The sequence below is a fragment of the Dolichospermum heterosporum TAC447 genome, assembly GCF_024584745.1.
GTDB classification, from domain to species: domain Bacteria; phylum Cyanobacteriota; class Cyanobacteriia; order Cyanobacteriales; family Nostocaceae; genus Dolichospermum; species Dolichospermum heterosporum.
The window spans coordinates 2,684,043-2,799,385 of sequence record NZ_CP099464.1 but is presented as its reverse complement, the minus strand read 5'-3'; the positions used below and the strand labels follow the sequence as shown (position 1 = coordinate 2,799,385).

115 protein-coding genes, 2 tRNA genes and 5 pseudogenes (1 of these 122 only partly in view) are annotated in these 115,343 nt (G+C 37.7%); 60 read left to right on the top strand and 62 right to left on the bottom strand.

Going from position 1 to position 115,343, the window contains the following annotated elements; genetic code table 11:
* The 7 genes from NG743_RS12710 to thrS form a co-directional block, all read right to left on the bottom strand.
* A protein-coding gene (locus NG743_RS12710; RefSeq protein ID WP_152540470.1) for a metallophosphatase crosses the window boundary here: on the bottom strand, positions 1 to 547 show its 5' portion. The gene continues 200 nt to the left of window position 1, outside the view; the window shows 547 of its 747 coding nt (coding positions 1-547); it begins with the start codon at positions 545 to 547; its stop codon lies beyond the left edge, outside the window.
* A 233-nt stretch (positions 548 to 780) separates the two neighbouring features.
* Positions 781 to 1,590 (bottom strand): metallophosphoesterase family protein, encoded by an 810-nt coding sequence (locus NG743_RS12705; RefSeq protein WP_027403147.1) that lies wholly within the window; start codon positions 1,588 to 1,590, stop codon positions 781 to 783.
* Entirely contained in the window at positions 1,587 to 2,360 is a 774-nt protein-coding gene (locus NG743_RS12700; protein WP_027403146.1) for a CobW C-terminal domain-containing protein, read from the bottom strand. Before NG743_RS12700 ends, NG743_RS12705 begins: the two co-directional genes overlap by 4 nt.
* A 12-nt stretch (positions 2,361 to 2,372) precedes the next feature.
* A complete protein-coding gene (gene hisI, locus NG743_RS12695; protein WP_257122073.1) occupies positions 2,373 to 2,726 on the bottom strand; it encodes a phosphoribosyl-AMP cyclohydrolase in 354 nt (117 codons plus the stop codon).
* A gap of 161 nt (positions 2,727 to 2,887) precedes the next feature.
* Positions 2,888 to 3,535, bottom strand: coding sequence for a GTP cyclohydrolase I FolE (folE, locus tag NG743_RS12690; protein WP_027403144.1), 648 nt, complete (start codon positions 3,533 to 3,535; stop codon positions 2,888 to 2,890).
* A gap of 98 nt (positions 3,536 to 3,633) precedes the next feature.
* Positions 3,634 to 4,662 (bottom strand): CobW family GTP-binding protein, encoded by a 1,029-nt coding sequence (locus tag NG743_RS12685; RefSeq protein ID WP_027403143.1) that lies wholly within the window; start codon positions 4,660 to 4,662, stop codon positions 3,634 to 3,636.
* A gap of 72 nt (positions 4,663 to 4,734) precedes the next feature.
* Positions 4,735 to 6,564, bottom strand: a complete 1,830-nt coding sequence (gene thrS, locus NG743_RS12680) for a threonine--tRNA ligase (RefSeq protein WP_027403142.1) — start codon at positions 6,562 to 6,564, stop codon at positions 4,735 to 4,737.
* Positions 6,565 to 6,575: 11 nt separating this feature from the next.
* On the opposite strand from thrS, the gene NG743_RS12675 reads away from it, so the two are divergent.
* Positions 6,576 to 6,755, top strand: a complete 180-nt coding sequence (locus NG743_RS12675) for a hypothetical protein (RefSeq protein WP_035082542.1) — start codon at positions 6,576 to 6,578, stop codon at positions 6,753 to 6,755.
* Positions 6,756 to 6,882: 127 nt separating this feature from the next.
* On the opposite strand, the gene NG743_RS12670 is transcribed toward NG743_RS12675, so the two are convergent.
* The 4 genes from NG743_RS12670 to psbQ form a co-directional block, all read right to left on the bottom strand.
* Complete coding sequence (locus NG743_RS12670) at positions 6,883 to 8,121, bottom strand: FAD-dependent oxidoreductase (RefSeq protein WP_035082540.1); 1,239 nt, start codon at positions 8,119 to 8,121, stop codon at positions 6,883 to 6,885.
* 33 nt (positions 8,122 to 8,154) lie between these two features.
* Positions 8,155 to 9,165 (bottom strand): porphobilinogen synthase, encoded by a 1,011-nt coding sequence (gene hemB / locus NG743_RS12665; RefSeq protein ID WP_027403140.1) that lies wholly within the window; start codon positions 9,163 to 9,165, stop codon positions 8,155 to 8,157.
* Between the two features lie 182 nt (positions 9,166 to 9,347).
* Complete coding sequence (locus tag NG743_RS12660; RefSeq protein ID WP_027403139.1) at positions 9,348 to 10,520, bottom strand: NAD(P)/FAD-dependent oxidoreductase; 1,173 nt, start codon at positions 10,518 to 10,520, stop codon at positions 9,348 to 9,350.
* 223 nt (positions 10,521 to 10,743) lie between these two features.
* Entirely contained in the window at positions 10,744 to 11,196 is a 453-nt protein-coding gene (gene psbQ, locus NG743_RS12655) for a photosystem II protein PsbQ (RefSeq protein ID WP_027403138.1), read from the bottom strand.
* 138 nt (positions 11,197 to 11,334) lie between these two features.
* On the opposite strand from psbQ, the gene NG743_RS12650 reads away from it, so the two are divergent.
* Positions 11,335 to 11,763 carry a Tery_1686 family protein gene (locus NG743_RS12650; protein WP_027403137.1) on the top strand — a complete coding sequence of 143 codons (429 nt, stop codon included), beginning with the start codon at positions 11,335 to 11,337 and terminating at the stop codon, positions 11,761 to 11,763.
* 360 nt (positions 11,764 to 12,123) lie between these two features.
* On the opposite strand, the gene NG743_RS12645 is transcribed toward NG743_RS12650, so the two are convergent.
* Positions 12,124 to 12,807 (bottom strand): L,D-transpeptidase, encoded by a 684-nt coding sequence (locus NG743_RS12645; protein WP_027403136.1) that lies wholly within the window; start codon positions 12,805 to 12,807, stop codon positions 12,124 to 12,126.
* Positions 12,808 to 13,353: 546 nt separating this feature from the next.
* Here NG743_RS12645 and NG743_RS12640 point away from each other — a divergent pair.
* Together NG743_RS12640 and NG743_RS12635 are read left to right on the top strand one after the other, a co-directional pair.
* Positions 13,354 to 14,010: an RNA polymerase sigma factor SigG gene (locus NG743_RS12640; RefSeq protein ID WP_027403135.1), complete on the top strand. Its 657-nt coding sequence runs from the start codon at positions 13,354 to 13,356 to the stop codon at positions 14,008 to 14,010.
* Between the two features lie 116 nt (positions 14,011 to 14,126).
* On the top strand, positions 14,127 to 14,588 hold the full coding sequence (locus NG743_RS12635; RefSeq protein ID WP_027403134.1) for an anti-sigma factor family protein: 462 nt from the start codon (positions 14,127 to 14,129) through the stop codon (positions 14,586 to 14,588).
* Positions 14,589 to 15,053: 465 nt separating this feature from the next.
* Here NG743_RS12635 and NG743_RS12630 read toward each other — a convergent pair whose 3' ends face one another.
* The 4 genes from NG743_RS12630 to NG743_RS12615 all read right to left on the bottom strand — a co-directional run bounded on the left by NG743_RS12630 (position 15,054) and on the right by NG743_RS12615 (position 20,619).
* Entirely contained in the window at positions 15,054 to 16,337 is a 1,284-nt protein-coding gene (locus NG743_RS12630; protein WP_027403133.1) for a hypothetical protein, read from the bottom strand.
* On the bottom strand, positions 16,330 to 17,250 hold the full coding sequence (locus NG743_RS12625) for an SPL family radical SAM protein (RefSeq protein WP_027403132.1): 921 nt from the start codon (positions 17,248 to 17,250) through the stop codon (positions 16,330 to 16,332). Before NG743_RS12625 ends, NG743_RS12630 begins: the two co-directional genes overlap by 8 nt.
* A 249-nt stretch (positions 17,251 to 17,499) precedes the next feature.
* Positions 17,500 to 20,175 (bottom strand): ParA family protein, encoded by a 2,676-nt coding sequence (locus NG743_RS12620; RefSeq protein WP_257122072.1) that lies wholly within the window; start codon positions 20,173 to 20,175, stop codon positions 17,500 to 17,502.
* Between the two features lie 12 nt (positions 20,176 to 20,187).
* Positions 20,188 to 20,619 carry a hypothetical protein gene (locus NG743_RS12615; RefSeq protein ID WP_096663509.1) on the bottom strand — a complete coding sequence of 144 codons (432 nt, stop codon included), beginning with the start codon at positions 20,617 to 20,619 and terminating at the stop codon, positions 20,188 to 20,190.
* A gap of 184 nt (positions 20,620 to 20,803) precedes the next feature.
* Between NG743_RS12615 and NG743_RS12610 the strand changes: the two genes are divergently transcribed.
* The gene (locus NG743_RS12610; protein WP_257122071.1) at positions 20,804 to 21,346 is read left to right on the top strand and encodes a hypothetical protein; all 543 of its coding nucleotides are present in this window, start codon (positions 20,804 to 20,806) and stop codon (positions 21,344 to 21,346) included.
* Here NG743_RS12610 and NG743_RS12605 read toward each other — a convergent pair.
* Positions 21,290 to 21,739 (bottom strand): annotated as a pseudogene (locus NG743_RS12605) (TCP-1/cpn60 chaperonin family protein); the annotation flags it as partial. The gene NG743_RS12610 and the pseudogene NG743_RS12605 overlap by 57 nt on opposite strands.
* Positions 21,740 to 21,821: 82 nt before the next feature.
* Positions 21,822 to 23,189 carry a helix-turn-helix domain-containing protein gene (locus NG743_RS12600; protein WP_257122070.1) on the bottom strand — a complete coding sequence of 456 codons (1,368 nt, stop codon included), beginning with the start codon at positions 23,187 to 23,189 and terminating at the stop codon, positions 21,822 to 21,824.
* A 220-nt stretch (positions 23,190 to 23,409) separates the two neighbouring features.
* Between NG743_RS12600 and NG743_RS12595 the strand changes: the two genes are divergently transcribed.
* The 4 genes from NG743_RS12595 to NG743_RS12580 all read left to right on the top strand — a co-directional run bounded on the left by NG743_RS12595 (position 23,410) and on the right by NG743_RS12580 (position 27,557).
* Positions 23,410 to 24,210 carry a vWA domain-containing protein gene (locus tag NG743_RS12595; protein ID WP_257122069.1) on the top strand — a complete coding sequence of 267 codons (801 nt, stop codon included), beginning with the start codon at positions 23,410 to 23,412 and terminating at the stop codon, positions 24,208 to 24,210.
* 39 nt (positions 24,211 to 24,249) lie between these two features.
* Complete coding sequence (locus NG743_RS12590; RefSeq protein WP_257122068.1) at positions 24,250 to 25,905, top strand: protein phosphatase 2C domain-containing protein; 1,656 nt, start codon at positions 24,250 to 24,252, stop codon at positions 25,903 to 25,905.
* On the top strand, positions 25,883 to 27,166 hold the full coding sequence (locus NG743_RS12585; protein ID WP_257122067.1) for a protein kinase domain-containing protein: 1,284 nt from the start codon (positions 25,883 to 25,885) through the stop codon (positions 27,164 to 27,166). Before NG743_RS12590 ends, NG743_RS12585 begins: the two co-directional genes overlap by 23 nt.
* A 115-nt stretch (positions 27,167 to 27,281) precedes the next feature.
* A complete protein-coding gene (locus NG743_RS12580; protein WP_257122066.1) occupies positions 27,282 to 27,557 on the top strand; it encodes a hypothetical protein in 276 nt (91 codons plus the stop codon).
* A gap of 49 nt (positions 27,558 to 27,606) precedes the next feature.
* Here NG743_RS12580 and NG743_RS12575 read toward each other — a convergent pair whose 3' ends face one another.
* The 7 genes from NG743_RS12575 to groES all read right to left on the bottom strand — a co-directional run bounded on the left by NG743_RS12575 (position 27,607) and on the right by groES (position 31,304).
* Positions 27,607 to 27,810 carry a type II toxin-antitoxin system HicA family toxin gene (locus NG743_RS12575; RefSeq protein WP_039202315.1) on the bottom strand — a complete coding sequence of 68 codons (204 nt, stop codon included), beginning with the start codon at positions 27,808 to 27,810 and terminating at the stop codon, positions 27,607 to 27,609.
* On the bottom strand, positions 27,807 to 28,004 hold the full coding sequence (locus NG743_RS12570) for a type II toxin-antitoxin system HicB family antitoxin (protein WP_039202316.1): 198 nt from the start codon (positions 28,002 to 28,004) through the stop codon (positions 27,807 to 27,809). The genes NG743_RS12575 and NG743_RS12570 overlap by 4 nt, the downstream gene beginning before the upstream one ends.
* Before the next feature lie 119 nt (positions 28,005 to 28,123).
* Positions 28,124 to 28,429: a hypothetical protein gene (locus NG743_RS12565; protein WP_257122065.1), complete on the bottom strand. Its 306-nt coding sequence runs from the start codon at positions 28,427 to 28,429 to the stop codon at positions 28,124 to 28,126.
* 10 nt (positions 28,430 to 28,439) lie between these two features.
* The gene (locus tag NG743_RS26900) at positions 28,440 to 28,541 is read right to left on the bottom strand and encodes a hypothetical protein (RefSeq protein ID WP_371316539.1); all 102 of its coding nucleotides are present in this window, start codon (positions 28,539 to 28,541) and stop codon (positions 28,440 to 28,442) included.
* Between the two features lie 164 nt (positions 28,542 to 28,705).
* The gene (locus NG743_RS12560; protein WP_257122064.1) at positions 28,706 to 28,981 is read right to left on the bottom strand and encodes a hypothetical protein; all 276 of its coding nucleotides are present in this window, start codon (positions 28,979 to 28,981) and stop codon (positions 28,706 to 28,708) included.
* A gap of 271 nt (positions 28,982 to 29,252) precedes the next feature.
* Positions 29,253 to 30,890, bottom strand: coding sequence for a chaperonin GroEL (gene groL / locus NG743_RS12555; protein WP_027403126.1), 1,638 nt, complete (start codon positions 30,888 to 30,890; stop codon positions 29,253 to 29,255).
* 102 nt (positions 30,891 to 30,992) lie between these two features.
* Positions 30,993 to 31,304, bottom strand: coding sequence for a co-chaperone GroES (gene groES / locus NG743_RS12550; protein WP_027403125.1), 312 nt, complete (start codon positions 31,302 to 31,304; stop codon positions 30,993 to 30,995).
* A gap of 1,033 nt (positions 31,305 to 32,337) precedes the next feature.
* Between groES and NG743_RS12545 the strand changes: the two genes are divergently transcribed.
* Positions 32,338 to 33,015, top strand: a complete 678-nt coding sequence (locus NG743_RS12545; RefSeq protein ID WP_027403124.1) for a response regulator transcription factor — start codon at positions 32,338 to 32,340, stop codon at positions 33,013 to 33,015.
* Between the two features lie 84 nt (positions 33,016 to 33,099).
* Here the strand turns inward: NG743_RS12545 and NG743_RS12540 are convergent, their stop codons facing one another.
* Entirely contained in the window at positions 33,100 to 33,675 is a 576-nt protein-coding gene (locus NG743_RS12540) for a Uma2 family endonuclease (RefSeq protein ID WP_257122063.1), read from the bottom strand.
* A gap of 236 nt (positions 33,676 to 33,911) precedes the next feature.
* On the bottom strand, positions 33,912 to 34,652 hold the full coding sequence (locus tag NG743_RS12535) for a sulfite exporter TauE/SafE family protein (protein WP_027403122.1): 741 nt from the start codon (positions 34,650 to 34,652) through the stop codon (positions 33,912 to 33,914).
* A 62-nt stretch (positions 34,653 to 34,714) separates the two neighbouring features.
* Between NG743_RS12535 and NG743_RS12530 the strand changes: the two genes are divergently transcribed.
* From NG743_RS12530 to ureC, 6 genes are read left to right on the top strand one after another with little or no spacing between them, the layout of a single operon-like run.
* On the top strand, positions 34,715 to 35,554 hold the full coding sequence (locus NG743_RS12530; RefSeq protein ID WP_027403121.1) for an urease accessory protein UreD: 840 nt from the start codon (positions 34,715 to 34,717) through the stop codon (positions 35,552 to 35,554).
* 39 nt (positions 35,555 to 35,593) lie between these two features.
* Entirely contained in the window at positions 35,594 to 35,896 is a 303-nt protein-coding gene (ureA, locus tag NG743_RS12525; RefSeq protein ID WP_027403120.1) for an urease subunit gamma, read from the top strand.
* A 43-nt stretch (positions 35,897 to 35,939) separates the two neighbouring features.
* Positions 35,940 to 37,130 carry an AAA family ATPase gene (locus NG743_RS12520; protein ID WP_027403119.1) on the top strand — a complete coding sequence of 397 codons (1,191 nt, stop codon included), beginning with the start codon at positions 35,940 to 35,942 and terminating at the stop codon, positions 37,128 to 37,130.
* Complete coding sequence (locus NG743_RS12515; protein WP_257122062.1) at positions 37,127 to 37,789, top strand: DUF4276 family protein; 663 nt, start codon at positions 37,127 to 37,129, stop codon at positions 37,787 to 37,789. The genes NG743_RS12520 and NG743_RS12515 overlap by 4 nt, the downstream gene beginning before the upstream one ends.
* Before the next feature lie 23 nt (positions 37,790 to 37,812).
* Positions 37,813 to 38,118: an urease subunit beta gene (locus NG743_RS12510; RefSeq protein ID WP_039202051.1), complete on the top strand. Its 306-nt coding sequence runs from the start codon at positions 37,813 to 37,815 to the stop codon at positions 38,116 to 38,118.
* Positions 38,119 to 38,168: 50 nt separating this feature from the next.
* The gene (gene ureC, locus NG743_RS12505) at positions 38,169 to 39,875 is read left to right on the top strand and encodes an urease subunit alpha (protein ID WP_027403116.1); all 1,707 of its coding nucleotides are present in this window, start codon (positions 38,169 to 38,171) and stop codon (positions 39,873 to 39,875) included.
* Positions 39,876 to 40,243: 368 nt separating this feature from the next.
* Here ureC and NG743_RS12500 read toward each other — a convergent pair whose 3' ends face one another.
* The 4 genes from NG743_RS12500 to NG743_RS12485 all read right to left on the bottom strand — a co-directional run bounded on the left by NG743_RS12500 (position 40,244) and on the right by NG743_RS12485 (position 44,566).
* Positions 40,244 to 41,161 carry a M23 family metallopeptidase gene (locus tag NG743_RS12500; protein WP_027403115.1) on the bottom strand — a complete coding sequence of 306 codons (918 nt, stop codon included), beginning with the start codon at positions 41,159 to 41,161 and terminating at the stop codon, positions 40,244 to 40,246.
* A gap of 438 nt (positions 41,162 to 41,599) precedes the next feature.
* Positions 41,600 to 42,388, bottom strand: a complete 789-nt coding sequence (locus NG743_RS12495) for an ABC transporter permease (RefSeq protein ID WP_027403114.1) — start codon at positions 42,386 to 42,388, stop codon at positions 41,600 to 41,602.
* 5 nt (positions 42,389 to 42,393) lie between these two features.
* Positions 42,394 to 43,377: an ABC transporter ATP-binding protein gene (locus NG743_RS12490; RefSeq protein ID WP_027403113.1), complete on the bottom strand. Its 984-nt coding sequence runs from the start codon at positions 43,375 to 43,377 to the stop codon at positions 42,394 to 42,396.
* A 703-nt stretch (positions 43,378 to 44,080) separates the two neighbouring features.
* Entirely contained in the window at positions 44,081 to 44,566 is a 486-nt protein-coding gene (locus NG743_RS12485; protein ID WP_027403112.1) for an allophycocyanin subunit alpha-B, read from the bottom strand.
* A gap of 160 nt (positions 44,567 to 44,726) precedes the next feature.
* Between NG743_RS12485 and rlmD the strand changes: the two genes are divergently transcribed.
* Both rlmD and NG743_RS12475 read left to right on the top strand, forming a co-directional pair.
* Entirely contained in the window at positions 44,727 to 46,109 is a 1,383-nt protein-coding gene (rlmD, locus tag NG743_RS12480; RefSeq protein ID WP_027403111.1) for a 23S rRNA (uracil(1939)-C(5))-methyltransferase RlmD, read from the top strand.
* A gap of 406 nt (positions 46,110 to 46,515) precedes the next feature.
* Complete coding sequence (locus tag NG743_RS12475) at positions 46,516 to 46,965, top strand: ATP-binding protein (RefSeq protein ID WP_027403110.1); 450 nt, start codon at positions 46,516 to 46,518, stop codon at positions 46,963 to 46,965.
* 30 nt (positions 46,966 to 46,995) lie between these two features.
* On the opposite strand, the gene NG743_RS12470 is transcribed toward NG743_RS12475, so the two are convergent.
* The gene (locus tag NG743_RS12470; protein ID WP_027403109.1) at positions 46,996 to 47,274 is read right to left on the bottom strand and encodes a DUF6439 family protein; all 279 of its coding nucleotides are present in this window, start codon (positions 47,272 to 47,274) and stop codon (positions 46,996 to 46,998) included.
* Positions 47,275 to 47,340: 66 nt separating this feature from the next.
* Between NG743_RS12470 and NG743_RS12465 the strand changes: the two genes are divergently transcribed.
* A complete protein-coding gene (locus NG743_RS12465) occupies positions 47,341 to 47,685 on the top strand; it encodes a sll0565 family protein (RefSeq protein ID WP_027403108.1) in 345 nt (114 codons plus the stop codon).
* An 86-nt stretch (positions 47,686 to 47,771) separates the two neighbouring features.
* A complete protein-coding gene (gene asnS, locus NG743_RS12460) occupies positions 47,772 to 49,163 on the top strand; it encodes an asparagine--tRNA ligase (protein WP_257122061.1) in 1,392 nt (463 codons plus the stop codon).
* 32 nt (positions 49,164 to 49,195) lie between these two features.
* Here the strand turns inward: asnS and NG743_RS12455 are convergent, their stop codons facing one another.
* The 3 genes from NG743_RS12455 to NG743_RS12445 form a co-directional block, all read right to left on the bottom strand.
* Complete coding sequence (locus NG743_RS12455) at positions 49,196 to 50,779, bottom strand: metallophosphoesterase family protein (RefSeq protein WP_027403106.1); 1,584 nt, start codon at positions 50,777 to 50,779, stop codon at positions 49,196 to 49,198.
* 696 nt (positions 50,780 to 51,475) lie between these two features.
* Positions 51,476 to 51,970: a hypothetical protein gene (locus tag NG743_RS12450; RefSeq protein ID WP_193962067.1), complete on the bottom strand. Its 495-nt coding sequence runs from the start codon at positions 51,968 to 51,970 to the stop codon at positions 51,476 to 51,478.
* Positions 51,971 to 52,087: 117 nt separating this feature from the next.
* The gene (locus NG743_RS12445; protein WP_255549934.1) at positions 52,088 to 52,222 is read right to left on the bottom strand and encodes a hypothetical protein; all 135 of its coding nucleotides are present in this window, start codon (positions 52,220 to 52,222) and stop codon (positions 52,088 to 52,090) included.
* A gap of 409 nt (positions 52,223 to 52,631) precedes the next feature.
* On the opposite strand from NG743_RS12445, the gene NG743_RS12440 reads away from it, so the two are divergent.
* From NG743_RS12440 to NG743_RS26895, 3 genes and pseudogenes are all read left to right on the top strand, one after another.
* The gene (locus tag NG743_RS12440) at positions 52,632 to 54,470 is read left to right on the top strand and encodes a serine/threonine protein kinase (RefSeq protein WP_257122060.1); all 1,839 of its coding nucleotides are present in this window, start codon (positions 52,632 to 52,634) and stop codon (positions 54,468 to 54,470) included.
* Positions 54,471 to 54,510: 40 nt separating this feature from the next.
* Positions 54,511 to 54,762: a type II toxin-antitoxin system Phd/YefM family antitoxin gene (locus NG743_RS12435; RefSeq protein WP_257122059.1), complete on the top strand. Its 252-nt coding sequence runs from the start codon at positions 54,511 to 54,513 to the stop codon at positions 54,760 to 54,762.
* A 4-nt stretch (positions 54,763 to 54,766) separates the two neighbouring features.
* A pseudogene (locus NG743_RS26895) lies at positions 54,767 to 55,336 on the top strand (putative toxin-antitoxin system toxin component, PIN family).
* A 99-nt stretch (positions 55,337 to 55,435) separates the two neighbouring features.
* Here NG743_RS26895 and NG743_RS12425 read toward each other — a convergent pair.
* Positions 55,436 to 58,687 (bottom strand): type ISP restriction/modification enzyme, encoded by a 3,252-nt coding sequence (locus NG743_RS12425; protein ID WP_257122058.1) that lies wholly within the window; start codon positions 58,685 to 58,687, stop codon positions 55,436 to 55,438.
* A 688-nt stretch (positions 58,688 to 59,375) separates the two neighbouring features.
* Here NG743_RS12425 and ffh point away from each other — a divergent pair.
* The 9 genes from ffh to NG743_RS12380 all read left to right on the top strand — a co-directional run bounded on the left by ffh (position 59,376) and on the right by NG743_RS12380 (position 66,157).
* Entirely contained in the window at positions 59,376 to 60,824 is a 1,449-nt protein-coding gene (gene ffh / locus NG743_RS12420) for a signal recognition particle protein (RefSeq protein WP_193963923.1), read from the top strand.
* A 172-nt stretch (positions 60,825 to 60,996) separates the two neighbouring features.
* On the top strand, positions 60,997 to 61,737 hold the full coding sequence (locus tag NG743_RS12415; RefSeq protein ID WP_257122057.1) for a Uma2 family endonuclease: 741 nt from the start codon (positions 60,997 to 60,999) through the stop codon (positions 61,735 to 61,737).
* A 380-nt stretch (positions 61,738 to 62,117) separates the two neighbouring features.
* Complete coding sequence (rpsP, locus tag NG743_RS12410) at positions 62,118 to 62,378, top strand: 30S ribosomal protein S16 (protein WP_027403099.1); 261 nt, start codon at positions 62,118 to 62,120, stop codon at positions 62,376 to 62,378.
* Between the two features lie 7 nt (positions 62,379 to 62,385).
* Positions 62,386 to 62,772: a KH domain-containing protein gene (locus tag NG743_RS12405; protein WP_027403098.1), complete on the top strand. Its 387-nt coding sequence runs from the start codon at positions 62,386 to 62,388 to the stop codon at positions 62,770 to 62,772.
* A gap of 430 nt (positions 62,773 to 63,202) precedes the next feature.
* Positions 63,203 to 64,156 carry a PhoH family protein gene (locus tag NG743_RS12400; protein ID WP_027403097.1) on the top strand — a complete coding sequence of 318 codons (954 nt, stop codon included), beginning with the start codon at positions 63,203 to 63,205 and terminating at the stop codon, positions 64,154 to 64,156.
* A 100-nt stretch (positions 64,157 to 64,256) separates the two neighbouring features.
* Positions 64,257 to 64,682 (top strand): ChuX/HutX family heme-like substrate-binding protein, encoded by a 426-nt coding sequence (locus tag NG743_RS12395; RefSeq protein ID WP_257122056.1) that lies wholly within the window; start codon positions 64,257 to 64,259, stop codon positions 64,680 to 64,682.
* Between the two features lie 194 nt (positions 64,683 to 64,876).
* A complete protein-coding gene (locus NG743_RS12390; protein ID WP_257122055.1) occupies positions 64,877 to 65,653 on the top strand; it encodes a DUF6816 family protein in 777 nt (258 codons plus the stop codon).
* Positions 65,654 to 65,923: 270 nt separating this feature from the next.
* Positions 65,924 to 66,006 (top strand) — tRNA-Tyr (locus tag NG743_RS12385).
* Between the two features lie 79 nt (positions 66,007 to 66,085).
* A tRNA-Thr gene (locus tag NG743_RS12380) sits at positions 66,086 to 66,157 on the top strand.
* A 107-nt stretch (positions 66,158 to 66,264) separates the two neighbouring features.
* Here the strand turns inward: NG743_RS12380 and NG743_RS12375 are convergent.
* Together NG743_RS12375 and NG743_RS12370 are read right to left on the bottom strand one after the other, a co-directional pair.
* Positions 66,265 to 66,867, bottom strand: coding sequence for a Uma2 family endonuclease (locus NG743_RS12375; protein WP_257122054.1), 603 nt, complete (start codon positions 66,865 to 66,867; stop codon positions 66,265 to 66,267).
* A gap of 32 nt (positions 66,868 to 66,899) precedes the next feature.
* Entirely contained in the window at positions 66,900 to 68,171 is a 1,272-nt protein-coding gene (locus NG743_RS12370) for a hypothetical protein (RefSeq protein ID WP_257122053.1), read from the bottom strand.
* Between the two features lie 150 nt (positions 68,172 to 68,321).
* Here NG743_RS12370 and NG743_RS12365 point away from each other — a divergent pair, with 150 nt between their 5' ends.
* From NG743_RS12365 to NG743_RS12320, 10 genes are all read left to right on the top strand, one after another.
* Positions 68,322 to 70,976 (top strand): dynamin family protein, encoded by a 2,655-nt coding sequence (locus NG743_RS12365; protein WP_257122052.1) that lies wholly within the window; start codon positions 68,322 to 68,324, stop codon positions 70,974 to 70,976.
* A 34-nt stretch (positions 70,977 to 71,010) separates the two neighbouring features.
* Complete coding sequence (locus NG743_RS12360; RefSeq protein ID WP_053540868.1) at positions 71,011 to 71,979, top strand: lipase family protein; 969 nt, start codon at positions 71,011 to 71,013, stop codon at positions 71,977 to 71,979.
* Between the two features lie 30 nt (positions 71,980 to 72,009).
* On the top strand, positions 72,010 to 72,222 hold the full coding sequence (locus NG743_RS12355) for a type II toxin-antitoxin system HicB family antitoxin (protein ID WP_027403089.1): 213 nt from the start codon (positions 72,010 to 72,012) through the stop codon (positions 72,220 to 72,222).
* Between the two features lie 430 nt (positions 72,223 to 72,652).
* Positions 72,653 to 72,826, top strand: coding sequence for a hypothetical protein (locus tag NG743_RS12350; protein WP_160170634.1), 174 nt, complete (start codon positions 72,653 to 72,655; stop codon positions 72,824 to 72,826).
* Positions 72,827 to 73,046: 220 nt separating this feature from the next.
* Positions 73,047 to 73,289 (top strand): YgiT-type zinc finger protein, encoded by a 243-nt coding sequence (locus NG743_RS12345; protein WP_027403088.1) that lies wholly within the window; start codon positions 73,047 to 73,049, stop codon positions 73,287 to 73,289.
* 109 nt (positions 73,290 to 73,398) lie between these two features.
* Positions 73,399 to 73,638: a hypothetical protein gene (locus NG743_RS12340; RefSeq protein ID WP_168635863.1), complete on the top strand. Its 240-nt coding sequence runs from the start codon at positions 73,399 to 73,401 to the stop codon at positions 73,636 to 73,638.
* A gap of 107 nt (positions 73,639 to 73,745) precedes the next feature.
* Positions 73,746 to 74,123, top strand: coding sequence for a hypothetical protein (locus tag NG743_RS12335; protein ID WP_190382639.1), 378 nt, complete (start codon positions 73,746 to 73,748; stop codon positions 74,121 to 74,123).
* 67 nt (positions 74,124 to 74,190) lie between these two features.
* Positions 74,191 to 74,526: an HNH endonuclease gene (locus tag NG743_RS12330; RefSeq protein ID WP_306459852.1), complete on the top strand. Its 336-nt coding sequence runs from the start codon at positions 74,191 to 74,193 to the stop codon at positions 74,524 to 74,526.
* Between the two features lie 67 nt (positions 74,527 to 74,593).
* On the top strand, positions 74,594 to 74,905 hold the full coding sequence (locus NG743_RS12325) for a DUF433 domain-containing protein (RefSeq protein ID WP_027403085.1): 312 nt from the start codon (positions 74,594 to 74,596) through the stop codon (positions 74,903 to 74,905).
* Entirely contained in the window at positions 74,906 to 75,256 is a 351-nt protein-coding gene (locus NG743_RS12320; protein ID WP_257122051.1) for a DUF5615 family PIN-like protein, read from the top strand.
* A gap of 148 nt (positions 75,257 to 75,404) precedes the next feature.
* On the opposite strand, the gene NG743_RS12315 is transcribed toward NG743_RS12320, so the two are convergent.
* From NG743_RS12315 to NG743_RS12280, 8 genes are all read right to left on the bottom strand, one after another.
* Positions 75,405 to 76,352, bottom strand: a complete 948-nt coding sequence (locus tag NG743_RS12315) for a F0F1 ATP synthase subunit gamma (protein ID WP_027403083.1) — start codon at positions 76,350 to 76,352, stop codon at positions 75,405 to 75,407.
* Between the two features lie 164 nt (positions 76,353 to 76,516).
* Positions 76,517 to 78,037: a F0F1 ATP synthase subunit alpha gene (gene atpA, locus NG743_RS12310; protein WP_027403082.1), complete on the bottom strand. Its 1,521-nt coding sequence runs from the start codon at positions 78,035 to 78,037 to the stop codon at positions 76,517 to 76,519.
* Between the two features lie 101 nt (positions 78,038 to 78,138).
* Positions 78,139 to 78,693, bottom strand: a complete 555-nt coding sequence (gene atpH, locus NG743_RS12305; RefSeq protein WP_027403081.1) for an ATP synthase F1 subunit delta — start codon at positions 78,691 to 78,693, stop codon at positions 78,139 to 78,141.
* Positions 78,690 to 79,256 carry a F0F1 ATP synthase subunit B gene (locus NG743_RS12300; RefSeq protein ID WP_027403080.1) on the bottom strand — a complete coding sequence of 189 codons (567 nt, stop codon included), beginning with the start codon at positions 79,254 to 79,256 and terminating at the stop codon, positions 78,690 to 78,692. The genes atpH and NG743_RS12300 overlap by 4 nt, the downstream gene beginning before the upstream one ends.
* A 235-nt stretch (positions 79,257 to 79,491) precedes the next feature.
* Entirely contained in the window at positions 79,492 to 79,923 is a 432-nt protein-coding gene (locus NG743_RS12295) for a F0F1 ATP synthase subunit B' (protein WP_027403079.1), read from the bottom strand.
* 375 nt (positions 79,924 to 80,298) lie between these two features.
* A complete protein-coding gene (gene atpE / locus NG743_RS12290; RefSeq protein ID WP_013192016.1) occupies positions 80,299 to 80,544 on the bottom strand; it encodes an ATP synthase F0 subunit C in 246 nt (81 codons plus the stop codon).
* Positions 80,545 to 80,689: 145 nt separating this feature from the next.
* Positions 80,690 to 81,445, bottom strand: a complete 756-nt coding sequence (atpB, locus tag NG743_RS12285; RefSeq protein WP_027403078.1) for a F0F1 ATP synthase subunit A — start codon at positions 81,443 to 81,445, stop codon at positions 80,690 to 80,692.
* Positions 81,446 to 81,542: 97 nt separating this feature from the next.
* Positions 81,543 to 82,028, bottom strand: coding sequence for an ATP synthase subunit I (locus NG743_RS12280; protein ID WP_027403077.1), 486 nt, complete (start codon positions 82,026 to 82,028; stop codon positions 81,543 to 81,545).
* Between the two features lie 491 nt (positions 82,029 to 82,519).
* On the opposite strand from NG743_RS12280, the pseudogene NG743_RS12275 reads away from it, so the two are divergent.
* Positions 82,520 to 82,630, top strand: a pseudogene (locus tag NG743_RS12275) (Uma2 family endonuclease); the annotation flags it as partial.
* 160 nt (positions 82,631 to 82,790) lie between these two features.
* Here NG743_RS12275 and NG743_RS12270 read toward each other — a convergent pair.
* A complete protein-coding gene (locus NG743_RS12270; RefSeq protein ID WP_257122149.1) occupies positions 82,791 to 83,969 on the bottom strand; it encodes a class I SAM-dependent methyltransferase in 1,179 nt (392 codons plus the stop codon).
* A 219-nt stretch (positions 83,970 to 84,188) separates the two neighbouring features.
* Between NG743_RS12270 and NG743_RS12265 the strand changes: the two are divergent.
* The 5 genes and pseudogenes from NG743_RS12265 (at position 84,189) to NG743_RS12245 (ending at position 90,841) form a co-directional block, all read left to right on the top strand.
* Positions 84,189 to 84,839 (top strand): annotated as a pseudogene (locus NG743_RS12265) (vWA domain-containing protein).
* 242 nt (positions 84,840 to 85,081) lie between these two features.
* Positions 85,082 to 85,744, top strand: a complete 663-nt coding sequence (locus NG743_RS12260; protein WP_193962314.1) for a PP2C family serine/threonine-protein phosphatase — start codon at positions 85,082 to 85,084, stop codon at positions 85,742 to 85,744.
* A 92-nt stretch (positions 85,745 to 85,836) separates the two neighbouring features.
* Entirely contained in the window at positions 85,837 to 87,969 is a 2,133-nt protein-coding gene (locus NG743_RS12255; RefSeq protein WP_257122050.1) for a helix-hairpin-helix domain-containing protein, read from the top strand.
* A gap of 92 nt (positions 87,970 to 88,061) precedes the next feature.
* Positions 88,062 to 88,367, top strand: coding sequence for a barstar family protein (locus tag NG743_RS12250; RefSeq protein WP_257122049.1), 306 nt, complete (start codon positions 88,062 to 88,064; stop codon positions 88,365 to 88,367).
* Between the two features lie 998 nt (positions 88,368 to 89,365).
* Complete coding sequence (locus tag NG743_RS12245; protein WP_257122048.1) at positions 89,366 to 90,841, top strand: ABC transporter permease subunit; 1,476 nt, start codon at positions 89,366 to 89,368, stop codon at positions 90,839 to 90,841.
* Positions 90,842 to 91,150: 309 nt separating this feature from the next.
* Here NG743_RS12245 and NG743_RS12240 read toward each other — a convergent pair whose 3' ends face one another.
* Complete coding sequence (locus tag NG743_RS12240) at positions 91,151 to 91,726, bottom strand: thermonuclease family protein (RefSeq protein WP_027403071.1); 576 nt, start codon at positions 91,724 to 91,726, stop codon at positions 91,151 to 91,153.
* Between the two features lie 74 nt (positions 91,727 to 91,800).
* On the opposite strand from NG743_RS12240, the gene NG743_RS12235 reads away from it, so the two are divergent.
* Positions 91,801 to 92,016: a hypothetical protein gene (locus NG743_RS12235; protein WP_027403070.1), complete on the top strand. Its 216-nt coding sequence runs from the start codon at positions 91,801 to 91,803 to the stop codon at positions 92,014 to 92,016.
* Between the two features lie 121 nt (positions 92,017 to 92,137).
* Here NG743_RS12235 and NG743_RS12230 read toward each other — a convergent pair whose 3' ends face one another.
* The gene (locus NG743_RS12230; RefSeq protein ID WP_193962093.1) at positions 92,138 to 92,932 is read right to left on the bottom strand and encodes a TrmH family RNA methyltransferase; all 795 of its coding nucleotides are present in this window, start codon (positions 92,930 to 92,932) and stop codon (positions 92,138 to 92,140) included.
* Positions 92,933 to 93,155: 223 nt separating this feature from the next.
* On the opposite strand from NG743_RS12230, the pseudogene NG743_RS26890 reads away from it, so the two are divergent.
* A pseudogene (locus NG743_RS26890) lies at positions 93,156 to 93,917 on the top strand (6-carboxytetrahydropterin synthase); the annotation flags it as partial.
* 33 nt (positions 93,918 to 93,950) lie between these two features.
* A complete protein-coding gene (locus NG743_RS26885; RefSeq protein WP_442548599.1) occupies positions 93,951 to 94,424 on the top strand; it encodes a 6-carboxytetrahydropterin synthase in 474 nt (157 codons plus the stop codon).
* A gap of 584 nt (positions 94,425 to 95,008) precedes the next feature.
* Here NG743_RS26885 and NG743_RS12220 read toward each other — a convergent pair.
* The 8 genes from NG743_RS12220 to NG743_RS12185 all read right to left on the bottom strand — a co-directional run bounded on the left by NG743_RS12220 (position 95,009) and on the right by NG743_RS12185 (position 101,601).
* Positions 95,009 to 95,437, bottom strand: a complete 429-nt coding sequence (locus tag NG743_RS12220) for a type II toxin-antitoxin system VapC family toxin (RefSeq protein WP_168465443.1) — start codon at positions 95,435 to 95,437, stop codon at positions 95,009 to 95,011.
* Positions 95,434 to 95,664 (bottom strand): type II toxin-antitoxin system VapB family antitoxin, encoded by a 231-nt coding sequence (locus tag NG743_RS12215; RefSeq protein ID WP_027403066.1) that lies wholly within the window; start codon positions 95,662 to 95,664, stop codon positions 95,434 to 95,436. The genes NG743_RS12220 and NG743_RS12215 overlap by 4 nt, the downstream gene beginning before the upstream one ends.
* Before the next feature lie 20 nt (positions 95,665 to 95,684).
* Positions 95,685 to 96,653 carry a PrsW family intramembrane metalloprotease gene (locus tag NG743_RS12210; RefSeq protein ID WP_027403065.1) on the bottom strand — a complete coding sequence of 323 codons (969 nt, stop codon included), beginning with the start codon at positions 96,651 to 96,653 and terminating at the stop codon, positions 95,685 to 95,687.
* Positions 96,646 to 97,566 carry a class I SAM-dependent methyltransferase gene (locus NG743_RS12205; protein WP_027403064.1) on the bottom strand — a complete coding sequence of 307 codons (921 nt, stop codon included), beginning with the start codon at positions 97,564 to 97,566 and terminating at the stop codon, positions 96,646 to 96,648. Before NG743_RS12205 ends, NG743_RS12210 begins: the two co-directional genes overlap by 8 nt.
* Before the next feature lie 111 nt (positions 97,567 to 97,677).
* On the bottom strand, positions 97,678 to 98,361 hold the full coding sequence (locus NG743_RS12200) for a Crp/Fnr family transcriptional regulator (protein ID WP_027403063.1): 684 nt from the start codon (positions 98,359 to 98,361) through the stop codon (positions 97,678 to 97,680).
* A gap of 878 nt (positions 98,362 to 99,239) precedes the next feature.
* Positions 99,240 to 100,412 carry a HetZ-related protein 2 gene (locus NG743_RS12195; protein ID WP_051424364.1) on the bottom strand — a complete coding sequence of 391 codons (1,173 nt, stop codon included), beginning with the start codon at positions 100,410 to 100,412 and terminating at the stop codon, positions 99,240 to 99,242.
* 442 nt (positions 100,413 to 100,854) lie between these two features.
* Positions 100,855 to 101,202: a carbon dioxide-concentrating mechanism protein CcmK gene (locus tag NG743_RS12190; RefSeq protein ID WP_027403062.1), complete on the bottom strand. Its 348-nt coding sequence runs from the start codon at positions 101,200 to 101,202 to the stop codon at positions 100,855 to 100,857.
* Positions 101,203 to 101,289: 87 nt separating this feature from the next.
* On the bottom strand, positions 101,290 to 101,601 hold the full coding sequence (locus tag NG743_RS12185; protein ID WP_027403061.1) for a carbon dioxide-concentrating mechanism protein CcmK: 312 nt from the start codon (positions 101,599 to 101,601) through the stop codon (positions 101,290 to 101,292).
* 152 nt (positions 101,602 to 101,753) lie between these two features.
* Here NG743_RS12185 and NG743_RS12180 point away from each other — a divergent pair, with 152 nt between their 5' ends.
* The 4 genes from NG743_RS12180 (at position 101,754) to NG743_RS12165 (ending at position 104,730) form a co-directional block, all read left to right on the top strand.
* Positions 101,754 to 102,641, top strand: a complete 888-nt coding sequence (locus NG743_RS12180; RefSeq protein WP_027403060.1) for an alpha/beta fold hydrolase — start codon at positions 101,754 to 101,756, stop codon at positions 102,639 to 102,641.
* A 45-nt stretch (positions 102,642 to 102,686) separates the two neighbouring features.
* A complete protein-coding gene (locus NG743_RS12175) occupies positions 102,687 to 103,034 on the top strand; it encodes a YeeE/YedE family protein (RefSeq protein WP_152608799.1) in 348 nt (115 codons plus the stop codon).
* A 170-nt stretch (positions 103,035 to 103,204) separates the two neighbouring features.
* Positions 103,205 to 103,630, top strand: a complete 426-nt coding sequence (locus NG743_RS12170) for a DUF6691 family protein (protein ID WP_027403059.1) — start codon at positions 103,205 to 103,207, stop codon at positions 103,628 to 103,630.
* Between the two features lie 89 nt (positions 103,631 to 103,719).
* Positions 103,720 to 104,730: a DsbA family protein gene (locus NG743_RS12165; RefSeq protein WP_228043649.1), complete on the top strand. Its 1,011-nt coding sequence runs from the start codon at positions 103,720 to 103,722 to the stop codon at positions 104,728 to 104,730.
* 127 nt (positions 104,731 to 104,857) lie between these two features.
* Here the strand turns inward: NG743_RS12165 and NG743_RS12160 are convergent, their stop codons facing one another.
* On the bottom strand, positions 104,858 to 105,391 hold the full coding sequence (locus NG743_RS12160) for a hypothetical protein (RefSeq protein ID WP_027403057.1): 534 nt from the start codon (positions 105,389 to 105,391) through the stop codon (positions 104,858 to 104,860).
* 308 nt (positions 105,392 to 105,699) lie between these two features.
* Here NG743_RS12160 and NG743_RS12155 point away from each other — a divergent pair, with 308 nt between their 5' ends.
* Positions 105,700 to 106,071, top strand: a complete 372-nt coding sequence (locus tag NG743_RS12155) for a zinc ribbon domain-containing protein (protein WP_027403056.1) — start codon at positions 105,700 to 105,702, stop codon at positions 106,069 to 106,071.
* A gap of 130 nt (positions 106,072 to 106,201) precedes the next feature.
* Here the strand turns inward: NG743_RS12155 and nblS are convergent, their stop codons facing one another.
* Positions 106,202 to 108,214: a two-component system sensor histidine kinase NblS gene (gene nblS, locus NG743_RS12150; protein ID WP_236630602.1), complete on the bottom strand. Its 2,013-nt coding sequence runs from the start codon at positions 108,212 to 108,214 to the stop codon at positions 106,202 to 106,204.
* Between the two features lie 320 nt (positions 108,215 to 108,534).
* Here nblS and NG743_RS12145 point away from each other — a divergent pair, with 320 nt between their 5' ends.
* The gene (locus NG743_RS12145) at positions 108,535 to 109,125 is read left to right on the top strand and encodes a cytochrome b/b6 domain-containing protein (protein ID WP_027403054.1); all 591 of its coding nucleotides are present in this window, start codon (positions 108,535 to 108,537) and stop codon (positions 109,123 to 109,125) included.
* Positions 109,126 to 109,156: 31 nt separating this feature from the next.
* Positions 109,157 to 109,864, top strand: coding sequence for a molybdopterin-dependent oxidoreductase (locus NG743_RS12140; RefSeq protein ID WP_257122046.1), 708 nt, complete (start codon positions 109,157 to 109,159; stop codon positions 109,862 to 109,864).
* A gap of 88 nt (positions 109,865 to 109,952) precedes the next feature.
* Here NG743_RS12140 and NG743_RS12135 read toward each other — a convergent pair whose 3' ends face one another.
* Both NG743_RS12135 and NG743_RS12130 read right to left on the bottom strand, forming a co-directional pair.
* A complete protein-coding gene (locus NG743_RS12135) occupies positions 109,953 to 111,194 on the bottom strand; it encodes a hypothetical protein (RefSeq protein WP_027403052.1) in 1,242 nt (413 codons plus the stop codon).
* Positions 111,195 to 111,278: 84 nt separating this feature from the next.
* A complete protein-coding gene (locus NG743_RS12130) occupies positions 111,279 to 112,127 on the bottom strand; it encodes a hypothetical protein (protein WP_051424363.1) in 849 nt (282 codons plus the stop codon).
* A 295-nt stretch (positions 112,128 to 112,422) separates the two neighbouring features.
* Between NG743_RS12130 and NG743_RS12125 the strand changes: the two genes are divergently transcribed.
* Entirely contained in the window at positions 112,423 to 113,166 is a 744-nt protein-coding gene (locus NG743_RS12125) for a DUF561 domain-containing protein (RefSeq protein ID WP_027403051.1), read from the top strand.
* A gap of 99 nt (positions 113,167 to 113,265) precedes the next feature.
* Here the strand turns inward: NG743_RS12125 and NG743_RS12120 are convergent, their stop codons facing one another.
* Positions 113,266 to 114,414 (bottom strand): DegT/DnrJ/EryC1/StrS family aminotransferase, encoded by a 1,149-nt coding sequence (locus NG743_RS12120; RefSeq protein ID WP_027403050.1) that lies wholly within the window; start codon positions 114,412 to 114,414, stop codon positions 113,266 to 113,268.
* A 149-nt stretch (positions 114,415 to 114,563) separates the two neighbouring features.
* On the opposite strand from NG743_RS12120, the gene NG743_RS12115 reads away from it, so the two are divergent.
* Positions 114,564 to 115,340, top strand: a complete 777-nt coding sequence (locus tag NG743_RS12115) for an ABC transporter permease (protein WP_257122045.1) — start codon at positions 114,564 to 114,566, stop codon at positions 115,338 to 115,340.
* Positions 115,341 to 115,343: the final 3 nt, after the last annotated feature.

Sequence of the window (115,343 nt, the reverse complement as noted above, 5' to 3'; positions counted from 1 at the left end):
TTTCACTGGTAATAGATCCTGCTTGTAACTGATACTGAAAAGTTAACCCAGAACGACCGCAAAATAGATTATTTGCTTGCATTCTTGACAATCTATCTAACATTTGAATAGGAGGAGTATCCGGGGTCAATTCATCATTTACCCCCATTGTCGAACCATGTATTAATAAACAATCTAATTCAAAGAAACCAAAATCGAGCGATCGCAACCATTGTACAGTCTGACGGGAAACACAATCCCACAACATCTGCACCGTATCACCCCCATATTTTGCCAGCAATTCCGGTGCGTCTCCAGTCGGACCCAAACCATGTAAAATCAAACACTGTTCTTCCCACCATCCCTTGCAAATCATTGGTTCTAATTCACCCCGACGAGGTGATTTCACCCTTGCCACTAGCTGTTCACATTCCCGTCGCGGTCCAACTAAATCACCGATGATATACAATGCCTCTAAATAACGATTTCTCGGCTTAATATCAGCTATCACAGCCTCATAAGCTGCTAAATTTCCTTCAATTCCGCTTAAAATTGCCCACATAATCAATTTTAGATTTTAGATTTTGGATTAGTTATTAGGACTTACGCATTGAGGAAGTTCACCAAATATGAAATGTGGATTTTATCTGTTGTAGGGTGCGTCAGACCCGATAATTTCACAAAAAACAGATTTTCTCTATCTGACGCACCTACTCAATCAGTTATTCCCAAAACTGAAAACGACGCAATTTCGTTTATTCATATGATGGCAGGTTTTACATTGCCTAAATCCTAGTTATTTTATCTAGTACAAACATGAGTTGGATCATCTGCGCGTTCAGCATACTCTAAGCCACGCGCTAAACGCCACGCAAAGATTTCTGGTAATCCTTTCTCTATAATTGCTGCACAGGTTTTTTGATAATCATAGGTCACTTCTCGCAAAGTCACCCCTTGAGTATCAGTTTCATAAATTACATAAGTTGCATTTGGTCGTCCATGTCGAGGTTCTCCAACAGAACCAACATTAACAATCTTCTTCAGCGCAGATGAAAAGCTAATTTTCCGTGATGCTGCTTGATTATCAACCTGAACTTGTAACTCACCAGCATCAAGATTTCTTGTATAAGGAACATGAGTATGTCCGCAAAACAGCACATCTGCACCTGTGGAAAGTACCCGTTCTAAGGCCACAAAAGCATCGAGTTCAGGTAATAAATATTCATGATTACTATGGGGACTACCATGAACAAAAGCTAAATTTTGCCACTGGAGACTATAGGGTAAACTGGCTAAAAATTCGCGGTTTTCTGGATGAATTTCTTTATTAGTCCATTCATGAGCTTGAAAACCTCTTTTTTCTGCTAATAATGAAGGATAACTACAATCGCAAGCATTCAATCCTTCCACAACATCTTCATCCCAACAACCAGCACAGGTAGGAATATCTAAAGAGCGAATTTGGTTAATTACCGCATTAGGATGGGGTCCATATCCTACCAAATCACCAACACAAAATATCTTCTCGGCTTTTTGTTGGTTAATATCTAATAATACAGCATTTAAGGCTTCATAATTACCATGAATACATGAGATAACAGCTATTTTCATACTTGTTGACCTTCTAATAAAATTTGTTGTACTTGTTGTTGATATTGAAAAATCAAGGATTCCGATAAACAGCAATCCGATAATGTTGCTTTTAAAGCTGTTTTATCTAAATTCTTGCCTACTATTTCTATGCCACTAAACCGCTGAGGTCTACCTTGTAAATGTCGTGGTAAGTCTAATTCTAAAAAATCTATTTGGGGAACACCATTGACAAAATCACAGTAAAGAGAACGCCCATCATTAACATCGAGAATTGCCTTAGCACGGGTAACAATCCCATAAGCACCATGAGTTATTTCATACCAAAATTCATCCAAACTATTTTCATCAATAACTTGACCTGTAGTTGCTACCCGCCATAAATTTTCTCCAATTATCATGGGTGCAGGTGCGCCATATATAATTTCATTTGCCCAACTATCATATTCCGAATTTTTTAACTCCGGAGGAATAACTGCTATAGCGTGGTAAGTGCGATGATCTAATATTTTTGATACACTGTCTAATTCCAAATAAGCACCCAATTCCACATAAACACTATCTGCTGTGGGTATTTGATAAAGAAATTCAATTTCTTGACCATCACTAAAAATTCTCAACTCAGGAAATTCAGTAGCTATTTTAGTTTTATCAATAGGAACATTCCCAGTTCCTGGACAAAAATAAATGACTTTTTTAACAGATTGAACATCTCGAATTTGTTGACAAATCCAGGTAGTTTTGCCCGCACCGGATAATCCAGCAACAACAGTAATCATGGGTAAAGACATAATCAATATAAATTATAATTTACGAGAGAAAATTTCCACAGAATTAAAAAAGCAACTTCTAACCCCAGTATGACAGGCAATACCGCCAACTTGCTCAATTTTAATGAGAATTGTATCACCATCACAATCATAAAAAAGCTCTTTTACCTTTTGAATATGTGCAGATGTTGCCCCCTTATGCCATAACTGAGAACGAGAACGACTCCAATAATGAACTTCACCTGTAGCCAGAGTTTTTTGAATTGATTCTGCATTCATCCAAGCCATCATTAAAACAGTACCATCATAGTAATCTTGAGCTATAGCTGGAATTAAACCTTGCTCATTAAATTTCAGATTCCCAATCATTTCAGTAGCTAAAACCATATTTACCAAATTGATAACTTATCCCTTCTCATCTGCGTTTATCTGCGTTTATCTGCGGTCAAATATTATCATTTCGTGTAACTAATCATAATGTAGAGATAAAAAATAGCTTATCTCTACATCACACTCAGCCAATTTAAATTTCCATCAGTCAAACCCTGTTATTTAAAATTAGCATTGTGTCGAATCAAATTCATAAATTCTTCACGAGTCCGTGCGTCTTCAGAAAACACCCCACGCATGGCGCTGGTAACAGTCCAAGAACCTGGTTTTTGGACTCCTCTCATCACCATACACATATGAGTTGCTTCAATTACCACTGCAACTCCTTGAGGCTTGAGTAAACCTTGCAGTGCATTAGCAATTTGTAAAGTCAGCCTTTCTTGCACTTGTAAACGTCGAGCATACATTTCACAAATGCGGGCAATTTTTGATAAACCTATCACCTTACCATTAGGAATATAAGCAACATGAGCGCGACCAATGATTGGTAATATGTGGTGTTCGCAGGAACTAAAAATATCAATATCCCTGACTAACACCATTTCATTTGCATCTTCTGTAAATACTGCTCCATTTAGCAATTCATCTACAGATTGATCATATCCATTGGTCAGAAATTTTAAGGCTTTAACAACTCTTTTAGGAGTATCCTTTAATCCCTCACGGTCTGGATTTTCTCCTAATCCAATCAGTAAAGTGCGTACAGCTTGCATCATCTCTGCTTCTGTTACGGTTGGTTGTTGCTGATGAGATAAAGATGAAATTACATCAGCAGCAGTTAGTTCTGGACGAATGGATAAAGTCATTATTTGAATTTAATAGAATGAGTTATGACGGAAGTTAATAGTTAAATATCTATGAATAACTACTAACTAAAAAAAGAGAATTTATCAACACTTTTAAATTATAACAAACATTTGTTAAGTTTTGTGTAAATCTCATTATTATCCAGTTTTCTGCCAACAAAAACTACCTGGTTTTTAGGTTGATTAGGCCATTCGTCAGCGTTCAATGTGTAACGAGGTCCACTCAGTTGAAAAATATGACGTAAATCACTATCACTAAACCATAAAATACCCTTAGCTCGAAATACATTCTCTGGCATTTCTTCGGTTAAGAAATTCTCAAATTTATGGACATCAAATGGTCTATCGGTTTGGAAAGAAATGGAAACAAACCCATCATTTTCTAAATGATCGGAGTGATGATGGTGATGTTCATGTGCATGATGATGTTCATGTTCATGTTTATGGTGATCTTCATTATCAATGGCAATATACTGATCTTTTGGTGTTAAACCCACATCTAAAATTAGAGGTAAAGCAACTTCACCGTATTGAGTATGTAAAATTCTCGCTCCATGTTTAATATCATGGATGAAATTTTCTACTTCTTGTAGTTTTTCTGCGGTAACAAGGTCTGTTTTATTGAGGAGAATAATATCTCCATAGGTAATCTGTTTTAAAGCTGCTTCACTCTGAAAATGTTCTTCGTTAAAAGCTTCAGCATCTACTACTGTGAGAATTGAATCTATATTGGTTAGATCTCTGAGTTCTGTGCCAAAAAAAGTTAAGATAATCGGTAAGGGATCAGCTACACCTGTGGTTTCAATAACTAGATAATCAATCCGTTCTTCTCGTTCTAAAACTCGATAAACAGCATCAACTAAACCATCATTAATTGTACAACATATACAGCCATTACTAAGTTCTACCATATCTTGGTCTACAGAAATTAGTAATTGACTATCAATGTTGATATCGCCAAACTCATTAACGAGGACAGCGACTTTTAAATCTTGTTTGTTCTGAAGAATTTGATTTAAAAGTGTGGTTTTTCCACTTCCTAAAAATCCGGTAATAATAGTTACGGGCATTCCTTGTTTGGGAATTTCAGGAATGATGTTTGTTGTGTCGAGAGTGATGGTATTCATATCAAAATCTAGTGGTTTTATTTGTTGACTGTTTAAATCAGTGTTCTTAAAAGATTACTGACTTCTTTGATCTTAATGTTTTATCACTTGTAAATGATCTACAAGTTCACTTAAAGTCAAAACTCCTAAATCTCCAGCTTGTCTACTTCTGACACTCAAAGTTTTGCTTTCTACTTCTTTCTTACCAACAACGGCAACAACGGGAATTTTTTCCAATTGTGCTGTCCGAATTTGTTTCCCTAAACGTTCACCACTGCTATCTACTTCTACCCTAAATCCAACTTTTTTAAAATCTGCTGCTACTGATTTTGCATATTCTCGAAAGTCATCACTTACAGGTAACAACCGCAATTGTACAGGTGCTAACCACAAGGGGAAATCCCCTGCATAGTTCTCAATTAAAATGCCAAAAAAGCGTTCCAAAGAACCAAAAATAGCCCGATGAATCATAATTGGTCTTTGCCGACTACCATCAGCAGCAATATATTCCATATCAAACCTTTCTGGCAAATTAAAATCTACCTGAATAGTTGAACATTGCCACAAACGACCAATAGCATCTTTTATTTTAATGTCTATCTTTGGTCCATAGAAAGCTCCACCACCTGCATCAACAACATAATTCCAGCCTTTAGTATTTAAAGCTTGTTCTAGTGCTGTTGTGGCTAATTCCCAAACATCATCAGTTCCGACTGATTTATCAGGACGGGTAGAAAGATTGACCTCATATTCTTTAAAACCAAAATCTGATAAAACCTGCTCAGTGAGATTTAAAACTCCTAGTATTTCATCAGCAATTTGGTCAGGTAAACAAAAGATATGAGCATCATCTTGAGTAAATCCTCTCACTCGCATTAAACCATGTAATGCTCCAGATCGTTCATAACGATAAACAGTTCCTAATTCTGCCCATCTTAATGGTAATTCTCGGTAGGAATGAAGTTGATGTTTATAAGTTAGAACATGAAAAGGGCAATTCATAGGCTTAATTTGATAAGCCTGATTTTCCACATCTATCGAGTCAAACATACTTTCTTGATAAAAGTCAAAATGACCCGATGTTTTCCATAGGTTGAGATTGGCTATGTGAGGTGTATACAGTAATTGATAACCAGATTCTAGATGAGATTTGCGCCAATAATCTTCAATTATGTAGCGAATAATTGCGCCTTTGGGATGCCAAAATACTAAACCACCACCGGCTTCTTCTTGAATACTAAATAAGTTAAGTTCTTGACCTAACTTGCGATGATCTCGACGGAGGGCTTCTTCTCTTAGTTGGAGGTAATTTTCTAATTCTGCTTTTGTTTGCCAAGCTGTCCCGTAAATCCGTTGTAGCTGAGGTTTAGTTTCATCACCTTGCCAATAAGCACCAGCAACATTTAATAATTTAAAGGCATGAGGATCAATTTCACCAGTAAAGTTAATGTGAGGACCTGCACACAAATCCCACCAATAGTTATTCGCTGGTTGAATATCTGTGACAAACAATGAAGTTTCTGAATTACCAGTTTCAGGAGTACCAATGAAGTAGCGGGTGATAATTTCTGATTTGGGTATACGTTCTAAGATTTCTAGCTTGTAAGGCTCGTTTAATTCGGCAATTTCGGCGCGAATTTCGGCTCGTTCCACCTCTTCCCGGATAATAGGTAGGTTAACTTTGATTATCCGTTGCATTTCGATTTCAATTTTTTCTAAGTCATCGGGGGTGATGCTGACTGGACAATCAAAATCGTAGTAAAATCCAATTTCTGTGACGGGTCCAATTGCTACCTTAGTCCCTGGAAATAGTCTTTGTACCGCCATAGCCATGATATGGGCGCTGGTGTGCCGAATTCGTGTAAGTTTGTCGTCTTCGTGCAGGTTCAAGGTGTCTTGAGACTGGGTTATTGAACTGACCATATCAAACAAAAATGAGAATCGTTATCATAATAACGCAAAAAGGTGTGAATGTTACTAATTTTGGGGAAAATATTTTGAAGTCTAATTTATTACTTGCCTTGGTGACTAGAAGTCGCGGCTATACAGACAAAACCCACCTGCGTGGGTTTCAAACCTTTGATTTTTCATTAGTCCACGCAGGTGGTCACTGAGCTTGCCGATAGCGTAGTGTGGCGTTAGCTATAGTGTGGACTTGGTTTGTGTAGGAGCTTATCTCTGACGGAAGCCGGAGGCATCTTTAATAATCCCATAATTGCCGGAAACTTTTCAAACATCCTCTTAGCTGGCTTTGACTTCCGTGATACTATGGGAAAAAGATACACTGGGATTAACGATCGCTGGGACAATTTTTTCACAAGCCATTCTTGCACCGGATAAATTTCTGGCGGTGGGTCCAACTTGTAAAGCTGCTAAACCACCCATGATAAATAATTCACAACTAGGCCAACGCAGATAGCTGTCTAAAACTGGCAAACCTTTAACAATTTGGATGGGATAAGCGGTTAAGATATCCTGCAATAATGGTTCAGTGGTGACATCGAATTTAGTACCTGTGGCTAACCAAATATAATCACACTCGAATATATTACCATCGCTACATTCTACCTGCCAATTATGACTTAACCATTCAGCTTTAACTATTTGACAGTTTTCATCAATTCTAATATTACCACGATGATGTTCTTTGCGTAATTGGGTGGCGATCGCTGGTGTCATAGAACCACCGTCTCTAGCTTGCTGGATCATCATCCACCGTTGTTCCCAATCTCCTTCAAAAAATCCTTTGAGATATTTTGGTCCTAACCAACCCGGTTCAGCATCAAATAGTTTTTCTGATAACTGTCTTCGGATCATCAAATTGACTTTTGTACCATGAGCGATCGCACCTACAGCCAAATGTCCACTTGTCAAACCACCACCAACAATTAAGACTCTTTGAGACTTTAACTTTAATTTACGTAAATCTACAGTTTGAGAATGGCAAAGTTTATGTTCTGGATAGGGTGAAGGAATCTGACTTACCCAATCAGGGATATGTATCTTACCACTACCAGTTGCCAACACAACTCGCCGGGCAGTTACCATTTGTCCATCTTCTAACCATAGCTGGAATTGAGGACGAAAATGATCAAATGACGGTTTAACACTACTTACAGCCAAAGGGATAACCTGCTCCTGCAACTGATAGGATGTAATCACATCCTCACAAAAATCTTCAAATAGGCGCGTTCCAGGTAAATCATAGGGGGGAAATAGTTCCTCAGACCGAGATTCAGAAAATTTCCTTAAAGCGAAGGGGTTGGGGTGGGGATGATGAACAGCAGGAGAGCGCAAATGAGGAATTTCCAAAGCCGCAAATTGCTGTTTCCAGTTACTTATCCATGTACCACTGGGATCAAACACTACAATTTTACCCTTCATTGTTTGCCGTTTTTGCAGCAAATGGGCAACTAAGGTAAGAGCATGAGGACCAGCACCAATAATTGCTAAGTCAATTTTTGCAGGAACTGTAGTCATAATAAATAATAGGGAGATAAGGACTGGCAGCTATTACATCAACATCAGTGCCACTTCTTTAGCAAAATAAGTCAAGATTAAATCAGCACCAGCCCGCTTCATGCTGGTTAAAGTCTCTAAAATCACCTTTTTCTCATCAATCCAACCATGTTGAGCCGCAGCTTTAATCATTGCGTATTCACCACTAACGTTATAAGCTGCAACGGGTAAATTTGTTGCTGCTTTTACTTGACATATTATGTCTAGATATGCTAAGGCTGGTTTGACCATAATCATATCTGCACCTTCAGCAATATCCAATTCAATTTCTTTTAAAGCTTCTTTGGCGTTAGCTGCGTCCATTTGATAGGTTTTTTTGTCGCCAAATTTGGGGGCTGAATCTAAAGCGTCCCGGAATGGTCCATAGTAGGCTGAGGCGTATTTTGCTGAGTATGCCAAAATCCCGACATTGATATAACCTTCAGCGTCTAAAGCTTGACGGATTGCGCCGATTCTACCATCCATCATATCCGAAGGAGCAACAAAATCCGCGCCGGCTTCTGCTTGGGAAAGTGCCATTTTTACTAACACTTCTATGGTTTGATCATTGAGAATTTTGCCATTTTCATCAACTAAACCATCATGGCTATGAGTTGTGAAGGGGTCTAGAGCAACATCAGTAATAATGATGATTTCTGGAACTGCATTTTTAATGGCTTTGACGGTTTCCTGCACCAATCCCTCTGAGTTGTAGCTTTCTGTAGCTGTGTCGTCTTTTTGTTCTTCGGGAATAACTGGGAATAGTGCGATCGCATTAATACCCAATTGTGACACTGCGGCTATTTCTTCCAGGAGTAAATCTAAAGAATAACGATAACATCCTGGCATGGAAACAATTTCTATTTTTGTGCTTTCACCTTCCATGACAAACATCGGATAGATCAGATCATCTACAGTTAAAATCGTTTCCCGCACCATTTTTCGGAGGGTTGCAGTGCGACGGAGACGACGGGGACGTTGAGTCAGATGTAAGGCTTGATTGGTAGACGAGTTCTCAGACGACATAATAGCTCTGTAAAAATGATAATCATTATTATAGTCGTATTACATAAGTCCTAACAACAATACCTTCTCCATTTTTTGTAGGTTGGATTAAGCGACAGCGCAACCCAAGGTATTTGTTGGGTGAGCCTCCCGTCAGGGATACGTCCCTCAACCTCAATCCAACCTACAAATCAAGACTTTTTTCAATTGGAACGAGAATCTTGAGGTAAAATCATTTCCCGAATGGCTGTGGCTGTGGCTGGGGCGAGTAAAACCCCATTGCGGTAGTGTCCCGTAGCTAGGAGTATATTTGTAAAACCCGGTAGTTTATCAATTACTGGTGCAGGTCTGCCTTCTGGACGGGGGCGCAACCCTGACCAAGTGCGGAGAACCTTGGCTGCGGATAACTCTGGGGCGAAGGCGATCGCCTGTTGTCTGACAATATCCAATAATTCCTGACTTGCAGATATTTGATTTTCATGATTGGGAAATTCTATGGTTGCTCCCACCCAATAATCACCATTTCCCATTGGTACAATATGCACATCATTACCAGTAATTACAGGTTGAAAATCGGGATTTCCTAAACTGCGTCCTAAGCTCAAATATAAAGCTTGTCCCAGCACTGGACGGATATTTACCATTTGATCTAATTGTGCAGTTAAGGCTGTTGAACCCAAACCCGCAGACACAATAAACCAATCAGCGGTAACTTTGCCCTCTGTAGTTTCAATAAAATTACATTTATGCGCTTCTCCCAATCCTTTTTTGATGTGTAAAGGTGTTGGGGAAGGAGGAGGAGGCGTTTCTGTGCCGGTCACAGACACACCAAACTTGAAATTTACGCCATTACGTTGGGCTGCATCTACTAAAGCTAAAGTTAAAGCTGTGGCATTTAGTTGTAAGTCTTCAGGAGAATAGACAGCACCAATAATTTGCGGATGACTGATTTGGGGACAATATTTTTGCAGTTGTTCTTGATCCCAAACTTGTAATTCCCAACCTTGGGATTGGCGAATTTCTCGCAGTTGTTCCCATTCGGAAAGGACTTCAACGCCACTTTCTAAGGGACGCTCTAAGTTTTCTGATAATAGCATTACGATTCCTTGCCGATTACAAGGGATTTTCCGCCCTGTAATTCCTTCTAATTCAGGAATCAAAGTTTCATAGCGTTGGATGCTACTTTGTCGCATTCGCCAAGCAATACCCTTGGTTTTATGGCTAATTACGCCCATTAATACACCGAGAGCGGCGCTGGTAGAACCTTGTGCTGGTTGTTTTTGCTCGAAAACGGTGATGTTTAAACCTTTAACTTGGCTGAGTTCATAGGCGATCGCCGCCCCAACCACCCCACAGCCGATAATTACTACATTCATGGTTTTTGCGCTTGAGTTAGGGGTGAAGCATGAAAAGTCTTCCCTATCTCTGACTCTCCACCTTATCACTCCATTACCCTAGCATTTTGTGATTCAAGACTCGAAAGGAGGCAGGGGAGCAGGGGGCAGGGGGCAGGGGAGAAATTTCATTCTCTATTCTTCAATTTCTTTCTTCTGAACTCCTGACTCCTGACTCGGTGACTCCTGACTCCTGACTCCTCTTTTAGCTACTCTTTTCGGGAACTAGTTCTAGGAATTTGTCAATATCCGCAAACGCTTCTTGGTATTTACTCGCAGCTAGGCTAATATTACCCGCAGCAGCAGCTTGATCAATTCTTACTAGGTCATTCAACAAGTCTTTGCTAATTTGTCGAGCTTGAGCTTGGTTTTGCTTGGCTAGGTTGGGAATGATATAAGTCATATTTAACCTAGCTTCTGTCATCGGTCCGTGAATAAAATTACCCACTTTCACCCATTCACCTGCTTTAATCAGGTTTTGGAGTTCGAGAGAGCGATCGCGCACCATCTGAATTCCGGGAACATATTCCTGAATTTTCGCAACTTCCGCCGCCGTATAAGATGGTGGTACAGTAGCAACAGTAGGACTACCACAACTAATCAAAAATGTGGCTAATAGTACAAAAATCAGTGAAAAAATAGAACGTTGACGCACCATAAATGGAAATTAATTTTTTGTTTGTTTACAGATTAACAGTGTTATTTTAGATCGCTATGTAATGAACCGTTACAATTAACTCAGGTTTTTCTGTCTTGATCTTCCCCGCAGACCAACCGCATAGAGGAGTATTATTGAGTGAACGCAGCCGAACAAGCCACAAACCTAGAATTTGCCAGCAAAATTGCTACGGTAGTAAATTTATTTAAATATGAATTTCCTGATGTCAAATCCGATCTTAAACCCTGGCACAATGACCCAGAAACCAGAGAACTAGTAGATCCAGATTCTATAGACATTGGTTTTCACTTTCCTGGCATTAGCAAATCTTGGCGCTGTCGGAGTATTTTGATTCAAATCCGATTTTATCAAGATCCGATTAATAATCACCGTCGCGCCATTGGTGTCGAAGCCGCTGGATTTGATCACAGTGGGGAAGTTTGGCGACTTTCCACTATTGAAACCTGGAGTTTTGTCGGTGACTCCACACCCTCTGCTGAAGTTCGGGAAAAACTGAAACAGGTTTGTCGGCAAATTTTAGAGGTGTTTAATCAGCCGAGTCTGTAAAAATGAGAGTATTGAAAAAATAGTAGAAAAAGCTCTTGAAGATGGTCACTTATACTCCGCAAGGGAATAAATTGAGCTTTTGCTTCAAGGTAATATATGGATGTAAAAACCCAAGTTAAGTAGTGAGACAGAATTAATTACACAATGTCATTGCGTAAGCGTTGCGTGGCGTTAGCCATATGGAACGAAGTGAAATGAAGCAATTCCAAGGGTTGTGATTGCTTCCCTTCCCTTGCAATGACTGTAAATATTTTTGTCCAATTACTTATTACCTTCTCAAGTATAACACCGACAATGGAGGCAGGAGTTGGGCATACAGTAAAAGACTTTTATTCCTGAATTCTTACTGCTTTCATATTTTTATTCACGTACTAATACTTGTGTACCTATACTTACTTGGCTATACAACATTCTGACATCAGAATTACGCATTCTTAGACAACCGTGGGAAACAGCCGCCCCTAATAAATCAACATTTGGTGTGCCATGAAAGCCGAGTTGATTCCGACCATCAGACCAAAAACCAATCCATCTATCCCCTAAAGGACTGTCAGAACCGCCCTCGAAAACAGCATTTGTAATGGGATGTCGCCAAATGGGGTCGTGTTCCTTGTGGATGATTTTAAAGTTGCCTGTTGGTGTTTCCCAACCTTTTTTACCGATAGCAATGGGATAACTAGCTATTATTTCATTATATTGAGAAACATAGACACGGCGATCGCTCAAATCTACCACTACTTGAGTTGTATTTGATACTGGTATTGATCCCTGAGAACTCTTGACCGGATCTGTAACTTGATCCTGATTTGACCTTTGTGTTCTCCAAACAGCAGCTTTTTGGGGAGAGTTAGGCACAGAAGCCGCAATTGCACTGTTGCCAATTTCCACTGATGAACCCTGTGGATAAATCTCTGTGGATATAGACTGATTTAATTGTCCTGTTGTTCTCATATTGTGCCAATGGACAGCCAGAGATAAAATTGCTGTACCAAAACAGAGAAACATGACCATACTCGCTACAGATTCATTTCTTGCCATTGCCATCGCCTATTCATAAGAATACCCGGTAAGTGGGAAACGAGCGCGTCTTTAGACCTGAGAGGGAAACGACACGAGCGGTTTTAACCGCTGTGGATATTAAAATTGAAACCAGATTTTTGATTGGAATCTGGAAACCAACTCCCATTTCTGGGGTAATGTTAGCCGATGCCTACGGCACGCTGCGCGAACGAACTGTTATAAGAGCTTGCTTAAGCTTGCAACACTGTTCCTGTTACCTTAGAACTGTTTAATCACAAGCGACAGAGCAGGGAACTGGCAACGCATTCGGTGGGTGTCGTGACTCAAATAACGGCTACCCTTCGACTACGCTCAGGGTGGTCTGGTCAGTACGGCTTGCTTGATTACTCTTGCAAGCCCAGTCCCTTTAGGGCTGGGTTACTGACACTTACTTGACGATGGAATAAAATGCTGAAAACTCCTTTCTATATATATTTCCGTGTTCCGATTATAAATCCGTCACCTTACCGAGGAACTTTTGATCTACAATCTAGTCTAATGGAAGGGAGTGATTTAACGCCAATCTGATCCATGAGTCAATCCATTAGTGTATCCTGGTCAACAGTGGATGCCACCTATCCAATAGCATCGGTGCAAGTTGACAAACTCTCAAACAACGATCTTATTTTGCGCTGTCAAGTCGGATTGCGTCCAGAACGTGCTGCCTTTTCAGAACTGTTACGTCGCTACCAGACTCAAGTTGATCGAGTTTTATATCATTTAGCCCCCGATTGGTCTGATAGAGCCGATTTAGCCCAGGAAGTTTGGATTCGTGTCTATAGGAATATTAACCGACTACAAGAACCTGCCAAGTTCCGGGGGTGGTTAAGCCGCATTGCCACAAATTTGTTCTATGATGAATTACGTAAACGCAAACGGGTCGCTAGTCCCTTATCATTAGATGCTCCCCGCACCTTAGATGATGGGGAAATGGATTGGGAAATTGCCGGTGATACCCCAAGTCCAGATGAGCAACTAACTACTAGAGAATTTTATGAACAGTTGCGAGAAGCGATCGCCGACTTACCAGAAGTTTTTCGGACTACAATTGTTTTAAGAGAAATTGAAGGCATGGCCTATGAAGAAATTGCCGAAATTACCGGAGTTTCCCTGGGAACGGTGAAATCTAGAATAGCTAGAGCCAGATCAAGATTACAAACTCAGTTACAAAGCTATCTAGATACATAATCTACACCATGTTTCCTCAATTCTATGGCAGATTTTAAGAAATATTAAGGACTGTCAACGAAAATATATATTTTCTGCCATTGAGAAGCAAAAATGAATCAACGGGTACTATAAATATGGAGAAGCGCGATTGTTTCGAGTTATTAAGTGCTTACCTGGATGGCGAAGTTACAGCTACTGAACGCAGGCAAGTTGAAGAGTGGCTATTAACTGATGCCTCAATTAAATGCCTATACAAGAGACTATTAAATCTTAGAAAAGGCTTGCATAACATCCCTGTTCCCGCCAACTCTCAGTCATCAGAAGCAACGATTAACCAAGTTTTAGTCCGTGTTAATCGCCGTTATCGCTTGAACTGGATGTTAGGTAGTGCAGCCGCATTAGCTTGTATTTTGGGAACAATATCTGGTTTATGGCCAAGTAATTCCAGAATGCTAGAAATAGCCACAACACAACCAACAGAATTAACACCAACAGCCGCAGATTCGCCCTTAATGGTGGCTTTAAATAACCCAGTTATTGAAATTCCCAAAACAGCAGTAGCTCCTAGCGAGAAGCCAGTTAACAACCTCAATTAATTAATAGCTAAACTGTCACCACTCTAGCAAGCATCAGTGAGTATGCCTCCTAGCTGTTCAACTTTTTATGATGTCATAAAATACACCCAAACCAAATCTAAAAGTGAGCCGTTTAGCTTACAAACCTCTATTTACTGGCGATTATAGAGGTTTTTTGATGTCGGTTGATTTCTAAACGAAACGTAAAAAGCAAGTTTGGCAAGAATTTTAGGTTGTAAGTGGAAGAATATCGAAAAAATTAAATGAATCGGATTTCTTATAATGTCTGATCAAAAATTTGATTCATCAATACTTTTAGTAATTGTAGATAAGTAGGTTGGCGTTGAAAATTGTCGTTATGGCAAGGCAAAAGGCAAGAGTGAAGAGGGTTTGGGCGATTTTACGTTTCTTTACACAGTTTGGTTTTATTGTGTTCACCTACTTACATCTGTTTTCATCTCGGCTTTGTTGAGTAAAAATAATTCTCTATTTCTTGGCTAATATGACATAATCATCTAATACATAGTGTGATTCATACTTTTGACTGAAATACTTTTTAAGTAACCGAGTCATATATAGTTGCTTAGGTAATTCATCTTGAGCAAATTTGGCAAACTCAGAAATAGCTAAAGGTTTTCTTAAACCCGTTGCATTTATATATTTATACCAAACTAATTCTAATCCAAGTTCTTCTACAAACTTATATACTATATTTTTTTCCTGTTCTTTATCTTCAACTTGATAAATATTGTAAGCCTTGAATAGCTTCTTGTCTTGGATAATTAAGAGTACATACCCCTGATTATTTAAGCTTTCAGAAAATATTTCTTTATATATATTATTAGCTTGAATTCTTTTGGTATTATCTGCGAAAAAACAATGAGAAATAACGATGAAATCAAAAAAGTTTTTGGGAATATTCCTAGATTTCGCATCCCATAAAAAGATGTCAGAACTAACAAAACGAAAGTAATTATTTAGAGGATTTAGTTGCGACTCGATATATTTACGCCAAAATTGAAGTCCTCGATACTGGAAAGCGGCTTGTTTTTCTAAAGAATAGTAAGATATGTGCATTTGGGGAATATCAAAAAAGCTGCTACAACTTTGGAGAAATAAAGCCAAACCATAAGCTGTTGTTCCCGGTCCAGCAGCGATATCAAGAATATTCAATTTAGTTGGTAACAACCCATCTTGGTAAATGAAAAACCAGGCTAAATAGAGACAATAGACATTTTCTAAAAAATATTTCATAAAATAGACATGAGGAGTCAGACTAAAACGGTAGTCTGGATCTTGTCCCATTTTTAAGCTAGTAATATCCTCAACAGCGTCTTCTAATTTAATTGCTAATTGTTTATCAGAAATTTTACTAAATTCTTCTTGAAGATATTCCACTAGTTTAACTTCAAAATTACCAAATATACTCTCATCAATTCCTGTTGCTTGGAGTTTATATTCATCATGATCCACTAATTTAAAAGCTTGATATATAAACTTAATAAATTCTGCATTTGGATTTAATAACAGATGAGATTTTGATTCTTTTGCTGCTGTTATTTGGTTTCTTAAATTTGCAGTTTCGTGTTTATTTTCCTGTAAATTTCGTTCAAGTTGCAGTTTATCCCTAAATAGTTTCTCTAACCATGAAAAACTTGCTCCCGATTTTTGAATCTCTTGCAAAATTTGTACAGCACTTCGTGTATCACCACGCTGTAATGCTGATTTAAATTGCTGACTTCTCCACCAATTAATAATAAAATTACTCATAACCAAACCCGTCTTTTCCTTCTTTTATTTCTACACCCGGAAGCTGAGAGACTAACTTTTCTTTAAATCTCTGATAACTAAATCTCTCAGAATTATACCACCAAGCATACTTTTGTTTGATTTCTTCAGCTTCTTGACGAGTTCCGGCGACAAGAGAACGATTATTATTAGGATGAAAATCTTGAATTACTACTCTATCTGCAATAGCTAATTTCTTAATAAAAGCATCTTCATCTGTTAGTAATGTTGGAAGTAAAGGTGTAATTGTAATAGAAATTTTAGGAATAAAACCTTTAAAACTATCAATACTTTGTCTGATTTTAGTAATAGCATTTAATCTGGCTTTAATACTAGGAGAACGGGGTTCAAAATCTCTTCTCACGGCTTCGCTACCTGTGGGAATGCTCATATTAATTCGCAACCGTTGAAACCTTTGTAAATAATCAATATCTCTAGTAATAATGGGACTGCGAGTTTGAATTACTAAATTTGGCCGATAATCAAGCATTACTTCTAATAAACTGCGAGTTAATTGATGTTTAGACTCCAAAGGTTGATAAGGATCTGTGACACTACTCATGTAAATTCTGGGAGGTTGCTTGGGATTTTTTCGATACCAAGTTTCTAATTCTTTTGCTAAAATTTCCGCAGCATTTTCTTTATAAATTACCCATTTACCCCAGTCTTGACGCATTTTAGGATTAGGGCTAAATGCAGCAGCATAGCAATAACTACAACCATATTGACAACCCCGATAAGGATTGAGGGTAAAGTCATAAGCAGCAATAAACCCAGTCGCTTTTGTTAGCAGTGATTTAGCATTTTGGGCGTAAACTGTAGTATCTCCAAATTTTTCGCGCACGCATTTTGTAGGAGTTTCGTCGCTATAACCTTCATACCTTGGTTTCGCCATATTTTAATCTGTTATTTACTTGATAGATCCTAAAAATGCTATTGAATACATTTAAATACAAGCACTGCTGATACACAAACGTATATTCACGTATTTTTCCGTTTTTTTCTAAACATAGAGAAAACGAAAGTTAGTATTTTGTGAAAAGATAAAATATCTCTATGAATATACTAATTAACTTTAATCTTTTTCAAATCGTAAACGTGCGAAAACTTCTACATAACTAGCGATATAAAGTAAAAAATATTTTCATACAGCACCTTTACGAATCATCTCAAATCCATATACATAGATATCCGCAAATTTATAGCGTTGATCTTTCTCGCGCAATTGAATAATACCGATTTCAGTTAAAAAAGAAGCAAATTCTTCAAAGTCTGCTATATCATGTGCTGATTCTTGCCATATGCTATGTAATTCTTCTTTAGGTAAAAGAGCTGGTTTCTGCTTGAGAGAGTCAAAAAATTTAGTCAAATGACGATATTCTTCTTTGATTTCATCACAACGTTTTTCTGATGCTTTTTTCAATCCCATTTCTAAAGATTTACTACGTAATAAACGATCTGTTGGTGTTTGAATTGATGATTTTCCTTGATAGCTTAATTCTTGTTCTTTTGCACCTGTTAATAATATACTTAAACTACGAGGAAAAGTAGTACCACTAGAATCAGTTAATCTTTCATAAACCCATCTGGATAAATATTTAGCTTTGTCTCCTCTTCTGCGACGACTTCCCCAAAGCAATTCTAAAGCTTTATCAATTGTATCTTCAGTAGTTTGATCAATTGCATCTTCAGCAATAGGAGAAAATCTATTTACCAAATCCTTAAAATCTGGAGATTGTATTGATTGACGGAAAGCTAATCTTAAAAAGTCAACCCTAGTCCATTGTAAAATAATATCGCGTCCAGTAAAATGACTTTTATTGTCAAAAATTAAACGATTCCATATATCTTCTCTCAAGAAAATCTTAAATCTAATTTCTGTTAGGCGATTTGCATCACAAGATTGAACTAATTGAAATAATCCAGATAATGCTGATTGTCTTACTTCTCCTGCTTCAGGAAAATCTTCATCTAAATCATCATAAAGCAACCAGATTTTCTGAGATTTATTTTTGGCTTCTTCATGAATAATAATGTTAATGGTATCATTGACTATTTCACTTAGTATAGCGTTAGTAGATAATTCTAACAAAACTTGATTGTACTCAGATTGCCATTTTCCTTTAGGTAAATTATTGATAATATTTTTCAGTTCACTAAATTTTTCACCTTTCCTATTTTTAGGAAAATTACATAAATTTTCCTGATGACATCTAAGGAGTAAATAAGCTCTCCAGAAAGCCTCCCATGTGCCACCCTGCTGCTGTAAATTTTCATGAATAAATTGGAATTGTCCACGAGTCGGACGACTTTCCTGATATCTACCATGTGCAGACAAAAATACAGTATTATCTAATCTACCACGAGCTAGTTTTTGAGCATCACTTTTATATTTGAGAAAAAGCCAATATAGAGCAGTTTTACCTGTTCCTTTTCTACCTCTAATTAAACAAGTTGCATGATCTAAAAATTTCTCAAAATCATTGGTACGCTGGAATAGGAGGGTGAAATCCTGTTTTTGATCTGTATCCGCAGCATTTACTTCAGGAAATTGCAAGCTTTTGATAATTTTCCAGCGTGTTTCTGAATTAGTTAAAATATTTGTTCTGTCAATTTCATCAGTTTCTTCATCAATTAAATTGACAATTTTATTATAGTAATCTAGTAAAGCTCTTACAGGGTAATTATCAGCTAAAGCAATGGGTTGAAGATAGGGAATTACTAAAGGTTCTGGTAGTTCTAATGGATCATTATCATCTATTTCAAATTCTTCATCTGTGGATATTTTTATTTGATCTAGAAAAGATTTATAAATCTCGTTTACTTTGTCAAGTTTGCTAACATCAGGAACAGGAGAAAAAACAAAATTGATTGATAGATTTTTTAGAGTGTTTAGCGAACGCAATAGTAATTCTATTCCTTGTTTATTTTGTTCATTAGGAAAAAGAAAAATAATTGCTTCATTAGCAGCTTGAATTAATGATAAAGCTCCCCATTGATTAATTCCCGTTCTCGAATCAATTAATATAACATCAGGTTTTAATTGTTCGTAAATTTTCCGCTTGAAAACAGTCCAAAGATTTTGATCTCCATCAATAACAGTATTAGCATGAAGATCATCAACTTTAGAAATATAATCAAGACTAAGACAACCAGCAGGAACAACAAATAATCTTCCTTTAGCGTTTGGTATTCTTACTTCACCAAATATTTCAGTAATGGAAATATTCGGCTTTATTCCTTCTGGTAAATAGGAACGTTCATAAAAATAGTCAACAATTCCATATTTTGGTTGTGGTTGCAGGTTAAAAGCCGTACTTAGACCAGGTGCTTCTAAATCTAAATCTACAGCCACAACTTTACGTCCCCGCATTGCTAAAATCCAAGCAACATGAGTTAATGCTGTAGTGCGTCCTACTCCTCCTTTAAAGGAATAAAATGTTACTGTTCTGGGTAGACTAAGTTCGCGCTGAGGTGCTGTTGCTTGGTTTTGTGGGTTTGCTGCTTGGATAGCTAAATCTTGCCAAGTATGTATTGATGCTGGATCAAAAATCTGTGGTGGTGAAATATTAAGTGATTCAGCTTCTTGAAGTGTATATAGGGAGAGAAAACCAGGAGATAAATGAGGAACTTGTGATTGAAGTAAGTTAGAAATTTGTTCTTTACGTTGAGGAATAGATAAACTTATAAAGCGATCGCTTACAATAGTTAAATTTAATAAACCAGATGTAGAAATATTTACATCAACCCATTCCTGTGACTTCTGTACATACTCGGTTTTAATCTGCTGTTTTAGCAAAGACTGCCAATTTTCCTGCATTTGATCACCTCTTTAAAGTGTAGCGATTTGCTCCTGTAACCAACGAATAAGGTTCTGATATGCGTCGAACCAAAGTTGATAACTTTCATCATTAGGCTCAAGTCCAGAATAGCGCAAATCTATGAAATGTTGGCTCATTGGGTTCTCAACTGTGTTGAGCCATTCCATAACATCTGGAAACCTTTCAATTCTAGATCGAAGTCGATTATGTCGTCTCAACGCCTCATCGTATTTGTGTCCCGGATTTTTGATTGTATGTCCAGGATTATTAGAACTTGTTTTCCATTCTCGACTCGCGCCATTTGGTAAAGTAGCAAAAATCATCGCTTTTAATAAACATTCGATGGTTACACCACCAAAGTGCATAGCCCCAACTTTCCTTACAGGATGCAGTGTTTCAGTATCAGTATGGCGCTCCATAAAAGCTGCCTGGTAATCTTCCATACTTGTTAGACTTAAAATTCAAGCTTTATCAGTATATTATTAAATTAGGATTTTTAAGCTAAAAATTAAGCATTAACAACAAAAAACAGCCAACCCTTTCCAGAAACAGCGATTATTCAAACTCGAATGGCAAACACCCAAGATTATTGGGAAAGAATTGATTAGAACTAAATAGGAGGCAGGTATGGCGTGGATATTTAGTTTATCAGCAGAGTGTGGCTCTGATGAAAACAGTGCTAAGAAATTTGCTCAATATTTTGGGGAAATAAGAGGGTATCAATGGTTACTTTTGAAGTCTACTATATATGTGTGTCGCACAGACATTTTTCAAGAGATAGAAGACAATTGGTGGTGTCGGGTTTACCCTGAACGGGTTTACTCAGATAATGTTAGCGAAGTGGGAATATATAGCCCTGAAAGTGCTTATTTAATGACGGAGTTAGGTTTGTTATTCTATAAAGCTCTCAAGTTTGATTCTAGCTTTCGTTATGCTTTAGTTGGTGTAGAAGTTGATGAATTTAGAACCTACAGTGAACTAATGGAAGATTTACCTAATTTATCTATTCCAGGATTAGTTTTATCTACAGCACTTGCAGAGGAAGTAAAAACATTACCAGGTTTCCAACCATTTAGTTATGGTTATGTTTGGCAACCTTACAAGGGGGAAGTTTATTACAGCGCCGTTTTGACCAGCGTTTTCGGCAATTCTCTTCAGAGGAGCAGGTAAAGCCCGAACAACGATTAAAGCACCAGTCAACTCTTCATCCTTGAGGTTGATGTGCGCCCAAGCTTCCAATACAGGAGCGAGGTGAGCCAAGGTTGTACCACCACCGGGAACAATACCTTCTTCTACAGCAGCCTTAGTAGCGTTGATAGCATCTTCCAAGCGCAGCTTCTTGTCCTTCATTTCGGTTTCGGTAGCTGCACCAACTTTAACTACAGCGACACCACCGGACAATTTAGCCAAACGTTCTTGCAGTTTTTCTTTGTCGTAGGAAGATTCGGTTTCTTCCATCTGAGGACGGATTTGTTCGCAACGAGCCTTCACAGCAGCTTCATTACCTTCAGCAACAATTGTGGTGCTGTCTTTGGTAATGGTAATGCGACGAGCTTTACCTAAGCATCATAAGGAAATTATGAGCAATTTTGAGGCAAGCTAGGATTAAAGCGGATGACTTTCTTGAAAATTAAATTCTTTCCAATTAACCGCAATATTCATTATTCATGTATGTTTTAAATAACGAATTTAACTGAAATTTTACTTCTTCTTCTCCTAACACTTTTTCTACTAAACACCGTCGTGTTAAAGATTGTATAATTTGCAAAAATCTAGCATTTGATAATTCAATATCAGCAGGTTTTTGGGAAATATCTATAGGTTCATTTTGTGTGGATAACCAGTTAATAACCTTATTTTCTAATTCTGATAAACGTTCTAAATGATTTTCTAAAAGTGCTTCTATATCTCCTAAAAATAGATCATCATTATCTGTTAGAAATAGGGATACTTTACCATTAAAAAATTCTATTATAGTCAATATAATGATATTTAACCAACCAGGATGACCTTGATAAAGTGTTATTAATTCATCCCATTTATCCTCATCTTTTAAGCCTTTATCTCTGAATATTGCTTTAGCATCTTCTTCTAATCCTTGAAGATATAATGTTTTTGTGTATTTGTTTTGAATTTCTAAAGTTTCTATATCTGGGGGTTTTGCTGAACTAATCAAAATTAAACAACTTTGATGAGATGAGGTGGCAATTTGTTGAAAAAATTTACTATAATCTTTATATTCTGTTAAATATTGACCTGCTAAGTTACCAAATTGAAAAATATTATCCACGTCATCAATGATTACTAAACAACGAGATGAACTAAAATAATCTATGATTTCAGGTAATGGGTTTTGTGATTGAGAAAGAAATTGTTTCAGTTCATCTTTAAGAGTTATCAGTTGAGGAAGATTATCAAGACTGCGATAAATAATATAATCAAATTCTGTTTTAATTTCTGAGATTAGTTTCAGAGTTAAAGCAGTTTTACCAATTCCATTTAATCCATAAATTGTGACTAGTCTGGTTTTATTTTCTAATATCCATTGTTTTAGGGTAGAAATTTCTGAAGTGCGTCCATAATTATAGTTTAGTTCTGGTGCTTTTGTTAAGTCAATTATTGAGGTTTGATGTTTGGGTTGAGGAGGTTTAAAATGCTCTTGTCTATAGTTATTAGTTTGTATAAATTGACCACCAATATTAATATTATCAAGTAATAAACAATCCCCGAAATGAGAAACTTGAGAAACACGATATTTCTTTTCTACTCTAGAACGAAAATTATCTTTATTCAGGTCTTCTCCTAATGATTGTCCTAGTTTTTTCCATAATTTAGCTGCTTCTTTTTTAATGTGAGATTCACTACAATTATTAAATCCTACAGCTATTTGCCAATATTTTTGACCTTGCCAAACACCTTTGAGAATTGCTTCCTCTACAGGAGTAAGATTTTCGTGTGTTTTATCAAACAATAAATTATCAGTGTATTGTAAAACATCCTCGATATTATTCATTTGTATTTACACTAAAGGTATTTAAAATAATATATTATACCAAATCCTACTAAATTACTGCCGGATTCTGCAAAAATTGTGTACTAAATCCTACTCTGTGCTAACAAAGAAGAAAATACAATACTGCATATAAAGTAAATTAGCTTAAGTCATTATAATACACCATTCACGTGGAGTGATGGCTTCTAACACAAAATAATTAGTAAGGGTGATCTCAGTTATGTACAAAGAACAGTTTAGTGCTGGAAACCCAGGGTTTATAGTCATTTTGATTGATCAATCAGCTTCAATGTCAGACCCTTATGATAACTCTACCAAGGCTGAGTTTGCTGCATTGGCAGTCAATAAGGTTTTGGCCGAAATTATTACAGCTTGTACAGCAGGTGACTTAATCAAAGACAGATGTTATCTCGCTGTAATTGGATATGGAGCGAGTGTAAAACTAGTTTTTCTAGACAAGGCATCTGATTTAGCTAAGAATCCTAACACAACTACGAAAAAGAAAAAAGTTTCTGATGGTGCAGGTGGATTAGTTGAAGTTGATGAAATAGTCAGAGTTTTTGTAACCCCTACTGCTAGTGGTGGTACACCCATGGCAGAGGCCTTTCAACAAGCTTATCAAGGCGTAGAAAAATTTATTTCTGGCCATCCAAATAGTTTTCCACCCACTGTTATTAATATTACTGATGGAGAACCAAATGATTTTAACAGTGCTACCAATGAGGCCAAAAAACTAGCACAACTGAAAACTACTGATGGCAATGTAATTATCATCAATGCACATATTGACACAAAATTGGGAAGCAAAATAGAGTTGCCACATAGCAATTCCGGTTTTAGCAGTAATAAATTTGCTAACTTTTTGTTCGATATTTCCAGCGTACTACCAGAGACTCTTGCAAATAGGGCAAAGGATCTCGGTTTTAATATCCAATCTGGTTCGAGAGGCTTTGCATTTAATGCTGATGCTGAAACACTTATTAAGATTCTTGATTTTGGTTCTCAAACAGGTTTGCGCTAAGGCTCTCTATCACTCAACATTTTGGAAATTAATAACACTATGTCAATTAGTCTTATTTTTCATGGTAGGACGCAGAAAGAAAAGGAAAACCTTAGTGATTGTCAAGATTATTTAGAAACTAACACAGAAAAGAATTGTTTTGCGATCGCTGATGGTGCAAGTCAATCATTTTATCCGAGTATATGGGCAGAACTTCTTGTCAAACATTTTTGCCAAACCCCTGAAATTAATCAGGATAACTGGCAGGATTGGCTACAACCAATTCAGGAAAAATGGTTTGCAGAGGTAGAGGAGCGAGTAATAAAAGCCAGAGCAGAAAATAGTCCTGTTTGGGTTACAAATCAAAATCGCTTCAATTTCCGTGAATCGGCAGCATCTACATTTATAGGGTTACAATTTATTGGAGATCTGGTAGAAGTTTCTATTATTGGTGATAGTTGTTTATTTGTCGTGGAAGACGATAAGCTAATTCAGGCATATTTGTTAGATAACTCAACAAAATTTAATAATCTTCCAGAGTATTTTGCCAGTCGTAGCAAAGATAATAATTTTTCTCCTCAATGTTTTAATCTACACTTAATTCAGAAAAAATCCACAAATAATCTTTACTTTATTCTTGCAACAGATAGTTTGTCAGAATACATCTTCAAATGTGTGGAACAAAAAAATAATATTTTTAGAACCTTGATAGGTATTTCTTCAGATTCGGAATTTGAAAAGTTTGTGATATCTGCTAGAAATTCTGAAAATATAAAAATGAAGAATGATGATGTTACTCTCTTAATTTTATCTATACCTAACAGAAGCATAGATCATCAGTCCTCTTTACAATCAACAGATAAAGTGGAAGGAAATACCAAAGATGTTCTATCTTCAAGCAATGAACAGTCTGGTGATAAAAATAAGTCCTCTTCAAAATCAACAGATGCAGTAGAAGGAAATACCAAAGATTTTCTATCTTCAAGTAATGAACAGTCTAGTGAAGCAACAGAAAGCAGTTTAAACTTTATTTTTCATATTTTTCGTCAACTGATGTCTGCCGTTAAATTTCGTAATCTAACACAGAAAAATATTCCAAAAGTTTCTCTTAATCGCGATAAGCTTGTTCCAACCATTGAAGAACTACAAAAACAAAACACAAGATTAAGGTATCAGCGTTTTGGTTTGGGTTTAGGTTTAGGTATTTGTCTTTTTATAATATCGCTATTACTTGGTATGCTTTTTAATAAAAAGCAAGAAAGTATTACTGAATCCGAACAGCTACCTAATACGAATTTAAATCAGACTAAAAAAAATGCAACTCCTGTATCTACTGAGAAATCTAAACTTTCACTTAAAAAAGAAATTAGCATCTACAATAATCAAACTCTTACGAATGTTTTTGCAAATTTATTACTTGATTTATCTGAAGTAGAAATTATAGGAGAAGGTGACAAATGGACTAAATTTAAAAAAGAACTTTATATTTATAGAACTCTAGTTACAGATAATTGTAATGATTGTAAAGGTGACGAAATTGAAACAATCACAACCAATCAACCAATTAATCTTAGATTATCACCTGACCCTAAAGGAATTATTTTTGCATCATTAAAAGATAAATCAAGGTTCAATAAACTAGAATTTGAATCAAAAAATTGGTATAAATTTGAATTTGTAGGGTATATAAAAAATGAAGTATCCACTCAGAAATGACTATGATATCGCTGTCAGAAATCCTGATAAATTCCTTCTTGACAGTGTTTTGAAAACAGGAAAACCTGTTATGCAAACCAAACATCCTAATCTTTTACGTTCATCTAATGGTGGGAAGGCTATTGTTTATGAAATTCAAACAAAGTCTCACAAATATGGTCTTAAATGTTGGGTAGAAGATTTGGGTGATTTAAAAGTTCGTTATAAAGAAATTGAGAACTATCTTCAAAAAATTAAACTTTCTTGCTTTGTTGATTTTTGTTACAATGAACAAGGCATTTTAGTCAATGGTCAAAAATTTCCAATTGTGAGAATGGAATGGATTGATGGTATTAGCTTTACAACATTTTTAGCTAATAATATTAATAATCCTGCTCATATTCGTGACTTTGCTGGGAAATTTTTGGAAATGGTAAAGGTTCTACACCAAAATAATATTTCTCATGGAGATTTACAACATGGTAATATTATGGTGCGTAAAAATGGGGATATCTGCTTAATTGACTATGACAGTTTGTATGTTCCCCAACTAATCCATGAAAAAGATAATATTAAAGGACTACCTGGATATCAGCATCCTAACAGAAATAAATTAAATAAACTCAGCCCAAAATCCGACTATTTCTCAGAACTTATTATTTATTTATCATTGCTTGCTATTTCAGAAAAGCCAAGCTATTGGAAACAAATAGAGCAAGAAGAAAGACTACTCTTTTCTGAGAAAGATTTAGCTAATCTTAAATCATCTAGGATATTTTCAGAGCTTAAAAATCTCTCGGATGAAGTTAAGTATTTTGCATTAGAATTAGAGAAGTTTTGTCGAGAATCAGATGTTGAAAAATTGCAGCCGCTTGAAGATTTAGTAACTGCTTACAGTGGTTCAAAAGTAAGTTGGGATTTTGTACCTGGTGCAATTCCAAATTTATCCGCAACATCAACAATTCCTGCGCCAATTCCTATAGATTTAAAGAGTTCTGGTTGGAGTATCTTAGCAACAAATACAACTAAATCTCCTACAGCAAATGTCCCAAGTTCAGATCCTTGGAGTAAACTTGATACCAATCAATCCAATGCTTGGGATAAATTAGATGGAAATAAAACACCTACTAATGCTTGGGACAAATTTGATCAGCTTGAGCAAAGCAAGAAAACAGAGCCGACTACAGAGGAAAATAACTGGAATAAATTTGATAATATGTGGAATAAATTATTGAAATCTGTCTCATCTGTCTGGAGTAACTTTGTCAAGTGGTTTAATTAGAGACGAAAATTGTATAAAACGGCTAAAAAAAGCTTAAAAAGTAATTAATAAGCATAAAAGCATATTTACCCAAATATTTGCTATTATAAAAACAACTTTTCCTATAAAAAATCTTATGCCATCACCTAAGATTATTGAACTTGAACAAATATTACAAACTTACTCCATTGAAGATAAACAATGGTTATTACAACAGTTAATTCAACAACTGGGATTAGATAATCAAGAAAAACCACCAGTAAATTATAAACAACAAGCAAAAGGGATTATTGCAGAAACTATCAGTGAAGTTTTAGCTTTATCCAATGACTGTGAAGGGCAAGTTTGGCAAAAATTTTATGCAGCTAGTGGAAGAATATCGGAAAAATTAAATGAATCGGATTTCTTATAATGTCTGATCAAAAATTTGATTCACCAATACTTTTAGTTATCATTAAAATTTAAATAAGATCAGATTCGGTTAAATCTGCTTGTTTCATCAAACTTTTTAGAAGTCCGATTTTCAAATCTTCATTACCATGAATTGGTATAGAAATACTGATGTTATCTTTTTTAAAACGATGATGACTGCCTTTCACTCTGATTAATTGCCATCCGTTCTTTACCAGTATTTCTGATAATTTTTTACCTGATATTGCTTTCATACAGTTAATTCCACTACTCTGTCAGAAGAGCTAAGATTTTCTGGTTCATCCTCTGCATATAAACTGATTACTTCTTTAAGATTCTCTAATACTTCTTCAATGGTTTCTCCTTGAGTGTAACATCCATGAAAAATTGGTACTTCAGCCCAATAACCGCCTTCTTCGGCTGTATGAATTATTGCTTTAATTTTCATAGTTGAACCTCTTCAAAATAATATCGTTGTTGGACAATGTATTATATTTTGGGTAAAATAGCAAATTGTGGTCTTAATTCCGTTTTACCCAAATAATACTCTAATAGAAAAGTTAGAATTTACGCTACTAAAGAAATACGCTCTTCTCCTTTTTCAAGAATAAGACGATAACCACAAGATTGAACTATCTGTAAAAAATTACTAATGTTCATATCTTTTTGCTGACCAGAACAAATATCTTGAATAATAGCAGGAGGAATATTAACTTCTTCAGCTAATTGAGCAATGGATATATGGTCATTCTCCATAATAGAGATTAACAATTCAGATAGCAAAAACTCCTGATATCCTGCTGCAAATTTAGCTTTAAAATCGGGATTTTGCATCATTCTATCAAAAGTTGATAGTTCTTCAATTTTCTTCATAATATGCTCCTTATTGGTTACGTTTAATATAATCATTCATATAGTTGATAGCTTTTTCTTTCTGGTTTTTTGGTAATTTTTGTTGTTTTTTCTCAAAAGCATTGGTAACAATAATTTTTTGACCAGTAAGAGGATGTTTGAAAAGTGTTATTCCGTAATTTTCATCACATTGCTACCCCCCTTAGTCCCCCCTTGTAAAGGGGGGAAACAATAAAAATCCAGTTCCCTCCCCTTTACAAGGGGAGGGTTAGGGTGGGGTAAAAAATATTTGATACATCAACCATAACTTTTCAAACACCCTCTAAAGAAGAAGCATAAAAATCGATCTGGTTGTGGTTTAAAAGCGTAGATTTTATCTCCTTCATTACGAAATTGCTCTTTATTACTTATTTGACCAAAATCACCAATTCGTTTGACTAAAAATAAAAATCTTAATTGTTGTTTTTCATCTAGTCTATTAAAATACTCTTGAGCATTGCTTTGACCATTTTCATCAAAATACCACTCCAACTGAAACACTGAACCAACATAAATTAAATATTCTTTAGTCATACAAGTCCTATTATAGCAAACACGCCAGGGAATAAATTCCCTGTCTCATAGCTCAAGTCCGTTTTAACGGACTAATAAATTTTCCCAGTATTTAGTCATCAAAAGATGACTTTCGCCATTAGTAAAGGACTTGAGTTCCTTGCGGGATAGAGATTTTACCTTAAGTTGAATTAAAACTCAATATTCTCTCCGCGCCTCTGCGCCTCTGCGTGCAAAAAAAAACAGCCGCCCCCTTACGGAAGCGACCATTATTTAAAACTAAGAAAAGATTTTAGTAGTCGTAATCTCCGCCACCCATACCACCAGCACCAGCAGGAGCGCCGTCTTTAGGTTCAGGTTTGTCAACAATGATACATTCGGTTGTCAACACCATACCAGCGATAGAAGCAGCGTTTTGCAAAGCAGAACGAGTTACCTTAGCGGGGTCAACAATACCAGCTTCCAACATATCAACGAATTCGTTGGTAGAAGCATTGAAACCAATGTTGAAATCCTTCTCTTTCACTCTTTCCGCAATTACAGCGCCGTTTTGACCAGCGTTTTCGGCAATTCTCTTCAGAGGAGCAGGTAAAGCCCGAACAACGATTAAAGCACCAGTCAACTCTTCATCCTTGAGGTTGATGTGCGCCCAAGCTTCCAATACAGGAGCTAGGTGAGCTAAGGTTGTACCACCACCGGGAACAATACCTTCTTCTACAGCAGCCTTGGTAGCGTTAATAGCATCTTCCAAGCGCAGCTTCTTGTCCTTCATTTCGGTTTCGGTAGCTGCACCAACTTTAACAACAGCTACACCACCGGACAATTTAGCCAAACGCTCTTGCAGTTTTTCTTTGTCGTAAGAAGATTCGGTTTCTTCCATCTGACGACGGATTTGTTCGCAACGAGCCTTCACAGCAGCTTCATTACCTTCGGCAACAATTGTGGTGCTGTCTTTGGTAATGGTGATGCGACGAGCTTTACCTAAGCTTTCTAGTTTGGTTGTATCTAGTTTCAACCCAGCGTCTTCGGTGATCAGTTGACCACCAGTTAAGACGGAAATATCTTCTAGCATAGCCTTACGGCGATCGCCAAAACCAGGAGCTTTCACAGCAGCCACGTTAAGGACACCGCGTAAACGGTTAACTACCAAAGTTGCCAAAGCTTCTTTTTCAATGTCTTCAGCAATAATTACCAAAGGACGACCGGAACGAGCTACTTGTTCGAGGACAGGAACTAAATCTTGTACCAAAGCAATTTTCTTGTCAGTTAACAAGATATAAGGCTCATCGAAAACGGTTTCCATCCGTTCTGCATCGGTAGCGAAGTAAGGGGAAATATAACCCTTGTCAAAGCGCATACCTTCGGTGATTTCCAATTCGGTGGTCATAGACTTCCCTTCTTCTAGGGAAATTACGCCTTCTTTACCCACCTTGTCCATAGCTTGAGCAATCATGCTACCGACTTCTTCGTCGTTACCAGCAGAAATTGCCGCAACTTGGGCGATCGCCTTAGAATCTTCTACAGGGCGAGCGTGTTCAGCAATTTTTTCGACTAAAAACGCAGATGCTTTATCAATACCGCGTTTCAATAAAATTGCATTAGCACCAGCCGCAACGTTCCGCAAGCCTTCTTTAACAATAGCGTGAGCCAAAACGGTAGCTGTGGTTGTACCATCACCAGCAGCGTCATTGGTTTTGGAAGCAGCTTGACGAATTAGAGCTACACCAGTATTTTCGATGTGGTCTTCTAATTCAATTTCCTTAGCGATGGTGACACCATCATTCACGATTTGTGGAGCGCCGAATTTCTTCTCTAGAACCACGTTACGACCCTTTGGACCAAGGGTAACAGCTACAGCTTCAGCGAGAATATCAATACCACGCTCTAGAGCGCGACGGGCGTTTTCGTTGTAAATAATGCGCTTTGCCATAATAAGTCTAAATCCCGGTAGTAAATTAATTAAATTTTGCGAAGAATTGGTGAATGGTGAGCAGGTAATTAGGAAAACTCCTTACCCATCACCCAGTCCCAATTAGTTAACAATCGCTAAAATGTCTTTTTCAGAAAGGAGTACATATTCATCTGTACCCAGCTTGATATCAGTGCCAGCGTACTTGGAGTACAACACTTTATCGCCAACATTAATATCCATTGTTTGACGAGTACCGTCGTCATTGCGCTTGCCAGGACCAACAGCGGCGATTTCGCCTACTTGGGGTTTTTCCTGGGCATTATCGGGCAAATACAAACCGCCTGCGGTTTTTTCTTGGGGGGCGCTCACTTTGATGAAAACGCGATCGCCCAGGGGCTTAACGGTGGAAACGCTTAGAGATACAGCTGCCATACAAAATTTCTTGCTAAATTAGCACTCTCGACTCATGAGTGCTAATTTAGCTTTATCTATGCCCCAATAGCAATCATGGCTTGTGTACGGGTTTCCGAACTAAGATTAGGGTGGCGATACTTAAGTGCAAATATCCAATTATTTTAGTTGTCAGGGTTTGTTGCGTAAGTAATGAATATTTTGATATGGACAACTTTATTTGCAAACTTGGGAAATTGTTATAGAACTGTAATCAGGGATCTACTCAATGAGTAACATCACAATGATCCACAAACAGTCATCTCATCCCTAAAACTACTAGGGAACAGGGAACAGGGAACAGGGAACAGGGAACATTACCAATTACCCATTACCCATTACCTAAAACAGATAAATGCTCAATTCTGTTATAAATCGGCTAGTCTAGAACTTGGTAATGTTGTTAACAAGGACTGGGAGAGCGATCAATCCATCAGTTAACACATAGTTATTCCATAGACATCTTCACAGCCCAAGTCAAAAACTTGCGTGTTTGTTGTTCTAGAACGATAATAGTAGTTTACCTAGATGGGGTCTGGTATCGCCAATTAAATCCAGAAGTCATTAGAGTAGGTCATCCAAGACCAGTAGATTGGCAACGAGTATGGTGAAGAAATCTATATTTTTAACCCATACTTGTCCAAAAGATTCCCCGGTTGATTTTGAACCTCTAAATAGAGGCTTCACATCCGAAGGATAAGTAAAGCAGCAGTATACCAATGAAAGCGCGGGCGAGTTTTGAGCTAGGGTCATCTTGAAAAATACTGACTTGTGATTATTCACAATGACAATAATTTTATCAGGGTTTTCAGCCTGCAACTTTCAAATGGATCTATAATAGCGCATTATAAAGACTACTGCTATACGTATCCTTACTAGACTTTTTCCATTCACTTGCAAGTCTGTTGAAAGTAACTAACACTTTTAAGACTTCGGGGAGTTAAAGTAAGTTAAGTGGGAAAAAAGACAACATCCGAAGTCATCCAACATACGGGATAACTATATCAATACCTTAATGGATCGAAGCGCAAGAAGTGCCACTGTTATGAAAGAACCCAGCATGAAAGACCACAAACGACTTCTACTTATTGATGATGACCCTAACCTCATCTTGCTGGTGAAGGATTACTTAGAGTTTCGGGGCTATGAAGTCATCACGGCTGCAAATGGCAGAGAAGCTCTGGATCTTCTAGAAACCGAAGTTCCAGATATGATCATCTGTGACGTGATGATGCCGGAAATGGACGGATACACTTTTGTCGAGGAAGTCCGCAAGACTGAACGAACTAGTTGGATTCCCGTTCTTTTCCTCTCAGCTAAAGGTCAAAGTGCAGACCGAGTTAAGGGGTTAAATAAAGGTGCTGACGTATATATGATCAAGCCCTTTGAACCTGAAGAACTCGTAGCACAAGTAGAATCCTCACTCAAGCAAACTGTGCGTTGGAAAGAACATCAAACCAAGGGCGGGGACAGCGGCTCTCGCATCCAAGTTCCTTTCGATGTCCAGTTAACCCCAACGGAACTAAAAGTAGTCCAGTTTGTCGCTAGGGGTTTAGCAAACCGCGAAATCGCTGAAGAATTAAATGTCAGTCAGCGAACTGTTGAAAGCCATGTGTCCAATATGTTGGGCAAAACCAATCTCCACAACCGTACTGAATTAGCACGTTGGGCGATTGAAAATCAAATGGCTTAAACAATTTTAGATTTTGGATTTTAGATTTTGGATGATTTATCTAAGGTCTAAAGTCCAAAATTTCTGATTGTGGATTGGGGAAAATTACGCTGGCTGCGGAAAATCTACATCTTCATAAAGTTGTCTCATTGTTTCCGCAAAGCTAATGCTGTGTAATTGAAATGAAGTTTCTTCTCCTACATAAGACTGTAATACCCAAAATCCATCTTGATTGCGGCGGAAAGATTCAACTCTCGGTTTTTTTGTATTAATTAAAATATATTCTTGTAAAGTTTCTATAGTTTGATAATCAGCGAATTTGTCACCTCGATCAAATCTTTCGGTAGAATCAGATAAAACTTCGATTATTAAACAAGGAAATCTTTTATATCCTAGTGTTTCTTGATCACGGTTATCGCAAGTTACCATAATATCAGGATAAAAAAATCTATTTAAAGATTCAATTCTGGCTTTCATATCAGAAATATATACTCGACGACCAGAACCACGCACATGATTACGCAGTAGTGCAAACAAGTTTCCAGCAATGGTAATATGAGCGTCTAATGCGCCAGCCATTGCGTAAATATATCCATCAATATATTCATGCTTGACGGGGCTGTTTTCTTCTAATTCTAAATATTCTTCTGGAGTGATGTAGATTTGGGGAGAAGCAACCATATTTAAAACCTCACAAATTAAGATGTAGGCTTAACACTTGCTATAGCGGTTATTGGTTGGATGAAATACAATCGAGGGCGCAGTCCCTGCGCCCCTACAGGGTTTTCGATTTACTGACTGTATCTCATTCGAGTGCATACCGCCATATTGATACTAAGTTAGGCATCTACAATAAATTATAGAACTAAAAAATTAGTTTAATCAAATCAAGTTGCAAAATTAAATTGAAAGTGGTTTTACCAAAAAACTAATAGTTCTCGTTGCTGCCATAAAATTAGCATTCCACTGAACAAAACAAAGGAGATAACCAGTCGCCGGAATTGTTTTTCACTGATTTTTTGCAAAACTAAATGTCCCAACCAGTTTCCAGGTATAGCAGCCAAACCAAGGACAATTCCATAACCAATATATGGCAATTTGAAAGCACCCAAAAAACTATAGACAAAAATCTTGACAATATGAACAATCACTCGATTTGTTGCCTGAGTTGCTAGTAATTCTTCTTTTTGTAAGCCATAGTTAATATAAAGTGGAGCTAATACAGGACCCATACTCCCTATTAATCCAGAGAAAAAAGCATAGGCGAAACCTGCTGGTAAAAAGTACCAAGCTTTGACTGAAAAAGATTTTTCTTCATTTTTAAAAAAGTAACTAGTAGCTGAAAAAATCAGAAATATAGCAACTAAAATACTTAACCAATCTAATTTAAGTTTTGTTAGTGTAAAAGCTCCCAAAATTCCGCCAAAAATTGCTCCTGGTAACTCCCATTTAACAACATCCCAATTAATTTTTTGCCAATACACAAATACTCTTTCACTGTTTCCAAATAGCCCACTAATAGTAATTACGGGAGCAATAGCTACAGCCCCTAGAAATATACTTACAATGGGCATAAGGATTAATGCACTTCCACCACCTGCTAGTAAACTGACAAACCATCCTACAATTCCAGCTAATGCTAACCAAAATATTGTCATAAATATTGAATAATATGTTAAACCGAATAAATCAGGCACTTGATTTTTACTCTACCCTATAAATGATTGATAACTCTCAGACAATACAGGGTTGGCATGGTCAACTTAACTTAGTTTATGCTCATCGCCGAGATTCCACTCAGTTAATTTATAACCACCATCAAGCCCCATTAAAGGTACAACGCCCCTTTTACCCGGAAGGACAAGAAATTTGTCATAGTGTGATTTTACACACTGCTGGGGGCATTGTGGGGGGCGATCGCCTATCCTCTCATATTCACCTCCAACCCTATACAAATGTCTTGATTACTACAGCCGCTGCTGCTAAAATATATCGTAGTAATGGCTTACAAGCAAGACAAACCGTAAATATCCAAGTTGATGCTCATGCTTGTTTAGAATATTTGCCCCAAGAAACAATTTTATTTAATGGAGCAATTTACCGCCAAGATTTGCGGGTAGAATTAGCTCCAGGTGCGAGTTATTTAGGCTGGGAAATTACGAGATTTGGTAGAAGTGCTAGGGGCGAAAAGTTTTTAGAGGGAGAGATGCGATCGCACACGGAAATCTGGCAAAATGATATTCCCTTATGGATTGATAGACAAATCGTTCCCGGTAACGAAAAAGTATTTCACAGTCCTCATGGTTTAAGAGAACATCCCGTTGTTGGTAGTTTTATTTGTGTTGGTTTTCCTCTATCTCCAGAAATCATCAACCAAGCACGTTCTTTAATTATTCAAAACTCTGATGCTGGGGTAACTCGCTTACAACATGGATTTTTGTGCCGATATCGTGGTAATTCTACATCTGAAGTCAGGAGTTGGTTTACAAATATTTGGCAAATGTTACGAGTATCTTGTCTAAATCGTGGTAATTGTATTCCTAGAGTCTGGCAAATTTAAACGAACCACAGAGACGCAGAGAACGCAGAGGAGAGAACAATGCAGCTTACACCCCAAGAAAAAGATAAATTATTAATTTTTACTGCTGCTTTAGTAGCGGAAAGAAGGAAAAATAGAGGTTTAAAATTGAATTATCCTGAAGCAGTCGCTTTTATTTCTGCGGCGATTTTGGAAGGTGCAAGAGATGGTCAAACTGTGGCAGATTTAATGAGTTATGGCACAACATTATTAACTCGTGATGATGTCATGGAAGGTGTACCAGAAATGATTCATGATGTTCAAGTAGAAGCCACATTTCCTGATGGGACAAAGTTAGTTACTGTACATAATCCAATTCGGTAGAAATGATTAAGATAGGAGAAAGTGCAAATCAAGGAAAAACAACATGAGATTAACATCAGTTAATATTCAAGGTTATCGGCCTTTCAGAAATTTTGAAGCCCAGTTACAACCACTAGAAATTATTGTTGGTGCTAATGGTGCGGGGAAATCAAGTTTGTTTGAATTTCTCAAATTTTTGCGAGATAGTCTTTATCAAGATATCCCTCCAGAAATTATTTCTGGTTCTATTGGTCAGCAGATTTTTCATATTCCAGGACTAGCTAAGTTCCAATGGGACATTGAAATTGATACAGGTCTTCCAACTGGTATTAGATATCTGGGAGAACTTATGGGTCCGGTTGGTCGAACTCAAGTTTCCTACGAAAGAGTAGAATCATCTCAACCTTTTAGTGATAGATACAGTAGTCCATACATATATATGGATATTCAAGGTAATAAAGGTGTAATTAGAGAACCTGGAGAAACAGGATTTACAACATTAACATCAGATAAATTAACACAGGATATTGCTTTAAAGCGTTCTAATCAACTGACGCTAAATGCAATGACAAATCCATCACTGGAAGCATTATATAACTTACGTGAATATATTCGTGATTGGAGATTTTATAGTTCCTTCAATATAGCAAGTCAGAAAATTCGTCAATCAGTTCCCATTGAACAAGAACCGATTTTACATGAAAATGCAGGTAATTTAAGTTCAGTTCTTTTTTCCTTAATGACTGAACATCGTCCAGCATTTGATGAATTACAACAACATTTACGTTCTGTAATTCCTGGCTTTAAAGGTTTAACAGTAAAAGCACGTGGTGGACCAGGAGAAGTGATCGCTTTTTGGCGAGAATCAGGTGTTGATGATGAGTTAAGTCTTGCTGATTTATCAGATGGAATTTTGCGTTTGATTTGCTGGATTTGTTTATGTGTACACCCAAATCCACCATCTTTAATTTGTATTGATGAACCGGACCAAGGTGTTCATCCTCGGACATTACCTGTTTTGGCTGCTTTATTTGAAAAAGCCTCTGAACGCACTCAAATTTTATTAGCAACGCATTCGTCTTATTTTCTCACACAATTTGATATTTCGCAAATTGCTGTACTCAGAAAAGAAAAAGGGGAAGCAAAATTTATTAAACCTGGTAATTCTCCGGTATTAATTGATATGCTTGATGATTTTGGTGCAGATGAATTAGAACAATTACACCGTAGCGATGAATTAGAGAGACTTCCATGAAAGTTGAAATTTATGTAGAGGGGACATCTGATAAATATGCAATGGAGGCACTATTAGCACCTTTAATTGACCAGAAATTACAGCAAGGTATTAGTATCAAATTTTTTGCAGTTAAGGGAAATGATAATGATAAAGGAGGAGATGCTAAGAAAGATTTATTAACAAAGACACCAACTAAAGCAGTCAATATTATCTGCAATCAGCCAGATTCAATTGTGGTAATTATGCCAGACCTATATCCCAAAAATAAAGGCTTTGAACATGAAACAATTGAAGAACTAGAAAATGGGATTTCAAATACGTTCAATCAGGTATTAGAGTCTAAAGGAATTAATGATAATCGCTTAAAAGAGCGTTTTCGAGGTTTTTGCTTTAAACATGATTTAGAATCCTTAATTTTGGCTGCTGAATCCCAACTAATGAGTATACTTGGTGTTAATTCTCTTGCTGTAAAATGGATAACACCAGTTGAGGAACAAAATCATAATATTCCACCGAAAGATATTGTAGAAAAAATATTTCGAGAATGTGGTAAAAAATATAAAGGTTCTGTGGATGCACGCAGAATATTAGAAAGTGCAAGATATCAAGATATAGCCGAACTATGCCCTCAAGCATTCAAACCATTTGTACAATTCTTAGAAAATTTGGCAATATAAATTAAAAGAGGAAAAACTCAATTATGATACCAGGCGAAATCATTACCCCATCTGGAGAAATCGAATTAAATGCAGGTCGTCCCACGACTAAAATAATAGTGGCAAATACAGGAGACAGACCAATTCAAATAGGATCACATTTTCACTTTTATGAAGTCAATACCGCTTTAAACTTCGACAGAGAAAAAACACGAGGAATGAGATTAGATATTCCCGCCGGCACAGCCGTCAGATTTGAACCAGGAGACGAAAAAGAAATAACATTAATTCCCCTAGTTGGTAGTCGTCAAATCTACGGCTTCAACAACAAAATTGATGGAAACCTCTAAAACTCTCTCTGCGCCTCTGCGCCTCTGCGTGATAAAAAAAAGGATAAACTATGACATACAAAATGAACCGCCAAGCCTACGCCGAAACCTACGGACCAACAGTAGGCGATAAAATTAGATTAGCAGATACCGAACTATTTATAGAAGTAGAAAGAGACTTCACAACCTACGGTGATGAAGTAAAATTTGGTGGCGGAAAAGTCATCAGAGATGGCATGGGACAATCTCCTATTTCTAATCAGGATGGGGCTGTAGATTTAGTGATTACAAATGCTTTAATCCTCGATTGGTGGGGAATTGTCAAAGCAGATATTGGCATTAAAGAGGGGAAAATTTACAAAATTGGTAAAGCCGGCAATCCCTATATTCAAGACAATATAGATATTATCATTGGACCGGGAACAGAAGCTTTAGCCGGTGAGGGAATGATTCTGACGGCGGGGGGAATTGATACCCACATCCATTTTATCTGTCCTCAACAAATTGAAGTCGCTATTGCTTCCGGTATTACTACCATGATTGGTGGTGGTACAGGACCAGCTACGGGAACAAATGCCACGACTTGTACCCCTGGACCTTGGAATATGTATCGAATGTTGCAAGCTGCTGACGCATTCCCTGTTAACTTAGGATTTTTAGGAAAAGGTAATACCAGTCAACCTCAAGGGTTAATAGAACAAATTGAAGCCGGGGCGATGGGATTGAAACTCCATGAAGATTGGGGAACAAATCCAGCCACAATTGATACTTGTTTAACCGTTGCTGATGAATATGATGTGCAAGTAGCAATTCATACTGATACTCTAAACGAAGCCGGCTTTGTGGAAGATACAATTGCCGCTTTTAAGCATCGTGCTATTCACACCTACCATACAGAAGGGGCTGGAGGAGGACACGCACCAGATATTATTAAGGTTTGTGGACAAAGTAACGTTTTGCCATCTTCTACTAATCCTACCCGTCCTTACACTGTCAATACTCTAGATGAACATTTAGATATGTTGATGGTATGTCATCACCTAGATGCAGCTATTCCTGAAGATGTATCTTTTGCTGAATCCCGTATCCGTCGAGAAACGATCGCTGCGGAAGACATTCTTCACGATTTAGGCGCGTTTAGTATGATTGCTTCCGACTCCCAAGCAATGGGGCGTGTCGGTGAGGTAATCATTCGGACTTGGCAAACGGCACATAAAATGAAGGTGCAAAGGGGAAGCCTTGCTGGTGATAGTCATGCCGATAATTTACGAGCTAAACGTTATGTTGCTAAATATACAATTAATCCGGCAATAACTCATGGTATCTCTGAATATGTGGGGTCGGTAGAAGCGGGAAAATTAGCCGATTTGTGTTTGTGGAAACCTGCTTTTTTTGGTGTCAAACCGGAAATTGTGATTAAAGGTGGCATGATTGCTTGGTCACAGATGGGTGACGCTAATGCTAGTATTCCCACACCCCAACCTGTATATATGCGACCGATGTTTGGCAGTTTTGCGGGTGCTAGAAATGCGACATCATTAACTTTTGTGTCTCAAGCTGCTTTGTCCAGAGAAATTCCTCAACAATTAAAATTAGGGAAGTTAGCGATCGCAGTTTCAGGAACTCGTCAAATCACTAAGCGAGATATGAAATTAAATGATGCTTTACCCGAAATTGAAGTAGATCCAGAAACCTACGAAGTTCGCGCAGATGGTGAATTATTAACTTGTGAACCAGCAACCATTTTACCAATGGCACAAAGATACTTTCTGTTTTAGAAACCCTCCAGATTGAGAATTATTTTATTTCCCAAATTTTGAGTTCCTAATCAACATTTAAGATATCACCGCTGATAATCTAAGTAGGTGAATACAATAAAAATTGGTGTCAACTTAAGCTACAGATAGATAGGTTATTTGTTTGGCTGAGATCCCCGCCCAGAAACGCCATGCTATCATTCCCAGGCGGGTTTTACAGGAATATTCGGTAAGCATAAAGCTCAGTGGCTAAAGCCGCTGAGAGTGTCCTTATTTGAGAATAGGGCGATCGCCTTATCAGTGGCTTGTTTAAGATTCCGAAAACAGACAATATTTCCCTGAGAGTGTCAATAGGTATTTTGGGTTGAGAAAGTCATCAGGTCTGCAACTTAATCAATTGTCCGAGATTTCCACGGTAATGGATCAACAGATTGTCCGTTCACATACAAACCCCAGTGTAAGTGCGGTCCAGTAGATGCACCAGTTGAACCGACTGCACCAATTTTTTGCCCTGCTTGCACAAAATCACCTTCCTTGACATCTATACGACTTAGGTGCATGAAAATGCTGATAACTCCCTGACCGTGATCAATGCCTACTACATTACCATGAACCCGGAATCCTTGGGATACTTTACCCACTAAAGCAACTCGTCCAGCCGCTGGGGTAATTACGGTTGAACCCACTGCACCTGCGTAGTCTTGTCCACGATGGTAGTAGTCTTTGGCAAATTCACCATTGTAGTAACGACGGACTCCATATTTAGTGGATGTTCTCCCAGCATTGGGGGTAAGAAAAGCACCATTCCAATATTTTTCTGGTGTCTGTAGGGCTTTTAATTCTTTTACGCGCTTAAGTTCGTACTCGGTAGCATTAACTCCAGCTTTTCCAGGTGGTAGGGTAATCCGTTGAACGGGAAATTGGCGATCGCGCACCTTTACTGATAAATTTTGTTCTTGTCCATTTTCGGAAACTTTAATGGTTCTCACTCCAGCCTTTTCTAAGGGAGTTGTAGGCACAAAAGAACGATATTTACGAGGTGCAATTTCAAAGGCTGGATATATTTTTTCCCCCACTGTTACAGTAGGATTGCTGGTTTTTTCTGGGGTATTTGCCTCAATGACAACGGAAATTGTATCTCCCAATTGAGGATTTTTAGGTAATACTTGTACTTCTAAAGCCTTTGCTGATGAGATTAAAGCAATGGGAAAAGCAGCAATTATGCCTATAAACATTTTGGCAGGGTTGATAATACTAAAACCTGACAATTTATTCTCTGGATTAATAGGGTTACGGATGATAGTCATAGGCTGATCAACAAATTTTTTGCGGCTGTTAATTAACAGACTAATTTATTTTAGTTAATGTTTCCCCTCAAGGTTAATAAATAAGTAAGTAGGTTGGCGTTGAAAATTGTCGTTATGGCAAGGCAAAAGGCAAAAGGCAAGAGGCAAGAGGCAAGAGTGAAGAGGGTTTGGGCGATTTTACGTTTATTTACACAGTTTGGTTTTATTGTGTTCACCTACTTAGTCTGGCAAAATAAATTGTATATTTGGAGAGGAAATAGGTAACAGATCAGAAATATAGAGATTTTTGTGTCCTCAGTGAGTTATAATTACGGTATAAACTGGAAATTAAATTATGAATTATTAACAATACTATTGCCAAAGCCCTGAAACCCTATTGATATAGTCACGATTTTCTTGGGTTTCAGACATATTTTGGAAAATTGGCAATAGTATTGATTAAGCTCCCATACCTGAATATTTTTTCAGTCCTCTGCGCCATAAAAAACGATTGGCACCAAAAAATATAAGAAACCAACCTGAGATTGATAGAAATCCTCTGGTTAAATCTACAGGTAGTCCTACTAAAATACTAGCTGGAAAATTAATCATATAAGGAAAAGGTGTGAACATAACTATGTTTCTAATATTTTCTGGAAAAACATCTAAAGGTGCTATCAAACCTGATAAAAATACAAAAAACAACAACCATAAATTTTCCAAAGCTGCGGCTCTTTCTGTCCAAAATGCAAACATAGCAAAGGTATATTGAATGATAAATCTTAAAGCAAAAACCATAATTACTGCTAAGATAAATAGAAATAAGTTAGTTATACTTGGCAACCAAAAGGCTTGAGGATAGAGAACAAAAAAGAGTGCTGCTAAAAGCAATACAAAAGGCATTCTAGCGACTCTTTCAGCCAGATGGTTGGCAACATGGTGCCAAACTGGATCTAAAGGCTGTAATAATTTTGGCGAAAGTTTACCTTCTAATACTTCTTTTTCAAAATCATAAATTACCCAGACAACGGTGATTTGCCTAGCCAGAAAAACTGCGAAAAAATATCGAGCGAAGTCTACAGATTTAAAAGCAAATTTACCACTATCAGCAGCTTGCATCCAAATACCCATCATGATAATTGGTAAAGAACCAGCTAAAACCCAGAAGATTAATTCGGATCTATATTCCAGCAGATTAGCATAATATACTGATAGCAAAGTTAAGGATTTTTTAACAATTTTGTTCATAGTTATTAATGGTTAAATCCTCTTTGAAAAACCCTACCAATTACCTCTTCTATTGGTGGTTCTGTAACTGTTAAATCTATCACTTCTAAATCGGCTAAAATCTGAGAAACAGTGCGAGTCATGGTTTCTTGTTGGACAATAAATCTCACGGCTCTTCCTTCTAGCATTTGCACATCACCATAGGACATAAGTTTTTCTAGTGGTAATTCTTGAGCTAATTCGACATAAATTTCTCGATAAGGAGCAAAATTTTCTAATAATCCATCTAATCTACCATCGTACATGAGTTTTCCTTGATGAATTAATAACACCCGTTCACACAAAGCTGTAATATCAGCCATGTAATGACTTGTTAATAATATTGTGGCTTGATATAGCTGATTATATTCTTTTAAAAAGTTACGCACTCCTACTTGAGCATTAACATCTAATCCTAAAGTTGGTTCATCTAGAAATAAAACTTGGGGACGGTGTAAAAGTGCTGCTAACAGTTCAGCTTTCATCCTTTCACCTAATGATAATTTGCGGACGGGTTGGGTTAATTTACCTTCTAAAGCCAGCATTTCTGTTAGTTCTCCAACTCGACGTTGAAATTCTTTATCAGAAATATTATAAACTGCGGCGTTAATTCTGAGAGAATCTAATGCTGGTAAATCCCAAATTAATTGCTGTTTTTGTCCCATCACTAAGGTGATTTTTTGCAAAAATGCTTCTTGACGATTAAAGGGAATAAATCCACCGACTTTAACCGTACCTTTAGAAGGATGAATTAATCCTGTTAGCATTTTTAGTGTGGTAGTTTTGCCGGCACCATTAGGACCTAAAAATCCCACTATTTCTCCGGTTTCAATGGTGAAAGTGATATCTTGAACGGCAGGAATTGAGCGATAGGTGCGACGGAAAAAATGGTTAATTGTTCCCTTAATACCTGGTTGTTTTGTGGATACAGGATAGAATTTATTGAGTTTTTCTGCTATAATCATTGACATGAAAAATTTATTTCCTTCTGCCTGATAACGTTGAGTTTCTTCCCTCTAAATAATAATCACACAAATTGCCAGAAAAAGTCTGTCTTGAGGAGGAGGATCATTTTTTTCTAAATTTTCTAATTCCTGATTATTTTCTAGTTAATCTATTCTTACTTCTCTTTAATTCTTCGTCCTGACTCCTGGACTCTTGACTCTTAATAGGGAACATACTGACCTATGACAGCCTACTATCAGTCTGTCATTTTTCGTTGTTTGCTAATATCATAACTTGCGATAAGTATAACATATCCCCACAACTAGTACATCATGGCGTAAATAAAGCAACCATTTTTAAGCCTTGTCATCAATAGACATCTCCAGAAATTAAAGATACTTGGACTGAAAACCCTGTAGAAACGTTATATTGAACGTCTCTACAATCTTTTTTTGGAGATGTCTAATCAAATTTTCAGAGCTTTTAATGGTCATCTTATTTACGCCGCAGTGTACTTACTCAAAACGGCTTAATTGTTTGATTCTAAACGTAGGGGTAAAGCATGAGCTAAACCCCTACACATCTGGGTTCTTTGTCATTTGGCAAAAGTTTAAATCTCACCCGTGTTTAGTATAGTTAATAACCTGACAAATATTTGCCATAGCTACTACCAACTGTGGGGAATTCAAGACTTTTAACTCTGTTCCCTGCTATCACACAGGGTTTTGATTATGACATCGCTTGAATGATGTAATCAAAGTAAGGTGCAGTTTCCCCAGCGTCTTCTGCATTTAATAAATCCAAGGACGCTTGTTTGAGAGAGGTAATAGCTTCTACCATTCCAGGTACAGGAACGCCTAGAGAGTTGTACATTTCCCGCACACCAACCAAACCAATTTTTTCAATAGGTTCTTTGTCACCAGCAAGTACACCGTAAGTAATTAGGCGTAAGTACCAGCCAAAGTCCCGAATACACAAAGCCCGTTGTTTTTCACCGTAAGCATTACCACCGGGGGCGATAAAGTCAGGGCGTTTTTGCCAAAGTTTTTTGGTGGCTTCTTGAACGATCTTTTTCTCGTTTTCGGAAAGGGTGGCGGCGATTCTTGTGCGCTGCACACCTGTTTCCAAAAATGCTTTGATGTTTTTGAGTTCGCCACTGCTGGGGTAACGCAGTTCGTCGTCAGCTTGGAGAATAACTTGGCTAATTACAGTCATGATTATCTAAATGAACTGAAATATTTATATCTGCTAGTTTACCGACTTTGAGGGACATTCGTGAAGTGTATGGGAAGATAGAGATAAATGAATTTACATTCGACATTGGGGAACTTCCGCTTCCCAGTGAGAAAGTTCCCTGTTCTCTAGCAACTGACTAATGACTAATATAATGTGGCGACAAGATGAAATTATTGAACTGGAAATTACTGATTTAAGCGACACTGGGGATGGTGTGGGACGCTTTGAACAGAGGGTAGTTTTTGTTCCTGATACTGTTCCAGGCGATCGCCTACTTGTTAAACTATTCAATGTTAAGCCAAAATATGCCTATGGTCAGGTGCAGGAATTATTGCAAGCCTCGCCTCAACGGGTGCGTCCCAGTTGTATCGTCGCTGATAAATGTGGTGGTTGTCAGTGGCAACATATAAATTATGACTACCAATTAATCGCCAAACACAATCAAGTAACTCAAGCCTTAGAAAGAATTGGCGGTTTTGTGAATCCACAGATAGATCCAGTCCTGGTAACTGCTGCATCCTTTGGCTATCGCAACAAAGTCACCTATCCTATTGGTAGGTCAGCCACAGGTCATATCCAAGCTGGATATTATCACAAAGGTACTCATAAATTAATCAACTTGAATCAATGCCCCGTCCAAGACCAGCGATTAAATCCCCTATTAGCTGAAGTAAAATTGGATATTGAAAAGCAAGGTTGGTCAATTTATGACGAAACCCGGCATAAAGGCTTAATTCGCCATTTGGGTTTACGCATTGGTCGTCGCACAGGAGAAATGCTGCTAACTTTGGTGGTCAAAGATTGGAATTTACCAGGAATTGAAACCCAAGCACAGCAATGGTTACAGCGTTATCCTGAGTTAGTTGGTGTGTCACTTAACCGCAATAGCGATCGCACAAATGCTATATTTGGATCAGAAACCCGTTGTCTAGCTGGAACCCCCCACCTCCAAGAAAAATTCGCCGGACTAGATTTTCAAATCGGACCGGATACATTTTTCCAAGTGTACACAGAAACAGCCGAAGCACTCCTAGCAGTAATTCAGTCAGAACTGAACCTACAAGGAGATGAAATCCTCATTGATGCCTATTGTGGTATAGGAACATTAACTTTACCCCTAGCTAAACAAGCACGGCACGTCACAGGGTTAGAATTGCAATCAACAGCAGTACAACAAGCAACTATCAATGCCAAAGAAAATGGAATCAATAATGTCACATTCCAAGTAGGCGCAGTAGAAAAGATTCTCCAGAATCTGGAAATCATCCCAGATGTCGTCTTACTTGATCCGCCCCGCAAAGGATGTGAAGCTAACGTCATAAAAATATTAAGAAACCTGAAACCATCTCGAATTGTTTACGTCAGTTGTAAAGTAGCCACCCTCGCCCGTGACCTCAAATTACTTTGCGAAGATGGGCTATATAAACTCACAAGAGTGCAACCTGCCGACTTTTTTCCTCAAACTGCCCATGTAGAAGCAGCCGCTTTTCTCGTCCTATCGGAAAATGATCAGAATAGTTAATTCCTCCCAAAAATAAAAATCAGGAATTTGTAATTTAGTTGATACTCATAATGCTAAGATGGAATTACATAAAAATAGAAACTCATTTTGTTTTAAAGAAATCGAAGCTGTATAGAATCTGAAGGAAGAGATTAAATTGTGTTAAATACAAACTAGCAGTTAATCAGAGCGTCCTACCCATTCTGTTTAAAAATAGCAATTCTTATTCATCTAATGAACGGATTGACTTTAGCAAATTGTAAACAAACAATATGAATTCTCATTTTCAGTTATCAGCCAAGAGCATTTTTATAAATTTAGTTTTACAGACTCAAATTTGAAGGCAGCATGACTACCTAATTTTTATCAGAATGCCTGAAAAAGCTTTCCTGATGTCTAGCTAAATAAAAGCTACGGGGTTTCTCTTGTGATTACCATTTCTCTTCGTCCAGTTGGGCGTTATTGGGGGACAATTAGTTTTGCCTCCACCCTCTATCTTTGTCCAATCCTAGATTTACTCTTGAACGATATTCCCGTAAAATTACAATCAGAACTACGACTAGGACTCCAAGAAGCCCTAGTCAACGCGGCTAAACATGGGAACAATCTTGATCCCGGTAAATTAGTCGTAGTTCAGTTCTCATTAATAAATAATCAGTATTGGTGGATTATCTCAGATCAGGGCAGCGGTTTCACACCCTCCCTCGAAGATCATAGTGATCCCGATGACTATTTACCACCGGACGAAGCAGAAAGTGGGCGGGGTATGTCCTTACTGCATCAGATTTTTGATCAAGTAAAATGGAATGGCAAAGGGACAGAACTTACCCTTTGCAAGCAAGTAGAAAGCCGTCGGTTACTATCTTTGCGAAGATAACAGGTGCTACGCCACGGGGACAGGTGAGAGTTATTTCTTTATTACCTCGCGCTGATGTCCGTGCGTGGGGCAAGGAGGGGCGGAAATTGACTTATCTAGCCAGCCCACAGCCTGTTCTAGCCTAGCCTGTGCTTCTTGGGGTTCATTTTTGACCAAAAATACCATTGCGGCGGCTGCCTGTTCACTAGCGCGGACATTGCGATTAGACTTGAGCCGATGCCAATCATCAGGAGAAATACTCAGCCGTTCCATAAGTGCCTGTGCTAGTTCTAGAGTGCTAATTTCATTGAGTTGGCTAGTTTGCGACATAAGACCAAGTGCCGAGTTAAGAGTAAAAGTTATGATTTAATCATCATAGCTAATGAACAATCACCAATGACTAATTTAGAGGAAAATCCCCAGCCAGATTTTGCACAGGAATTGGTAGAAGTGGAAACTTCACTACGGTTATTAAAAGATAGATATGCTCAAGTGCAAACAGATCAACAACAAAAGGCACAATGGCAACAAGAATTAAAAAATTTAAAGGAAAATAGAAAGCAGACTCCAGAAATTAAAGCCGAGTTAAATCGCCTTCAAAAACAATTAGAAGGATTAGAAATCAACTTAGAAAGCCAGTTGTTTTCTTGGGTAAGTCTGAAAAGACCTTTTTGGCAAGCTATTCGTTTTGGCGGTTTAGGTGTTATTATAGGTTGGTTATTAAAATCTTGGGTTGGTTGATTTAAAAGATCCCCGACTTCTTTAAGATCCCCGACTTCTTTGAGAAGTCGGGGATCTGACTCTTTAAAAAATACAAATTGTAGAAAATGCTAAATCCTCGTATTGCAGAAATATTAAGAAGTGGTAAACCAGATGAAAATTTGGTAGTCCAAGGTTGGGTAAGAACAAAACGCGAATTAAAAGGATTTGCATTTTTGGAAGTTAATGATGGTTCATCTTTGGGTAATTTACAAATTGTCATTAATCAAGATTTACCAGACTATCAAGGAATATTAAAACAGATCAATACAGGTGGTTCTATTGAAGTATCAGGAGTCCTAGTAGCTTCCCAGGGTAAAGGACAAAGAATAGAATTAAAAGCAGATACAGTGAAAGTATACGGAGATGCTGATCCTGATACCTATCCTCTGCAAAAGAAACGCCATTCCTTTGAGTTTCTCCGCACCATAGCCCATTTACGTCCGCGAACTAACTCCTTCGGTGCAGTATTTCGAGTCAGAAATGCTTGCGCGACTGCTATTCACCAATTTTTTCAACAACGGGGTTTTTTATGGGTACATACTCCCATTATTACTGCGAGTGATTGTGAAGGTGCGGGTGAATTATTTAGTGTGACCAATTTCAATTTAAAGAATGTTCCTAAAACAGAAAACCAAGAAATTGATTATAGCCAAGACTTCTTTAGTAAACCTGCATATTTAACAGTCAGTGGCCAATTAGAAGCCGAAATTATGGCAATGGCTTTTACTAATGTCTATACTTTTGGTCCCACATTCCGGGCTGAAAATTCTAATACTTCTCGACACTTAGCCGAATTTTGGATGGTTGAACCAGAAATGGCTTTTTGTGATTTAGAAGGTGATATGGATTTGGCTGAAGAGTTTCTCAAACACATTTTTAAATATGTGATGGAAACCTGTCCCGAAGACATGGAATTTTTTAATGAACGGATTGATAATACTGTCTTAGAAACTGCCAATAATATTATTAACAATCAGTTTGAACGATTGACTTATACAGAAGCAGTCAAACTTTTAGAAAAAGCTGATGTTAAGTTTGATTACCCTGTGAGTTGGGGTGCGGATTTACAATCAGAACATGAACGCTATTTAGCTGAACAATTGTTCAAAAAGCCTGTTATTGTTACAGATTATCCTGCCCAAATTAAAGCTTTTTATATGCGGTTGAGTGACGATGAAAAAACCGTCCGCGCTATGGATATTCTCGCACCGAAAATAGGCGAAATTATTGGTGGTTCACAACGGGAAGAAAGACTTGATGTTTTAGAAAAACGGGTATTAGCCCAAGGTATGAAACCAGAAGATTTGTGGTGGTATTTAGATTTACGTCGTTATGGTACTGTTCCCCACGCTGGTTTCGGTTTGGGGTTTGAAAGATTGGTGCAATTTATGACGGGTATGGGAAATATTCGAGATGTCATTCCGTTTCCTCGCACACCACAAAGTGCGGAGTTTTAATTATTTTAGAGGCGTTATCAATAACGTCTCTTCTATCCTCCTGGATTATAAATTATCCAAGGTTTTAATTGGCGATCGCACCATTTACCCGCAACTAACTCTGTTACTAAAGGTGTAATCATAAATTTAGCTGGAAAACCCCCCAATACATCCACTCGCACACAAGAATAAGGCTGTTTACTCTCAAAACCACTCCCACTCCGTCCCACATACAACAGCGAATCAGCAACCTTACGACTGGAAAGATCCCCATTATTATTGAAAGTTTCCAGCAATTCTCCTCCCTCTTGACGTTGACGACGAAGACGACGACCACTACCACCGGAAATAATATAATTAATATAAGAATCTGCGTGTCCTGTATTAACAGTTTGCAAATGCTCAAGACAATGTGCGTGTCCGCTGAATATTATATCTACTATTGGGCGTTTCTGAGTTATATTACCTAAACTTGTTGCCACCTCATCAAAAACTTCCCGTAACCGATGACGAACCGCTAAAGTTTGCCTTTGATTCCATTTACTGCCTTCTGTAACATAAGGTGGATGATGGAAAAATATTACCCGTCCTCTAATTGCGGTATTCTGCCAAGATGCAATTAACTTTTCTTTTAACCAAGTCAATTGTTCAAAATCAACATTAGTATTTGTATGAGATTCTAATTGCTTTTCAATATCAATTTTCACTTCATTGATTTGGTCTAATTTTGCCCCAAGTTCAGCCAATAATTCCGCGTCATCAGATTTCTCAGGATTGAGTTTGTCACATTCCGTCAAAATCCGTAATTCTTCCTTGTCAATTTCCTGACGACGTTGCCCTAATTCCCGACGAAAATCATCCCCAGCTTGGTTATTAGGTAAAGGGTCTGGAGTATTGAAAGTGTTAGAATCTAAGGCAAAAAAGTCAATACCAGCGTAACAAAAATTATAGTAGCGATTAGGTAAACGAGTAAAATTCCCCGGCTGATAACGCAAACATTTACCCGTACCGATTTTAGCGTTGTAATGCTGTTTTAAATATTCTTCTAAGTCAGTTGGAGAAACTGCCGCCAAATAATCTAAAAATGCTCTAGCATAAGCATCACCTTGATTTGAACCATACCAACCAATCTCAATATCTTTATAACGCAACATCCGCCGCAAAGGCAAAGTTGGACCAGTTAACAACCGATAGAGTAAAGGCACATCATAGTAATCATGATTACCCAGCACTGGTAAAATCGGTAGCTTAAATACCATCTGATCATAAGCGATATCTTGAGGCTGATGACCACCCACCAAAAATTCCCGATAAGGTTCAATAAAATTGGCTGGGTAATATTCACGAGAACCCACCATATAAATCACATCACCAGTGTGCAGTACAAAGCGGCAATCATTACCATGATTTACCATCATTTTGGCAACTTCCCGTTGGGGATGGTGTCCAGAATAGGACTTAGTGCCAGTATCACCCATCACCATAAACGAAAAATCTGGACTTTCTGAGTTGCCATCATCTATCACCATGCAGGTTTGGTCAATTCCCTGCTGTAAAATACTCGAATGCTGCCAGCGCACCCGTTGTTTCATCTTTTGAATTTTGACAGAAATCGGTGGTTCAGAAATCAATTTCATAGGAAATAATATTGTCAGAATCAGGATATCCAGGATTTAAGGATTAACAGGATTACGGTTTAAAGGCGTTGGTGAATCGAGGTATGAAATTTCCAAATAGAACCTTTAAAAATCTTACCTTTGCGTCTTTGCGCCTTTGCGTGAGACTAAAATTCATACCCTTAATCAGCAACACCCGGTTTAAATTAGTCCGCGCAGGTGGACTTTGTTTGTGTAGAAGAGAAATCAATTTCATAGGAAATAATATTGTCAGAATCAGGATATCCAGGATTTAAGGATTAACAGGATTACGGTTTAAAGGCGTTGGTGAATCGAGGTATGAAATTTCCAAATAGAACCTTTAAAAATCTTACCTTTGCGTCTTTGCGCCTTTGCGTGAGACTAAAATTCATACCCTTAATCAGCAACACCCGGTTTAAATTAGTCCGCGCAGGTGGACTTTGTTTGTGTAGAAGAGAAATCAATTTCATAGGAAATAATATTGTCAGAATCAGGATATCCAGGATTTAAGGATTAACAGGATTACGGTTTAAAGGCGTTGGTGAATCGAGGTATGAAATTTCCAAATAGAACCTTTAAAAATCTTACCTTTGCGTCTTTGCGCCTTTGCGTGAGACTAAAATTCATACCCTTAATCAGCAACACCCGGTTTAAATTAGTCCGCGCAGGTGGACTTTGTTTGTGTAGAAGTGACTTCTAGTCGCCTAATATTGATAAACTAGCGAAAACCTGTTTCACCAATTGCTGAGTTTTATTTTCTAACTGTTGCCAATCCACATCCCCATATTCATCAATTAAGCTAGTATCAATATTAACTGCTGTATTCTCTGGACTATAATTCAGAAAACATACTTGATAACACAAATCCCACAAATCTAGATTGACTTGTTGTCCATTACGTTGTAAAAGCAAATGATATCCTGCATGAGGCATAGGTAAACTCGCCAGAGTTCTTCTAATTTCCTCCGCTTGTATGGGTGTTGTGGTTTCTATTTCTTGTACCAACTGAGTTACCAAGGCTTTGGTTTTATCAGGGGTATTGGCAGGCCAAGTTAATACATCTTGATAAGTGCCTTGCCAATCAGATATATCCAACTGCTTGCGAAGATTATCAATCACACGAATGAACGCAGGTTGCATCAAGATTTCAGCTTGTTGCCATGAGGTAGAATTAGTTATCTTAGGTGGCATAGCTAGTCAATAGGGATACTGATATAGGAGGAGTCAGGAGTCACCGAGTCAGGATTCAGGAGTTAAGAGTTAAGAGTCTCTTACCATAAGGCTTTTACTATAGATTCTGTATCTCATTTAAGTACATACCGCTGTAGTAAAACTAGCAATTTGGTTCAATACAAAACTATACTTCATAGCGATCGCCAAGGCATACTCAAAACGGTTAGGAAATGGACTTTTGTAGTAGTAGGGGTAAAGCAAGAGCTTCATTGGTGTCAACTTAGGTTACAGATGGCTTATTTGTTTGGCTTCCACACCCGCCAGGGAATAAATTCCCTGTCTCATAGCTCAAGTCCGTTAAAACGGACTAATGAATTTTCCTAGTATTTAGTCATCTTTTAGATGACTTTCGCTATTAGCAAGGAACTTGAGTTCCTTGCGGGATGAAGATTTTGCGTTAAGTTGACACCATTAAGCTTTTGCTTTACCCTCCTGGTTGAAACAAGGAAACTCTTCTTCTTCCCTCCTGACTCGGTGACTCGGTGACTCGGTGACTCGGTGACTCCTGATTCCTAATACAATTTAAATCTTTTCTCAAGATACCTGATTTTAGAAAGAGAAATTTGGAGATATTGACTACTAGCGGGAAAATTAAGCTGTAAAGCTGGAGAGGGAAATTATGATAGGCAAATTACTAGATCATCGCTACCAAGTCATTCGCGTCTTGGCGACAGGGGGATTTGGTCAAACCTATATTGCCCAAGATACCAGACGGCCAGGCAATCCCATCTGCGTGGTTAAACACCTGAAACCAGCTAATTCTGACCCTAACATCTTTGTTACTGCTAAACGCCTGTTTAATAGCGAAGCAGAAACGTTAGAAAAATTGAGTAACCATGACCAAATACCCAGACTTCTTGCCTATTTTGACGAAAATAAGGAATTCTTTCTAGTTCAAGAATTTATTGACGGTCATACTCTCAATGAAGAACTTATCCCCGGACAGCCTTGGAGTGAAGCCCAAGTCATGCAAATGCTGCTGGAAATCTTGAGTATTTTAGAGTTTGTTCACCAGGAAGGTGTGATTCACCGCGACATTAAGCCAGATAATATTATTCGTCGTGCGGCTGATTATAAATTAGTTTTAGTAGATTTTGGTGCAGTTAAACAATTACGCTCTCCCTTGGTGGTGGTCGGCGGACAGCAAACAGCTACAGTAGCCATTGGCACGCCTGGGTATATGCCTACAGAACAGGGACAAGGTAAACCCCGTCCTAATAGTGATATTTACGCTTTAGGGATTATCGCCATTCAGGCATTAACGGGAGTCCCAGCTAGTCAATTACAAGAAGATCCAGATACAGGGGAAATTAACTGGCAACATTTAATTCCTGTGAATCCTGGTCTAGGCGCAATTTTAACGAAAATGGTGCGTTACCATTTCAAAGAACGTTATCAAACAGCAACGGAAGCTTTACAAGCTTGTCAAGAGTTGGTAAATATCACCCCCGAACTTGCCCAACCTTCCGTATCTCCTCAAATTATTTATCAATCTCCGCAAAATCTAGCTTCAAGATTTACACAGAAAACAATGGCGGTTTCGCCCGCTAATCATGTTCCTGTTCAACCTGCACCTCAACAATATATTCCCCAAGAATCTAATAAACCAGATCCTTTACCTTTATTAATTGGCATATTATTAGTTGGTAGTGTAGCCGCTTTATTTACAAATGTATATCCCAATTTTAAGAATTTAACTGGTAATCCAACAGGAGAAAAAACCAAATTAACAAATAACTGTATGGCTGTAGTTGCAGCTAATTCTAATATCCGTTCTGAACCCAGTGCCATCAATTCTGATAATATTTTGAAAACCTTGGGTGCAGCCAGTGAATTTGAGGTGACAGGTAAACGCACAAATCGAGGTTGGGTAGAAATTAAACTGTCATCTGGACGTTTAGCATGGGCGCATTCTGATATTATTGCTAATAATGAAACATGGATTTCTTGCCGTCGAGATAAAGGTTTGGCTATGCAAACTGTAGATGATAGTTCTTTAATTGCATCTCGTCCAGTTCCCCAAGTTTCAGCAACATCTGCTGTAGTACCTTCTCCAGTAAAACCATCCCCACCAGCCATTGAAGATAAGACAAAAACGGTGGCAAAAGCTCGACAAAAGTTTGAATCAGGAGATTTACAAGGAGCAATTTCTCTGTTAAAATCAACTTCAGGAAATGCTGTTTCTAGCATTAAAGAAACCGTTGATACTGTTAATCAATGGCAGAGTGATTGGGCAAAAGCAGAAGCGTTAGCTAAAGATATTAATAAAGCTATTGATAATGGTCAATGGGATGAGGTTTTAGCTTATCGAGATCATCCAGAAAAGCTCCCGAATATTAAATACTGGCGTGATAAATTAGAACCAATGTTTAAACAAGCTGCTGATAATGCCGCTAAACAAGTATTACCCCAGGAAAATAAACCAACTCCTTCAGCAACACCAAAAGATGGGGTTTAAAATGAAATTTGTCTATAATAAAAACAAATGAGGTGAAATTATGCAATTTGTTTCAGATACAGAAGTGAATCAAGCTTTTGCCGCAGTTATTGATAAAGTACAACGTGAACCTGTGACTATACGTCAGCAAAATCGTGATGTTGCGGTTATTATGTCTATTAAAGAATATCAACGCATAACTCGGATTAATATTCAAGAATTTCAACAATTTAGAAAAAATATCGGACGTAAAGCTCAAGAACGTGGTTTAACTGAGGACAAGTTAAATAAGCTTTTAAGTGAAGATCAATAGTTTTATGCGTCTAGTTCTTGATACTAACGTTTTAGTTAGTGCCCTTCTGTCTCCTAATTCTGTTTCGGCACAGGTTTTAAACTGGGGAGAAGACAATGGAATTGTTTTAAGTAGTGAGACAGAATTAATTACACAATGTCATTGCGTTAGCGCAGCGTGGCGTTAGCCATAGGGAACGAAGTGAAATCAAGCAATCGCCAGGGTTGTGATTGCTTCCCTTTGCTCGCAATGACTGTAAATATTTTTGTCCAATTACTTATATTCTACCGCTACTTTAACAGAACTTTTGTCTGTTCTGAGGCGATCGAAATTTGCTAAATATATTGATTCTGATGACATTGATGGGTTATCTGTCCGTATTAAAACTGCATGGTTTCCTGTAAAAGTTTTGAAACAGGTCAAATTATGTCGAGATGCTAAGGATGATAAATTTATCGAATTGGCTTTAAATGGTGATGCTTCACATCTCATTACTGGAGATGCTGATTTGCTGATCTTACATCCAATTCAAAATATTCCTGTTATCAATCCACGTACTTTTTGGGATGAAATAACGAGATCAAATGAATTTTAGAAGACTCTGTCTGCCTTCTATTAAAGCAGAGGCAGAGCCTCTATGATGGCATTCCCAGTCAGAGACTGGGAACGAGATAAAAATAAATTATATACTTCATCACTCTATGGGAAACCCAGGAATAATTATGTCAATTTCCTGCATGAGTCGTAAAGTTTCTGTTAAAGTAATGACAATTTTTTGATAATGGTTAATTTCCTCAGCAGATAATTCTCGCTTGGCGTTTTTTCTGTCTTTTAACCATTTATCTAATACTTGATATCCACCAATCTTAAATTCCCAGATATGTGGGGGAATATCTGGAAAATAACTCTGTTTATTGATATAAACCCTTTGTAATTCTGAATTATAGGTAACTTCACTAACTTGATTATCTCCTATTCCTTGATAGATTGTAATTAAATTATTGAGTATATCCGATTTCATTAAATGTAAATTAACTAATTCTTCTCCTTTAATAGCTAATTCGTTAAATAGGTTTTCGTTACTGGTTAAGGGAAGACGGGGAAAATCAATCTTGAGAAATTCAGCGTAGCGAGTGCGATAAGTGGGACTATGAAATATTGCATAAGCATAGTAAAATATTTGTTCTGGAGTTGGTGTTTTACCCAGTTTTTCTTTGATAGCTTCTAAGAATTTTGGAGATAAATTAGGAGTTTTTTCTAGGAAAAGGTTAGTTTGTTTATTTTCTGTATTTGGATATGTGTAAAGTGGGAAAATACTTGGTCTTCCCCTATTACTAAAAAAACTACGATTATCAGCAATTGTATTAGAAACCATAAAATGCGTATATTGATTATCTCCTGAAGCTACTTGTCGCATTAATAATAAACCTAAATTATCTTGAATTAAATTATTTAAAACTTTTTCTTGCATCCTTCTTAAAATGCTGTGATAATAGGTAAATCTTATATCAAATGGTCGGTAGTAAATAGGTTTAATTAATTCTTGGTTTAAACCGTCTCTTACAAGTAGTAAACGAGATTTAAAAAAGTTCCAATTAGGAGAATCAGAAATTTTATAAATTTCAGCTATATCTTGATCCAAAATACTATCATTGCATAATGTTTGTAGAAATTGTAATAATGTGTCTCGTTCAAAACTAATTAAAACATCATCTTTACCTGTTTCTATAACATTAGAGTAAACTGAAAATATATCTTGAACACTCCATAAACTTTGATATTCTTGTTCTATATCTAGGGAGAAAATTCTAGGTTTAAAAAAGTAATTAGGTTCAGTAGGTTGTACCTCTATCCAATCAACATTATCTAAACTTGCAGATTCTAAAAAATTATATTTATCCTCACGATTTCCCCAAACATCATAATATAATACCTTAGCCATTTCCTTAATTCCATCTCTGGATTTATAAGCACTAGAACCATAATCAGGGTTACTTTTTTCTCGCACAGCAATTAAAATAGATACACCTTGTTGAATATCAAAAACATTTTGATCAATATTACCATCTGGAGTAGTTTCTTTTAATAAAGAATTACCATGTAAATCCATAATATATAAAGTGTCAAAATACTTTAATAATTCTTCTCTCATTCCCCGATGAACTAACCCATTAAGATAGGAATGATTAGTAATAAAACCAATAATACCCGCATTGTGACTATTATTTTCTATTTGATATTGAGCAAATCTAATAAATTTAATATAATCATCATCCAAAGGTTGAATATTTTTCTCACCTTCTAATCTTACCCTACCTTTATATAATTCTAAAAGTTCGCCAATGTGGGTTAATTCCGTAATAGTTTTACCTACTTTACCAGATTTATAAATTCTATTCCACACTGAACCAGTATATTCCACATCTGCTAAATATTTTTCATCTTGATTTAAGATTCTTTTCCGTTTACCAGCATTTTGAGAACTAACAGAATAAGGAGGATTTCCTAATACCACCGTAATGGGAATTTCTGTTTTCACTTTTGCTGCTTGACTTGATTCTTCCGCGATAATTTGGGTAATTCCCGGAATTAAATCACCTTCTTTTATGCCTTCTTCCAACGCATTAGTTAAATATATTTTTAATCTTTCATTTGGTGCAAATTTATATTTTAAATATCCCAGTAATACGCCTATTTTTAAATGTGCTATGGTATAAGGAGTCATTAATAACTCAAAACCAAAAAGACGATTTAAAAGTTCTGTATCTCTTAATAAATTATGCAAACCACGAACATCATATTTAGCAAAATTATGACAAATTTGTTGAATAACTGCATATAAAAATGTTCCTGTTCCTGTTGCGGGATCAAGAATTGTTACTCTTCTATTTCCTAAACCATATTCTAAATCAAAAATTGTTCTGTCTACTAAAATATCATTCACAGCACGCACGATAAATTTAACTACAGGTTCAGGAGTATAATAAACTCCGCGACTTTTTCTTAATGATGCCTGATAAGCAGCTAAAAATGTTTCATAAAAATGAATTACAGGATCTTCTGTGCGCGTTTCTCGACCAAAATTTTCTAAAATATTGGTCATATCTATTCTGTTAAATAACTCAATTAAATTTTCAATTGATTTGTGAATTTTACTAACGCTACCAGTTCCTAAAACTAAATCAAATAAACCTTTTAAAAAAGGTATTCTATTACTAATATAAATACTTGCTGTAGTGCGATTAAATGCAAATTCTTCAGGATTTTCTGTATGACCAATTTTTGCAGTAAATAACCCATAAGCAATAGTTTGGGCGTACATATCGGCAAATTTATCATTATCTATATCTAACAATAGTAATTTTTTAAAGCTTTCTTTTAGGCGATTTAATTCTTCGGTAGAATCTTCTATTACTAAAGATAATTCTATGGCATTTCTAATAGTTTTAGTATAAGCAGCCATTTCTCTAGCCAAATCATAATAATTATTAATATCTTTGGCTTTTTGGTTCAGAAATGATTGTAATAATTCTGTAATAGGTTTTAAATCATCAACTAGAGTAATTTCTCCTTGTTCTAAAGTAGCTAATTCAGCAGTTTTTTCACATTCCCCATCTACATACCAACGGAATTGTAAGTAATTAGTTAAGATGAAGTTATAACCTATATTTGATTCTAAATAACGTTTAATTTGCTGTTCATTTTGTTTGTCTAATTTAGTAATGTTGATATTAATATCTTTAGCTTCTATATATCCGACAACGCGCTCATTTTTTCTGATAGTTAAATCAGGTATTCCTGCTTGATTACCTTTTTCCTCTACTGTAGTATTAATGCCAATTTCTAAACCTTCTATTAAACCTTGTAACCGGGAGTAGTGACTACGTTCTCCACCATGTTTAATATTTTTTTGGAGGTTTTGGATGTAGTGATTAAAGTTAAACATAGTTGTTATTGTTTAGATGGTTGAATGTTTAGAACAGCATATATTTGTTCATTTCGCATTGATAAAAATAAAATTTTATTAATCTTAGTAAAAAATTACAATTATAGATTTTAGGTAAGAATGCAGCCATAGCGATCATTCATGGACAGATCCCCGACTTCTTTAAGAAGTCGGGGATCTATAATTTGGGATTTACCACTTTTATATAAACCAGAACTTAGGGAACACCAAAAAATAAATTACCCAATTTTGTGGGATGGGCATCCTGCCTGTCCTTGATGATTAGCAGGCAAGATGCCTGCACCACAAGAAATTTTTGGGTATTTTTTTAATTGGAAGTCCCTTAGGCAAAATACCTCTAAAACTCTCTTTATCTTCGTGTCCTTCGTACCTATGCCTTCGGCACGCTTCGCGAACGTGGTTCATTCTTTCGTAACTTGTGGGTAAGTCCTATTGGTCAAACTTACCCAAAAATCCCTGTTAAATCTCCTTTCTCCGTGTTCTCTGTGTCCTCTGTGGTTCGTTTTTCCTTTCTTACTACGTAAGGAAAGACCTATTACCAACTAAAACACCTTCAAAATTACGGTTTACCAGATTCATCAGTTGCTAGACTCAGATAAGCTAGTAAAGAAGATCCTTAAAAACTGAGTAAATATTCTCCACAGACTAACTACGTTGTAACTGAAATATGTTTGATGCACTATCTGACCGTTTAGAATCCGCCTGGAAAAAACTGCGAGGACAGGATAAAATCTCCCAATCCAATATACAAGACGCTTTACGGGAAGTGCGTCGGGCTTTGTTGGAAGCAGATGTTAATCTCCAGGTAGTCAAAGATTTTATTAGCGAAGTTGAAACTAAGGCACAAGGGGCTGAAGTTATCGCTGGTGTACGTCCTGACCAACAATTCATCAAAATTGTTCATGATGAATTAGTGCAGGTAATGGGGGAAGAAAATGTTCCCCTCGCAGAAGTTCCAGGTAAGACCACCGTTGTTCTTATGGCTGGTTTACAAGGGACAGGGAAAACCACAGCTACTGCTAAATTGGCTTTGCATTTACGAAAACAAGATCGTAGTTGTCTGCTAGTGGCTACAGATATATATCGTCCCGCAGCTATTGACCAGTTAATTACCCTTGGTAAGCAAATTGATGTCCCAGTATTTGAACTGGGAATTGAAGCAGACCCCGTAGAAATAGCCCGTCAAGGTGTGGAACGTGCCAGAGCCGAAGGCATAAATACAGTAATTATTGATACTGCCGGACGCTTACAAATTGACGAAGATATGATGGCGGAATTAGCCCGCATCAAAGAAATAGTCCAGCCCGATGAAACCCTGTTAGTTGTGGATGCAATGACCGGTCAAGAGGCGGCAAATCTCACGCGCACCTTCCATGATAAAATCGGTATTACTGGGGCAATCCTGACCAAAATGGATGGGGATAGCCGAGGTGGTGCGGCGTTATCTGTGCGGCAAATTTCCGGTGCGCCGATTAAATTTGTGGGTGTAGGGGAAAAAGTCGAGGCTCTGCAACCGTTTTATCCTGACCGGATGGCTTCGCGGATTTTGGGCATGGGGGATGTTCTCACCTTAGTTGAAAAAGCCCAAGAAGAGATAAATTTGGCAGATGCGGAGCAAATGCAGGAGAAAATCCTGTCAGCGAAATTTGATTTTACTGACTTTCTCAAGCAAATGCGGTTGTTGAAAAACATGGGTTCTTTGGGCGGAATTATGAAGATGATTCCGGGCATGAACAAGCTTTCTGATGACCAGTTAAAGCATGGAGAAAGCCAGCTAAAACGCTGTGAAGCCATGATCAATTCCATGACGGGCAAAGAACGCCGTGACCCAGATTTATTATCGAGTTCTCCCAGTCGCCGCCGTCGAATTGCTTCTGGTTCTGGTTACAGAGAAGCGGATGTAAGCAAACTGGTGGCAGACTTCCAAAAAATGCGATCGCTCATGCAGCAAATGGGACAAGGTGGTATACCAGGAATGCCCGGAATGTTTGGTGGTGGTAATCCCTTAGCCGCAGGTGGTAATCGCCCCTCAGCCGGCTGGCGTGGCTACCCCGGTGGCGCACCACCAGCGAAGAAAAAGAAAGAGAAAAAGAAAAAAGGTTTTGGGACTCTTTAGAATTTAAGCACAAAATCCCGGATTTCTTCCATAAATTCGGGATTTGCCAAATGCAATAACTACGGTGTTTGTTCAGGGTCTATCGCAAATCACTATAATTGTTAATATATTCGTCAGTGCTACTGCTTGTGTTCAAAACTTTATTTACCTTTGGTAAAATGGAGATTCAGATATGGTACAGCAACTTATACCACCAGAAATCAAACCAGAAATCATCTACCCTGATAGTGATGGCAACCCTATGTCCGATAATACTAAACAATATGAATGGATTGTTAAAATTAAGGAAAATTTAGAAATATTATTCGCCGCAAACAATGATGTATTTATAGCCGGTGATTTACTTTGGTATCCTGTAGAAGGAAGTGTAAAAACCAGACAAGCACCTGATGTCATGGTGGTGTTTGGAAGACCCAAAGGTGATAGAGGTTCTTATAAACAATGGCAAGAAAATAATATTCCTCCCCAAGTGGTATTTGAAATCCTATCTCCGGGAAATAGCACCAAAGAAATGGCCAAAAAAATCCTCTTTTATCAGCGTTATGGGGTAGAAGAGTATTATATATACAATCCAGACACAATTGAATTAACAGGATTTATTCTTGAACAAGAATGTTTAGAAGCAATTGAGGATATTAATAATTGGGTTAGCCCGCGTTTAGACATACGTTTTAAACTCACAGCAGATAACTTAGAAATTTATTATCCTCATGGCGCTAAGTTTCTCACATCTGTGGAATTAAATCAACGTGTCGAACAAGAAAAACAACGTGCCGACAAAGAAGAACAGCGTGCTGAACAAGAAAAACAACGTGCTGAACAAGAAAAACAACGTGCTGAACAAGAACATAAAAATTATCAAGACCTATTAGCAAAATTAGCAGCTAAAGGTATTGATATCAATAATCTCTAAAAAGGTGTTTTTGTTTACCATTGATGTTAGTGACAGAATTCCTGTGACTTTAGGTCAAGTTCGATCTTGGTCTTTGCGGAAATAAGCACGTAGTCTATGCTCTGATCAATAATTTATCAAAATTGTTTATAATGAATTAGTGCAGGTAATGGAGGAAAGATTGAGGTACTACAACTGTTTTATCCCGAAACGACGGGAACAGGGAACGGAGAGAATATCTTTCCAACTGACAACTAAACTAATAGCCATTCACAGCTAGAAAGTGCTAAAATTAGCATTTCAGTGTTGGAAGTTGTGAAGGCGGGTATAATAATCCCAATCACTTTCTTATCAATCAGTTACAAACTCACTCACTAGGAACAGGAGAAACAGTTCTCAACATGATCAAATTGCGTTTAAAAAGATTTGGCAAAAAGCGCGAAGCAAGTTACCGGATTGTTGCTATTAACAATCTTGCCCGTCGTGACGGTCGCCCCCTAGAAGAACTAGGATTTTATAACCCCAGAACTGATGAAGTAAAATTAGATATTCCTGGTATTGTTAAGCGACTGCAACAAGGCGCTCAACCTACCGATACAGTTCGTCGTATCCTCGTAAAAGCTAACGTTTTTGAACAGGTCAGTGCAACAGCCGCATCATAGTCTTGAGATTAAATCCCTAACAACCAATCCCAATTATGTGGGGCTGGTGAAGTTTCTTGTGCAACCGTTTTTAGAATCTCCAGAATCTTTAAGCGTTGATTGTGAAATGTCTCAAACCCTTAAGCGGGCTTGGGTTCGCATTGCTTTTAACAGCATAGATAAAGAAAAAGTGTTTGGTCGGGGGGGACGAAATATCCAGGCAATTCGCACTGTAATTTCCGCAGCAGCAGAACTAGCTGGGCAATCAGTATACCTGGATATTTACGGCGGCAGTTCCCAAAGTCGAGATAGTATGTCTTTTGATGAAGACCAGGAAGAGCGGATACTACCACCCAAGTCGAAAGAAAGAGAGAGCAATATTCCCAAACCTGTTGTTAAACCACGTTTACGCTAGATCATAACTGGTCAGTTTAAATGGTTGATTACAGATTATTTTCTGGGAAAGATGGAGAAAGGGGACAACAAAATTGTCAAGTCTTGGCGAATATTTCCGTGTTCACTGCGGATTTACCAGCCAAGAATTAACAAATGTTGTCAGCCTATTTTCCAATATGGGAGGAGTCAGGAGTCAGGAGAAAGAAGAAAGAATAGTGTAGAACCTGCTGATAAATTGCTTGAGTTTTAGTTTTATTTAATAAGCCTTAATTAATAGAAAATTATAGAATTTTCAATTTACATTTAATATGGCGGTATGCACTTGAATGAGATACAAAATTTATCTAAAAAACCATACACCACAAGAGTTTCACCCCTGTTCCCTGTTCCCTGCTATAGGAAAATATTAATTTTGTTAAAAACCACCTTTCACCCAATTCAGCAATAATATGGCAGATGATTCCATAATTCAACTGCCTAGTATGTCCAGTGCGATCGCTCTAGCTGGTTATGGTGAGGCAAATATCAAGTTTTTATCACAACAAACAGGGGCTAACTTAGTCCTGCGGGGGCAAGAATTATTAATTTCGGGAACACCCAAACAGATAGAATTAGCAAAGCGGTTAGTGCGATCGCTGGAAAATTTGTGGAGTAAAGGTAATAATATCTCTAGTGCCGATATTCTCACAGCCCGTCAAGCCCTCGATACAAATACAGAAGACCAACTCCAAGACCTACAACGGGATATCCTCGCCAAAACTCGCCGGGGTTTTGAAATTCGTGCCAAAACCTTTCACCAACGCCAATATATAGACGCACTTCGTAGACGTGATTTAACCTTTTGTATTGGTCCTGCGGGAACAGGGAAAACCTATCTCGCTGTAGTTATGGCAGTCCAAGCCCTACTCAGTAATCAATTTGAACGACTGATTTTAACCCGTCCCGCAGTCGAAGCAGGAGAAAAACTCGGCTTTTTACCAGGAGACCTACAGCAAAAAGTCAACCCCTATTTACGTCCCCTATATGATGCCATAAATGAATTCATAGACCCCGAAAAAGTCCCCAACCTAATCGAACGGGAAATCATCGAAGTCGCACCACTAGCTTATATGCGGGGACGGACATTAAATAACGCCTTTATCATCGTTGATGAAGCCCAGAATACCACACCGGCGCAAATGAAAATGGTTTTAACCCGATTGGGTTTTAACTCCCGCATGGTAATCACAGGTGACATCACCCAAACCGATTTACCACCCCATCAAAAATCAGGTTTAGATGTAGCCTTACAGATTCTCAGAAACGTGGAAGGAATCGCCATTTGCGAATTTTCTCAAAAAGACGTTGTTCGTCATCCCTTAGTGCAGCGGATTGTTGCTGCTTATGAAAAATACGAAACGTAGGGGCGCAGGGTCTGCGCCCTCTTGCCTTCTGGATTGTATTAGATCCAAAAAAACGCTATAAATCTGAAATTGAACACTAACAACTAAAAAATCAACACCTATGAGTACAACATTGAAAGAATTTTTAGAAGCTTGTGAAACCTTGGGAACTTTGCGCTTAATTGTCACCAGCAGCGCCGCTGTTTTAGAAGCTAGAGGAAAAATAGAAAAGCTATTTTACGCCGAATTACCAAAAGGTAAATATGCGAATATGCACACCGAAGGCTTTGAATTTCATTTGAATATGGATATGATTCAAAAAGTGAAATTTGAAACAGGTGAAGCCAAAAGAGGAAATTTTACAACCTATGCGATTCGGTTTTTAGATGCAGAAGAAAAACCTGCATTAAGCCTCTTTTTACAATGGGGTAAACCCGGAGAATACGAACCAGGACAAGTAGAAGCTTGGCAACTTTTAAAAGAAAAATATGGAGAAATTTGGCAACCTTTAGCCCTAGTAGTCTGTCAACCCGAAAATGACGGGTGAAGGCAAGCAGGGGGAGAAGAGAGGCAGGGGAGGGAGGAACAGAAGTTTTTTCCGATTATTACCCGTCAAAATAAATTTGACAAACTACTAAAAGCCTTGTAATTTCGTAAGCTTCAGATCCCCGACTTCTTTGAGAAGTCGGGGATATTTAAATCTTTAAATCTTTAAATAAATTTAACTTTTAGTTGTTGAATATGTTGATGAAAATAATTGTTAGTTTTTGCTTAATGCTTTTATTATTCTTAGGAAATAACGAAGCACAAGCTGGAGAATTAGCAGAACATTTAGCCAAATTCCCCCAATGGGAAAAATTAACATCAGTCAAACCAGCGAAAGGAGATTTAGTTTACCCTGACTGGATAGCTGGGACTTGGAAAGTTACCAGCACATTAGTAGATTTAGCCGCACCTTTAGCACCGGATATAGTGACACCAGGCTTTGAAGGTAATCGCAGTCAATTAAATCAACCAATTAGTTTTTTAGTGAAATTCATTAAAGTTAAACCAACTAATTCTGGGTTTAAAATTTTTGGTAACTTTCAAAATCAAGCATCAATATTAGTAGCAGATAGAGAATTTAATAGTTTAAATTTATCCAGAGCTTATTTAGGCGATGAGGCTGTATTATCATCCAAAGTAGATCCTCAATCTCCCAATCGGCAAATTACATTTTTGCGGGGTGAACGGCAATTAATTTCCATTATCAGCGATCGCGCCACCGAAACAACAGCAGATAATCAATTCATCACCACAGAAGTTTTCCAACAATTATTTAAAGGCAGTTCTCGTCCATATTTGAATACTGTAGAGTCAACCACAGCCTATCAAAAACTCTCCACACCATCTCCAGCCATTACCGCAGATCAAGTAACCGCCGTCTACCTTTCACCCCAAGATCCCGATTATTTTGCCGCAGGTTCTCGACCAGTGGCATTATATCGGTATCGCCTAGAATTTGTCCCCGCAAGCTGAACCTGGTAAATGGTACGAACTAAGGGACTTCCAAATAAAAAAATACTCAACCACCTAACGCAAAAATCTCTCAAACCCTTATTCCTCTGTGTCCTCTGCGCCTCTGTGGTTCGTTAATCAGGATAATTTATTTCTTAGAAGTCCCTAATGGCGTAAACTTCTGAAACTAGCTGGGAGTAAAGGATTTAGACGTTATCAAAAAATATTTTCTCTAACCCCTTGCTAAATCCAGAGAGTGCTGCTATTATAGTTAAGCAGTGGGAAACAAACGGGTCGATGTCCGAGTGGTTAATGGAGACGGACTGTAAATCCGTTGGTTTACGCCTACGCTGGTTCAAATCCAGCTCGGCCCATATCCTACAAAGATTAAGAATTATAAATGCTGTACCATAAGTGTACAGCATTATAAGCCTTAATTTTGTTTCAGCTTTCGCCCGTGTGGCTCAGTGGTAGAGCACACCCTTGGTAAGGGTGAGGTCACGAGTTCAATCCTCGTCACGGGCTTTTGAAAATGACGAAGATTATCAATTTTGTTTTATAAACCAACTCCTTAAGCAACACGAAAACATGGAGTCTGTTGAGTTTCATTTTTTTCTATCCAACCTACGATTCTATGGCATTATGTCATCTAATTTAAGTTTCAAATCTGGAAATAGAGGAGAAATTATCCTATCTCCTAAACGATATTTTTCTTGTTGATAGACCCCATTAATTAATTGACAAATTGTTAATGTCGGTTGTTTAGGGTTGCCAATAAATTGAATTCCACCTAATGCCCGAAAGTCTATTATCCAATATTCTGGTATTTCTAAAAAAGCATATTCTTCTATTTTTCTGGCATAATCATCTTGCCAATTTGTACTCACAACTTCAGCAACTAATTTAATAGTATTTCCATGACAAATTATTGGTTCTTTTTGCCAAAGTGGTTCTTGATTAAGTTTTGCTTTATCTAAAACAATTACATCTGGACGGAGTGCTGTAGCTGACCCAGAGAAGGGTTTAATTAAGCAATTTTTAGGAATCAACCAGTTTAATTTATTATGAATAATCTCAGTGTAAATTCTCCCGGCAATATTTCCAGCAACTTCTTCATGGGGTCCTGTTGGTTCCATATCTCTGAGTTCTCCGTCAATTAGTTCATAGCGGGTATTGTCCCCATATTCAATTAAAAATTGCTCAAAGGTGAGTGGTTTTACTGGGGTATAGGTCATAATTTTAGATTGTTTCTCATGTTAGGTTTATTTTAACTAACTTTTGACTCATCTGCCTGTGATTCATCTCTAATATTAAAGTAGTGAAAAAGATTAGCAACTGTTAAATCTGATGCTTGTTGTAAATTAGATGTAACCAATGTTCTGTATCCAGAATTTGCGGCTTGTTGACTCACATAATTTTCATACTCACGGCGTAATTCTGGCGCAAACATAAATAATAATTGATCACGTAAGGAATAAAAATGAGATTTTTCGGCTATATTTTCATAGCTGATTTGTTCTGGTGGTATTTCTGAAGCGGTTACATTTTGGGTAGTTTCGGAATTATTAAAATCAGCACTATTTAAAAGTTTTAATTCTGCTGGAGGTAGAGATTTTACCCAATCTACATGATTTTGCCATGATTCGATGATTACTAAATCATGATGATGAATGCGGGTAAGTTCAGGAAAGAGAAAATCAAGTTCGTCGTGGGATTCACATTGATTAATTACAGTATGGGCATCTTCACATATTTTAGTTTGGAGTTGCGATAGGCGATCGCTCACTGCGGAAACTTCATTTTGGACTTGATAAGTGGTAATAATTGCTTGTTCAATAGCCCAAGAACATTCTAACCGGCGCAGTTGTCCAGGCGCACAGGTTTCTGCTAATAAATGGGGATTTGTATAATCTGCTAAAGCCTCAAATAACATACCTCTAGCAGCGTCAATTTCTGCATTTCTGCGGCTAATATCTTGTAATTGCATAGCAGAACGTAAACGGTTTATAGCTTGCAAAAATAAACCATAGGCTCTAATTAAAACCGTGCGATGTTGTTCAAATTTGATATCTTGGGCTACCTGTTCAATTAGTTGTCTAATTTCTGCTCCTTGGTCTTTTAAGGCTTGTTTCAAGTCAATAAAGCCATTTTTGACCTCTAACCGCATTTGCTCAACTTCTTTTCTCAATTTCAGGGTTTGGTGTAAGTTCACTGCTGTTAATGCTACACCTGCAACTGTTCCTACACCGATGAGGGCGGTTGTTGCTTGTAATACTCCCAAGCTGTTTTGTATTGTTTGTAAGCTACCCATGACGGCTGTAAAATTTTGCTGATTTTGATACATCTGCAACCCAGTCATGAGAAAATTAGGAGCGGATACAAGTGGTGATAATGGATTGACAACACCAATAGCATGAGACACAAACTGACCTGTAACAGCATCTCTAGCAATGCTTAGGGGTACACCATTACTAAAGACGGGGATATATTTACCAGCTTCAATACCAGCTTGAATGATAGATGGAAATTGATACATCATATCTTTGTAGAGTTTATTGAATCAATATGTACTTTTATAGCTTAACTGATAAATTTCAATACTAATAACCGTGATTGTGCGGTAAATGTGTTAATTTTGATTAAATTAGGGAATAATATTTTTTAAACACTCTATCCACTGGTGATTTTTATGGATACTTCACGAGTTACTTCTGAGACTGTTGATTTATTATCACGCATCACAGGACAAAAATTGAGTCAACGGGATATCACACCACAGGTATTATTTTTAGCTGGTTTAGTAACAGTGCTAATGGGAGTAATATTTGTAGATGGGACAGTTTCAGAAGAAGAAAAACAACATTTACAGAAAATTTTATCTCGATTTAGTCAATCAAATAGTGATGTACAGAAATTAACAAACTTGATGATTAAAGGAGTTAAAGAAAATCAAACTTATAAAAAAATTCAGGATTTGTTAAAGTTAACATTGCCACTTTCAGAATCAGAAAAAATATTATTAATTGGTTTTGGTTATGAAATGTCAGTCGCAGATGGTGAAATTGATTTACGAGAAAAGCAATACTTAGGAATAGTTGCTAAAAATTTAGGTGTTGAATCTGAATATTTAGAAGTTCGTGATATAGACATCAAAGAAAAGCAATATTTAGGAATAGTTTCTAAAAATTTAGGTGTTAAATCTGAATATTTAGAAGTTTTTGAGATTGCATTTACTCATCAAGGAAATTTTGATGCAAATGCTTTAAATGAACTACATTTTTTACTAGATGCTTCTCGGTTTCAAGAACTTGATACAGTCTTTGTAAAAGCTGCAAGTGATATGTTGGCAATTTTACCTGCTAAACCAGAAATTAAAACTACTCAAAAGCATACAAGTGTATCCTATGATGAGTTGAAAAAGTTCCAAGTCTATCGTCAGAAATTAGATAGATATTGTTATCAAGTATTTCAGATAATTCAAGAATGCCAAAACCATAATTTATTACCAAATACTCTCATCAATGAGGTGAGTACAGTATCTAAAAAAATACAATCTCAGCGATTTAGGTTAGCCGTTATTGGGGAATTTAGTCAAGGTAAATCAACTTTGTTAAATGCTTTGTTAGGTGAAGAAATTCAGCCAGTTAGAGCAATTCCTTGTAGTGGTACAGTTACAGTTCTCAAATATGGAACTCAAAAGCGGGTAATTTGTCGCTATAAAGATGGAAGAAGTGAGGAAATTGCTTTTGAAGAGTATAAAGTAAAAGCTACAATTTCTAAAGAAGCTGCTCTAGAACATCGTAGTGATGAATTAGCACAATCTAATATTGAGGAAATTATTTTTGAACATCCTGAATTAGCATTATGCAAAAATGGTGTAGAAATAGTAGATTCACCTGGATTAAATGAACATCCTCAAAGAACAGCTATTACTCAAAAAATACTAACAGATACAGATGCAGCCATTTTCCTAACTAATGCTACCCGTCTACTTCCTGAAAAAGAAAAAGAATTACTGCATGATGTAAGATATCAGCTTAATAATAGTTCTAAAAAAGAACCTGCTGATAATCTTTTTGTGTTAGTAAATTTCATGGATAACCTCGATAATCAAGAAGATATTCAAGATGTAAAACAGAGACTTGAAAGTTTTGTCAAAAAAGAAAATTTACTTGTTTTCAAAGAAATCAATCGTGTTCATTATATTTCTGCTAAAGCAGCACTGAAATCAATTCAAAATGGAAATAATGATGAATATTTACAATCTTTCCAAATGTTTACTCAATCTCTAGAGAAATTCTTGACTTTAGAGCGTGGAACATTAAAAATTAATCGTGCAGTTAACGATATAACCCAAGTAATTACCAAATGTTTAGACAGTTTGTATATTGTCGAGGAATCATTAGACGGGAAAATAAAACTTTCAGAAATAGGAAAGAAAGAAATTTTAGACAAAATAGGTGAAGCTAGTGGCTGTGATATCAGAATTTATAATTTAGTAGAAGAAAGAAAAGAATTAGTTATTGAAGAAGCTAAAAAATCTTGGGAAGAATGGAATCAAGGATTAGAAAAACGCATACTTCAAAAAAGCAAGCAATGGTCTTCTAAACATAGCCCAGTATTTAGTCAGGACAAACTTATTAAAGATTATACTAATCAATTCACGAATGAATTAATGAGATATATAGATATATGGGGAAATCAAATATTAAAAGAAAAAATTCTTCAAAAACATCTTGAATCATTAAGTGCCTATATAAACTATGAACTAGATAAAATTGAAAAAGATTTTTACAAGCTAGATCAACAAATAAAAACCAATTTTAGCAAGCAAATTAATATTTCTATCACAGGTTTAAATGATGACTTTATGGGTTTTGGAGGAATAGTTGGAGGTTTGGGAATAGGCGGTGCTTTAGCTGCTGGATTAATCTTTTTTGCAGGCATTGGATTTATTGCAATTGCTGTAGCTTCTGTTGCTGCTGCAATTGCTAGTTCACTTGGCTTAGGTATGCTAGATGTAGATGGGATACATACCAAAATCAAAACAACAATTTGTCAAACAGGAATGCAAAAATTTCGTGAACAATCGAAGGATAAAGTTTATCAAACAGCCCAAGAAATTATTAACACAGTTTTTGATAATCGCTCTGAAGCAGCTAGTAGAGTGATCACAGAAGCAATTTCATTATATGAAAATTTGCTAGAACAACAAGAAAAAGCTCACCAAGAAAACCTAGAACAACGGGAAATTGAAAAAGCATTTATTAACCAAAAACGTCAAGAACTTGAACAAGTGCAGAAAGAATTACAAACTATAATCAATAAATCTACAACCCTGTAATTACAAAATCAAACCCACCCAAAAATTAACCAACATGAAAACATCCACCGACAGACAACGCACCCTAGAAATGGCTTGTATTTCTCAACTCGCTTACGTCGCCTATAAACAAGGAAATGATATAGTTAGCGATATCCTGAAAACAGGTACTCCATCATTTTTACAACCATATCAAACCATAGAATTTATCTCAGCACCACGTCCTTTAAGTGATACCGATGAATTAGTTTGTTGTGGTTTACTCCTATCCACAGAAAATGATATTGTCATTGCTATTAGAGGTACAGAAAGATTAGATGATTACTTCTTTAACTTACTTGCATTCCCCAATTCAGAAGCAATTCACTCCGGTTTTAATCTTTATGTTAAAAGTTTCTGGCAACAATTACAAGACTTTATCCAAAGAGAAGAAAACGCCAACAAAAATATTTTCGTAACTGGACATAGTTTAGGCGGTGCTGCGGCTACATTAATTACTAAACGAATTAGTGAAAGCGAATTAAAACCTATTGCACCTTATACCTTGGAAACTTATACATTTGGCGCACCACCAGTTAGTACAATCGAATTAATTCTGGATACTCCCATCTATAGATTTAGAAATATGGGTGATTTCATTCCTGATTTACCGAAAATCATCACTGTTTTATTAAATAAAATCCCAGGAATCAAACAAGTAATTATTAATTGGAAACCAGAACTATTAAAAACACTGGCTGATTATTCTCATGTGGGTAATGAATATTGTCTTAATAAAAAATATGAACTGATTGAACAAACCGAAGCTAACTTACCTAATCTTAAATTGATTTTGCAAATTTCCAGTTTATTAGCTTCACAATTAAAATCACCATCTCAAGCAGATGTTAATAAATTTCGGTTGTTAATAAACACCTTAATTAAAACATCATTAGAAGAACATCACGCCATTAAATATATAGAAAGAATCAATTTTGGGAAACTTCCATCTTATATTTCTAATTTGCATGATGATGAGGAGTAAAATAGAAATTATAAAATTGGAGGAAGAATAATGCGTTATCCAGTAGTAATTGAAAAAGGAAATACCAGTTATGGTGCTTATGTTCCCGAATTACCCGGTTGTATAGCTGTAGCTGAAACATTAGCAGAAGTTCAACAACTAATTGTAGAGTCCATAGAATTTCATATAGAAGGTTTAATAGAGTCAGGTTTACCAATTCCCCAACCTACAAGTATCGCTCAAGAAGTTGAAGTTTTAATTTAAGTAGCAAATAACTATGAATAAATACGGAAATTGGCAACCTGTGATAAAATTACAAGAAACATAATTAATTAATAGAATGCAACAACTAAGAAAAGAAGTAGGTTTAGCTGCTTATGATGCAGCTTATTTAGAATTAGCATTGCGCTTACAATTGCCATTAGCAACACTTGATAATCGGTTAGCATAAGCAGCGGTTCGCCGTGGTGTTAGTCTGATTCTTGATAAAGAATAAACCTGTTATAAGGAATTACAAAAATATCTGCGTTTAATTATTACTTCTTGTACCTTTGGATCGGAACTCACGCAGAATATGACAGGCTCATTGGTAAGCTTTAACCAGCAGTCCAGCCGATCTTGTAGTGCGATCGCTTTTTTTAGGGTGCGTGATCAGAAGGTACAGCGATCTTTAAAATTTATTTGGTGACTAATTATGACTAAACCCAAAATTCTCCAAGAAGAACGCGAATATACATTTCGTTCCTATTTTGAAATGACCTATCCACCACGAAGAAATTTTAATAAGCAACTAATTTTGGCGTTGCTGAAACCAGGTATGAATTTAGGTGTAGAGACGTTCCATGGAACGTCTCTACAAGGGTTTTGAAATCATCAAAAATCATTTTCATACCTCAAATCAGCAACGCCCTAATTTTGAGAGTGCGATCGCAGTGCTAATTACTGTCTATTGTCCTGATCCAAATAAATGGATTAATTGGCGGATTAGAAAAAAAGACTGAAAATCTAAATCAAACTAAATTACTATCTTAGATAGAACTGTCTAAGTCTTATCTAGTAATAGTTCCAATATATAGGAGTTAATAATTATGCTTCCCATTGATAAATGTGTTGTTTGTAATGGCAACTTATTAGAAACTAACGTTACAGAAATTATCAAAGGTGGTGGTAACACCGCAACATTAAAAGTTAAGGCTTTAGTTTGTCAAAATTGTGGAGAGCGTTTTTATCATGCAGATACAATCAGAAGATTTGAAACTATTAAACTTAAATTAGAAAAACAAGAAACACAAGACTTAATTCCAGTAGGACAATCTTTTGAAGTTGCATGATCATTAAATTAACATAAATGATGACGATCTCAGAGTTGAAATATCAACGCTATCATAACTGCTTTGAGTATTGTAAAATGTTTAGATAACCTTTAGAGGAGGTTGGAAAATGACATTACAAGAAATAATTAAATCTCTGGATGATTTATCTGTGGAAGATAAAACTTCTCTGTTTAATGTACTTGAATCTCAGTTATCACAAATAAAGGAACAGGTACAGGCAAAACCGTTACAAAATAAGGGAGATAGCTTTTGGCAAGGGGTTTTAAGATTTCGAGAAACAATTGAAAGAGAAGGAATTGAATTTACAGATGAAGATTTTGCAAATCTTAGAGATCCTAGTCCATGACGGGAGATAGAACTGTGAGTTTTCGTTTTCTTTTAGACACTAATATTATTTCGGGAATTTTCACGCTAACCTATAAATAAACAATAAACATACCATCCCTAACGAAAATGGCACAATTAACAATTCAAGTACCGGATGAACTAGCAAACCGCTTACAACCCATATTACATCGTCTTCCAGAATTGCTTTCACAATTGATAGAAACACATACACCAGAAACATTAAAATTCACTAATTCTAGTGATACTGCTAACACTTATACGGAGGTTTTAGACTTTTTAATTAAACAACCAACACCGGAACAAATAGCTAAATTTAAAGTTTCAACCCAAGCACAAACACGGTTAGAAGACTTATTAGAAAAAAACCGTATGGGGACAATTTCCAAAGCAGAAAATAGCGAATTAGATATTTATGAACAGCTAGATCAATTAATGATTTTACTTAAAGCTAGAGCTTACAGCGTAATTAGAAATGACAAATAATGCCATTTCTTTTAGTCTACGTCAATTAGTCATTGAACGCGCTTAAGGGCGTTGTGAACATTGTTTAATTCATCAAGATTTTTCTATTTACACCCACGAAATTGATCATATTATTGCTGTTAAACATGGAGGTCAAACTTTATCAGAAAATCTGGCTTTATCTTGTTTACCTTGTAATCATTATAAAGGATCTGATTTTGCTACTCTTGATCCCAATAATGGGGAAATTATTCGCTTATTTAATCCTCGGTTACAAGTTTGGGATGAACATTTTACATTAAAAAATGCCGAAATTATTGGTATTACTGATATTGGTCAAGCTACATCACGTTTATTGATGTTTAATACTTCAAGCAGAATGCGATCGCGTAAATCATTAATTGATCAAAATTTGTACCCATGACTGGCTGACTATAACTGCTGATTCTATCATAATATAAACATATAGCAACCTAGCTAGATAAAATAATATGTTAACCCTCAATTACCCACATATCGTTAAAAACGATCATCAGTCAGCAAGACTACAGCGTTTACCGAGAATTAGAGTAGCGCAAATTGTCATGGATTATCTGGCTTATGGTTGGTCAGTAGAGGAAATGTGCCGTCAACATCCTTATTTAACATATAGTGAAGCTCATGCTACTATGGGTTATTACTTCGACCACCAAGAAGAGATTGACCAAGAAATTAAACAAGAATGGGAACAAGTACAGGAAAGTATTAAGGAATCAGTACCATCCCCTTTTTACAGCAGAATGAAAGCGAAAGGACTGTTGTAAATGCCTATTGCTTTATATATGGATGTTCATGTGCCTCAAGCTATTACATCACAATTGTGCCGTCGTGGTGTAGATGCATTAACTGCCTTTGATGATGAAACCCAAGAACTTCCTGATGATAAATTATTAGAAAGAGTGACTGAACTAAAACGAGTCCTGTTTACTCAAGATATCCGTTTTCGCGTATTAGCTGAAACTTGGCAAATAGAAGGAAAACAATTTTCAGGATTAATTTTTGGACATCAATTAGGCGGCGCAATTGGTCAATTTGTTAAAGATTTAGAATTTATTGCTCAGGCTTCTGAAATTGACGAATGGATGAATGTAGTTGAATATGCTCCTTGCAAATAATCTAATATGAAGAAAAATATCATGAATTATCACATCATCATTAACTTTACCAATAAAAATAGAGTATAAATTGAAGTTCAATAATTATTAATAATTGATGATTGGCCATAGTTCATTTTACAACTACCTCCAATCACCAATCACCAAATTAAGTAAGCGCTTCCGCACCACCGACAACTTCCAGAAGTTCCTGGGTAATTGCAGCTTGACGAGCTTTGTTGTAAGACAAAGATAGACTTTTAATCAACTCACCGGCGTTTTCGCTGGCGTTACTCATTGCTGTCATCCGTGCGGCTAGTTCACTAGCTGCTGATTCTTGTAATGCTCTTAATAGCTGATTGCTCAGATATAATGGCAACAAAGAATCCAGAATTTGCACTGGATCTTGTTCAAAAATCATGTCACTAGGTAAAGCTGTCACTGTACTAGCTACCTTTTCCCGTTCCACTTGGAATTGACCACCACGGGTAGTTAGACGGAAAACTTCATCATCCGCTGCTTCTAAACCTTGGGTATCCAAAGGTAGAAGGGTTTGGATTACGGGACGAGAACTGATCAAGGAGACAAATTTTGTATAAACTAACTCAATCCGGTCTACTTTTTCCGAAAGGAAGAGAGAAAGTAGTTCATCAGCAATATTTGTCGCTTCTGCGGCGGTAGGAATTTGTTCTAAACCGCTGTAGGTAGCGTCAATAGGCTGATTCCGGCGTTGGAAGTATTGAGTAGCTTTACGACCAACCAATACATAAGTATAGTTTACGCCTTCAGCTTGGAGTTCCTTGGCGCGATTTTCGGCACGACGGATGACGTTACCGTTGTAACCACCACATAAACCCCGATCGCCGGAAATTACCAACAGACCTACTGTTTTAACTTCGCGTTTTTTCAGTAGGGGGAGATTGACATCTTCAAACCGCAGTCTGGTTTGCAAGCCATACAATACTTGCGCCAAACGGTCTGCAAAGGGACGGGTAGCAATTACCTGTTCTTGAGCGCGACGGACTCTCGCCGCAGCTACCAGCCGCATGGCTTCTGTGATTTTCTTGGTGTTTTTGACCGACTGAATGCGATCGCGTATTGATTTGAGATTAGCCATAATCCGATTTTAGATTTTAGATTTTAGATTTTAGATTCGGAATTTCGGATTTTAGATTAGACTCATCTGCAAATAAATATCAGATCCCTGTATTTTATAGGCTGATATCTAATTTTTGGACGAGTCTATTTAATCCAAAATCCAAAATCCAAAATCCAAAACTTTTACGCTGCTGCTTGGAAGGTCTTTTTGAACTCGGTGAGAGCGGCTTTCAAAGCTACTTCTTCTGTATCACCAAGGGCTTTGCTACCTTGTACGCCTTGGTAATAGGCAGTGTTAACATTTTTCAGATAATCACGTAAACCCTTAGCAAAGGTAGTTACTTGATTAACTGCGATGTCATCTAAATAACCGTTAATCCCAGCGTAAAGAACTGCTACTTGTTCAGCTACGGAGAGAGGATCGTTTTGGGGCTGTTTTAAGAGTTCCCGTAAACGCACACCACGCGCCAACTGATCTTGGGTGGCTTTGTCTAAATCGGAAGCGAATTGGGCGAAAGCTTGTAAGTCGTCAAATTGCGCCAATTCTAGTTTAATCTTACCGGCAACTTTCTTCATTGCCTTGGTTTGAGCCGCAGAACCTACACGGGATACAGAGATACCGGGGTTTACAGCGGGACGGATACCAGAGTTAAACAAGTCAGAAGACAAGAAAATCTGACCGTCAGTAATAGAAATTACGTTGGTAGGAATGTATGCGGATACGTCACCAGCTTGGGTTTCAATGATAGGTAATGCAGTCATGCTACCTTTACCTAATTCATCGCTGAGTTTAGCAGCACGTTCCAACAAGCGAGAGTGAATGTAGAATACGTCTCCAGGATACGCTTCCCGACCGGGTGGACGACGGAGCAGCAAGGACATTTGGCGATAAGCCTGGGCTTGCTTAGAAAGGTCATCATAGATGATTAAGGTCGCTTTGCCTTTGTACATGAAATACTCAGCAATACTAGCGCCTGTGTAGGGAGCGAGGAATTGTAGGGTAGCTGGTTCACTGGCACTAGCAGCTACAACTACTGTATAGTCCATCGCGCCTTTTTCTTGTAGGGTTTGGACTACGTTAGCAACTGTGGAAGCTTTTTGACCGATAGCTACGTAAACGCAAACGACATCTTCACCTTTTTGGTTGATGATGGTGTCAATAGCGATCGCAGTTTTACCAGTTTGACGATCTCCAATAATCAATTCCCGTTGACCACGACCTACAGGAATCATGGAGTCAATAGCGGTAATCCCTGTTTGCATCGGTTCATGTACAGACCGACGGGCAATAATCCCAGGGGCTGGGGATTCAATTAACCGAGTTTCGGTAGTCTTAGGATCACCTTTACCATCAATAGGACGACCCAAAGCATCAACAACTCGACCAATGAGAGCGTCACCTACGCCTACTTGGGCAATTCTACCAGTAGCGGTTACAGAGCTACCTTCTTGAATACTCCGACCCTCGCCCATCAGTACCGCACCAACGTTATCTTCTTCTAAGTTTTGGGCGATACCAATTGTACCATCTTCAAATTCCAGGAGTTCCCCAGCCATAGCTTTTTCCAAGCCATAAATCCGGGCAATACCGTCACCAACTTGTAGCACTGTACCAACGTTAGCAACTTTAACCTCTTGGTCATATTGCTCGATTTGTTGTTGGATGATGCTGCTGATTTCGTCAGGTCTAATGGAAATACTCATTTGTCAGTTGTCAGTTGTTAGTTGTTAGTTGTCCGTTGTCAGTTGTCAGTTGTTTTTTATGAGCTATTGACCAATGACTACTGACATTTATTCAGAACTTTCTAGTTACTGCTTAAACGTAGGGAAAGACGACGTAGTTGACCACGCAAACTAGCGTCAATTACTTGAGAACCAACTTTGATAATTACACCACCAATTAAATCGCTGTCTATTTTGGTGGCTAATTCCACCTGACGAGCTTTGGTCAGAGTAATTACCTTTTCTGTAATTGCTTGCTGTTGGGTTTCTGTGAGGGGAACCGCAGAAGTAATTTCAGCCAATACAGTTTGATTTAGCTGGCGTAATAACGCCAAATACTGCTGTAAAATCGGTTCTAAAAAAGCAATCCGTCTTCTGTCAACTAACAGCAGTAAAAAGTTACGTAGGCAGGGGTTTACACCTTCGCCAAGTAATTGTCTGAGGACATTTTTCTTGTTTTCTGGCTTCACAAAGGGATTGCTCAAAAAGCCTGTGAGTTCTTGACTCCCTGTTAGTAAGCTCAAGAAAGTCCGTGCATCTCCCCCAACTTCTTCTGTTAAGTTTTGAGATTGAGCAATGGATAACAATGCCTGTGCATAAGGCTGAGATACTTCAGCGGTTGCTGCATCACTTTTCATGTCTCCCCTCCCAGTTGTGCGATGCTACGATCAATTAAAATTTGTTGAGCATCTGCGCTAATACCACCCTTGAGTTGTCCTTCTACTTTTTGTAGTGCTTGCTGCACTACTTTTTGTCGAAGTTGGGAGATAGCTTTCTCTAGTTCTGCATTCAAATCAGATGCTGCGGTTTCTTTTAACCGGGCTACATCTAAATTTGCTTTAGCTAAAATAGCCTCTTTAGCAGCCTGAGCATTTTGTTCAGCTACTTGAGTGATTCTCTGTGCCTCTTGCTGTGCTTGGGTTAACTGTCCTTGGGCTTTAGCCAAAGAAGTTTGTGCTTCCCGCAAGCGTCCTTCTGCATCTTGAATAACGCTTTCAATACCGGAGCGTCTTTCAGTCAAGATATTAGTTAAAACTTTGCGTCCAAAGTAGAATAGTATGCCAATCAGAATTACTAAGTTAATTAGATTGGTTTCCAGGATGTCTAGGTTTAGACCAAACCCGCCTTCTGCTGCGCCCTCTGCCATTTCAGAGTGAACAGCTTCCGCGGCAAGTAATAAAATATTGCCCATGTTACCCATCTACAAGTGCGCTGCTCGCTTGGTAATTCGTTAATTTTTCCCGACAGGGAAAAAAGTGCCAATCTTTTGGACACTTAAATTTCATCACTTTCTAGGCAAATGCCCTTAAGTGTTTATGCTTTCGTAGAACCAGTTTGGTGATATAACAACCGCCAAGGTAGTAAGAAAATCAATCAAGGAACTCTGACCACAAACGGGTTTTACTCCTGAATTCTGACTCCTGACTCCTGTTATATTATTTCGCCAAAGCTGCTCCTAATAGTTTTTCTAGAATCTGGTTGCTGAGGGCATCAACTTGTCCTTCTAGGGTAGCCATAGCTGCTTGCTTTTGCTGCTCTATTTCTTTAGCAGCTTGTTCGCGTTGGGCTTGGGCTTCCTGTTGGGCTTCGGCTATTTTTTGTGCCGTAATTTTCTTAGCTTCATTTTGGGCAGCTTCTATAGTCAACTGAGACTGCTTACGCGCAGATGATAGTTGCTGCTCATACTCTTTTGCTAAGGTTTCAGCTTTAGCCAAGCGCTCACGAGCATCAAGGTTATTGGTACGGACATAGTTATCCCGGTCATCCAATACCTTAGTCATAGGCTTGTAGAAAATTGCATTCAACAAAGCTGCCAACAACAGGAATTGCAATGCCATCAATGGCAAGGTAGCATCGAAATCAAACATTTCTCTCCTCTTTGGCTGGAATACTAATTTTCTTGGCTAGTGATATGATCTAGCCTTTGATAATTTTACGAATCCCGTTCTGACTAATTATCAATAAGTTGCTAGTTTATAGAGGCGTGTAGATATCCAGCTTTTCGCTATCTGTCACCGGGAATTTTAGATTTTAGATTTTAGATTTTAGATTCAAAAAATTTGGTATAAACTCCGTCCTTCAAGACGGAAAAATACTCGCTGCGCTGCGTACGCTTCGCTAACGTCAATCCCAAATCTTCAATCTCTACACTTGTTTGGTGGAGTCAATCCAAAATCGTCAATCCAAAATCCAAAATCTAGTGACATCTTTCACGTCTCTACACTAACAAAACTTTTTCGGTCTTAGGCAAAAGGGTTAGCGAATAGCAATACCAAGGCAATTACCAAACCGTAAATTGTCAAGGATTCCATGAAGGCTAAGGTTAAAAGTAGTGTGCCGCGAATTTTGCCTTCTGCTTCGGGCTGACGGGCAATACCTTCTACGGCTTGACCTGCTGCATTACCTTGACCAATACCAGGTCCAATTGCAGCTAAACCGATAGCGAGAGCAGCAGCTAGAACTGAGGCAGCTTGTACTAATGGATCCATGACGATTTTCCTTGCTTTAACTACAAAAATTACAAATGTACGTAACAGCTAGATGTGTGCTTTCACACTGCACTAGGTTTTCAAATCGCTGTGGCGATGTTTTGAGCAAGTTTGCTCGTCTACACTGGGCTATCAACTGAGGGCGTTAATGCTCCTCATGTCCTTCTTCGCCGTGTCCCTCTAAAGCCTCATGAATATACGCTCCGGCTAAGGTCGCAAATACTAGGGCTTGAATGGCACTAGTAAACAAACCCAAAGCCATTACTGGCAAAGGCACAAAGAGAGGCACAAGCAACACCAATACCGCCACTACTAATTCATCCGCCAATATATTTCCAAATAAACGGAAGCTTAGGGAGAGGGGCTTGGTAAAATCTTCGAGAATGGCAATTGGCAATAGAATCGGTGTTGGCTCGATATATTTTTTAAAGTAGCCTAAACCTCGTTTGCTAAATCCAGCGTAAAAATACGCCAAGGAGGTTAGCAATGCCAATGCGACTGTTGTATTTATGTCGTTGGTAGGTGCTGCTAGTTCACCAGAAGGCAAGTGGATTAGCTTCCAGGGAATTAATGCTCCTGACCAATTTGATACGAAGATAAACAAGAATAGCGTACCAATAAATGGTACCCAGGGGCGATACTCTTTCTCTCCGAGTTGGTTTTTAGCTAGATCCCGAATAAATTCTAGGGCATATTCCATCAAATTTTGGATGCCACGAGGAATTTTTTGGACGTTTCTGGTGGCAGCTAGTGATGCTATTACTAGGATAGCAATCACAAACCATGAGGTGAGAAATACTTGCCCATGTATTTTGAGACTGCCCAATTGCCACAAGAAGTGATGACCTACTTCTAATTCGGCGAGGGGAAAAGCGTTAAAAGCGTTTAATACACTAAGCATGGGCGTTCTTCAAGGGTTTTCCCCAAAAATCGAGGATTGGAGGATTGTCTGTAGTCTGTAGAGGTTTAGGTTTAGCAATGCTAGACCCCTACACCCTTTAAGCTTCAGGAATGAATGCAGTTTGCACCATATAGATGAGGAGGGTAGCTTTGTAGGTGAGAAATCCCAAGAATATAGGCAGAATATGTAGCTGATGCCATTGACTCGCCAATATAATCGGTATCGTGATCAGAGCAAAACGATTTTTACTCAAACTTTGTTTTTCACCACCAAGTCTCTCGACATCGTTAGCCAGCATTTTTAAGTAAACCACACCTGTACACGCCCCAATCAAATAATTTAGGGCTATGTTTAAGGAATAAAAAATCCACACAGAGATAAAAATAATCCCCGTCAACACAAGTGTGATTACCAGCAACTTCTGATAGAGTTGATAGAACTCTTGCATGGAAGAGCTTACTGGTTCTGTTTGAGCAAAACCAGATTTCTCATCTTGTTGTGTTGTCTGAGTCGGTGCAATTGATTCTTCTGACAAGCTCACGAGACTTGAAACCAGTACAGCTAATATGAGATGACTGCACATTCAGTCAGTTGAATCATATCACGATCCGGTAACACTACTTTAGAAAAAAACAATTAACTTATTTTTGTCAGTTGTCAGTGGTCAGTTGTTCGTTGTCAGTGGCAACAGAGTCACTTGTTACTGATTTTTTCATGAAGCGGGGGTAGTAAGAGTAGTTGTGGTTTGAGGAGGTGTCTTACTCCGTCTAAGTCTAGCTCGATTTGGGCTAAAATCTCAGCCACAATGGCAGAAATATGACATTTTTCCGTGAACTCAAATTTGATATTGCTATGAAAACATCATATCCAAAAGAGATAATATGAGACGTTCTGTTCCCTGTTCCCTTTTTTTGTAAGGGACTTCCAATTAAAAAAATCCCCAAAAGTTTCTTGTGGTGCGGGACGAATTGCCAGCTAATTACCAAGCACAGGCAGGATGCCCATCCCACAAAATTGGGTAATTTATTTTTTGGTGATCCCTAAAATAGTAGTGTTATACAAAGCAGGTAGATTATGGTTCAAGTTTTACCTAAATCAGTGACCTTTGATGAGTTTTGTGAATGGTATCCAGATACAGGGGTCAGATATGAATTGCACGACGGAGTGATTGTTGAGATGAATCCATTTTCCTTTTGGGCGTTGCTGATTAAGGGTATGAATTTTAGTCTCACGCAAAGGCGCAATCACGCTTCGTGATCTCGAAGAGTAGACGCACTGAGGTTTGAGTTTTAAAGGTTCAATTTGGGAATTTCATACCTCAATTCAGCAACGCCTCCTTTTGTACTTAACCGGGTGTCAGTAAAATCATTTGTTGTTGCAAAAGACTTCTAACTCCATCTAAATCAAACTGCGCTATGGTTAAAATCTCTGCTACGGTAGATTTACCATTGCAGCTTTTCATGAATTCAAATTCGGCTGTGGATAAATTAACAATTTGGTAATCATAGTTAAATAAACATTGACTGGGAAACCCATCTATGCAGGGGTTAAGTTCGGGGATTGCAGTTAATAAGATGTTATCTGCTGACCAGTCGGTTTTGGGTAGGGGGGGGCGACTGAGGAAAAATTCGTAATGGGTGACTTCGGGATTCAGTAATTCTATCAACCGATAACGTTGACGTTCTGTGAGTTCGGCGGCTCTTTCAATTAGTTCTGGGGCTTTTTCTAGCAGCTTTTCTAGTTGCCAAAATCCGGGATTAGAAAAACCTACAAAGTCTAATTCAGAAGCATCTATGAATTTAAATAATGTATCAATATTGTAGTCTGTTTCCTGGGGATGGACATACATATCAGCAAAGCATTCATCCCGCTGGTTTTCCATTGACCATCTTTCTTTTTCACGCTTGACAATGCGGTTATTTTCTGGTAGAGAAGCAAAGATTTTTCTTCCGACTTGAACGCCATCACGATAGTCACCGCGTTTGTTACCTTGAAGAAGAGCGATCGCCTTTTGCATAAGTTGTATTTCCCATCTTCCCAGTTCTCCATACACAAAAATGTGCATTAGTCCACCTGGAGTGAGTTTTTTCGCTAATGCTTGGATACCACGAATGGGATCTGGTAGATGATGAAGTACCCCAACACAATTTATTAAATCAAACTGTCCTGGAATTTGTTCCACATCATAGATACTTAAGTGATGAAATTCCACACGGTCAGCACCGGAACTTTTACAGCGTTTTTTTGCTACTTCTAATGTACCAGCACTTAAATCTATTCCCACTACCTGTGCTTGCGGGTTGAGATGTACTAAATATTCTGTGCCGACTCCTGAACCACAACCAGCATCTAAGATGCGGATATCTTGCCTTTGCGGTTTTCTACCTGTGCAGAAGCTATAAGCAGCTAACCAATTCCAACGCCAATTGTAACCTGGTGGTGGTTCGTCGAGGATAGGTTCGGGGGGGAAAGGGTAGGTATCGTAGAGTTTCGCAACAGCAGCACTTACTTGGGAGTCGGACATGATTAGGAGTAACTCAGCATTTCTGAGTTTAGCTGATGGGGGGATTTTGGGCAAAAAATAAATTCTGTCTATTCGTAGGGGTTTAGCATTGCTAAACCGTTACTGTTAATGGCTATGGGTATTGATTCCGTAATAACACTAATGTTAAGCTATGTAGTAATAAGTAAAATCTAGTTTATACATTTTGCATCTTACTTTGATTAATCAGGAGTATCAAAAATGCCAGTAGGTTTGCCTGAATTTGTGGAAAACCCGGAAAATCGTTGTCCGGTAATTCTCTTGCTAGATACTTCTGGCTCAATGTCAGGAGAACCTATCCAGGAGTTAAATAGAGGTTTGGCGGCTTTCAAAGAAGATGTAATGAAAGATGCTCAAGCTTCTTTAAGTGTAGAAGTTGCTATTGTCACCTTTGGACCTGTGAAACTGACGCAAGATTTTGTTACTATAGACCATTTTACACCGCCCAAGCTAGAAGCAGATGATGTTACACCAATGGGTGCAGCTATAGAATATGCTTTGGATTTATTAGAAACCCGCAAACAGTCTTATAAAGATAACGGTGTCCATTATTATCGTCCTTGGGTATTTTTAATTACCGACGGTGCGCCTACAGATGCTTGAAAGGGTGCAGCGCAAAGGGTGAGGGAAGAAGAAGCACAGCGCCGAATGTTGTTTTTTACTGTTGGTGTTCAGGGTGCTGATATGCACAAACTTAAACAAATTGCACCTCGTCCTCCAGTAATGCTGAATGGCTTAGATTTTCGCTCTTTATTTGTTTGGCTTTCCACTTCCATGAAACGGGTTTCTAGTGGCAAAGTAGGGGAAGCTGTGGCATTACCGCCGGTGGGATGGGGGCAAATTACAACATAATCTGAATAGTTTGAAAAGGCGATTATAAATCGCGGCTACACAGGCAAAACCCACCTTCGTGGGTTAAAAATCTTGATTTTTCATTAGTCCACGTATCCCTTACCGGACCGAAGGAATAGGTGGACTTCATTTGTGTAGTAGCGTTCGCGCCAGCGTGCCGTAGGCTCTATTATATTCGCCGAAAACTTTTCTTAAATCAGATTACTTAAATTTAAAGATTAGATTTTGAGGATTTATTTATTGTGGGTTGGAAAGCTATAGCGCGTTCTGCTGTGGGAACGAGTCATGAAAAGCAAAAAATACCTTGTCAAGACTGCGGAAATTATCGCATTTTTAATGATGTGATTGTGGGCGCAGTTGCTGATGGTGCTGGGAGTGCTAAATATTCTCATTTTGGTTCTGAATTGGCGGTAGAAACTGTAATTAAATGCTTTGTTGATATTAATGAATATCCTGATAAACAAGGTTTTTCTCAACCACTTTCGGAAATGGAAGCTAAGGAAGTTTTTACTAAATTTGTCAAGGATGTTATTACTGCGTTAAACAAAAAAGCAGAGAATAATGATTATTCTGTTCATGATTTATCTTGTACTCTTTTAGTTTTTATAGCGACTTCTGAATGGGTTGCAGCTATGCAAATTGGGGATGGATTTATGGTGGTGCGATCGCAAGATGCAGAATATCAATTATTGTTTGAACCAGATAAGGGGGAATTTTTCAACGAAACAACTTTTGTGACTTCAGCTAATGCGCTGGAGGAAATGCAGGTACAGGTAATTTCAGGAAAACAAGAGTTTATTTGTGCTTCTACTGATGGATTAGAAAAAGTGGCAATTCGCTTGAGTGACTGGAAACCTCATGCACCATTTTTTAAACCTTTGGAGGAATATTTGCGAGATTCATGATATTTTGTTGGGTTTCGCAAAGCCTCAACCCAACCTACGGATTTTAGGATTTTAGACATATCATATATTTCAACCCATCTAATTAAAATTATATGACAGTTCTTACTTGTGCCAGTACGGGAAAATCAATTACTCTCTTAAAAGAGATTGCTAATAGTGGTGAAGCGAAAGTTTGGCGAACTAATCAAAATGGTTATTTAGCGAAAATTTACCATTCTCCAACACCTGAACGGGTGCAGAAGTTAGCGGTAATGATAGCAAATCCACCCACAGAACCAAATTCCCATCTTCATCATATTTCTTTTGCTTGGCCTAAGTCAGGTTTGAAAAATGATCAGGGTGATTTTGTGGGCTTTTTAATGCCAGAAATTAAAGATGGAAAAGAACTTATTGATGTTTATAATCCCCAGCGTCGAAAGCAGTTAAAACTTGAGATTGATTGGCAGTTTTTGCACACAACGGCGCTGAATATTGTCTCAATTATTGAAGCACTGCACGCTGCTGGTTATGTTTTGGGAGATATTAAACCACAAAATATTTTAGTGAATAATCGGGCTTTACCTTCAATTATTGATACTGATTCTTTTCAGGTGAAAAATCCGAAGAATGGTAAGGTTTATCGCTGTTTAGTTGGTTCACCAGGTTATACACCACCGGAATTAATGGGAAAAGATTTTGATATTATTGAGCAAACGGAAATACATGATAGATTCCGGTTAGGGGTAATTATCTATCAATTATTATTTGGTGGTAATAATCATTTTCAGGGAAAATGGACAGGTGCGGGGGAACCTCCAGAACCTGATGAAATTATCCGTCGGGGTTTATGGCTGTATTCACCAAATAGTTTGATTGAACCTGTACCGAGAACAATTCCTATGATAATTGTTCATCCAGCAATTCGGGAATGTTTTCTTAAATGCTTTAATGATGGTCATAAAAATCCCAATTTACGCCCCACAGCTAGGGAGTGGTTGAAGGCTTTAAGAACAGGAAATGATAATTTAACTATTTGTGGCAGAGTAGATAGTCATTATTATAGTAGAACTTTTGGTAATTGTTATTGGTGCGATCGCTCTACAAATCTTGGTATTGATATTTTTCCTGGAAAAGCAGCTTCCACTTCAAAACCAATTACCAACTACTCTCTACAGAATCTAAAAAGTCTCAACAGCCAAAAACTTACTATTGGTGGTAATAACACTATCCAATTAACTCCTAACTTTTCTTCACAGAATCTGACAAAGGCACATAAAAGATCATGGTGGTTTGGTCTTATTCTTAGTTATTGTGTAATACTAATCCTACCGACTACACTATACCTTATTCAGGTAGGTCGTAATATTAATACTAAGGATGCTGGAGCGTACTTCAAGCGGGGAGTTTCCCGTTCTAAATTTCCAATTACTAGTGAAAGTAATGGTGTAACTTTTAGTGTAGAATCTGTTAGCTACTCTGGTGGTGATTTACTAATCAGAGTGAATATGCAGAATAAAGGTACTAATTCTGTAAGATTCTTGTATAGTTTTTTGGATATTACCGACAACAAAGGACGAACACTGAGTGCTATAACAGAAGGTTTACCAGCAAAATTACCTCCCAATAGCCGAGAGTTTTCAGGTACGGTGAGTATCCCCACAGCTTTACTGGATGATGTGAATAAGATATCTCTGTCTCTAGTGGACTATCCTGATCAAAAAGTGAAGCTAAACCTAGTAGATATTCCTGTCAAGCCATTTGAGTCACAGAAATCAACATACGATGAATTAAATAATATTATTGTCACAGCCACTGAGGATAGCGATAAACTTTATCAAGCTCAAGCTTTAGCGAAAAATCTTAATATTGAAAGCTTACTGCAAGCAATAAGATTAGCAGACTCCATTAAACAAGATAGTTATCTATATCAAAAATCTCAAAAATTGATTGCTGAATTAGGACGCAATATTCTAAAATTGGCACAAGAGCAGATGGATAGGCGAAATGCAGATACAGCATTAGAAATCGCTAGAAACATTCCGCCCATTCCTTCCTTGCAATCAGAAATTGATGATTTTCTGGTTTTGGGGGAAGCTCAAAACAGTGCCTTTATCGGTACGGTTGCTGGTTTAGAAACTGCAATTTCTCAAGCACAACAAATTGACACTTCTAGAAAAGTTTATAAAAAAGCACAAGAATTAATTGCGCGTTGGCAATTAAAAATTGAAGATTTGTCTCCCCAATAAAATAGTTAATATGAATCCTCATCTCCAAGACATTAAATCCTGGACATCCTGATTCTGACAATTTTACTAACCTATTTCCTCACCATAAATCTATGAATCATAAAGTTTTTTATCTTGATGGTAAAAAAATCAATAGCAAACAAACATTTTTAAAACAAGCTGCTGAAGCAATGGAATTTCCTACATACTTCGGCGCTAGCTGGGATGCTTTTGATGAATGTATCACCGATTTAACATGGTGTCCGGCTCAAAGATATGTTATATTATATGATCATGCTGATATCTTTGCTCAAGCAGAACCGACACAGTACCAAATAGCATTGGATATTTTAAATTCAGCCAAAGAATACTGGGAAGCTAATAATATTCCTCTCAAGTTTTTAGTTATTAACAAATAGGTAAAGTTACTTTTTCACTATTTGGAGATTGTTTGTTGTGGTTGTCTGAATCAGGATTACCAGGATTTAAGGATGTACAGGATTTGATTGATTTTTTACCTGATGAAAATAAATGTAAGATTCAATCATTCCCAATAGTCGGTTTAAACCGACTTGAGCTTTTAGACAGGGAATTTATTCCCTGGCTTCTTATTTGGAGATTGTTTGTGGTGGTTGTCTGAATCAGGATAACCAGGATTTTAGGATGTACAGGATTTGATTGACATTTTACCTGATGAAGATAAATTTAATATTCCATCATTCCCAATAGTCGGTTTAAACCGACTTGAGCTTTTAGACAGGGAATTAATTCCCTGGCTTCCTATTTGCAGATTGTTTGTGGTGGTTGTCAGAATCAGGATTTCCAGGATTTAAGGATGTACAGGATTGTTATTTGTAGGTTTTCTGTGAATATTTAATGATTATAAATTATGATTCAGAGGAAAATATATTTTATATTATTCATAAAAACATTCATCCCGCTGGTTTTCCATTGTCATAACCTAGTAGTGGTTCATCCAGGATGGGTTCGGGGGGGGGAAAGGGTAGGTATCGTAGAGTTTCGCAACAGCAGCACTTACTTGGGAGTCGGACATGATTAGGAGTAACTCAGCATCTCTGAGTTTACTGGATCGGGGGATTTTGGGCAAAGGAAATTTAAGAGAACTCCACAAAAAGAAATGCCCAATGTCATTCTGTTCGCGCAGCGTAGTGAAGAATCTCTTGATATGCTTCGTTTCGCTATGGCTAACGCCACGCTCCGCGAACGCTACACTCAGCATGACAAAACAGGATCATTTATTTTGTGGCTTAAGTAGGTTGGCGTTGAAAATTGTCGTTATAGCAAGGCAAGATACATATCTTAACTTTCTTCATCCTCCTTTAGTTCATATAATCTATAACTTCGTTGTAGTCTTGTGAATGAACTACTCTAAGTGCTGATTATGCAAAGAGGGGAGATGGTAAGATTTGGTTTAGGTCGTTTCTGTGTACTTATTGTCTTAATTTGTAGCTTATTAGCTGGTTGTAGTGAGAATTATCGCCCAAACAAAGTTCTCCAAGTGGCGACTGAACCGACATTTCCGCCTTTTGAGTTTCAAGGTCAAGGTGGAGAATTAGAAGGTTTTTCTATTGACTTGATGAGAGCAATTGCTACTGCTGCTAATTTCCAGATAGAATTTCAGAGTTTACCTTTTGATGGCATTATTCCCGCACTGCAAGCTAAAACTATAGATGGGGCGATTAGTTCGATGACGATAACCGCAGAAAGGGCGAAGACGGTAGCTTTTTCTCGTCCCTATTTTAAAGCAGGTTTGGCGATCGCTATTCGCACAGATAATCAAAATATCAAAGGTTTTAACAGCCTCCAAAATAAAAAAATTGCTGTCCAAATGGGGACAACCGGCGCACAAAAGGCTAAAAGTGTGATTGGGGCGGAAGTTCGCAGTTTTGACTCTGCACCATTAGCCCTCCAAGAATTACAAAATGGCAATGTTGATGCAGTTATTAATGATGCACCTGCGAGTTTGTACGCCATTAATACAGGTAATTTGCAAGGAATCAAAATCATCCAGCAATTACTAACTGAAGAATTTTATGGAATTGCAACTGCTAGAAATTCTCCTTATTTATCTTTAATTAATCTAGGTTTAAGCAAGATTTTAAAAAATGGCAACTATCAGCAAATTTACCAAAAATGGTTTAAATCTGCACCGCCAAAATTACCAGAAACATTAGCATTTATTAATCAAAAATCAGCTATATCTAATTCTCTGACTGTGATATGGCAATCTTTACCAACTTTATTAACGGGTGTATTGGTAACATTACAATTAGCATTTATATCAGGTTTATGTGGTTTAACTAGCGGTTCTCTGATTGGTATAATTCGCCTTTCTCATATTAAATCTTTGCGGTTTTTAGCTAGAGTTTATATAGATTTTTTCCGAGGAACGCCGTTATTAGTGCAGATATTTATGATTTATTTTGGTTTACCAGCAATTTCTCAAGAGTTAGGGTTTACGTTCCCTTTAAATCGTCTTTTAGCTGGGATAATTGCTTTAAGTTTAAATAGTGCAGCTTATGTTGCGGAAATTGTGCGAGGCGGAATTCAATCCATTGAAATTGGACAATCAGAAGCAGCAAAATCACTAGGATTAAATTCTGTACAAACAATGGCTTATGTGATTTTTCCCCAAGCATTTCGGCGGATGATTCCCCCTTTAGGGAATGAGTTTATTAGTCTATTAAAAGATACTAGTCTAGTCGCGGTAATTGGGTTTGAGGAATTATTTAGAAAAGGACAATTAATTGTTGCGGGGAATTATCGCGCTTTTGAAATTTACGCGGCTGTGGCTGTAATTTATCTGTGTTTAACTCTGATTTCTTCCCAACTTTTTAGTCGATTAGAAATATGGATGAATCCAAGTAAGTAGCTTGGCGTTAAAAATTGTCGTTATAGCAAGGCAATAGGCAATAGGCAATAGTAAGTAATTGGACAAAAATATTTACAGTCATTGCGAGGGAAGGGAAGCAATCACAACCCTGGGAATTGCTTCATTTCACCTCGTTCCATATGGCTAACGCCACGCTGCGCTAACGCAATGACATTGTGTAATTAATTCTGTCTCACTACTTAAAGAAGTTTTCAGCGATTTTACGTTTCTTTACACAGTTTGGTTTTATTGTGTTAACCTACTTATGCACTTGAGGGTAGAGTCAATCCAAAATCGAGTTACATTCCACTAATCTCTAATTTGTCTCTTTATTTTCCGATAATCCCAAGGGTCAACAAATTTTTTATCGCTCCAAACCCCAATTTTTTGCTGTTGCGCTTGTGCTTCAACTTGCTGTATTATGTCCTTGCTTGGACATTTACTTAAATAAGAACGATATACTTTAGCCAATCCTTCTCTTAGCAAAACTTGCTGTAAAAAAGTGCCATCTTTTAAACGCACCTCTGCAATTTTTCTGCCATAGCTATCGCTATCTGTGATATTTAACTGTACACGATCATCTGTTCGCTTGATCAGTTCCTCTATCCGTATTTTTGCTTTCATCCCCCAAACAAACTGATTTACATCTTTAGTAATTTTACTCTTTTTTTCTTTCTGAGAATGGGGTATTTCTGGAGCATCAATACAAGCAAACCGCACTGTGAACTTTTGACCATCAGCATTTTTCAACACTAATGTGTCACCATCACTGACTCTCTCAACTAGAGTACCTTGAGGGGTAAACAAGTTATCGCACGCCATTAAACTTAAGGCAATGGTAGCTATACCCAGCCAAATTAACCCTTGTTTTACAAATTTATTCATCTTCATACGGAAGGTTGGATTAGTCACTGCAACTCATCATTAAATACATCAATCATGATTCTCTTATGAAGATTATGAAACCTATTAAAGACTCTCAAAGCAATTCTGTTGATCAAGATATTGAGGAATTGCTCAATCAGTTAGAAGATATTGTTCTAAATCATTCCATATCAGATACAAGTAATTCTACAAACCAAGAAAGCAGTGAGAATACTCATACTTTTGATCTAGCCGCTTGGGAAGATGCAATTGCTGATATTGAACAGTATTTAGAGCAAAAAAACAAATAGGAATCAGGAGTCAGGAGGAAGAAATAATATTAAATCTGGAAAAGCAACCGATAAATGAACGGTTTCAAAGCTGATTTCTTACACCTAATTCACCTTTTCAACCCGGAAACTCTTGATTTACTCAGGTTTTCGGCTTATCCAGAATTTTCTGCCTTTGAGCTTCATATAACATTAAAGCAGCAGTGATCCCTACATTCAAAGATTCTACTCCAGGACTGAGGGGAATTTTCACCTGGATATCCGCTAATGCGGCTAAATCCGCTGATAATCCTGCCCCTTCGTTACCCAATAATATTAAACTAGGTTTACGCCAATCTACTTGCCAATAGGTTGAATCGGCATGAGGTAAGGTAGCTATTACTTGCATTCCTGCTTGCTGACTTTGCCGAACTGTGGTTTTCAAATCTGCACTTACAGCCATGTTTAAGCGAAACCATTGTCCAGCAGAAGCTCGTAAAACCTTGGGATTATCTAAATCTACACTATCTTCACTTAACCACAAACCTGATGCACTTGCGGCTGCGGCTGTGCGAATCATAGTTCCCAAGTTACCAGGATCTTGGACAGTCTCTAAAGCCAGAACTAAGCCAGTGAAAGGAATTTGTCTTGGTTGTGCTTCTCTTTGAGCGATAGCTACTATACCATCAGGATTGACAGTTGTAGCCATTGCTGCTAAAACTTCTGGACTGACAATTTCCACCCGATAGCACTGACTACAAATCACTTCCCATAGTTGGTAATGTGTATCATGCCATTGCGAAGTACAACATACCGCATCTAAGGGATAGGAAACCGCACAAGCTTCCTCCAGCAAATGTGTTCCTTCTAATAAAAATAGTTGTTGCTTATTTCTCTCCTTTGTGGAGTGCAACTTGCGGATTTGTTTAACTAAGGAATTTTGTAAACTTGTGATCACAATCTTAGATTTTAAATTTCGGATTTGAGATTAATCCAAAATTGATATGCGGAACCCCGGACTTGAACCCGTTCGTTAATCTCAATCTCTGATTATAGCGTTACTTGTATTGACTCAATTGCCCAGTATTTTCGGAAAATTCAGCGATCGCTAGGTAACAAATTGGTTTATGCTGTGAATAGTCAAAGTTTAAGAAATATTAAGTTCTCTTCCCAGTATACTCATGCAATGTATTGTTAATCGCCGCGATCAGTTTTCAGCAGTTGGTCGGTATTGGTTCCCAGAACTGAATGAAATCGAGAATTTAGAAAAATTTGGTGCTTACTCGAAATTTCCCGGACACGGACATAACTATGTCTTGTTCATCTCTATGATTGGGGAATTAGATGAGTATGGTATGGTACTAAACCTGTCCGATGTGAAGCACGTCATCAAAGAGGAAGTTACCGGTCAACTAGATTTTTCCTATCTCAACGATGTGTGGACAGAATTTCAACAAACTCTCCCTACTACGGAAAATATTGCGCGAGTGATTTGGGAACGGTTAGCACCCCATTTACCTTTGGTGCGCGTCCAGTTATTTGAACATCCTCAACTTTGGGCAGATTATCAAGGAGAGGGAAAACAAGCTAATTTAACCATCAGGACTCATTTTAGCGCTGCTCACCGTCTAGCACCCAACCTCAGTGCTGATAAATATGGTAGATGTACTCAGACTCATGGACATAATTATCATCTAGAGGTGACTGTAGAAGGGGAAATAGACTCCCGTACGGGCATGATTGTGGATGTAGCTGCTTTAAATCGAGTGGTGGAAGATTATGTGGTGAAAATATTTGATCACTCTTGTGTAAATGAGGATATTCATTATTTTGCCGATATTGTACCCACTACAGAGAATATTTCCCGTTACATTCATAGTCTTCTAGAATCGCCCATTGATGGATTGGGAGTGAAGCTATCCAACGTTAAACTGTTGGAAAGTCATCAGCTTTGGGCAGATTATTCGGGTCAGGGTATGGAGGGGTATTTGAGTATTAGCACTCATTTTAGCTCTGCTCATAGATTGGCACACCCTGATTTGAGTTTGGCAAAAAACACAGAAATTTATGGTAAATGCGCCCGTGTAAATGGACATGGACATAATTATCAGTTGGAAGTAACTATCAAAGGGGATATTGACTCCTCTACGGGGATGGTGATTGATTTGGGGGCATTAAATCAGATAATTACAGATTACGTGATTGAGCCATTTGATCATACTTTCTTAAATAAGGATGTTGCTTTCTTTAATCAAGTTGTGCCAACTGCGGAAAATATTGCTCTTTATATTAGTAATACTTTGCGATCGCCTATTCAAGAATTAGGTGCAACTCTTTACAAAGTTAAACTGGTGGAAAGTCCCAATAATGCTTGCGAAATCTATACGGCTGATTCTGAATCCATATCTGTTAATACAGCAGTAAGTCAACCAGTATTGGCGATAGTTTAAACCTATCCAGATCCTCAACTTCCTTGAGAAGTCGGGGATCTATTTTGATTCATGATGATAACAAGCTTGTAAAAAATAAACTTTTTTCGGCGTTGCTAAATGAAGGTATGAATTTGTCTCACGCAGAGGCGCAAAGAGTAAGAGTTTGAGAAAGGGAATTTTTGATTTTCATACCGCCATTATCCTTTGCTGAACATTCTTTTTTTTTAAGAAGTTATAGAACTATATTGTACAGTATCAATAGTAACCGTTCACGGGGGGTACAAAAAACGCTCTATATGAGATTCCACGAAAACAGCATGAAAAACGTTATAGATTTGATTTTTTTAGGTCATTTGAAATTCGCAAAATCTCTATATCGGTTTGCAAATCGTTTTCCAGCCAATTTAAGAACCATTCGTTAATATGTCAAGTTGCCTGAAAAACCCAACAGACAAAGCTTTCAGGTTTTTTAATAAATTCTCACCCCCTGTGAACGGTTACTAGGAACTCAAAGCTAGTTAATCAGATCATTATTTGGTTAGTAAAAATATATTTGGATATTTTATGCGAACTGCAAAAAGCCGTCTTCAGGATTATAAAATTCACTCAAGATTGTAAGGATTGATAATTTTAACTGGTGTCATTTTAAAATCATCAATATTGCGAGTAACTAAAGTCAATTTATGATAATGCGCTGTTGCGGCAATCAGACTATCCATTACGGCTAATTTTTTACCTTTCAATTCTGCATTTGCAGAAAATTTTGCCCAATTATCTAAAATATCATCATGTATCGGTAAAACACGGGAATAAAATTCAATTTCTACTTTTTGCAGCCATATTTTTAGTTTTTGATATCGTTCAGGTTGTGAGTTTTGGATTTTATAAATCCCTTTTTTTATTTCAGCGATGGTAATACTACTTAAAAATAGCTGTTCCATTGGTTGCTGATTAAACCATTGACTAACTTGGGGGTTGGGAGCTTTTTTAACAAACTCAGACATTACACAAGTATCAATTAGATAAGTCATAGTTCAAAATTTCTGCCTGTGTCTTGATCACGTTCAAACAATGAGGCGATATCATCTTCGGCAGATTCATCATCTATAAAACGTAATCGCTCAAATAAAGGCAGTTCCTTTTTTTGTTGCTGCAAGTAGTTAGATAATATGTTTATGACTGCTTCCTGTGCATTTTCATAGTGACTGACTGCGATAATTTCATTAATTAATTCATCATCTATTGTGATAATGGTCATTGTTTTATTCTCCGTTGTTTTCATAAATGCCGACGACTGGCTAAACTGCGTAAATAGCGATAAATTAACCAAGCTAAAAGTCCTAACCCAAAATTGAATAATAGTTCTTGGACTATAAACCAGAAAATTTTCGGATCAAACCAAAGTTCCCACCGCAAAGGACTAATTTTTCTGGAGAGAATCAATAATCCAAATAGAGAATTTCCGCCTATTGATAGGATTAACAATACTAAACCCCTTTGCCAGGTGCGGGCTGAGGATGTTCGTCCAGAAATTAACACTAAAGGATGTTTTTTCTGGAGTTTTCGCAGTAGTTGTTCTAACCGCCAAAACATCCATAATAGTAAAGGAAATAAACAATAAATGAGTAAATTTGTGGGTCGTGAAAACCTCACAGAAATAGATAAAATATTGACTAAAGCATGAAAGAAAACAGAATTTAACCAAGCAACAAAAATTAAATGCCGATGGCGATTAAACCTTTTACTGGCAGAAATGTATATTGCTAAAGCATATCCCCAAGGAGCAGAAAACATGGCATGGACTGGTGTACCAATGCTACGGTCGAGAATGGAAGATGTGCCGTGAGATAAATAAATCCAGGTTTCTTCGGCTGTGAAACCTAAAGCTACGGCTATGGTAAATAAAAAAACTGTGGTAGCTCGGAGATGATACTGACGTTGTAAATAGGAAATGGGCAGGATAACTGCTACTAATTTACAACCTTCTTCAATGGGAGCGATCGCTAATATTTGCCGAAAAACCACCCCAGAAAAATGACGCTGGATCTGTTGCCAGTCTAAAACCCGGTTAGCCACATTTTCCATAGCCCATTCTAAGCCCAGAGCAGCAAAACCAGAGATAGCGCCAATAATGAACAAAACCCATAAATTGAACCAAGGTGGGGCAGCAGGAGTTCTGCGGTAATAAAACCACAAAAACAGCAGGGGGGGGATAACTGCCCACAACACTAAATATAAATTAGCCACTCACCTGAGCAATGATAGTACGGTGACGAGGACTATTGCTAGTAATAGAAGGAGCTTGGAAACCTGCCCCAATTAAGGCTTGTTCAATATCCAAACTGAAATATTCATCTAAATAAGGTTCGGTACTTTTAAGCAACGTCAAAATATAAGTTGGCATTTTTTTGTAAATTTCCGATTTGGGATTCATGTCCATAATTGCTAGGTGTCCACCAGGACGCAAAATACGTCTAGCTTCAGCAAAAATCTGGTGAGTTGCTGATTGAGGTAATTCATGACACATCAAAAAAATCGAAGCTAAATCAAAGGAAGCATCTGCTATGCCTGTAGATTCTGCTTGACTATGTACCCAGTTAATTTGGGTTTGACGTTCTTGGCTACGATAGTTAGCCACAGCTAAGAAGTAAGGGGATAAGTCTAAACCAGTAATTTTGGCGTGGGGATAAACTGCCTGTAGGGCAAAGGTACTTATGCCGACGCTACACCCTAAGTCTATAACATCTTGTGGCTGCTCAGAAATAGAATTTTTGAGGATATCATGAAAGCTTTGGCGAAGTTTTGCGTCACCTTGATTTTCCGGTTTCTGCCAAATCCTAGAGTGGACAGCATGAGCCGCAGATTCTACTTCAAAAGCAGCTTGCCAACTGAGATTTCCGGTTTCATAGGCGTGGAATGAGGTGACGTAGTAATCTGGGTAGTTTAGCTGCGGATTTTGGACTTGCGCTAAATCGCTTCCCCAATCACGGGTTTGCAGTTTCTCTACTTCCTTTGTCCAAAATACACCAATTTTTTCAGCCCGTTTAATCATCATTTGTCTAGCTCGGTGTTTAGCAAGATTAGCTACGGGTTTAATGGCTAAGATGCTATTAACGAAACGGGATGCTAAATCAGGTTCGGTCTTGATGGTAGTAGTCATAAATCAATTTTCTCTGGAACACTCTTTTTAACTTATGACATATTGGCTGGATTTGGGGCTATATCTGGCTAAATTTAGTATTTTCTCAAGTATTTTTACTCTGCCGAAAGATTAGATCTTGCTGGCTAAAACCGCGAGTTGTGTATAGTTAATCAAATTAATGGTGTTGTTAGCAGTATCAATTTTAATCCATTCCTTTTCAGCGAGTTTTTCCATGATTTTGGTTGTTTCTTCTAAGCTGATTTCTGTCACCTCTGCCAAATCTTTCAGGGGAATGTTAAAAATTTTCTGGACTTGTTCTGATTCTTGACTATAACTATCGGTTAAACTGACTAAGATATGGGCAAGTTTAACCGCAGGTGGTGACAAACGCATTTGTAACCGCAGATTAATTTGACGAATTCTGCCTACCATCAGTTGCAGCATTCTATGATGTAAATGTGAGTCTTGAAACAGGATTTGCAGAAAACTCTCTCTAGAAACACTTAGTAGTTTTACTTTGGAAAGGGAAACAACGTCCGTTGACCTGGGGGATTCATCTAAAACAGCCATTTCTCCGAAGAAATCACCGGGTCCTAAAATTGCTATGGTGAAAGATTCTTCTCCATGGGTGCGGCGAACTTTCACCCAACCGGAAACAATAAAGTAAACTGCATTACCCCAGGCATCTTCCATTAAAACAGCCCGGCCTGATGGGTAATCATGTTCAGTTGCTATATTCAGCAGCCATTCTCTGGTTTCTAGACTGGATGTACTTAGGAGTGGAAAAGTATCAATAACAATATCTTTTTTCATAAGACCTCGCGCTAAGTGGGAAACTCAGTGTCTTCAGACCTGAGAGGGAAACGACACTATGGCTTACGCCACGCTCCGCTATCGACAAGTGTTACAGTGAGCTTGCCGAACTGCTCAGTGACCGCTCGTGCGGTTTTAACCGCTTTGAATATTTTTTCATTACCGCCTTGGAGTTGGGAAATTCGGGGTACTCTTGTGATGTACTTTCAACGGGACAATTACCGATTCAAGTTTCCCAACTCTGTACGCATAATGTTTTGCTCCAAAGAGCTTCCCATTTCTGGGGTAATGTTAGCTTCGACCAGTTATAAGAGCTTGTTAGGCTGGCAACACTGTTCCAGTGACCTTAGAACTGTTTAATCACAAGCGACAGAGCGGGGAACTAGCTATGCCTGACGGCACGCTGGCGCGAACGCATTCCGAGGTGTCGTGACTCAAATAACGGCTACCCTTCGACTATGCTCAGGGTGGTCTGGTCAGTACGGCTTGCTTGATTACTCTTGCAAGCCCAGTCCCTTTAGGGCTGGGTTACTGACGAATATATCTAAGGAAGGATGGTAAGTAGAGAATAGGTAAGAGGCAGGGGCTTTCTAGCATGGGTAGGGGGCAGGAGGTAAAAATTTTGACTATTACCAATTACCCATTACCAATTACTTATTACCAATTATCCATTACCAGCCTAAACTAGATAACTAGCAACTTGGGTTATTTAGAAAAATTCTGAGGTTTTTATGAACACAAAATTATTTTTTATACTTTATTTCATGGGTTTGAGGTTTAAATATTTTTACAAAAACAGCAACCGTCAAGGTGGTTAGGACATGAATTGATAATGAAACTCCGTCCACAAGAGGTTTTTACTCCTGACTCCTGACTGGTCACTGAGCCTGTCGAAGTGCTGAATCCTGACTCCTGCTATAATTCTGAATTCTCAGAGTTTGGGCGGCAAGATAAATTTTTGTCCATTCACCTAGAACTTGATGATTTTTAAGTTGTAGTTGTTGGGCTATAGTTTCTATGGAGTTACCTGCTTTGCGGAGGTTGAGGATTTGTTGTCCTAGAGGGGTGATTTTTTCTGGAAGTTGTTGCCATTGGGTTTCTGTTAGCCCTAGATTATGTTCTTCTAGGGAGGTGGACAGCCAGTTATCAATCAGTTCTGGTTGACCTTTGATGGCAAAAACACGGACGGCATGATAACTGAGTTTTTCCCGCAGACGATATACTTCTTTGATGGGTTTATGGAGTTGTTTGGCAATTTCTTCTTGGGATGTACCTTGCAAATATAAGCGCAACCAATCTACTGCGTGTTGTCCAATATTTTCTAACAGGTATTGTTCAAATTTTTCCTGTACGCGTTGACGGTTGACTATTTGTTCTTCTAGGCGTTGGGTTTCTTGATATTGAGCGATCGCCTGATTATCAACTAAGTTCACTGGATTGTCGTTGTTTTCGGCGAGAATTTCCTCGGAAACAAGTTTCACTAATTCGCTGCTAGGTACTTGTGTTAAGCCTCCCCGCTGAATCCTTCGCAGGTAGTTAACAAAGCGGTATATTAAGATTGGTTGATTCCGAACTGGACGTAAACAATATTCTTCGATGCTGGCAAATAGTAATGTGTCCCGCAACCTTTTGTCCGTTGTTAATGCGGCAATGTGAGTCATTTGTTGTTGGATATATGAGTCACTTTGTATCAGGTCTTGGAGGACTTCTTGCAGGACATCAATAACGCTCCGTTGGCGATCGCGGCTGAGAGATATCCAAGTTTGAATTTTGTTTCTGACTGCCACTACACTACCCAATCGGCTAATCAGTTGACGATAAGCCTTCTCTCTGCCCATACCTAAATAACGTTTGTGCAGAATTCGCCACCGATATTCCATTGCTTGTTTAGCAATTTCTAGTTCTTTTGGGTTAAGTAAATTAAACCTTTCTAAATCTACTCCCAAAAGCCAGTTAAGAATACTTTCTCTAGTAGTCTGACTTTGTTCTGGACATTCTGTACTTAGTCGCTGTTGCCAATATTGAGCTAGATTTTCCCCATCTTTTGTCATAGCAATATTGCACTCCTCGAAATTAGATTTAGCGATTTAGTAGCAGGTAATAGGTAATAGGTAATAGGTAATAGGTAATAGGTAATAGGTAATAGGTAATGGGTAATAGGTAATGGGTAATCGGTAATGGGTAATCGGTAATGGGTAATGGGTAATGGGTAATAGGTAATGGGTAATAGGTAATAGGTAATTTGACGACCTACTAGTTAGGGAAAGAGGGGATAGGAGGTCACTTGATTTTGGATTGATTCCACCAAACCAGTGTAGAGGTTGAAAATTTGGAATTGACGTTAGCGAAGCGTACGCAGCGCAGGGAGTATTTTCCCGTCCTCAAGTACGGGGACTTATCCCAAATTTTTGTAATCTAAAATCTAAAATTCCCGGTCATTACCCACTACCCATTACCCATTACCCATTACCCATTACCAGCCGAATATACAAATTAGCCTCTAGCTGCACCAATGATGGGATTTTCCACAGAATCTCGATACTGTTGAACGTCTGCTGTGTAAGCAATTGGCAATACAGCTTCTACGTTTTCATGGGGACGAGCAATAATTACCCAAGATTCGAGAGTACCACCATAAACTTTTTCTACAGCATCCACACCGGCTGCCATAGCGGCTTTGACTTCGGAAACATCACCACGAATATTGACGGTAAAGCGAGCGCTACCAACTCTGATATAACCAACGAGGGTAACTCGACCGGCTTTTACCATTGCGTCTGCTGCTGCGAGAACGGCGGGAAAACCCTTGGTTTCTAATGATCCAACAGCTTGTAGTGACATTTTAATCTCCTGTTATGAATATAAAGTTATCGGTTGCTACAAATTATTTTTATGAAGGAATACTTCAATTTTTGATAGCTAACTCTCTTAGAAAATACGGAAAGGTTCGGATTTGGAAGTGAAGTGGATAGGTAAGATTGTTTCCACATTTTCCGGGGGATTGGGAATAATGTAGTGGGTAATAACCTCACCACCATAAACTTCTTCACCAGCGGTAATTCCAGCGGCTACGGCTGTTTGCACTTCCGCAACGTGGCCTCTGACAGCAACTATCATACGACCACTTTCGGCGATACCGTAATAGACAATGGTGACACCAGCGGCTTTAACCATTGCGTCTGCTGATGCTAAAACCGCAGGAAAACCTAATGTTTCAATTACGCCAACTGCCATTGGCATGGCTTGAATCTCCTACGTTTGGGATAACCGATTCCTATTTTACGAGGATTGTGTACCTATTTTAATTTTTGCGGAAATTTTCTTTTTTAACTTTTTTAAATTGATCACTGGGTATTGGTCATGGTGGTACGCACTGATGTAGACTGGAATTTATGTTTCCAAGTTTTCTTCCTGCCGCCGTTGGTCAACTCACAGAACCAACATCCATCGCTTTGGCTCAAAATATCCAAAGTCAGGCGATTAGCACTTTTCTAGCTAATGAATCCATTAATACCACTTATATCCAACAGGGTCACGGTGGTACACCAATTTTATTAATTCATGGTTTTGATAGTTCGGTGTTAGAATACCGCCGACTTTTGCCGTTACTGGCAGAAAAAAACGCAGTTTGGGCTGTAGATTTGTTGGGATTTGGCTTTACAGATAGATTACCGGGGATTGCTTACAGTGCGATCGCCATTAAAACCCATCTCCACTCGTTTTGGCAAACCCTGATTAACCAACCTGTGATTTTGGTCGGTGCATCAATGGGTGGTGCTGCGGCTATAGATTTTACCCTCACCTATCCAGAAGCAGTAAAACAACTGGTATTAATAGATAGTGCGGGATTAAAAGGTAATTCCCCATTAAGTAAATATATATTCCCACCTTTGGACTATTGGGCAACGGAATTTTTGCGAAATCCCAAGGTACGTAAGAGTATTTGTCGAACCGCATACAAGAATCCTAATCTCATCTCTGAGGATGCTTTATCCTGCGGAGAATTACACTTACAAATGCCTAATTGGACTCAAGCCTTAATTGCCTTTACCAAAAGTGGCGGTTATAGTGCTTTTAAATTTCCCCAACTTGCCCAAATTGAGCAACCAACTTTAATTTTATGGGGCGATAGTGATAAAATTTTAGGAACTGGGGATGCTCCCAAGTTTGCCAAAGCTATTCCCCAAAGTAAGCTAATTTGGATTAAGGATTGTGGACATATTCCCCATTTAGAACAACCGCAAATTGTCGCTCAACATATATTAGAATTTCGGAATTAATTTCATAATTCATAAGTTTTATCAGAGGATAAATAGTAAATTATCATGGCTGAATTTAACTGGATTAACGGTCTAATTGGGGGTATCCTCATTGGTATCAGTGCCACTATTCTTTTAGCATTTAATGGTCGGATAGCTGGAATTAGTGGTATGGTTAATGGTGCTATCAGTTTTAATAAAAACGATGCTTGGCGGTGGTTGTTTCTGTTAGGAATGTTAGCTGGTGGTGCTATTTATGAATTTGTTTTGTCACCCCAACCGACTCCTACTTCCAAGTTTGCACCCTTAACAATGATTATTGGTGGCCTTATTGTTGGTTTTGGGACAAGAATGGGAAGCGGTTGTACCAGTGGACATGGAGTATGTGGTTTAGGTCGCCTGTCAATGCGATAGCGAAGCGCTCCGTAGGAATCGCTTATAGCTGTTTTGACTTTTCTTTCCAGCGCCTTTTTAACTGTATTTATTGTCCGTCACTTGTTAAATTAACTTGGTTAATAATAGCTGATTTATTAGTTATTAATTTTATACATTTATTTACTATTTTATGCAAGAGTAAAGTATCCATGAATACTAAACAGTATTTGACAGTTTTTATTTCAGGTTTATTATTCGGGTTGGGTTTAGGGTTTTCTCAGATGATAGATCGAGGACGAGTTATTGGTTTTTTAGATTTAGCTGGAGTTTGGGACCCGACACTGTTGTTCGTCTTAGGAGGTGCTGTTACTGTAACTTTAATCTCCTTTCGCTTTGTATTAAAACTTCCTCATCCGTTATTAGACGATAAATTTTATTTACCTACTCAGAAAAATATTGATTCATCTTTAGTTGTAGGGTCAGCAATTTTTGGTATTGGTTGGGGAATTTCTGGCTATTGTCCCGGACCGGGAATTACTGCTTTAGTATTAGGCATTTTCAACCCTGTATTGTTTTTAATTGGCTTAATTATAGGTTCTTTAACTTATAAGTTTTATAGAGATTTTAATCAATAGTCAAACCTTAATAGTTAACCAATTAGTAATAAGTTGATGAAAAATTTTCAACAAATATTGCAGTACATAACATTTAGGAAAATAAATCAATGAGTTTACCGCTAAATACAGAAAATCTGCAATTATTGATTAATTTAATCCCTGAAGAAAAAATCTCTTTCTGGAAAAGAGTTTTTGAACAATTTGATGTAGATAACAGCAAAACTTTAGATGTGGCTGAATTAGGTGAAGTAATCCACTCAATGGGATGTAGACGGTCAGAAGAGCAGATTCGTATGGCGATCGCCACCATTACCGGCAGTCAAGACACACATATAGTTAACTTTAAGCAGTTTGTGGCTTTGATGCAACTCGATTTACTGGGAATATCAACCTTACCAGGAGAATTAATAACTGAAGCAGCCCCACAAGCTATTACCGAACCAATTCAGATTACTTATTTTATTGATATTCTTTGTATTTGGGCATATATTGCTCAAATTCGGATTGATGAATTGAAATCTACTTTTAAACACCAAATAGTGATTAATTATCACTTTGTTTCCGTATTTGGAGATGCCCGTCACAAACTAGAAAACCGTTGGCGCGATCGCGGTGGATTAGCCGGTTATAGTCACCACGTTCAAGAAGTAGTAGCAAGATTTAATCACCTCAGTGTACATCCAGAAGTTTGGAAAAATGTCACTCCCCATTCCTCCACCTCAAGTCATTTATTCCTCAAAGCTATTCATTTACTAGAAAGCAAAGGGTTAGTGGAAAGCAAAGGAACACAAAGTTGTTGCGAAAGAGCTATTGCTGGTTTACGTCAAGCTTTTTTTCAGGATTTACAGGATATTTCCAATCGAAAGGTACAGTGGTCAATTGCCGAAGCTTTAGAATTTCCTATCAGTCAGATTCAAGAAGAAATTGATAGTGGTGCAGCCTATGCCGAACTGTCGAGAGATTTTCAAGAAGTGAAAGATTATAACGTGACTGTTAGCCCGACAATGATTTTTAATGAAGGACGACAACGTCTCAACGGAAATGTGGGCTATCGGGTTATGGAATCTAATATTCGGGAATTAATTTACAATGTACCTGGAGAAGCATCGTGGTGCTAGATCTGTAAAAATTTATCTCTAGTTGTAGGGTGTGTCAGACTGGATAAATCCTGTAAATAAACAGATTGTTGGTATCTGACGCACCCTACCAATGTGCCAGTTGCGTAAGTCCCGTATTATTCTCACTTTAGTCATATAACCAAGTATTTTGGGAAAAATCCGCACTATCTTGATTGGGCTTTTCTTGCAGTCTTTCTATTGATCTATGAGATTTTTTGTATTGGATAGATTTGGAAATTTGACTACCTTGTTGGCTCAGTTGTGGATAAGATGGTGGAGTAGGTTGTTTTAAAACCTTGATTTCTTCTAGCAACTGAGAGTTAGAATCTGCTAATTGTAATGCGGTTTGTTTTGTCTCGTAAAGTTCCCTTGTTAAACGTTCTACCAATGCTTCTTTTTCTGAAAAAGCTGTTTGTAAATCACTAATTTGTTTGATTAAAGTAGATTCTTTTTGTTTTAATGTAGAAACTGTTTTTTGCAATTCTTTAATACTGGCTTCTAGTTCTAATTGATTATTGATGGAAATGACAGAATTATTATCCGTTTGTACTTGAGTTTCCAATACTGCTTCAGCCGAAACCTCAATTACAGGTTCACCTTGTAGGGGTGTAAATTTTGTGGTTTCTTCTTGTATTAAGTTAGAGAGATTTTTTTTAAGCATTACTTTATGAACTCCAATTACGTCGTCATTATTTAATTATACGTCTGGAAGTGACAACAAAATCTCAAATTCCCAATTTCTTGGAAAAATTGACTAAGTAGGTGAACACAATAAAACTAAACTGTGTAAAGAAATGTAAAATCGCCCAAAGCTTCTTCACTCTTGCCTCTTGCCTTGCCATAACGACAATTTTCAACGCCAACCTACTTAGACACTAAGCCAGTTTTACTCTTGACTCCTGACTCCTGCTCTATTAGTCCAGATAATAGGTAAAATTAAGATGTTTACTTATCTATCCTTTTTCTGTTTTGGCTACTATACCTTGTCCTCGTTGTCATCAAATTATTGATAGTCAAGCAATTACTTGTCCTCAGTGTCGCTTATTGCTGAAAGCTTACGGACATCCTGGTATTCCCTTGCACCACGCTCAAGGAAATGATTATTTATGCGACAGTTGTAGTTATCATTTTGATCATACCTGTAATTTTCCCCAATATCCCTATGCTCAAGATTGTCTTCTCTATCAAAATATGGAAGAAAGTACATTAGAATTGCAAAAGCAAAATTCTCATTATAGCTTGAGTATCAGGGTTAATAATTGGATAAAACGCCATCAAACTCTGTTATTAATACTAGCTTTGTTATTAGTTTGCTTATTAATAACCTTGTTTAATGCTTGATTCTCATGGTATTAGCTAAGTAGGTGAACACAATAAAACCAAACTGTGTAAAGAAACGTAAAACCGCCCAAACCCTCTTGCCTTTTGCCTTGCTATAACGACAATTTTCAACGCCAACCTACTTATCTCCTTAAACTTGGTTTAATTCTAAGGTTTCTGGCATAGTTTCCACAGTTGATAAAATCTCTTCCTCAAATATTTCTAAATCAAACCAAAAAGTAGTACCGATACCAACTTCACTCACCAAATTTACTTGACTATGATGCCTGTCCATAATGTTTCTAACAATTGATAAACCTAAACCTGTTCCTTCTAGAGTATGAACTCTATTTTCTACACGAAAGAATCGGTCGAAAATTGCTTGTTGATCTTCTGGTGCGATACCAATTCCTGTATCACTAATTTCAATTCTCACTTTACCAGCATGATGGTGAGAATGAGAATTAGCATCTAGTTGATAGGCACGAATAACTACCTTACCACCGGCTAGAGTAAATTTAAGAGAATTACCAATTAAGTTGCCAAATACTTGCAGCAATAAATCATAATTACCTAAAACAAAAGGTAAATCAGGATTAAGTTCTTGGTATATTTCAATGCCTTTATCTTTGGCATTAAGCTGATAGGTACGTAATGTCTGTTCTATTGCTTGTGGTAAATCTACTTTATCAAAAGTGTAATTTCGACCTGATTCAAGTTTTGATAAATCTAAAACGTCATTAACTAAACGGGTGAGTCTATCAGTTTCATTATTAACTGTTTGCAGAAATTCTTTGCGTTCATCAATTCCTAAATCTTCACCATAATCATGCAGGGTTTCAATATAGGTTTTAATGTTAAATAAAGGTGTGCGTAATTCGTGGGAAATGTTGCTGATAAATTGGCTTTTTGCTTCATTTAGTTCTACCTCACGGCTAATATCTTGGACGGTGATAGCTATGCCTTTAATACTTTCTCGTTGCAGGTTGAGAACTGTGGTTAAAACAATGCGAATTGTGCGTTGAGTAGGTTGTTTTAGGAGGATACGAAATTCGGCACTTTCACATTCACCGACTGCCATTTCATACAAAGTCCGGGATATTTCCATTTGGACACCATGGGGTAAGTGATGCAGTATATTACTACCAACAACATCCAATCCTTCCCAAGCAAAAATCCGTCTGGCTGTAGGATTGACTAATATTACTTGCATATTATTATCAATCAAGACTGCACCATCAGCAATGGTAGAAACTAAGGTTTCTAACTTAGCTTTTTCGGCAGTTAATTCTTCAATATTTTGTTCTTCATAACGTTCTAGTCGTTCTGCCATTTCATTGAAGCTGAAAATTACTTCTCCTAGTTCACCACCTAGAGGTATATCTATCCGTTGTTTAAAATTTCCAGCCGCAATTTGTTTAACACCTACTAGTAATTCTTTAATAGGTTTAGTAATAGTTAAAGCATTAATTACTCCTGCTAAAATTACCATGACCCAAATTGTGATAAAAACGGCAATGGTAACATCACGGGTGAAATTAGTGGATATGACTGCGGTTTGATTAGGGTTAATACCAACTGCTAACACACCTAAGTATTTTTTATCTACTATTAAAGGCACAAATACATCTGTAACTGCGCCATCGGGGGTGTTATGCTGCCTAACCATTGGCTGGTCTTCATCGCCAGGATAATCTTCTGGTAATTGGATATGGCGCTTAATAGTGAGGGAGTTTTCTACCTCTGGTTCCCAAAAAGGAAGACCAAAAAAGATTTGCCCAGTTTCATCAGCGTATAACATATAACGCACGCTAGAAGTGGCACTGAAAAAACGTTGAGAAAATTGGGCAACTTCAGTTAAATTGTGATCGGCAATGAAGGGGGCTACATTTGCCCCCAGGAGTAATCCTAGATCTCGACCAAAGCGGGTATCATTGAGACGTGCATCTTGCTGAATTGTGTTTATAGCCCAGAAGGTTAAACCACTCATGACTAAGGAAACCATGAGGGTGGCGACGGCTAGGAGTTTGGTCTGAAGGGTGAATTCTGACCACCAATTGGCGATACTTGCTGCAAGGGATGCGTTGCCTTTTGCCAGCGCAGCGATCGCTTTTGACGCGCCAGAGACACATTCATCTCGGAAATTTCTGAAAATAGCCAGCATCTTAAAATATAAGTGTTAGTAAGTATTTGAACAAAATTAAATTCAATCGGGTCGTGAGGGAAAAGGGAACAGAAAGACAATGTGTGTAATTAATTTTGTCCGATTACCTCTTCTTTCCTAATTTAACTATGTTTTTGCAGTAATGGTGAAAACTAAGTTGAAACAGAGGTTATGTGATGTGACTATTACAATGTAAAATCGGTAATAATCTCAGGTTCAACATCAAGAATATTTTGACTTTCCCAGTTGGACTCACATTCTAACTCAGTAAATTATTTCCCAAATACTTGTAACCGAATTAAAATTTTTCTACCCTATTTATGACTTCTCCTGAAATACCCCGCAAATCACCCAGTCAAGCGATCGCTGCCAGAATTTTTCACACTGGCAATGTCATCAGTTTATTCATTATGATCACCAGCGGCTTGCAAATTTACAATGCAAACCCTGTCTTTGGTGGGCGTGGTGGATTAAGTATTTTTCCCCTGTTTACTTTAGGTGGTTGGTTGGCTGGAGGCAGACATTGGCATTTTGCAGCCATGTGGCTATTTTCTATAAATCTGTTTTGCTATGGAATTTATATTTTTGTTACCCAACGCTGGAAAAAAAGATTTGTTAGCGACAAAGATATCAAGGCATTACAAAAAACTCAGAATCACCAACGTTTAAACTATGCTTGGCATCGAATTATTTATACAGCCATCATTCCTATTTTATTACTAGCAATATTTACAGGTATAGGAATGTATAAACCTGCTCAATTTTCTTGGATAGTTGATATTTTTGGCAGTTGGCAAGCATTAAGAATTGTCCACTTTGCTTCTGTACCGATAGTGGTAGTATTTGTCTGGTTTCATTGGCGGTTAGGGCAGAATGTAGGCGGCAATGCCTTAACAAAATCTATGTTTTGATAAAAAAAACTAGCAGCATTGAGGAATTAAAATGAATAATCATGAATTTGCACGGAGAAAGTTTTTACAAATTTCCGGTTTGTCGAGTATGAGTTTATTACTGGGTGGTTGTGGTACACCCATGTTTGCAGATTTTGTAGGTAAACTGTCTGAACCTCTCAATCAGAAATTTGAAGAGTTAATATTTCAATCTCAAAAGCCAGTTCCAGAATTTTTACCTAGTCAAATTGAACCAAGTCAATTAATAATTAATAGCTTTAAATCTACACCAATTATTGATTTAGAAAAATATCGTTTAATTATAGATGGCGAAGTAAATCATCCTCTGAGTTTGAGTATGGCAGATATTCAAGCCTTACCTCTCACTTCCATGATTATTCGTCATGTTTGTGTAGAAGGTTGGGCAGCAATTGTGCAATGGGGTGGCATTCGTTTGCGGGAAATTATCGCCCTTTCTCAACCTAAATCTCAGGTTAAATATGCCTATTTTAAATCAGCAGATGGTTATTATGAAAGTTGGGATATCGCTTCAGCTTTACACCCACAAACCCTATTAGCTTATCAAAAAAATGGTGCAGCTTTGCCTGTGGAAAATGGTGCGCCTTTGCGATTAGCTTCACCCATTAAACTTGGCTATAAACAAAGTAAATGGGTAACACGAGTTACCCTCACCAGTAAATTATCAAATGCTAAAGGTTATTGGGAAGATATGGGTTATGAATGGTTCGCTGGATTGTAAATTGAAGAAGGAGTCAAGAGGTAGGGGCGCAGGGCCTGCGCCCATTCAGGAGTTCAGGAGAAAGAAAATTATCCAATAACCAATTACCTTATTTTTTTACTAAAATATAGGCATTTGTATATTCAGGTAATTTTTGAATATATTGTTCAAAATCTTTTTCACTAGCAAAAGTTCCTGCTAGGAAATCAAGTTGATAAAGGTTGGGTAAAAATGCCCCACCTGTATCGGCAATTACGCCCATTTTTAACCGTTTTTGATTGTCTTCAGTGACAATTATTCTGCCTAAACCAATGTTTAGCACATCTCCTGCAAATGTTACTCCTGGTTTGATGGATATTTTAGCATCTATTTTATATCCATAACCTTTAATTGCATCAACTTCTTGAAAATACCAATAACGCTTTTGTGCAGTGGCTTTTAAACCCCGAATATAGGACATTCCATTATTTTTGTCTACGTTTAAAAACTCTTTAGTTCCATCAGTAAAATTAACTAAAACAGTTCCCTGCATTAGTGCTGCCTCTAAACCATTGCGAGTTAAATAAGCAATAGGTTTAACTTTGCCAAATTCCTTACCTCCAGGTTCATAAATACCTGATAGAACATCTTGTTTTGTATATTGAGTGTAAAATTTATTTTGACTTAATTCTTCCTTAATAGCATAAATTGGTGTATTGTATTTAGAAGTTTTTTGTCGAGAACCGGGATGAATAAAAGCTGCATATTTAGTAATTCTTAATTTTTTCTGTTGGGGATTTTCTGGGTTATGGGCAGACCATTTAATTACGCGAAAATTGGCGTTAATAAAGTTAGGATCTTGTAACCGAGTTGTCCGCTTATTAGAAATGTCTTCTTCTAAGACGACAATCATAAAATCTAATGTTTTTAGAATATCTTTAACGGTAACTCCTTGAGTTACTAAGATACCTGTGCGTTGAATATCGGGATCTTCTTGAGAGTATTGTTGAAAGTATTTTCTAGTATTGGTGAGTACGGTTAATAAGTCAGCCTGATTAAAATTTATGGGGTTATTTGGTAATTTTCCTGCTGTCAATACTTGATTAGAATTAATACTATATTGATATTTTTGCCATTCATTAATAACTGAATAAAATGTGGACTTTTCATTATTTTTGGCATTTATATTAGATGGTTTTGGCGTAGGTAAATTATTAGAAAATACTTGAATTGGAGGATTTTCTATTTGGGATAATGATACATTTTTAACAATTTGTTGCTGTTGAATTGGTTGCTTGCTAGTGAAGACAATTACTAATAAAGCAGCAATAAATACTGTAATTTTGAATTTTTGATTAAATAGAATACGCATAATTCATGAAGACCAACAGTGATTATGCCCCATTTTAGCATTCTCAGAAATGTTGACAATGGAAAATATGCCTAATTATGATGATTAATCATTCATTTCCTTTAAGGTAGCTAATGCTGAAGGTGATAAACGACTAAGATAGCGGAATATCCAATATTTAACTATAGTGTCTAAAATTACAGGAAATGTGGCAATAAACATAAAGATATAATTTCTATTTGCTGGTAAACCTAAGTGTTCTGTAAATCCTTCCAGAATTACTTCCCAACCATGGGGTGAGTGAAAGCCGACAAATACATCTGTAGATAGGATAATTAAAAAAGCTTTAGCACTATCGCTTAAGCCATAAACAACTTGATCTATAAAGTGTTGAAGAGAAATAATATCTTTTGTACTAAAAACAATAACCAATGCAAAAGCAATTAAGGCTATAATATCAGCAAAGATATTACTAATGGCATTGGTACTTTTATGTTGAAATTCTGCTGCTAGTTCTATGGCTTTGGCTTTAATCTTGGATTCTCGATTTTCTGGAGAGATTTTAGTTTCTGAATCCAGTAAACTTTCAAACTTTAATTTTGCTGTAAATATTTTTAATTCATGAAAGGCTTTTTCTTCCATTTCTTGATTAAGAAAAATTTGCCCGGAGTGATCGTTTCTCAGATTTTCTACTATGGGAAGAATAAACAGCCGTTTGGACAGGTGATGAGTTAGCAGGGGAATTATTATCAATAATAATAAGAATTTGACGGCTATAGTTGTCCTCTGTCTGGATATTTGATATTTTTTAATAAATTCTTGATCTGCATTTGGAGATATATCACTGAGAATTTTCTGGAATGTTTTCCCGATTGATTTGGGAAATATGCCCGTTTTTAAGAATGTAAATGGTGGTGAGGAAACATCTTGATTAGATCGTGATGATTTTTTCATAGTTAGGATAAATCAGAGGTTAGATGTAGCCATGATCAATGCCTACAACTATAACAATTAAAAAGGTTGATGTTCAACTATAAAATAAATACCATTTTATTGTAGTGTATTACCAGTTTGATCTAATTTAACTGAGAGGGTAGTTGAAAATTTAGAACAATGGTAAAAACACATCTCAGTATAGGCTAAAGGCGTGATTTGTCAAAAAATCTTAATATATTTTCCTAATTGAAGTAGGATGGCTATATTTAGTGTAAAAATACTCCTACTGAAAACTTGCTGCAAAAGAAAAATTATGACTATGTATCCTAACCTCAACCGGGCATTTTCTCATCCTGTGCTAAAAGTAATTAGCGGTTTGAATAACTTCAATGCTGCTAGTGTGGCTGCGACTGTGAAAGCGGCTGATTTGGGTGGTGCGACTTTTGTGGATATTGCTGCTGATGTGGATTTGGTAAGATTGGCGAAAAGCTTGACTAAATTACCTATTTGTGTGTCTGCGGTTGAACCGGAGAAATTTGTCACTGCTGTGGCTGCTGGCGCTGATTTGATTGAAATTGGTAATTTCGATGCTTTCTACGCCCAAGGACGCAGATTTGAAGCTGCTGAGGTTTTGGAACTAACTCGCCAAACCCGTGCCTTGCTGCCAGAAATTACCCTATCTGTAACTGTTCCCCATATTCTTACCTTAGACCAACAGGTACAATTGGCTGAAGATTTGGTGAAAGCGGGTGCTGATATTATTCAAACTGAAGGTGGTACTAGCAGCAATCCCATTCACTCCGGTACTTTGGGTTTAATTGAAAAGGCTGCTCCTACTTTAGCCGCTGCTTATGAAATTGCTCGTGCGGTTTCTGTGCCTGTACTGTGTGCTTCTGGTATTTCTAATGTTACTGCACCTCTAGCGATCGCCTCTGGTGCATCTGGTGTTGGTGTAGGTTCTGCTATTAACCAACTCAATAGCGAAATCGCCATGATTGCTGCTGTGCGTAGTCTAGTAGAAGCTTTAGCGACTGCAAATATTCGCACATTTGCTTAAGAAGTAAAAGGCAAGAGGCAAGAGGCAAGAGGCAAGAGTAAAGAGTAAAGATATTCTCCGCTGCCCCCCCTGCCCCCTGCTTCTTCTCACCCCGACAATTCAAGATAAACAATTTTTCAACGTATCAATGACTTTATCTTGTTGTTCTTGCTCCAATTCGGGGAACATGGGTAAAGATAAAACTTCTTGACTTGCTTGCTCTGCTGCTGGTAATTGTCCTGGTTGATAACCTAAATTTTTATACACTGGCTGCAAATGTAAGGGTAAGGGATAGTAAATCATGGAATTAACCCCCTGTTCCTGCATTTGATTTTTTACGGAATCTCGATATTTACCACTAGCACCATTGCGTCTTTCTCCAGAAATCCGAATAGTGTATTGATTCCAAACACCAACTCCCCCAGGAAATTCTTGGGGGACAATAATATCAGAAACTTGGCTGAGTTGTTGGTAATAATAATCAGCGATTTGCTTACGTCTAGAGTTCCAAAGATCAAGATAGCGCAGTTTAATTTGCAGAATTACGGCTTGAATGGCATCTAAACGACTGTTGACACCGATTTCCTCATGAATATATCTTACTTTACTCCCATGTTCTCGCAAAACTCGTAGTTGAGTAGCGATCGCTGGATCATTCGTGGTAATTGCCCCACCATCACCGCAACCACCAAGATTTTTGGTAGGGTAGAAACTAAAACAACCAATATGTCCAATACTCCCAACTTTTTGATTTTCCCAACTTGCACCGGTAGCCTGAGCGCAATCTTCAATTACTCTTAAATTATGAGCTTTGGCAATCTCCATTAATCCTGTCATATCCACAGGGAGTCCAAATAGATGCACTGGCATAATTGCCTTGGTTTTTGATGTAATCGCTGCTGCTACTTTTTCTACATCTAAATTGAATGTAGTCGCATCAATATCTACAAATACTGGTATTGCCCCGACAGCACTGATAACTTCCGTTGTCGCAAAAAAAGTAAATGGTGTGGTAATAACTTCATCACCTGCCCCAATTCCTAAAGCCCGTAATGCTAAAAATAGAGCATCAGTACCAGAGTTACAAGCTACGCATTCACTGACACCATGATAATCTGCAAACTGTTGTTCAAAATCTGTAACTGCTGGACCACCAATATAACGCCCAGAAGCCAGAACCGCCAAGACAGCGGCACTTACTTCAGTTTCAATGGTGGCATATTGTTGTTTAATATCAAAGGCGGGAATCGAATTTACACTTTTAATCATGAGTTTTTATTTGTAAAGGAGTCAGGAGTAAGAAGTCAGGAGTCAGGAGTCAGAAAGAAGATTTTTCCCTTCCCTCTCCTGCGACAACCCGATTTAATTTTTTCAACTACTTATGCTAAAGTTTTCAATCGTTAAGAGGTGGATAAATTATGCCAGAGCTAATCAAGTTAGATATGGTAGATTTGGCTTTAGCGATGGGTTTAATGGCGATCGCCATTGGCATATCGGCATGGGAGAAATTAGGACTAGAATTAAATTTAAGCGTAGCTACTGGTAGAACTATCCTCCAACTACTTGTACTAGGATACATTTTCGACTTCATTTTTGCCGTTAACAATGTTTGGGCGGTAGTGGGAATTTTAGCAATAATTCTGACAATTACGGCAATTATTACTCGCAACCGCATCAGTCAAAAAATTCCACAAGTCTTACCTTTAGCTGGAAGTGCGATTTTTGTCAGCACCTCCTTAACATTGCTTTACACCAATTTTTTGATTATTCAACCAGAAAGATGGTATGAACCACGTTATATCATTCCTTTAGCTGGTATATTGCTGAGTAATGCCATGAATGCAGCCGCAATAGCCGGAGAACGTTTAGTTAGTAGTATCAACCAATTTCCCACAGAAATAGAAACCCATTTAAGTCTGGGTGCAACACCTGAACAGGCAATTAAGCCATACCGCAAAGAAGCGATTCGTGCTGCAATTATACCGACTTTGAATCAAATGATGTTGATCGGTATGGTGACAATACCAACCTTCACCAATGGACAATTATTAGCCGGTATCACACCGCTAGAGGCTGTATCCTATGAGATTTTAATTATTTTTATGGTAGCTGTCACCAATTTGTTAACAACTATTTTAATTACCAAGGGTTTATGTCGGCAGTTTTTTAATTCTGCCATGCAGTTGGTTCGGTAATGG

Coding starts and splice junctions, on each gene's coding strand:
- NG743_RS12705 (WP_027403147.1), bottom strand. CDS start 1,590: ATGAAAATAGCTGTTATCTCATGTATTCATGGTAATTATGAAGCCTTA.
- NG743_RS12700 (WP_027403146.1), bottom strand. CDS start 2,360: ATGTCTTTACCCATGATTACTGTTGTTGCTGGATTATCCGGTGCGGGC.
- hisI (WP_257122073.1), bottom strand. CDS start 2,726: ATGGTTTTAGCTACTGAAATGATTGGGAATCTGAAATTTAATGAGCAA.
- folE (WP_027403144.1), bottom strand. CDS start 3,535: ATGACTTTATCCATTCGTCCAGAACTAACTGCTGCTGATGTAATTTCA.
- NG743_RS12685 (WP_027403143.1), bottom strand. CDS start 4,662: ATGAATACCATCACTCTCGACACAACAAACATCATTCCTGAAATTCCC.
- thrS (WP_027403142.1), bottom strand. CDS start 6,564: ATGGTCAGTTCAATAACCCAGTCTCAAGACACCTTGAACCTGCACGAA.
- NG743_RS12675 (WP_035082542.1), top strand. CDS start 6,576: ATGAGAATCGTTATCATAATAACGCAAAAAGGTGTGAATGTTACTAAT.
- NG743_RS12670 (WP_035082540.1), bottom strand. CDS start 8,121: ATGACTACAGTTCCTGCAAAAATTGACTTAGCAATTATTGGTGCTGGT.
- hemB (WP_027403140.1), bottom strand. CDS start 9,165: ATGTCGTCTGAGAACTCGTCTACCAATCAAGCCTTACATCTGACTCAA.
- NG743_RS12660 (WP_027403139.1), bottom strand. CDS start 10,520: ATGAATGTAGTAATTATCGGCTGTGGGGTGGTTGGGGCGGCGATCGCC.
- psbQ (WP_027403138.1), bottom strand. CDS start 11,196: ATGGTGCGTCAACGTTCTATTTTTTCACTGATTTTTGTACTATTAGCC.
- NG743_RS12645 (WP_027403136.1), bottom strand. CDS start 12,807: ATGGCAATGGCAAGAAATGAATCTGTAGCGAGTATGGTCATGTTTCTC.
- NG743_RS12640 (WP_027403135.1), top strand. CDS start 13,354: ATGAGTCAATCCATTAGTGTATCCTGGTCAACAGTGGATGCCACCTAT.
- NG743_RS12635 (WP_027403134.1), top strand. CDS start 14,127: ATGGAGAAGCGCGATTGTTTCGAGTTATTAAGTGCTTACCTGGATGGC.
- NG743_RS12630 (WP_027403133.1), bottom strand. CDS start 16,337: ATGAGTAATTTTATTATTAATTGGTGGAGAAGTCAGCAATTTAAATCA.
- NG743_RS12625 (WP_027403132.1), bottom strand. CDS start 17,250: ATGGCGAAACCAAGGTATGAAGGTTATAGCGACGAAACTCCTACAAAA.
- NG743_RS12620 (WP_257122072.1), bottom strand. CDS start 20,175: ATGCAGGAAAATTGGCAGTCTTTGCTAAAACAGCAGATTAAAACCGAG.
- NG743_RS12615 (WP_096663509.1), bottom strand. CDS start 20,619: ATGGAAGATTACCAGGCAGCTTTTATGGAGCGCCATACTGATACTGAA.
- NG743_RS12610 (WP_257122071.1), top strand. CDS start 20,804: ATGGCGTGGATATTTAGTTTATCAGCAGAGTGTGGCTCTGATGAAAAC.
- NG743_RS12600 (WP_257122070.1), bottom strand. CDS start 23,189: ATGAATAATATCGAGGATGTTTTACAATACACTGATAATTTATTGTTT.
- NG743_RS12595 (WP_257122069.1), top strand. CDS start 23,410: ATGTACAAAGAACAGTTTAGTGCTGGAAACCCAGGGTTTATAGTCATT.
- NG743_RS12590 (WP_257122068.1), top strand. CDS start 24,250: ATGTCAATTAGTCTTATTTTTCATGGTAGGACGCAGAAAGAAAAGGAA.
- NG743_RS12585 (WP_257122067.1), top strand. CDS start 25,883: ATGAAGTATCCACTCAGAAATGACTATGATATCGCTGTCAGAAATCCT.
- NG743_RS12580 (WP_257122066.1), top strand. CDS start 27,282: ATGCCATCACCTAAGATTATTGAACTTGAACAAATATTACAAACTTAC.
- NG743_RS12575 (WP_039202315.1), bottom strand. CDS start 27,810: ATGAAAGCAATATCAGGTAAAAAATTATCAGAAATACTGGTAAAGAAC.
- NG743_RS12570 (WP_039202316.1), bottom strand. CDS start 28,004: ATGAAAATTAAAGCAATAATTCATACAGCCGAAGAAGGCGGTTATTGG.
- NG743_RS12565 (WP_257122065.1), bottom strand. CDS start 28,429: ATGAAGAAAATTGAAGAACTATCAACTTTTGATAGAATGATGCAAAAT.
- NG743_RS12560 (WP_257122064.1), bottom strand. CDS start 28,981: ATGACTAAAGAATATTTAATTTATGTTGGTTCAGTGTTTCAGTTGGAG.
- groL (WP_027403126.1), bottom strand. CDS start 30,890: ATGGCAAAGCGCATTATTTACAACGAAAACGCCCGTCGCGCTCTAGAG.
- groES (WP_027403125.1), bottom strand. CDS start 31,304: ATGGCAGCTGTATCTCTAAGCGTTTCCACCGTTAAGCCCCTGGGCGAT.
- NG743_RS12545 (WP_027403124.1), top strand. CDS start 32,338: ATGGATCGAAGCGCAAGAAGTGCCACTGTTATGAAAGAACCCAGCATG.
- NG743_RS12540 (WP_257122063.1), bottom strand. CDS start 33,675: ATGGTTGCTTCTCCCCAAATCTACATCACTCCAGAAGAATATTTAGAA.
- NG743_RS12535 (WP_027403122.1), bottom strand. CDS start 34,652: ATGACAATATTTTGGTTAGCATTAGCTGGAATTGTAGGATGGTTTGTC.
- NG743_RS12530 (WP_027403121.1), top strand. CDS start 34,715: ATGATTGATAACTCTCAGACAATACAGGGTTGGCATGGTCAACTTAAC.
- ureA (WP_027403120.1), top strand. CDS start 35,594: ATGCAGCTTACACCCCAAGAAAAAGATAAATTATTAATTTTTACTGCT.
- NG743_RS12520 (WP_027403119.1), top strand. CDS start 35,940: ATGAGATTAACATCAGTTAATATTCAAGGTTATCGGCCTTTCAGAAAT.
- NG743_RS12515 (WP_257122062.1), top strand. CDS start 37,127: ATGAAAGTTGAAATTTATGTAGAGGGGACATCTGATAAATATGCAATG.
- NG743_RS12510 (WP_039202051.1), top strand. CDS start 37,813: ATGATACCAGGCGAAATCATTACCCCATCTGGAGAAATCGAATTAAAT.
- ureC (WP_027403116.1), top strand. CDS start 38,169: ATGACATACAAAATGAACCGCCAAGCCTACGCCGAAACCTACGGACCA.
- NG743_RS12500 (WP_027403115.1), bottom strand. CDS start 41,161: ATGACTATCATCCGTAACCCTATTAATCCAGAGAATAAATTGTCAGGT.
- NG743_RS12495 (WP_027403114.1), bottom strand. CDS start 42,388: ATGAACAAAATTGTTAAAAAATCCTTAACTTTGCTATCAGTATATTAT.
- NG743_RS12490 (WP_027403113.1), bottom strand. CDS start 43,377: ATGTCAATGATTATAGCAGAAAAACTCAATAAATTCTATCCTGTATCC.
- NG743_RS12485 (WP_027403112.1), bottom strand. CDS start 44,566: ATGACTGTAATTAGCCAAGTTATTCTCCAAGCTGACGACGAACTGCGT.
- rlmD (WP_027403111.1), top strand. CDS start 44,727: ATGACTAATATAATGTGGCGACAAGATGAAATTATTGAACTGGAAATT.
- NG743_RS12470 (WP_027403109.1), bottom strand. CDS start 47,274: ATGTCGCAAACTAGCCAACTCAATGAAATTAGCACTCTAGAACTAGCA.
- NG743_RS12465 (WP_027403108.1), top strand. CDS start 47,341: ATGACTAATTTAGAGGAAAATCCCCAGCCAGATTTTGCACAGGAATTG.
- asnS (WP_257122061.1), top strand. CDS start 47,772: ATGCTAAATCCTCGTATTGCAGAAATATTAAGAAGTGGTAAACCAGAT.
- NG743_RS12455 (WP_027403106.1), bottom strand. CDS start 50,779: ATGAAATTGATTTCTGAACCACCGATTTCTGTCAAAATTCAAAAGATG.
- NG743_RS12450 (WP_193962067.1), bottom strand. CDS start 51,970: ATGCCACCTAAGATAACTAATTCTACCTCATGGCAACAAGCTGAAATC.
- NG743_RS12445 (WP_255549934.1), bottom strand. CDS start 52,222: ATGAAGCTCTTGCTTTACCCCTACTACTACAAAAGTCCATTTCCTAAC.
- NG743_RS12440 (WP_257122060.1), top strand. CDS start 52,632: ATGATAGGCAAATTACTAGATCATCGCTACCAAGTCATTCGCGTCTTG.
- NG743_RS12435 (WP_257122059.1), top strand. CDS start 54,511: ATGCAATTTGTTTCAGATACAGAAGTGAATCAAGCTTTTGCCGCAGTT.
- NG743_RS12425 (WP_257122058.1), bottom strand. CDS start 58,687: ATGTTTAACTTTAATCACTACATCCAAAACCTCCAAAAAAATATTAAA.
- ffh (WP_193963923.1), top strand. CDS start 59,376: ATGTTTGATGCACTATCTGACCGTTTAGAATCCGCCTGGAAAAAACTG.
- NG743_RS12415 (WP_257122057.1), top strand. CDS start 60,997: ATGGTACAGCAACTTATACCACCAGAAATCAAACCAGAAATCATCTAC.
- rpsP (WP_027403099.1), top strand. CDS start 62,118: ATGATCAAATTGCGTTTAAAAAGATTTGGCAAAAAGCGCGAAGCAAGT.
- NG743_RS12400 (WP_027403097.1), top strand. CDS start 63,203: ATGGCAGATGATTCCATAATTCAACTGCCTAGTATGTCCAGTGCGATC.
- NG743_RS12395 (WP_257122056.1), top strand. CDS start 64,257: ATGAGTACAACATTGAAAGAATTTTTAGAAGCTTGTGAAACCTTGGGA.
- NG743_RS12390 (WP_257122055.1), top strand. CDS start 64,877: ATGTTGATGAAAATAATTGTTAGTTTTTGCTTAATGCTTTTATTATTC.
- NG743_RS12375 (WP_257122054.1), bottom strand. CDS start 66,867: ATGACCTATACCCCAGTAAAACCACTCACCTTTGAGCAATTTTTAATT.
- NG743_RS12370 (WP_257122053.1), bottom strand. CDS start 68,171: ATGATGTATCAATTTCCATCTATCATTCAAGCTGGTATTGAAGCTGGT.
- NG743_RS12365 (WP_257122052.1), top strand. CDS start 68,322: ATGGATACTTCACGAGTTACTTCTGAGACTGTTGATTTATTATCACGC.
- NG743_RS12360 (WP_053540868.1), top strand. CDS start 71,011: ATGAAAACATCCACCGACAGACAACGCACCCTAGAAATGGCTTGTATT.
- NG743_RS12355 (WP_027403089.1), top strand. CDS start 72,010: ATGCGTTATCCAGTAGTAATTGAAAAAGGAAATACCAGTTATGGTGCT.
- NG743_RS12350 (WP_160170634.1), top strand. CDS start 72,653: ATGACTAAACCCAAAATTCTCCAAGAAGAACGCGAATATACATTTCGT.
- NG743_RS12345 (WP_027403088.1), top strand. CDS start 73,047: ATGCTTCCCATTGATAAATGTGTTGTTTGTAATGGCAACTTATTAGAA.
- NG743_RS12340 (WP_168635863.1), top strand. CDS start 73,399: ATGACATTACAAGAAATAATTAAATCTCTGGATGATTTATCTGTGGAA.
- NG743_RS12335 (WP_190382639.1), top strand. CDS start 73,746: ATGGCACAATTAACAATTCAAGTACCGGATGAACTAGCAAACCGCTTA.
- NG743_RS12325 (WP_027403085.1), top strand. CDS start 74,594: ATGTTAACCCTCAATTACCCACATATCGTTAAAAACGATCATCAGTCA.
- NG743_RS12320 (WP_257122051.1), top strand. CDS start 74,906: ATGCCTATTGCTTTATATATGGATGTTCATGTGCCTCAAGCTATTACA.
- NG743_RS12315 (WP_027403083.1), bottom strand. CDS start 76,352: ATGGCTAATCTCAAATCAATACGCGATCGCATTCAGTCGGTCAAAAAC.
- atpA (WP_027403082.1), bottom strand. CDS start 78,037: ATGAGTATTTCCATTAGACCTGACGAAATCAGCAGCATCATCCAACAA.
- atpH (WP_027403081.1), bottom strand. CDS start 78,693: ATGAAAAGTGATGCAGCAACCGCTGAAGTATCTCAGCCTTATGCACAG.
- NG743_RS12300 (WP_027403080.1), bottom strand. CDS start 79,256: ATGGGTAACATGGGCAATATTTTATTACTTGCCGCGGAAGCTGTTCAC.
- NG743_RS12295 (WP_027403079.1), bottom strand. CDS start 79,923: ATGTTTGATTTCGATGCTACCTTGCCATTGATGGCATTGCAATTCCTG.
- atpE (WP_013192016.1), bottom strand. CDS start 80,544: ATGGATCCATTAGTACAAGCTGCCTCAGTTCTAGCTGCTGCTCTCGCT.
- atpB (WP_027403078.1), bottom strand. CDS start 81,445: ATGCTTAGTGTATTAAACGCTTTTAACGCTTTTCCCCTCGCCGAATTA.
- NG743_RS12280 (WP_027403077.1), bottom strand. CDS start 82,028: ATGTGCAGTCATCTCATATTAGCTGTACTGGTTTCAAGTCTCGTGAGC.
- NG743_RS12270 (WP_257122149.1), bottom strand. CDS start 83,969: ATGTCCGACTCCCAAGTAAGTGCTGCTGTTGCGAAACTCTACGATACC.
- NG743_RS12255 (WP_257122050.1), top strand. CDS start 85,837: ATGACAGTTCTTACTTGTGCCAGTACGGGAAAATCAATTACTCTCTTA.
- NG743_RS12250 (WP_257122049.1), top strand. CDS start 88,062: ATGAATCATAAAGTTTTTTATCTTGATGGTAAAAAAATCAATAGCAAA.
- NG743_RS12245 (WP_257122048.1), top strand. CDS start 89,366: ATGGTAAGATTTGGTTTAGGTCGTTTCTGTGTACTTATTGTCTTAATT.
- NG743_RS12240 (WP_027403071.1), bottom strand. CDS start 91,726: ATGAATAAATTTGTAAAACAAGGGTTAATTTGGCTGGGTATAGCTACC.
- NG743_RS12235 (WP_027403070.1), top strand. CDS start 91,801: ATGAAACCTATTAAAGACTCTCAAAGCAATTCTGTTGATCAAGATATT.
- NG743_RS26885 (WP_442548599.1), top strand. CDS start 93,951: ATGGAGGGGTATTTGAGTATTAGCACTCATTTTAGCTCTGCTCATAGA.
- NG743_RS12220 (WP_168465443.1), bottom strand. CDS start 95,437: ATGACTTATCTAATTGATACTTGTGTAATGTCTGAGTTTGTTAAAAAA.
- NG743_RS12215 (WP_027403066.1), bottom strand. CDS start 95,664: ATGACCATTATCACAATAGATGATGAATTAATTAATGAAATTATCGCA.
- NG743_RS12205 (WP_027403064.1), bottom strand. CDS start 97,566: ATGACTACTACCATCAAGACCGAACCTGATTTAGCATCCCGTTTCGTT.
- NG743_RS12200 (WP_027403063.1), bottom strand. CDS start 98,361: ATGAAAAAAGATATTGTTATTGATACTTTTCCACTCCTAAGTACATCC.
- NG743_RS12195 (WP_051424364.1), bottom strand. CDS start 100,412: ATGACAAAAGATGGGGAAAATCTAGCTCAATATTGGCAACAGCGACTA.
- NG743_RS12190 (WP_027403062.1), bottom strand. CDS start 101,202: ATGTCACTACAAGCTGTTGGATCATTAGAAACCAAGGGTTTTCCCGCC.
- NG743_RS12185 (WP_027403061.1), bottom strand. CDS start 101,601: ATGCCAATGGCAGTTGGCGTAATTGAAACATTAGGTTTTCCTGCGGTT.
- NG743_RS12180 (WP_027403060.1), top strand. CDS start 101,754: ATGTTTCCAAGTTTTCTTCCTGCCGCCGTTGGTCAACTCACAGAACCA.
- NG743_RS12175 (WP_152608799.1), top strand. CDS start 102,687: ATGGCTGAATTTAACTGGATTAACGGTCTAATTGGGGGTATCCTCATT.
- NG743_RS12170 (WP_027403059.1), top strand. CDS start 103,205: ATGAATACTAAACAGTATTTGACAGTTTTTATTTCAGGTTTATTATTC.
- NG743_RS12165 (WP_228043649.1), top strand. CDS start 103,720: ATGAGTTTACCGCTAAATACAGAAAATCTGCAATTATTGATTAATTTA.
- NG743_RS12160 (WP_027403057.1), bottom strand. CDS start 105,391: ATGCTTAAAAAAAATCTCTCTAACTTAATACAAGAAGAAACCACAAAA.
- nblS (WP_236630602.1), bottom strand. CDS start 108,214: ATGCTGGCTATTTTCAGAAATTTCCGAGATGAATGTGTCTCTGGCGCG.
- NG743_RS12145 (WP_027403054.1), top strand. CDS start 108,535: ATGACTTCTCCTGAAATACCCCGCAAATCACCCAGTCAAGCGATCGCT.
- NG743_RS12140 (WP_257122046.1), top strand. CDS start 109,157: ATGAATAATCATGAATTTGCACGGAGAAAGTTTTTACAAATTTCCGGT.
- NG743_RS12135 (WP_027403052.1), bottom strand. CDS start 111,194: ATGCGTATTCTATTTAATCAAAAATTCAAAATTACAGTATTTATTGCT.
- NG743_RS12130 (WP_051424363.1), bottom strand. CDS start 112,127: ATGAAAAAATCATCACGATCTAATCAAGATGTTTCCTCACCACCATTT.
- NG743_RS12125 (WP_027403051.1), top strand. CDS start 112,423: ATGACTATGTATCCTAACCTCAACCGGGCATTTTCTCATCCTGTGCTA.
- NG743_RS12120 (WP_027403050.1), bottom strand. CDS start 114,414: ATGATTAAAAGTGTAAATTCGATTCCCGCCTTTGATATTAAACAACAA.
- NG743_RS12115 (WP_257122045.1), top strand. CDS start 114,564: ATGCCAGAGCTAATCAAGTTAGATATGGTAGATTTGGCTTTAGCGATG.